Annotated in this window: 89 protein-coding genes, 3 rRNA genes, 1 other RNA gene and 1 pseudogene (2 of these 94 only partly in view); 60 read left to right on the top strand and 34 right to left on the bottom strand. The window is 70.2% G+C overall.

The window, feature by feature from the left end; translation table 11 throughout:
- The 4 genes in view from MDN94_RS04095 to MDN94_RS04080 are tightly spaced (at most 14 nt apart) and all read left to right on the top strand, a layout consistent with a single transcriptional unit that may run on beyond the window.
- Window positions 1–240: the 3' end of a peptidase gene (locus tag MDN94_RS04095; RefSeq protein WP_482724606.1), read on the top strand. Its footprint begins 420 nt before the window's first position; the window shows 240 of its 660 coding nt (coding positions 421–660); its start codon lies off the left edge, out of view; its stop codon occupies window positions 238–240.
- A gap of 3 nt (window positions 241–243) precedes the next feature.
- On the top strand, window positions 244–987 hold the full coding sequence (locus tag MDN94_RS04090) for a COG1470 family protein (RefSeq protein ID WP_482724605.1): 744 nt from the start codon (window positions 244–246) through the stop codon (window positions 985–987).
- A gap of 2 nt (window positions 988–989) precedes the next feature.
- Window positions 990–2069 (top strand): hypothetical protein, encoded by a 1080-nt coding sequence (locus tag MDN94_RS04085; protein ID WP_482724604.1) that lies wholly within the window; start codon window positions 990–992, stop codon window positions 2067–2069.
- Window positions 2070–2083: 14 nt separating this feature from the next.
- The gene (locus MDN94_RS04080; RefSeq protein WP_482724603.1) at window positions 2084–3445 is read left to right on the top strand and encodes a hypothetical protein; all 1362 of its coding nucleotides are present in this window, start codon (window positions 2084–2086) and stop codon (window positions 3443–3445) included.
- 130 nt (window positions 3446–3575) lie between these two features.
- Here the strand turns inward: MDN94_RS04080 and MDN94_RS04075 are convergent, their stop codons facing one another.
- On the bottom strand, window positions 3576–5081 hold the full coding sequence (locus MDN94_RS04075; protein WP_482724602.1) for a peptide MFS transporter: 1506 nt from the start codon (window positions 5079–5081) through the stop codon (window positions 3576–3578).
- Between the two features lie 466 nt (window positions 5082–5547).
- Here MDN94_RS04075 and MDN94_RS04070 point away from each other — a divergent pair, with 466 nt between their 5' ends.
- Together MDN94_RS04070 and MDN94_RS04065 are read left to right on the top strand one after the other, a co-directional pair.
- Window positions 5548–6225, top strand: coding sequence for a response regulator transcription factor (locus MDN94_RS04070; RefSeq protein WP_482724601.1), 678 nt, complete (start codon window positions 5548–5550; stop codon window positions 6223–6225).
- 13 nt (window positions 6226–6238) lie between these two features.
- On the top strand, window positions 6239–7507 hold the full coding sequence (locus tag MDN94_RS04065) for an ATP-binding protein (protein WP_482724600.1): 1269 nt from the start codon (window positions 6239–6241) through the stop codon (window positions 7505–7507).
- A 78-nt stretch (window positions 7508–7585) separates the two neighbouring features.
- On the opposite strand, the gene MDN94_RS04060 is transcribed toward MDN94_RS04065, so the two are convergent.
- Window positions 7586–8107, bottom strand: coding sequence for a GtrA family protein (locus tag MDN94_RS04060; protein ID WP_482724599.1), 522 nt, complete (start codon window positions 8105–8107; stop codon window positions 7586–7588).
- Window positions 8108–8218: 111 nt separating this feature from the next.
- Here MDN94_RS04060 and MDN94_RS04055 point away from each other — a divergent pair, with 111 nt between their 5' ends.
- Genes MDN94_RS04055 through MDN94_RS04045 form a run of 3 tightly spaced genes read left to right on the top strand, consistent with a single transcriptional unit; the run spans window position 8219 to window position 11151 of the window.
- Window positions 8219–9412, top strand: coding sequence for a 5-(carboxyamino)imidazole ribonucleotide synthase (locus tag MDN94_RS04055; RefSeq protein ID WP_482724598.1), 1194 nt, complete (start codon window positions 8219–8221; stop codon window positions 9410–9412).
- Window positions 9409–9930 carry a 5-(carboxyamino)imidazole ribonucleotide mutase gene (purE, locus tag MDN94_RS04050; RefSeq protein ID WP_441267043.1) on the top strand — a complete coding sequence of 174 codons (522 nt, stop codon included), beginning with the start codon at window positions 9409–9411 and terminating at the stop codon, window positions 9928–9930. Before MDN94_RS04055 ends, purE begins: the two co-directional genes overlap by 4 nt.
- Before the next feature lie 21 nt (window positions 9931–9951).
- Window positions 9952–11151 carry a dipeptidase gene (locus tag MDN94_RS04045; RefSeq protein ID WP_482724597.1) on the top strand — a complete coding sequence of 400 codons (1200 nt, stop codon included), beginning with the start codon at window positions 9952–9954 and terminating at the stop codon, window positions 11149–11151.
- Between the two features lie 622 nt (window positions 11152–11773).
- Here the strand turns inward: MDN94_RS04045 and MDN94_RS04040 are convergent.
- Window positions 11774–12136, bottom strand: a complete 363-nt coding sequence (locus MDN94_RS04040) for a VOC family protein (RefSeq protein ID WP_441267046.1) — start codon at window positions 12134–12136, stop codon at window positions 11774–11776.
- An 84-nt stretch (window positions 12137–12220) separates the two neighbouring features.
- Between MDN94_RS04040 and MDN94_RS04035 the strand changes: the two genes are divergently transcribed.
- Window positions 12221–12730 (top strand): CGNR zinc finger domain-containing protein, encoded by a 510-nt coding sequence (locus tag MDN94_RS04035; protein ID WP_482724596.1) that lies wholly within the window; start codon window positions 12221–12223, stop codon window positions 12728–12730.
- A gap of 119 nt (window positions 12731–12849) precedes the next feature.
- On the opposite strand, the gene MDN94_RS04030 is transcribed toward MDN94_RS04035, so the two are convergent.
- Window positions 12850–14193, bottom strand: a complete 1344-nt coding sequence (locus MDN94_RS04030; RefSeq protein WP_482724595.1) for a UDP-glucose dehydrogenase family protein — start codon at window positions 14191–14193, stop codon at window positions 12850–12852.
- Between the two features lie 189 nt (window positions 14194–14382).
- Between MDN94_RS04030 and MDN94_RS04025 the strand changes: the two genes are divergently transcribed.
- Both MDN94_RS04025 and MDN94_RS04020 read left to right on the top strand, forming a co-directional pair.
- Complete coding sequence (locus MDN94_RS04025; protein ID WP_005316796.1) at window positions 14383–15540, top strand: acyl-CoA dehydrogenase; 1158 nt, start codon at window positions 14383–14385, stop codon at window positions 15538–15540.
- Window positions 15541–15849: 309 nt separating this feature from the next.
- A complete protein-coding gene (locus MDN94_RS04020) occupies window positions 15850–16500 on the top strand; it encodes a hypothetical protein (protein ID WP_482724594.1) in 651 nt (216 codons plus the stop codon).
- 58 nt (window positions 16501–16558) lie between these two features.
- On the opposite strand, the gene MDN94_RS04015 is transcribed toward MDN94_RS04020, so the two are convergent.
- A complete protein-coding gene (locus tag MDN94_RS04015) occupies window positions 16559–17824 on the bottom strand; it encodes an LCP family protein (RefSeq protein WP_482724593.1) in 1266 nt (421 codons plus the stop codon).
- A 108-nt stretch (window positions 17825–17932) separates the two neighbouring features.
- Here MDN94_RS04015 and MDN94_RS04010 point away from each other — a divergent pair, with 108 nt between their 5' ends.
- Complete coding sequence (locus MDN94_RS04010) at window positions 17933–18481, top strand: acyl-CoA thioesterase (protein ID WP_037776717.1); 549 nt, start codon at window positions 17933–17935, stop codon at window positions 18479–18481.
- Between the two features lie 21 nt (window positions 18482–18502).
- Here the strand turns inward: MDN94_RS04010 and MDN94_RS04005 are convergent, their stop codons facing one another.
- The gene (locus MDN94_RS04005; protein WP_482724592.1) at window positions 18503–20047 is read right to left on the bottom strand and encodes an LCP family protein; all 1545 of its coding nucleotides are present in this window, start codon (window positions 20045–20047) and stop codon (window positions 18503–18505) included.
- A gap of 109 nt (window positions 20048–20156) precedes the next feature.
- Here MDN94_RS04005 and MDN94_RS04000 point away from each other — a divergent pair, with 109 nt between their 5' ends.
- A complete protein-coding gene (locus MDN94_RS04000; RefSeq protein WP_482724591.1) occupies window positions 20157–21170 on the top strand; it encodes a glycosyltransferase family 2 protein in 1014 nt (337 codons plus the stop codon).
- A gap of 89 nt (window positions 21171–21259) precedes the next feature.
- Here the strand turns inward: MDN94_RS04000 and MDN94_RS03995 are convergent, their stop codons facing one another.
- From MDN94_RS03995 to MDN94_RS03980, 4 genes are all read right to left on the bottom strand, one after another.
- Entirely contained in the window at window positions 21260–22906 is a 1647-nt protein-coding gene (locus tag MDN94_RS03995; RefSeq protein ID WP_482724590.1) for an LCP family protein, read from the bottom strand.
- A gap of 93 nt (window positions 22907–22999) precedes the next feature.
- Window positions 23000–24772, bottom strand: a complete 1773-nt coding sequence (locus MDN94_RS03990; RefSeq protein ID WP_482724589.1) for an LCP family protein — start codon at window positions 24770–24772, stop codon at window positions 23000–23002.
- Between the two features lie 222 nt (window positions 24773–24994).
- Entirely contained in the window at window positions 24995–26710 is a 1716-nt protein-coding gene (locus MDN94_RS03985) for an LCP family protein (protein ID WP_482724588.1), read from the bottom strand.
- Window positions 26711–26893: 183 nt separating this feature from the next.
- On the bottom strand, window positions 26894–27646 hold the full coding sequence (locus MDN94_RS03980; protein ID WP_482724587.1) for a TIGR03089 family protein: 753 nt from the start codon (window positions 27644–27646) through the stop codon (window positions 26894–26896).
- 138 nt (window positions 27647–27784) lie between these two features.
- Here MDN94_RS03980 and MDN94_RS03975 point away from each other — a divergent pair, with 138 nt between their 5' ends.
- The 3 genes from MDN94_RS03975 to MDN94_RS03965 all read left to right on the top strand — a co-directional run bounded on the left by MDN94_RS03975 (window position 27785) and on the right by MDN94_RS03965 (window position 31374).
- Window positions 27785–29149, top strand: a complete 1365-nt coding sequence (locus MDN94_RS03975; protein WP_482724586.1) for a peptidoglycan recognition protein family protein — start codon at window positions 27785–27787, stop codon at window positions 29147–29149.
- A 116-nt stretch (window positions 29150–29265) separates the two neighbouring features.
- Window positions 29266–30357 (top strand): mannose-1-phosphate guanylyltransferase, encoded by a 1092-nt coding sequence (gene manB / locus MDN94_RS03970; protein WP_482724585.1) that lies wholly within the window; start codon window positions 29266–29268, stop codon window positions 30355–30357.
- A 9-nt stretch (window positions 30358–30366) separates the two neighbouring features.
- Entirely contained in the window at window positions 30367–31374 is a 1008-nt protein-coding gene (locus MDN94_RS03965; protein WP_482724584.1) for a DNA-3-methyladenine glycosylase family protein, read from the top strand.
- A 29-nt stretch (window positions 31375–31403) separates the two neighbouring features.
- Here the strand turns inward: MDN94_RS03965 and MDN94_RS03960 are convergent, their stop codons facing one another.
- Genes MDN94_RS03960 through MDN94_RS03950 form a run of 3 tightly spaced genes read right to left on the bottom strand, consistent with a single transcriptional unit; the run spans window position 31404 to window position 34180 of the window.
- Window positions 31404–32702: a coenzyme F420-0:L-glutamate ligase gene (locus MDN94_RS03960; protein WP_482724583.1), complete on the bottom strand. Its 1299-nt coding sequence runs from the start codon at window positions 32700–32702 to the stop codon at window positions 31404–31406.
- Window positions 32699–33655 (bottom strand): 2-phospho-L-lactate transferase, encoded by a 957-nt coding sequence (cofD, locus tag MDN94_RS03955; RefSeq protein ID WP_482724582.1) that lies wholly within the window; start codon window positions 33653–33655, stop codon window positions 32699–32701. The genes MDN94_RS03960 and cofD overlap by 4 nt, the downstream gene beginning before the upstream one ends.
- Window positions 33656–33685: 30 nt before the next feature.
- The gene (locus MDN94_RS03950) at window positions 33686–34180 is read right to left on the bottom strand and encodes a cysteine dioxygenase (RefSeq protein WP_482724581.1); all 495 of its coding nucleotides are present in this window, start codon (window positions 34178–34180) and stop codon (window positions 33686–33688) included.
- A 169-nt stretch (window positions 34181–34349) separates the two neighbouring features.
- On the opposite strand from MDN94_RS03950, the gene MDN94_RS03945 reads away from it, so the two are divergent.
- From MDN94_RS03945 to MDN94_RS03930, 4 genes are all read left to right on the top strand, one after another.
- The gene (locus tag MDN94_RS03945) at window positions 34350–34529 is read left to right on the top strand and encodes a hypothetical protein (protein WP_482724580.1); all 180 of its coding nucleotides are present in this window, start codon (window positions 34350–34352) and stop codon (window positions 34527–34529) included.
- 282 nt (window positions 34530–34811) lie between these two features.
- Entirely contained in the window at window positions 34812–35075 is a 264-nt protein-coding gene (locus tag MDN94_RS03940) for a WhiB family transcriptional regulator (RefSeq protein WP_053557226.1), read from the top strand.
- A 221-nt stretch (window positions 35076–35296) separates the two neighbouring features.
- On the top strand, window positions 35297–39103 hold the full coding sequence (locus MDN94_RS03935) for a glycosyltransferase family 2 protein (protein ID WP_482724579.1): 3807 nt from the start codon (window positions 35297–35299) through the stop codon (window positions 39101–39103).
- Window positions 39100–40692, top strand: a complete 1593-nt coding sequence (locus MDN94_RS03930) for a DUF5719 family protein (RefSeq protein ID WP_482724578.1) — start codon at window positions 39100–39102, stop codon at window positions 40690–40692. Before MDN94_RS03935 ends, MDN94_RS03930 begins: the two co-directional genes overlap by 4 nt.
- Window positions 40693–40752: 60 nt before the next feature.
- Here MDN94_RS03930 and MDN94_RS03925 read toward each other — a convergent pair whose 3' ends face one another.
- Window positions 40753–41181 (bottom strand): metallopeptidase family protein, encoded by a 429-nt coding sequence (locus MDN94_RS03925; protein ID WP_482724577.1) that lies wholly within the window; start codon window positions 41179–41181, stop codon window positions 40753–40755.
- A gap of 273 nt (window positions 41182–41454) precedes the next feature.
- Here MDN94_RS03925 and MDN94_RS03920 point away from each other — a divergent pair, with 273 nt between their 5' ends.
- From MDN94_RS03920 to MDN94_RS03895, 6 genes are all read left to right on the top strand, one after another.
- Window positions 41455–41883: a DUF3499 domain-containing protein gene (locus tag MDN94_RS03920; protein WP_053557230.1), complete on the top strand. Its 429-nt coding sequence runs from the start codon at window positions 41455–41457 to the stop codon at window positions 41881–41883.
- Window positions 41884–42010: 127 nt separating this feature from the next.
- On the top strand, window positions 42011–43372 hold the full coding sequence (locus tag MDN94_RS03915; RefSeq protein ID WP_482724576.1) for a phosphomannomutase/phosphoglucomutase: 1362 nt from the start codon (window positions 42011–42013) through the stop codon (window positions 43370–43372).
- A 186-nt stretch (window positions 43373–43558) separates the two neighbouring features.
- Window positions 43559–43741: a Trm112 family protein gene (locus MDN94_RS03910; protein WP_100107426.1), complete on the top strand. Its 183-nt coding sequence runs from the start codon at window positions 43559–43561 to the stop codon at window positions 43739–43741.
- A 141-nt stretch (window positions 43742–43882) separates the two neighbouring features.
- The gene (locus MDN94_RS03905; RefSeq protein ID WP_482724575.1) at window positions 43883–45022 is read left to right on the top strand and encodes an SIS domain-containing protein; all 1140 of its coding nucleotides are present in this window, start codon (window positions 43883–43885) and stop codon (window positions 45020–45022) included.
- Between the two features lie 55 nt (window positions 45023–45077).
- The gene (gene manA, locus MDN94_RS03900) at window positions 45078–46256 is read left to right on the top strand and encodes a mannose-6-phosphate isomerase, class I (RefSeq protein ID WP_482724574.1); all 1179 of its coding nucleotides are present in this window, start codon (window positions 45078–45080) and stop codon (window positions 46254–46256) included.
- A gap of 93 nt (window positions 46257–46349) precedes the next feature.
- Window positions 46350–47315, top strand: coding sequence for a cation diffusion facilitator family transporter (locus tag MDN94_RS03895; RefSeq protein WP_453463524.1), 966 nt, complete (start codon window positions 46350–46352; stop codon window positions 47313–47315).
- 620 nt (window positions 47316–47935) lie between these two features.
- Here the strand turns inward: MDN94_RS03895 and MDN94_RS03890 are convergent.
- Window positions 47936–48100: pseudogene (locus MDN94_RS03890) on the bottom strand (PTS fructose transporter subunit IIB); the annotation flags it as partial.
- Window positions 48101–48466: 366 nt separating this feature from the next.
- Between MDN94_RS03890 and ahcY the strand changes: the two are divergent.
- A complete protein-coding gene (ahcY, locus tag MDN94_RS03885) occupies window positions 48467–49924 on the top strand; it encodes an adenosylhomocysteinase (protein ID WP_482724573.1) in 1458 nt (485 codons plus the stop codon).
- Window positions 49925–50067: 143 nt separating this feature from the next.
- Window positions 50068–50682: a hypothetical protein gene (locus MDN94_RS03880; RefSeq protein WP_482724572.1), complete on the top strand. Its 615-nt coding sequence runs from the start codon at window positions 50068–50070 to the stop codon at window positions 50680–50682.
- A gap of 112 nt (window positions 50683–50794) precedes the next feature.
- Here the strand turns inward: MDN94_RS03880 and MDN94_RS03875 are convergent, their stop codons facing one another.
- Window positions 50795–51754, bottom strand: a complete 960-nt coding sequence (locus MDN94_RS03875) for an RDD family protein (RefSeq protein WP_482724571.1) — start codon at window positions 51752–51754, stop codon at window positions 50795–50797.
- A gap of 148 nt (window positions 51755–51902) precedes the next feature.
- Between MDN94_RS03875 and MDN94_RS03870 the strand changes: the two genes are divergently transcribed.
- The 4 genes from MDN94_RS03870 to rrf all read left to right on the top strand — a co-directional run bounded on the left by MDN94_RS03870 (window position 51903) and on the right by rrf (window position 58628).
- Window positions 51903–52910 carry a stage II sporulation protein M gene (locus MDN94_RS03870; RefSeq protein ID WP_482724570.1) on the top strand — a complete coding sequence of 336 codons (1008 nt, stop codon included), beginning with the start codon at window positions 51903–51905 and terminating at the stop codon, window positions 52908–52910.
- Window positions 52911–53502: 592 nt separating this feature from the next.
- Window positions 53503–55030 (top strand): 16S ribosomal RNA (locus MDN94_RS03865).
- A 281-nt stretch (window positions 55031–55311) separates the two neighbouring features.
- A 23S ribosomal RNA gene (locus MDN94_RS03860) occupies window positions 55312–58436 on the top strand.
- Between the two features lie 75 nt (window positions 58437–58511).
- Window positions 58512–58628 (top strand): 5S ribosomal RNA (gene rrf, locus MDN94_RS03855).
- Together the 16S, 23S and 5S rRNA genes form the textbook arrangement of a ribosomal RNA operon.
- 119 nt (window positions 58629–58747) lie before the next feature.
- Here rrf and MDN94_RS03850 read toward each other — a convergent pair.
- Genes MDN94_RS03850 through MDN94_RS03830 form a run of 5 tightly spaced genes read right to left on the bottom strand, consistent with a single transcriptional unit; the run spans window position 58748 to window position 64186 of the window.
- Window positions 58748–60058 carry a DUF58 domain-containing protein gene (locus MDN94_RS03850; protein ID WP_482724569.1) on the bottom strand — a complete coding sequence of 437 codons (1311 nt, stop codon included), beginning with the start codon at window positions 60056–60058 and terminating at the stop codon, window positions 58748–58750.
- A gap of 7 nt (window positions 60059–60065) precedes the next feature.
- Window positions 60066–61049, bottom strand: coding sequence for an AAA family ATPase (locus MDN94_RS03845; protein ID WP_482724568.1), 984 nt, complete (start codon window positions 61047–61049; stop codon window positions 60066–60068).
- Complete coding sequence (locus MDN94_RS03840; protein ID WP_482724567.1) at window positions 61046–62272, bottom strand: DUF4350 domain-containing protein; 1227 nt, start codon at window positions 62270–62272, stop codon at window positions 61046–61048. Before MDN94_RS03840 ends, MDN94_RS03845 begins: the two co-directional genes overlap by 4 nt.
- Window positions 62269–62958, bottom strand: a complete 690-nt coding sequence (locus MDN94_RS03835; RefSeq protein WP_482724566.1) for a DUF4129 domain-containing protein — start codon at window positions 62956–62958, stop codon at window positions 62269–62271. The genes MDN94_RS03840 and MDN94_RS03835 overlap by 4 nt, the downstream gene beginning before the upstream one ends.
- Window positions 62959–62962: 4 nt before the next feature.
- Entirely contained in the window at window positions 62963–64186 is a 1224-nt protein-coding gene (locus tag MDN94_RS03830; RefSeq protein ID WP_482724565.1) for a DUF7847 domain-containing protein, read from the bottom strand.
- A gap of 182 nt (window positions 64187–64368) precedes the next feature.
- On the opposite strand from MDN94_RS03830, the gene mtnA reads away from it, so the two are divergent.
- The 7 genes from mtnA (at window position 64369) to MDN94_RS03795 (ending at window position 72851) form a co-directional block, all read left to right on the top strand.
- Window positions 64369–65514 carry an S-methyl-5-thioribose-1-phosphate isomerase gene (mtnA, locus tag MDN94_RS03825; protein WP_482724564.1) on the top strand — a complete coding sequence of 382 codons (1146 nt, stop codon included), beginning with the start codon at window positions 64369–64371 and terminating at the stop codon, window positions 65512–65514.
- Between the two features lie 4 nt (window positions 65515–65518).
- Entirely contained in the window at window positions 65519–66208 is a 690-nt protein-coding gene (mtrA, locus tag MDN94_RS03820; RefSeq protein WP_005316841.1) for a two-component system response regulator MtrA, read from the top strand.
- Between the two features lies 1 nt (window position 66209).
- Window positions 66210–68207, top strand: coding sequence for an MtrAB system histidine kinase MtrB (mtrB, locus tag MDN94_RS03815; protein ID WP_482724563.1), 1998 nt, complete (start codon window positions 66210–66212; stop codon window positions 68205–68207).
- The gene (locus MDN94_RS03810) at window positions 68197–70053 is read left to right on the top strand and encodes an LpqB family beta-propeller domain-containing protein (RefSeq protein WP_482724562.1); all 1857 of its coding nucleotides are present in this window, start codon (window positions 68197–68199) and stop codon (window positions 70051–70053) included. The genes mtrB and MDN94_RS03810 overlap by 11 nt, the downstream gene beginning before the upstream one ends.
- Window positions 70054–70131: 78 nt before the next feature.
- Window positions 70132–70857: a ComF family protein gene (locus MDN94_RS03805; RefSeq protein ID WP_482724561.1), complete on the top strand. Its 726-nt coding sequence runs from the start codon at window positions 70132–70134 to the stop codon at window positions 70855–70857.
- Window positions 70858–71189: 332 nt separating this feature from the next.
- Window positions 71190–71882: a ribosome hibernation-promoting factor, HPF/YfiA family gene (gene hpf / locus MDN94_RS03800; protein WP_159691493.1), complete on the top strand. Its 693-nt coding sequence runs from the start codon at window positions 71190–71192 to the stop codon at window positions 71880–71882.
- A 207-nt stretch (window positions 71883–72089) separates the two neighbouring features.
- Window positions 72090–72851 (top strand): response regulator, encoded by a 762-nt coding sequence (locus MDN94_RS03795; RefSeq protein WP_482724560.1) that lies wholly within the window; start codon window positions 72090–72092, stop codon window positions 72849–72851.
- Between the two features lie 51 nt (window positions 72852–72902).
- On the opposite strand, the gene MDN94_RS03790 is transcribed toward MDN94_RS03795, so the two are convergent.
- Window positions 72903–74063, bottom strand: a complete 1161-nt coding sequence (locus MDN94_RS03790) for a winged helix-turn-helix domain-containing protein (RefSeq protein ID WP_482724559.1) — start codon at window positions 74061–74063, stop codon at window positions 72903–72905.
- Between the two features lie 131 nt (window positions 74064–74194).
- Entirely contained in the window at window positions 74195–74770 is a 576-nt protein-coding gene (locus MDN94_RS03785; protein WP_482724558.1) for a GNAT family N-acetyltransferase, read from the bottom strand.
- 239 nt (window positions 74771–75009) lie between these two features.
- Here MDN94_RS03785 and secA point away from each other — a divergent pair, with 239 nt between their 5' ends.
- A complete protein-coding gene (gene secA, locus MDN94_RS03780; protein ID WP_482724557.1) occupies window positions 75010–77829 on the top strand; it encodes a preprotein translocase subunit SecA in 2820 nt (939 codons plus the stop codon).
- A 387-nt stretch (window positions 77830–78216) separates the two neighbouring features.
- Here secA and MDN94_RS03775 read toward each other — a convergent pair whose 3' ends face one another.
- Window positions 78217–78627: an Rv3235 family protein gene (locus MDN94_RS03775; protein WP_482724556.1), complete on the bottom strand. Its 411-nt coding sequence runs from the start codon at window positions 78625–78627 to the stop codon at window positions 78217–78219.
- A gap of 277 nt (window positions 78628–78904) precedes the next feature.
- Between MDN94_RS03775 and MDN94_RS03770 the strand changes: the two genes are divergently transcribed.
- Both MDN94_RS03770 and MDN94_RS03765 read left to right on the top strand, forming a co-directional pair.
- Window positions 78905–79411: a DUF6912 family protein gene (locus tag MDN94_RS03770; RefSeq protein WP_482724555.1), complete on the top strand. Its 507-nt coding sequence runs from the start codon at window positions 78905–78907 to the stop codon at window positions 79409–79411.
- 171 nt (window positions 79412–79582) lie between these two features.
- The gene (locus MDN94_RS03765) at window positions 79583–80254 is read left to right on the top strand and encodes an HAD family hydrolase (RefSeq protein ID WP_482724554.1); all 672 of its coding nucleotides are present in this window, start codon (window positions 79583–79585) and stop codon (window positions 80252–80254) included.
- Between the two features lie 13 nt (window positions 80255–80267).
- Here the strand turns inward: MDN94_RS03765 and MDN94_RS03760 are convergent, their stop codons facing one another.
- Window positions 80268–80834, bottom strand: coding sequence for a DJ-1/PfpI family protein (locus tag MDN94_RS03760; protein ID WP_482724553.1), 567 nt, complete (start codon window positions 80832–80834; stop codon window positions 80268–80270).
- 371 nt (window positions 80835–81205) lie between these two features.
- On the opposite strand from MDN94_RS03760, the gene MDN94_RS03755 reads away from it, so the two are divergent.
- Window positions 81206–86140 (top strand): NAD-glutamate dehydrogenase, encoded by a 4935-nt coding sequence (locus MDN94_RS03755; RefSeq protein WP_482724552.1) that lies wholly within the window; start codon window positions 81206–81208, stop codon window positions 86138–86140.
- A gap of 56 nt (window positions 86141–86196) precedes the next feature.
- On the opposite strand, the gene MDN94_RS03750 is transcribed toward MDN94_RS03755, so the two are convergent.
- The 3 genes from MDN94_RS03750 to MDN94_RS03740 are packed head-to-tail and all read right to left on the bottom strand — an operon-like array spanning window position 86197 to window position 88978.
- Complete coding sequence (locus tag MDN94_RS03750) at window positions 86197–87168, bottom strand: serine/threonine-protein kinase (RefSeq protein ID WP_482724551.1); 972 nt, start codon at window positions 87166–87168, stop codon at window positions 86197–86199.
- A gap of 39 nt (window positions 87169–87207) precedes the next feature.
- Window positions 87208–88044, bottom strand: a complete 837-nt coding sequence (locus MDN94_RS03745; protein ID WP_482724550.1) for an ABC transporter ATP-binding protein — start codon at window positions 88042–88044, stop codon at window positions 87208–87210.
- Window positions 88037–88978, bottom strand: a complete 942-nt coding sequence (locus MDN94_RS03740; protein WP_482726993.1) for an ABC transporter permease — start codon at window positions 88976–88978, stop codon at window positions 88037–88039. Before MDN94_RS03740 ends, MDN94_RS03745 begins: the two co-directional genes overlap by 8 nt.
- Before the next feature lie 147 nt (window positions 88979–89125).
- Between MDN94_RS03740 and MDN94_RS03735 the strand changes: the two genes are divergently transcribed.
- The 4 genes from MDN94_RS03735 (at window position 89126) to MDN94_RS03720 (ending at window position 93104) form a co-directional block, all read left to right on the top strand.
- Window positions 89126–89743: a TetR/AcrR family transcriptional regulator gene (locus MDN94_RS03735; RefSeq protein WP_482724549.1), complete on the top strand. Its 618-nt coding sequence runs from the start codon at window positions 89126–89128 to the stop codon at window positions 89741–89743.
- 237 nt (window positions 89744–89980) lie between these two features.
- Window positions 89981–91237 (top strand): glycosyltransferase family 39 protein, encoded by a 1257-nt coding sequence (locus MDN94_RS03730; protein WP_482724548.1) that lies wholly within the window; start codon window positions 89981–89983, stop codon window positions 91235–91237.
- Between the two features lie 30 nt (window positions 91238–91267).
- Window positions 91268–92797 (top strand): methyltransferase domain-containing protein, encoded by a 1530-nt coding sequence (locus MDN94_RS03725; RefSeq protein ID WP_482724547.1) that lies wholly within the window; start codon window positions 91268–91270, stop codon window positions 92795–92797.
- A gap of 34 nt (window positions 92798–92831) precedes the next feature.
- The gene (locus MDN94_RS03720) at window positions 92832–93104 is read left to right on the top strand and encodes a hypothetical protein (protein ID WP_482724546.1); all 273 of its coding nucleotides are present in this window, start codon (window positions 92832–92834) and stop codon (window positions 93102–93104) included.
- A gap of 53 nt (window positions 93105–93157) precedes the next feature.
- Here MDN94_RS03720 and MDN94_RS03715 read toward each other — a convergent pair whose 3' ends face one another.
- The 4 genes from MDN94_RS03715 to MDN94_RS03700 form a co-directional block, all read right to left on the bottom strand.
- A complete protein-coding gene (locus tag MDN94_RS03715; RefSeq protein ID WP_482724545.1) occupies window positions 93158–94057 on the bottom strand; it encodes a carbohydrate ABC transporter permease in 900 nt (299 codons plus the stop codon).
- The gene (locus MDN94_RS03710; RefSeq protein ID WP_482724544.1) at window positions 94054–95400 is read right to left on the bottom strand and encodes a carbohydrate ABC transporter permease; all 1347 of its coding nucleotides are present in this window, start codon (window positions 95398–95400) and stop codon (window positions 94054–94056) included. Before MDN94_RS03710 ends, MDN94_RS03715 begins: the two co-directional genes overlap by 4 nt.
- A gap of 4 nt (window positions 95401–95404) precedes the next feature.
- On the bottom strand, window positions 95405–96769 hold the full coding sequence (locus MDN94_RS03705) for an ABC transporter substrate-binding protein (protein WP_482724543.1): 1365 nt from the start codon (window positions 96767–96769) through the stop codon (window positions 95405–95407).
- Between the two features lie 208 nt (window positions 96770–96977).
- Window positions 96978–100217, bottom strand: a complete 3240-nt coding sequence (locus MDN94_RS03700) for an FHA domain-containing protein (protein ID WP_482726992.1) — start codon at window positions 100215–100217, stop codon at window positions 96978–96980.
- Between the two features lie 435 nt (window positions 100218–100652).
- Between MDN94_RS03700 and MDN94_RS03695 the strand changes: the two genes are divergently transcribed.
- From MDN94_RS03695 to MDN94_RS03680, 4 genes are all read left to right on the top strand, one after another.
- Complete coding sequence (locus MDN94_RS03695; RefSeq protein ID WP_482724542.1) at window positions 100653–102287, top strand: serine/threonine-protein kinase; 1635 nt, start codon at window positions 100653–100655, stop codon at window positions 102285–102287.
- 129 nt (window positions 102288–102416) lie between these two features.
- Entirely contained in the window at window positions 102417–103688 is a 1272-nt protein-coding gene (locus MDN94_RS03690; RefSeq protein ID WP_482724541.1) for a serine/threonine-protein kinase, read from the top strand.
- Window positions 103689–103793: 105 nt separating this feature from the next.
- The gene (gene prfB / locus MDN94_RS03685; RefSeq protein WP_482724540.1) at window positions 103794–104900 is read left to right on the top strand and encodes a peptide chain release factor 2; all 1107 of its coding nucleotides are present in this window, start codon (window positions 103794–103796) and stop codon (window positions 104898–104900) included.
- Between the two features lie 269 nt (window positions 104901–105169).
- A complete protein-coding gene (locus tag MDN94_RS03680) occupies window positions 105170–105862 on the top strand; it encodes an LPXTG cell wall anchor domain-containing protein (RefSeq protein ID WP_482724539.1) in 693 nt (230 codons plus the stop codon).
- A gap of 121 nt (window positions 105863–105983) precedes the next feature.
- Here the strand turns inward: MDN94_RS03680 and MDN94_RS03675 are convergent, their stop codons facing one another.
- Window positions 105984–106169: a hypothetical protein gene (locus MDN94_RS03675; RefSeq protein WP_482724538.1), complete on the bottom strand. Its 186-nt coding sequence runs from the start codon at window positions 106167–106169 to the stop codon at window positions 105984–105986.
- 247 nt (window positions 106170–106416) lie between these two features.
- Between MDN94_RS03675 and ftsE the strand changes: the two genes are divergently transcribed.
- The 5 genes from ftsE to ssrA all read left to right on the top strand — a co-directional run bounded on the left by ftsE (window position 106417) and on the right by ssrA (window position 110292).
- Complete coding sequence (ftsE, locus tag MDN94_RS03670) at window positions 106417–107106, top strand: cell division ATP-binding protein FtsE (protein ID WP_005316903.1); 690 nt, start codon at window positions 106417–106419, stop codon at window positions 107104–107106.
- Window positions 107107–107138: 32 nt separating this feature from the next.
- The gene (gene ftsX, locus MDN94_RS03665; RefSeq protein WP_005316905.1) at window positions 107139–108056 is read left to right on the top strand and encodes a permease-like cell division protein FtsX; all 918 of its coding nucleotides are present in this window, start codon (window positions 107139–107141) and stop codon (window positions 108054–108056) included.
- Window positions 108057–108123: 67 nt separating this feature from the next.
- Entirely contained in the window at window positions 108124–109281 is a 1158-nt protein-coding gene (locus MDN94_RS03660) for a S41 family peptidase (protein WP_482724537.1), read from the top strand.
- Window positions 109282–109299: 18 nt separating this feature from the next.
- On the top strand, window positions 109300–109779 hold the full coding sequence (gene smpB, locus MDN94_RS03655) for an SsrA-binding protein SmpB (protein WP_307706691.1): 480 nt from the start codon (window positions 109300–109302) through the stop codon (window positions 109777–109779).
- Between the two features lie 143 nt (window positions 109780–109922).
- Window positions 109923–110292, top strand: a transfer-messenger RNA (tmRNA) gene (gene ssrA, locus MDN94_RS03650).
- Window positions 110293–110319: 27 nt separating this feature from the next.
- Here ssrA and MDN94_RS03645 read toward each other — a convergent pair.
- Window positions 110320–111666 carry an MFS transporter gene (locus tag MDN94_RS03645; RefSeq protein ID WP_482724536.1) on the bottom strand — a complete coding sequence of 449 codons (1347 nt, stop codon included), beginning with the start codon at window positions 111664–111666 and terminating at the stop codon, window positions 110320–110322.
- Window positions 111667–111748: 82 nt separating this feature from the next.
- Here MDN94_RS03645 and MDN94_RS03640 point away from each other — a divergent pair, with 82 nt between their 5' ends.
- The 3 genes from MDN94_RS03640 to MDN94_RS03630 form a co-directional block, all read left to right on the top strand.
- Window positions 111749–112714, top strand: coding sequence for a LysR family transcriptional regulator (locus MDN94_RS03640; RefSeq protein ID WP_482724535.1), 966 nt, complete (start codon window positions 111749–111751; stop codon window positions 112712–112714).
- Between the two features lie 158 nt (window positions 112715–112872).
- The gene (locus MDN94_RS03635) at window positions 112873–113529 is read left to right on the top strand and encodes a hypothetical protein (protein WP_482724534.1); all 657 of its coding nucleotides are present in this window, start codon (window positions 112873–112875) and stop codon (window positions 113527–113529) included.
- A 69-nt stretch (window positions 113530–113598) separates the two neighbouring features.
- A protein-coding gene (locus MDN94_RS03630; RefSeq protein WP_482726991.1) for a bifunctional polysaccharide deacetylase/glycosyltransferase family 2 protein crosses the window boundary here: on the top strand, window positions 113599–115343 show its 5' portion. Its footprint extends 370 nt past the window's final position; 1745 of the gene's 2115 nt are visible here — the first part of the coding sequence; the start codon lies at window positions 113599–113601; its stop codon lies off the right edge, out of view.

Below are 115343 nucleotides of genomic sequence, written 5' to 3'. Positions count from 1 at the left end.
CTGACCATCAAGGCCCTCGGCACGACCACGACCTGCACGCCGAAGAACAGTCCCCGGCCATCGCTCGAGCTCGACGTCACGGCGGCGGGCGGCGCCACGGGCGGCGGGTCGTCCGAACTGCCGAAGACCGGTCCGCTGGACTCGGCGACCGCGCTCGGCACGCTCGGCGGAACCGTACTGCTGACCGGGGCGGCCGGTGTCCTCTGGCTGACCCGGCGCGGCGGCCGGACCGCGGGCTGAACCGTGCGGGCCGCCCTCGCGCTCGTACTCGCCCTGGCCGCGCCTCCCCCCGGCGCCGGCTGGGAGCCGGAGCGCGAGTACGTGTACCTGGAGGGCGCCCCCGGCACGGTGCTCGAGGACCGCGTGTCCCTGACCAACCCGGGCACCGAGGCGCTCACGGTGGAGATGAAGGCGCTGCCCGGCCCGGGCCCGTGGATCGCTCTCGCCGCCGGCGAGGTGACGATCCCGGCCCGCACCCGTGCGGAGATCCCCTTCACGGTGACCGTCCCCGCGAACACGCCGCCGGGTGAACGGACCGCGACGATCACGGCGTCGGCCGGCGGCCGCACGGAGCCGATCCGCGTCCACCTGCGGGTGAGCGGCCCGAAGGTCCCGGCCCTCACCGTCGAGGACGTTTCCTTCTCCGGCGGTCTCGTCCACTACACCGTCGTCAACCGCGGCAACACGCCCCTGTCGCCGCGCGTCTCGCTGCGCGCCGACGGCTTCTTCGGTGCTCCGGTGACCCGCCGCGCCCGCGAGGTCCGTTCCCTGCCGCCGGCGGCACGGGTGGCGCTGACGGAGAGGTGGGACCCACCGGCGCTGGACCGTGTCGAACTGCGCCTGGACGTCACCGCGGCGGACGGCGTGCACGCCGGCGCGACGGTGACGAAGACCTTCCTTCCCTGGCCGGCCCTGCTGCTGACGCTGTTGCTGCCCGCGCCCTTGTGGGCCCGTCTGCGGCGCCGGTCCACAAAAGAAGGAGGCTGACGATGCCCTCCGTCCGCCGCGCCCTCGCGGTCGTACTCGCAGCGATCCTCCTGCTCCCCGCTGTTCCCGCGGCGGTCGCGGACCAGTCCCCGCCCAGGGTGGAACTGTCCGCCCCGCAGGCGGGCAAGGGCCGGGACATCACCGTCAGCGGCAGCGGCTGGCGTCCCCGCAGCCTCCTCATGCTGCTCGTCTGCGGCCGGGCCACCCCCGCCAAGGGCGTGATCGGCGGCACCAACTCCTGTGCCAACGCGGACGGTCGCGCGGTCACCACCGACGCCACGGGGTCGTTCAGCAAGAAGGTGCCGGTCGCGGAACCGCCCGTACCTTGCCCCTGCGTCGTCCACGTGGCCACCGTCATGGGGGAACAGCAGAGCGTCGACGCCGTGTTCGTCGTCGCGGGCCACCCCACCGCCCCGCTTCCCGAGCAGACCGGCGGCGGCAGGCTCGCGGTGCTCACGGCCACCCGGCTCGAGGGGGATTCGGGCCTCCTCGTCTTCTTCGGCGCCCCGCCCGCCCGCACTCTCGAATTCACGGTCGGCAACCTCGGCACCGACCCCGTCCGGGACCCGGTCTTCCGGATCGGCACAGGGCACGGGTTGTTCGCCCCGCAGTGGGAGGAGCAGCAGTGGCGCGGGACGGTGCGGCCCGGCGAGAAGGCGCGGATCACGCTGCCCGTGCAGCTTCCCGCCGGGGCGCACGGTGACTACTCGATCTCGGTCGAGTACGGCACGAAGGTCCTCGCCGAGCAGCCCTGGCGCGTGCCCAGGCCATGGGGCGTGACGGTGTTCTGGGTGCTGCTGGCACTGGTCGTGCCGGCCGCCCTGTTCCGTATCGGCATGGCGGTCGTCGACAAGGTCCGGCCGCCGGACCCCCGCCATGCCCGCCCGTCCCGACGGCGTGGCGCCACTGCCACGGCCACCGCCGACGGCGGCGCGAGCGACACGGCCGCGGCGCTTCCGTGGCTCGTGCCCGACGCCGCGCCCTCCGCGCCCTCAATGTCCTCCGCACCGCCCGCACCTGGCGCACCGTCCACAACGTCCGCACCGTCAGAGAACCGGCCCACGACGAAGGGACATTCGTGAGTACGCAACGGAGGATGAGCGCGGCAGGAGTCGCGCTGATGCTCGGCGGAGCGGGGATGCTGCTGGCCGCGAGCCCGGTACAGGCCGCAGAGGTCTCGTACGCGACGGAGTGCATTCCGCCGCCCATCTCCGGTCTGCCGCCCGTACAGGGCACCACCAAGGTGCAGATCACCGCGCCCCCGGAGGCGAAGGTCGGCGACGAGGTCGAGGTGGTGTGGAAGACCGTCCAGGCGGCGTCGAAGAACCCGGACGTACTGGACCTGGAGAAGGACACGGTCAAACCGACCGGCACGATCACCCTGGGGGGCGCCGCGAGCGGCGAACTCAAGGCGGAAGGCCCGCGCCAGAATCCGCCGATCCCCAAGAACAGCCCGATGGTGCTCCCCGACATGAAGGCCACGCTGAAACTGCAGAAGGCCGGCGAGATCACGCTCACGCCTGGCGCGTACAGCATCAACGTGTCGAAGCCGATCTCGACGGACACCAAGTGCTCACCGAAGGAGGCGGTCGGGGCCGGCGCGACGATCAAGGTGACGGACGGCCAGGGCGGCACCTCCGGCGGTACGAGCTCGGGCGGTACCACCTCCGGTGGCACCAGCTCGGGAGGAACCACCACGGGCGGAACGACCAATGGCGGGTCCGACTCCGGCGGCGGCAGCTCGGGCGCAACGACCTCCGGTGGCGGCAGCTCCGGGGGAACCACCTCCGGCGGCACCGACCCCGGCCCCACCGACTTCGAGGGCAAGGAGATCGAGGTCGCCTACGCCTGCAAGACCCCGATCGGAGACAAGAACGCCGTCTCCCCGGTCCGGATCAACGCCAAGAAGAACGGCGGCGGTTACGACCTGACCGTGAAGTTCTCCAAGTCCGTCATGGACAGCCCCGCCGACATCCCGGCGGACTCCGTCAAGCCCTCCATGGAGGTCCGGCTCGGCGGAGCCGACAAGGGATTCGTCCACGTCGAGGGCCCGACCAACAAGGAGCCCATCAAGTCGGGCGAGCCCATCGAGATCCCCGACCTCACGGGCACGTACAAGCCGGGCGCGACCGGCAGGGCGACGCTCGGCCCCGGTGTGCTGACGGTCAAGGCGCTCGGCACGACCACGACCTGCACCCCGCCGGCCGGCGTCCCGTTCTCCCTGGAGCTGGACACCTCGGCCCAGCCCGGCGGGGCTTCGGGGGGCACCACCACCGGCGGCGGCACGGCCGGCGGCGGAACGGGGTCGTCCGGTGGCAGCTCCGGCGGCCTCGCCCAGACCGGCGCGGAGGACACCGGCGCGCTGCGCGCCCTCGCCCTGGTCGCCGGCACGGTGATCCTCCTCGGCGGCGCGGTGTTCACCTTCACGCCGTGGCAGCGCCTGCGAGGCCCGCGCTGAGCGGTGGCTTCTCCCGGCGCGTTCGCCCGGTGAGGCCGATGCGCGAACAGCAGGAGGGCCGGCGCGAAATCTCCTTCGTGCCGGCCCTCCGCCGTCGCGCCGGGACCGGTCCGCCGACCGGTCGGTGGTGCTACTTCACGTCGCCCATGAGCGCGCGGATCTTACGGCCCGCCATCATGAACGTCAGTCCGGCGGCGACCGCGATGACCGCCCAGAGCGAGTAGTACATGGCATCGCCCAGCGGCTTGTTGAGCTTCGTCGTCCAGCCGTTCAGCGCGTTGCCCGTCGCCGTGGCCAGGAACCACAGACCCATGATCTGGCCGACGAACTGCTTCGGCGCCAGCTTGGTCGACAGAGACAGGCCGACCGGGGACAGGCACATCTCACCGATGGTCTGGACGAGGTAGACGCTCAGCAGCCAGAAAACGGTGACCTTGCCGGTGTCGCTGTTGGCGGCCGCGGCGCCCGCCAGGCCCATGATCCCGAAGGAGCCGCCGATGAGGAGCATCGCGAGCGCGAACTTCATCGGGGTGCTGGGCTCACGGTTGCGCTGGGCGAGCTTGACCCACAGCGTGGCGAAGATCGGCGCCAGCACGATGACCATGGCCGGGTTGACCGACTGGTACCACGACGCCGGGAACTCCCAGCCGCCGATCATGCGGTCGGTCTTGCCGTCCGCGAACAGCGTCAGCAGCGAGCCGGACTGGTCGTAGATCATCCAGAACAGGACGGCCGTGGCGAAGAACCACACGAACGCCTTGATCTTCGGCCTGTCCTGAGCGGTCAGCGCCGGGTTGCGGAACATCGAGAGGAAGTAGATGACCGGAACGGCGATGCCGAGCACCGCGAGCACGTTCACGATGTGCTCGACGTCGTAGGTGCCGAGCACGATGTCGGCCAGCAGGGCGGCCACGGCGAGGCCCGACCACAGCAGGACCTTGCGCAGGACCGCGCGCTTCTCCTCCGGGGTCGCCGGGGTGCCCGGCTCCTTGCCGACGTCGCCGAGGTGGCGGCCGCCCAGCACGTACTGCACGACGGCCAGGGTCATGCCGATACCGGCGACGGCGAAGCCGAGGTGCCAGTCGACGTTCTCACCGAGGTAGCCGACGACCAGCGGGGCGGCCATGCCGCCGATGTTGATCGCCATGTAGAAGAGCGTGAAACCGGCGTCGCGGCGGGCGCTGGACTGACCCTCGTACAGGCCGCCCACCATGGCCGAGATGTTCGGCTTCAGCAGGCCCGTACCGGCGGCGATGAGCGCGAGGCCGGCGAAGAACGCGGTGTCCGAAGGGAGCGCCAGCGTGAAGTGACCGAGGGCGATGACGATGCCGCCGACGAGAACGGCCTTGCGGGCGCCCCACAGACGGTCGGCGACCCAGCCGCCGGGCATGGCCGCCATGTAGACGACGGCGTTGTAGACGCCGTAGATGGCGGCTGCCAGAGCCTCGCGGTCCTCGAGTCGGCCGTCGAGGACTTCCGCGACCAGGTAGAGGACGAGGATGCCGCGCATCCCGTACCAGGAGAAGCGCTCCCACATCTCCGTCATGAAGAGAGTGGCCATACCGCGGGGGTGGCCGAAGAAGGTCTTCTCGCCGCCAGGAGTGCTGGCCGAGTCCTTCGTCAGGCTGGACGCCATGGTCGATCCTTGCTCGCTCAGGACGCGGCGCTTCGTGAGCGGTACGCGCCCGGTGGGGGGAGGCCGGCACCGGTACGGTCCGGGCCCGCGCCTGCGAAGAACAGGGGCCGGAAACGGTCCGTACCGGGTCCACGCCCCGGGCGCGTGAGGGCGCCGGGGCCCGGCCAACAGGTCATTCACTGCTTCGGGTCGGGACTCGAAACGACCGGAACGGTATCGGGCCGACCTTCGGACAGAAAAGAGACCTTTGGTGCGCATGGCAGCCAAAGGTCCCCGAGTTGTACTACGGGCGTCTCGCCACCATACGTCACGACAGTGCGGCATATGGAAGGACTTGAGACATGGATCACAGGTGAACGTGGAACCGTCCGACCTGAATCGAAGGTCATAAACAGGATCTCACCCCATAGACGCAGGCATTGTCGATCAAGCCCCGTGCCCCGTGGCCGCGGACTACCATCACCCCATGACCCGTGTACTGCTCGCCGAGGACGACGCATCCATCTCGGAACCGCTGGCCCGCGCGCTGCGCCGTGAGGGGTACGAGGTGGAGGTACGCGAGGACGGCCCGACCGCGCTCGACGCGGGACTCGCCGGCGGTGTGGACCTCGTGGTGCTCGATCTCGGCCTGCCCGGCATGGACGGCCTGGAGGTCGCCCGTCGGCTGCGTGCGGAGGGCCACACGATCCCGATCCTGGTACTCACCGCCCGAGCCGACGAGGTGGACACCGTCGTCGGCCTCGACGCGGGCGCCGACGACTACGTCACCAAGCCGTTCCGTCTCGCCGAACTGCTCGCCCGGGTCCGGGCCCTGCTGCGGCGCGGATCCGCCGAGCCCGCCCCCGCCCCTGCCACCCACGGCGTCCGGATCGACGTCGAGTCGCACCGCGCCTGGATGGGCGACGAGGAACTCCAGTTGACGGCCAAGGAGTTCGACCTGCTGCGGGTGCTGGTCAGGGACGCCGGCCGGGTCGTCACCCGGGACCAGTTGATGCGCGAGGTCTGGGACACCACCTGGTGGTCGTCCACCAAGACCCTCGACATGCACATCTCATGGCTGCGCAAGAAGCTCGGCGACGACGCGGCGAACCCCCGCTACATCGCCACCGTGCGCGGCGTCGGCTTCCGCTTCGAGAAGTCCTGATACTGAAAGCACCATGCGCCGCCGTCTGATCACCTCCACGCTCGCCGTGGTGCTCGTCGTCATCGCCGTCTTCGGCGTCTCCCTGGTGCTCGTAGAGACGCGCACCATCACCAGCAGCGCCCAGGAGAGCGTCGACTCCGACGCGCTGCGCCTCGTCAGCATCGTGGAGAGCCGCCTGGTGGGCGGCGAGCCCGTCAATCCGGACATTCTCGCCGAGCAGGGCGACATCACCCGCTACGCGCTGATCGACATCCCCGGCCGGGGCCCCATCGAGATCGGCGAGCCGCCCTCCGGGAGCGTCATCCGCGGCATCGCGGAGGGGGAACGGAGCACCACGGTCACCGTCGAGGAGTCCCGCTCCTCCGTGACCCGCGAGGTCGGACGGTCGCTGATGATCATCGCCACGGTGGCGCTGCTCGCCGTCGTCGCCGCAGTGCTGCTCGCCGTACGGCAGGCCAACCGCCTCGGTTCGCCGCTGACCGATCTCGCGGAGACCGCGGAACGTCTCGGGTCCGGCGATCCCCGCCCCCGCCACCGCCGCTACGGAGTGCCGGAGCTGGACCGGGTCGCCGATGTGCTCGACGCCAGCGCGGAGCGGATCGCCCGGATGCTGACCGCGGAACGGCGGCTCGCCGCGGACGCCTCCCACCAGCTCCGTACACCGCTGACCGCGCTGTCCATGCGGCTGGAGGAGATCACGGTCACCGACGACCTGGAGACCGTGAAGGACGAGGCCAGCATCGCCCTGACGCAGGTGGAGCGGCTCACCGACGTGGTCCAGCGGCTGCTGACGAATTCCCGCGATCCGCGCACCGGCTCCGCCGTGGTCTTCGACCTGGACGAGGTGGTCAAACAGCAGCTCGAGGAGTGGCGGCCGGTCTACCGCAGCGCCGGCCGGGCCATCGTCTGCTCGGGCCGGCAGGGCATGCGCGCCGTCGGCACGCCCGGCGCCGTGGCGCAGGTGCTCGCCGCCCTGATCGAGAACTCGCTGATGCACGGCGGGGGCACCGTGGCGGTGCGCACCAGGGCGACCGGTAACCAGGCGGTGGTCGAGGTGACGGACGAGGGGCCCGGCGTGCCGGGGGACCTCGGCGCGCGGATCTTCGAGCGGACCATCAGCGGCCGCAACTCGACCGGCATCGGCCTGGCCGTCGCCCGGGACCTCGCGGAGGCCGACGGCGGCCGGCTGGAGCTGCTCCAGCAGCACCCGCCGGTCTTCGCGATCTTCCTGAGCAGGGTGGCGAAGAAGCGCAAGAACGACGAGAAGCCGACGATCCGATAGCCCCGGCCCCGGCCCCGGCCCCGGCCCCGGCCCCGGCCCCGGCCCCGGCCCCGGACTCAGGCCCCGGTCCCGCGGGCCTCAGCGGCCGACGCGGTGCCGTACCGGCTCAGGCGCGGGCCGACGCTGCTCGAGGAACGATTCGGCGCCCGGCACGGCGTCATGGGCGGGCAGCGCACGGAAGACCCAGCTGCGGTACGACCAGAACCGGAACAGCGTCGCGACGCCGATCCCGAGGAACTTGAACACGTTGCTCTGCAGCGGGGTGTCCCAGCCGAAGCCGTACGTGGCCGTGTACAGAATGCCGTTCTCGATCACCAGGCCCACCGCGCTGAACAGCAGGAACAGCGTCAGTTCCCTGGTCCGCCGGCTCTTGTCGCGGTCGCGGTAGGTGAAGTAGCGGAACCCGACGTAGTTGAACGCGATGGCGACGACGGTCGCCAGGACGGACGCCCGGACCACCGGAATCTCGGTGACGTACCGAACGAGATTGAAGACCGCGAGATTCACGAGCAACCCGGCCCCGCCCACCGCGCCGAATTTGGCGACCTCCCGGATGAGCTGGTGCAGCTGCCCCCGCAGCCTTCCGCCTCGTTCACTCATAGTGAGAGCCCAGCCTCATCAGATCGGCATGTGTGGTCACCGTCATGCTAACCAGCGGCTCCCTGTGATGCCTGTGGGCCGTGATGATGATGTGGTGCCTGCCGCGGAGCATTGTCGGAACATACGGAAGACGGGGCCCGCCGACTGGGCGGATACCCTAGGAGAGTGACGTTCCCGGTAGTCGGCATGGTCGGCGGCGGTCAGCTCGCCCGCATGACCCATGAGGCGGGTATCCCCCTCGGCCTGAAGTTCAAGCTCCTCAGTGACACCCCTCAGGACTCAGCGGCCCAGGTGGTGAGCGATGTCGTCGTCGGCGACTATCGCGACCTGGACACGCTCGTCGAGTTCGCGCGCGGCTGTGACGTGATCACCTTCGACCACGAGCATGTCCCGGTCGAGCACCTGCGGGCCCTCGAGGCGGACGGCGTCGTCGTCCGGCCGGGGCCGGACGCGCTGGTGCACGCCCAGGACAAGGGGGTGATGCGCGCGCGGCTCACGGAGATCGGCGTGCCCTGCCCCCGCCACCGCATCGTGGCCGACCCGGCCGATGTGACGGCGTTCGCCGAGGAGGCCGGGGGCTTCCCGGTGATCCTCAAGACCGTGCGGGGCGGGTACGACGGCAAGGGCGTCTGGCTGGTCCGCACGGAGCAGGACGCCGAGGCCCCGTTCAAGGCGGGCGTGCCGGTCCTCGCGGAGGAGAAGGTCGACTTCCGCCGCGAGCTCGCCGCGAACATCGTCCGCTCCCCGCACGGCCAGGCCGTCGCCTATCCGGTCGTCGAGTCGCAGCAGGTCGACGGGGTCTGTGACACCGTGATCGCGCCCGCGCCGGACCTCGACGCGGAGCTCGCCGGTCAGGCGCAGGAACTCGCACTGCGGATCGCGAAGGAACTCGGCGTCGTCGGCCACCTCGCCGTCGAGCTGTTCGAGACCGCCGACGGCCGCATCCTCGTCAACGAGCTCGCCATGCGCCCGCACAACTCCGGCCACTGGACCCAGGACGGCGCGGTCACCTCGCAGTTCGCCAACCACGTCCGTGCCGTGCTGGACCTGCCGCTGGGCGATCCCCGTCCCCGTGCCCCGTGGACGGTCATGTGCAACGTCCTGGGCGGTGACTACCCGGACATGTACGCGGCCTATCTGCACTGCATGGCCCGGGACCCCCAGCTCAAGATCCACATGTATGGCAAGGACGTGAAGCCCGGCCGCAAGGTGGGGCACGTCAACACGTACGGCGACGACCTGGCCGACGCCCTGGAGCGCGCCCGCCACGCCGCCGACTACTTGAGAGGCACGATCACCGAATGAGCCCGGTCGTTGGCATTGTCATGGGGTCCGACTCGGACTGGCCCGTCATGGAGGGGGCGGCGCAGGCGCTCGACGAGTTCGAGATCGGCTACGAGGTCGACGTCGTCTCCGCGCACCGCATGCCGCGCGAGATGATCGCCTACGGCGAGGAGGCGGCCGGCCGCGGACTCAAGGCGATCATCGCCGGCGCCGGGGGAGCGGCCCACCTGCCGGGCATGCTGGCCTCGGTGACCCCGCTGCCGGTCATCGGCGTCCCCGTCCCCCTGAAGTACCTCGACGGCATGGACTCGCTGCTGTCCATCGTGCAGATGCCGGCCGGCGTGCCCGTCGCCACCGTCTCGGTCGGCGGCGCGCGGAACGCCGGACTGCTCGCCGCCCGCATCCTCGCCACCCAGGACGCCGAACTTCAGGCCCGCATGGTGGAGTTCCTCCAGGAGCTCAACGACCAGGCCACCGACAAGGGCAAGCGGCTGCGCGCCAAGGTCGCGGGTGCGGAGTCCTTCGGCTTCGGAAAGTAGGACGCGGGGAAGCAACAGGCAATGGACACCCCCACGGAACTCCTCCAGCGGGCCCGCGAACTGCTCGCCGCCCACCCCGTCGTCGACGGTCACAACGACCTTCCCTGGGCCCTGCGGGAACACGTCCGCTACGACCTCGACCGCATGGACATCGCGGCCGACCAGCAAGGCCGGCTCCACACCGACATCCCCCGGCTGCGCGCCGGCGGGGTCGGCGCGCAGTTCTGGTCCGTCTACGTGCGCAGCGACATGGCGGGCGACACGGCCGTCAGCGCGACCTTGGAGCAGATCGACGTCGTCGACCAGCTCCTCGAGCGCTACCCCGCGGACCTCGCCCGCGCACTCAGCGCCGAGGACATGGAGATCGCCCGTGACGAGGGCAGGATCGCCTCGCTCATGGGCGCCGAGGGCGGCCACTCCATCAACAACTCGCTCGCGACCCTGCGCGCCCTCTACGCGCTGGGCGTGCGCTACATGACGCTCACGCACAACGACAACATCGCCTGGGCCGACTCGGCGACCGACGAGCCCGGCGTCGGCGGCCTGTCGGCCTTCGGCCACGAGGTCGTGCGCGAGATGAACCGCCTCGGCATGCTCGTGGACCTCTCGCACGTCGCCGAGACGACGATGCGCCACGCGCTCGCGACCTCCGTGGCGCCGGTGATCTTCTCCCACTCGTCGGCCCGCGCGGTGTGCGACCACCCCCGCAACGTCCCCGACGAGGTGCTGGCCCTGCTGGCGGGCAACGGGGGCGTGGCGATGGCGACGTTCGTACCGAAGTTCATCCTGCCGGCGGCCGTCGAGTGGACCCGGGCGGCCGACGAGAACCTGCGGGCGCACGGGCTGCACCACCTGGACACCACGCCGCAGGCGATGAAGATCCACGAGGCGTTCGAGGCGGCGAACCCCAGGCCGGTGGCGACCGCCGCCACGGTCGCCGACCACCTCGACCACATGCGGGAGGTCGCCGGCATCGACCACGTCGGCATCGGCGGCGACTTCGACGGCACGGCCTTCACCCCGGCCGGCCTGGACGACGTCGCCGGCTACCCGAACCTCGTCGCGGAGCTGCTGCGCCGCGGCTGGTCGGACGCCGATCTGGCGAAGCTCACCTGGCAGAACGCCGTCCGCGTGCTGCGGGCGGCCGAGGACGTGGCCGCCGACCTGCAGGCGACCCGCGGCCCGTCGATCGCGACGATCACCGAACTCGACGCGCTCTGAGCGGTTCGGGGTGCGCGGCCGCGGGCCGCGTACCCCGCACGCACCACTTGCCGCGACCAACTGGGCTCCCGCGCCCGCCGCGCCGCAGCCGGGGCACATCGGTCTCCGGCAGGCTCTCGCCGGCTTCGATGTCCGTGAGATGAACCGGCTCCGAGTCCTCATCGACCTCTCCGCCGCACCGTCGGCGCCATGCGGCGCGCACCCCTGGTCAGCAGGGCCCCCTGTCGTCCTCTCGCACCACGCGGAGCCCCTCCCGGGACGACGTGCTGGACGCGCTGGGCGGCAACCACCGGGTTGCGTGGTGCCGCGCACCGCCGGGACGCTGCCGGCGACCGCGGACCTGCTCGACCACGTCCGGGAGACCGCCGTGCCCGAGGCCGTCGCGATCAGCGGCGCGTATGGCACAAGACTGCCGCACCCGGCAGGCCTGCGTGACGCCTCCGGCCTGCCGAGGCTGATCGCGGAACGCTCGAGCGGGGCCGGGCCGAATCCGAGGTCATGGGTCCGACCTGGTCGAACTACCGGGCACTGGTGGTACCGGGTTCGCCGCCCGGGCGGCCCAGCCGCGCCGGGCCCCCTCACGGGCGGCCATCGGCGCGCTGGACCTCTGATCCGCGCCGGCTCAGCAGGCGCAGAGACAGAACGGATGCCCCGCCGGGTCGGCGTACACCCGGAACGACCGCTTGCGGTCCTCCGCGTCGAGCGTGGTGGCGCCGAGCGCGAGCACCCGCTCCTCGGCGGCGTCCATGTCCTCGACCATCACGTCGATGTGGAACTGCTGCGAGTCCTTGGCGGACGGCCACTTCGGCGGTACGTGACCGGGGGCGCCCTGGAAGGCGAGCTGCGCGCCGTCGGCCCCCTTGAGGTCCACCCACCCGTCGCCGTCGTCCTCGACCGTCCCGCCGACGAGCTCGGCGTAGAAGCGGGCGAGGGCCACGGGATCGGGACAGTCCAGGACGACGGCTCCGACCTTGCCGATGCTCATGCTTCCTCCTCGGTGGTTACCACTAGATGCGTTTAACCGGTAACGGTTACCGCATGCTCCCGCATAACAGGTAACGTCGCAAGCATGAATGACAGGGCACCCGCCCCCGGTGGCCTCGCGCTGATCGAAGCGCTGGTGAACACGCTGGACATCGACACCGGCGCGGACCGCCTCGACACGCCGGACGGCCGAGCCCGGTTCGGTCTCGCGCCGGACGACGTGCCCGCCGCACGGGAGCTCCGCGAGGCGCTGCGCGCCGCCTGCCTGGCCCACGCCGGCCACGGCACTCCCGGTCCGAAGGCCCTCGACGCCCTCCTTGCCGGTGCCCCTCTGCGCGTGGCGATCTCCCCCACGGGCGAGGCCGCCCTGTGCCCCACGGGCCCGCCGGACCTTCTCACCCGCGTCGCCGAGGCCATCGCCGCCGCGGCGGCCGACAACACCTGGCTCCGCCTCAAGGCATGCGAGGCGGATGACTGCCAGTGGGTGTACTACGACCGCAGCCCGGCGTGCCGCAGCCGCTGGTGCTCGATGTCGGTCTGCGGCGCCCGCGCCAAGATGCGCAGTTACCGCGCCCGCCGGGCCGACTCCGTCTGAAGCGGCGTCACGACCCCCGGCCTCCGCTGCTCGGGGGCACACGCCCTCGGCCCGCCGCCCGCGCACACGGTCAGGGGCTCGGTCGGCTTCCGCTCAGGGAGCTCCGGCGGACGTGCGGGTCACGCCCGCGGGCGCCCCATCGCCCGGTACGTCCATCCCGCCTCGCGCCACGCCACCGGGTCCAGGGCGTTGCGACCGTCGAGGATGAGCGGGGAGGTCACGACCTCCGCCAGCTCCGCGGGGTCCAGATCGCGGAACTCGCGCCACTCCGTGAGGTGCAGCACCACGTCCGCGCCGCGTACGGCCTCCCGTGCCGTGTCCGCGTAACCCAGCGTCGGGAACAGGCGGCGGGCGTTGTCCATGCCCTTGGGGTCGTAGACGGTGACCTGGCCGCCCTGGAGGTGGATCTGGCCGGCGACGTTCAGCGCCGGCGAGTCACGGACGTCGTCCGAGTCCGGCTTGAACGTCGCGCCGAGCACGGCGACCCGCTTGCCGAGGAAGGACGTGCCGCCGACCGCCTCACGCGCCAGTTCGACCATGTGGCCACGGCGGCGCATGTTGATCGAGTCGACCTCGCGCAGGAATGTCAGCGCCTGGTCGGCGCCCAGCTCTCCGGCGCGTGCCATGAAGGCGCGGATGTCCTTCGGCAGGCAGCCGCCGCCGAAGCCGACACCGGCCCGCAGGAACTTCTTGCCGATCCGCTCGTCGTAGCCGATCGCCTCAGCCAGCTTCACCACGTCGCCGCCGGCGGCTTCGCACACCTCGGCCATCGCGTTGATGAAGGAGATCTTCGTCGCGAGGAACGAGTTCGCGGCAGTCTTCACCAGCTCCGCCGTCGGGAAGTCGGTCACCACGAACGGCGAGCCTTCGCCGACCGGCGTCGCGTACACCTCCCGCAGCAGCTTCTCCGCGCTCTCGCTCTCCACGCCGACCACGATCCGGTCCGGGTGCAGGGTGTCGTCGACTGCGAACCCCTCCCGCAGGAACTCCGGGTTCCAGGCGAGCTCCACGTCCGGACCCGCCGGCGCCTTCTCCGCGAGCAGCCGGCCGAGCCGCTCCGCGGAGCCGACCGGGACGGTCGACTTCCCGACGACGAGCGCCGGGCGCTTCAGGTGCGGCGCCAGCGATGCGAAGGCGGAGTCGACGTAGCTCATGTCGCACGCGTACTCGCCGTGCTTCTGCGGGGTGTTCACACACACGAAGTGGACGTCACCGAACTCACCGGCCTCCTCGTAGGAGGTCGTGAACCGCAGCCTGCCGCTGGAACCCTCGATCCCGGAGACGTGCCGCCGCAGGAGCTCCTCGAGACCGGGCTCGTACATCGGCACCCGGCCCGCGGAGAGCAGTTCGATCTTCTCGGGGACCACGTCCAGTCCGAGGACGTCGAAGCCCAGTTCCGCCATGGCCGCGGCGTGGGTGGCGCCGAGGTATCCGGTGCCGATCACGGTGATCTTGAGGGCCATGGGGTGCTCCAGTACTGACGCGGGCAAGGGCGGTGCGGGGCCGAGCATATCCGGCGGCATGCGGCACGCCCCTGAGCGCTCTTCGCGCGCTGTGGCCGAGCTGTCACCAAGCTCACGTATGCCTGCCGAGGGAGGGGCATCTAAAATTGGAATACTTAACGGTAGTTAACACCTTGGGGAGTGAGAGTCTTGGCAGGATCGGCCGACTTCGATCTGTATCGCCCGTCGGAGGAGCACGACATGCTCCGTGAGACGGTCCGCTCCCTCGCCGAGGCGAAGATCGCGCCGTTCGCCGCCGCGGTGGACGAGGAGGCCCGCTTCCCGCAGGAGGCACTCGACGCGCTCGTCGCCTCCGACCTTCAGGCCGTGCACGTCCCGGAGAGCTACGGCGGCGCCGGCGCCGACGCGCTCGCCACGGTCATCGTGATCGAGGAGGTGGCCCGTGTCTGCGCCTCGTCCTCCCTCATCCCGGCCGTGAACAAGCTCGGTTCGCTCCCGGTGATCCTCTCCGGCTCCGAGGAGCTGAAGAAGAAGTACCTGGGTCCGCTCGCCAAGGGCGACGCGATGTTCTCGTACTGCCTCTCCGAGCCCGACGCCGGCTCCGACGCGGCAGGTATGAAGACGAAGGCTGTCCGCGACGGCGACTTCTACGTCCTCAACGGCGTGAAGCGCTGGATCACCAACGCCGGCGTCTCCGAGTACTACACGGTGATGGCGGTCACCGACCCCGAGAAGCGCTCCAAGGGCATCTCGGCCTTCGTCGTCGAGAAGGGCGACGAGGGCGTCTCCTTCGGCGCCCCGGAGAAGAAGCTCGGCATCAAGGGCTCGCCGACCCGTGAGGTCTACCTCGACAACGTCCGCATCCCCGCCGACCGCATGATCGGCGCGGAGGGCACGGGCTTCGCCACGGCGATGAAGACCCTGGACCACACCCGCATCACCATCGCGGCGCAGGCGCTCGGCATCGCTCAGGGTGCCCTCGACTACGCCAAGGGCTACGTCAAGGAGCGCAAGCAGTTCGGCAAGCCGATCGCCGAGTTCCAGGGCGTGCAGTTCATGCTCGCGGACATGGCCATGAAGATCGAGGCCGCCCGCCAGCTGACGTACGCGGCCGCCGCGAAGTCCGAGCGCGGTGACGCCGACCTCACCTTCCAGGGTGCGGCGGCCAAGTGCTTCGCCTCCGACGTGGCCATGGAGGTCACCACGGACGCCGTTCAGCTCCTCGGCGGCTACGGCTACACCCGTGACTACCCGGTCGAGCGCATGATGCGCGACGCCAAGATCACGCAGATCTACGAAGGCACCAACCAGGTCCAGCGGATCGTGATGGCCCGCAACCTGCCGTAGGTACGCGGCGCTGTCGACGAAGCGAGGCACCCCTGACTCCAGGGGTGCCTCGTCGGGCTCTGTGGCGGAGCACCGGTCCTGCGTCACCAGGCCCGCTGCGATCGTCTTGCCGAGACCGACGTCGTCGGCCCGGCGGGCTGCTTGGTGGCGAGCCCTTCGAGACGGACATCTCTCGACAAATTCGTCCCGAGGCAGGAACACCGCGGGTCGTGCACGGGACCCGCCGGAATGATCCACTCCACCGCGGTTTACGCTGCGCTGCCGCCACCGGGCGGCCGGGGGACACGCACGTATGGGTGGGAGAAGAACATGGGCGCTTCCGACAGGCGGATCGCGTCACTGCTGAAGCAGATCGCCACGCAGGACGTCGTCGAGCTGCGACAGGAGATGGCCGTCGCCAAGCGGGTCGCCGCGCAGGCGCACGTCGTCGAGCAGTACGGCTTCGAGTACGGGGAGGCCCGGCGCGAGGGGCACAACAAGCAGACCCTCGCCGTCTACCTCTACCGCGACCCCCGGCCCGAGGCGCGCGCCCGCGAGGCGGCGACGATCGCGGCCTACCCGGACGCCGGACGGGGTGGCGCGGTGCCCGGGCTGCGGCCCGGCACGCTGAGCCCGCTCCCCGAGGCGGAGGCGGCTGTCGCCCTCATGAAGGACCGCATCGGGTACGACGTGATGGCGAAGGCCGCCGACAAGGGCCAGAAGCGGTTCGCCTACGCGATGACCGGCGTTGCCGCCGCCGTCTTCCTGCTCATGGGCAAGTGGGTGGAGGGCGTTGCCGTGGGTGCCGTCCTCGCCGCCTTCCTGGTCGGCGCGTTCCGGCTGAGCGACGTCCGGCGCCGGCGCATCGCCGACCGCCTGACGGCCGGCGGCTTCACCGCCGTCACCGACGAGCACGGCCGCCGGCGCTTCCTGCGGCCGGGGCAGCAGCTCCCGGGGCACGCCAACCCGTTCACACACTGACGGGACGCCGGAAGGGCCCGCACCGCGTCGCGCGGTGCGGGCCCCTTCGACGCGGGAATCACTTGTCGGAGACAGTGACCTTCTCGTCGTTCTGGATCTGCTTCACCAGCTGCTGCACCTTCGCCTTGTCCCAGACGAGGTTGCCGCCCCGGCTTCCCGACATCGGCATGTTCATCGACGTACCGTCGCCGCCGCTGATGCCCTTCATCGCGAAGAACATCTCGCCCAGGTCGAACAGGGACATCTCCTTGTCGACGATGAGCGTGTCGAGGCCGGCGCCCAGGGTCGGGTACAGCTTGAACGGGTTGAGGATCGTGCCGGGGGTCGCCGCCTGGCTCGCCAGCGCGGAGAGGAACTTCTGCTGGTTCTTGGTGCGTGCGAGGTCCGACTCCGCGAAGGCGTAGCGGGTGCGGACGAAGGCGAGGGCCTGCTCGCCGTCGAGGGTCTGCTTGCCCGCCTCGAAGTCGGCGCCGGACTTCTTGTCCTTGAAGCCCTTCTCGATGTTCATCTCGACACCGCCGAGCGCGTCCACGATGTTGGCGAAGCCGGCGAAGCCGATCTCCGCGTAGTGGTCGATGCGCAGGCCGGTGTTGTGCTCGACGGTGCGGACCAGCAGTTCGGGCCCGTCCTCGGCGTAGGCGGCGTTCAGCTTGGTGCGCCGGCCCTGGTTGGGGAACTTCTTCCCGGACTCGGAGCCGATGAAGGACGGTATCTCGACGTCGGAGTCACGCGGCAGGGACACCATCGTGTTCCCGCTGCCGCAGGCCGCGAGGATCATCATCGAGTCGGTGCGCTTGCCCGCGGCGTCACCGGTGTGGAGCTTCTTCTTCTCCTCGGCCGTCATGCCCTCACGGCTGTCGGAGCCGACGATCAGGTAGGTGGTGCAGTCGCCCTCCGCGGGCCGCTCGATCACCTTGGCGAGGTCGACCTCGCGCCGCACCTTGGAGTCCGCCCAGAAGTACGTGCCGATGGTGGTGCCCAGCACGGCCACGAGCACGACGATCGAGCCGATCTTCAGCCTGCGCCGCCAGTCCGGCGCCGGGCCGGGCTGCCGCGGGGGCCTGCCCTGCGGAGGCACCCCGCCGCCCGCGCCGCGGTAGACCTGGCCCGTGTTGTAGCCGCTGTCGTACGCCGGCTCGGCGTAGCCCTGGTCGTAACCGCGGGGCTGCTGAGGGGGGACCCCGCCGTGCTGCGGGGCGGCCGGTCGCTGGACATGGCGCATGACGCGCGCGCCCTCGGGCCGCTCCCCGGCGCTGCCGCGCCCGTAGCCGGGTGCGTTGCCGTTGCCGCCGTTGTCGGTCCATCCATCGGGCCAGTCATTCATGCGGAACAGTGTGCAGGGGAGGGTGGCCGCCCAGACAGGGTGGGTGGGGAATCGCACCAGGGCTGTAGCGAAGCTGATGCATTCCGGCCCCGGCATATGGTGGACGGCATGACAGATCAGGCCCAGCGCCCGGAGGCTGAAATTCCGGGCAAGCCCACTTCGGCGTCCCGCACCACCCTCAGCCACATCATGACCGGCAGTGACACGAATCTCCTCGGCACCGTGCACGGCGGCGTGATCATGAAACTGGTGGACGACGCGGCCGGAGCCGTCGCGGGCCGGCACTCCGGCGGGCCCGCGGTCACCGCCTCGATGGACGAGATGGTGTTCCTGGAGCCGGTCAGGGTGGGCGACCTGGTCCATGTGAAGGCACAGGTCAACTGGACCGGCCGGTCCTCCATGGAGGTCGGCGTGCGGGTCCTGGCCGAGCGCTGGAACGAGTCGACGCCCGCCACCCAGGTCGGCAGTGCCTACCTCGTCTTCGCCGCGGTGGATGCGGACGGCAAGCCGCGGCCGGTGCCGCCGGTCGTTCCCGAGACCGAGCGGGACCAGCGCCGCTACCAGGAGGCGCAGATCCGGCGCACGCACCGGCTGGCCAGGCGCCGGGCGATCCGGGAACTGCGCGAGAAGCGCGCCGCGGAGGGCATGGAGGACTGAGTCCGGCCGCCGTGCGCGGACCTACGGGCAGACGACCTGGTCGCCCGTCACCGCTCCGAACTCGCCGCTGTGGGGCTCCTGAGCCTGTACGGGCCGGACTTCCTTGAAGTCGGTCCCCGCCATCACCTTCATCGTGGGGCCCTGCCCCTTCACCGGACGCAGCTCGGCACCGGGCAGCGCCGCCTGGAGCGACTTCGCCGAGCGGTCCCACCGTGGGTCGTACATCACATAGGTGCGCCCGACCTCACCGCCGCCGCCGTTGAGCGGGGCGCGTGTGGTGTCGAAGCCGAGGTCTTGCAGGGCCTTGTCGACCTTCTCGCCGAGGCCGGCGAGGTGGGTCCCGTTGTAGACCTGGACCTTGATCTGCTTCGGGTCGACGTCGACGACGGTGGCCTTGGCGCGCTTCGGGCGGTGCGGTGCGAGCGGCCTGTCCTCGCGCAGCAGCCGGAACAGCCGCTGCGCCCGCGCGTCGTCCCACTTCACGGTGGACCCGATGCCCTTGACCGGGAACGAGACGTCGCCGACGGGCACGGAGGTGAACTCGGAGGAGGAGGGCGTGAAGCCCCGCATCGCCCGGCCGAGGGCAAGCATCTGCCGGGTGCCGAACTGCCGGTCGGCGCGGACCGAGCCGAGCATCGTCGAGGTGACCTTCTGGAACTTCACCGGGTTGAGCAGCACGCCGCCGCTGGTCGCCCGGTCGACGAGCGCCGCCAGGAAGCGCTGCTGGCGCTGCATCCGCCCCAGGTCGGCGGCGCCGTCGATGTGGCGGGCGCGCACGTACTGCAGCGCCTGCCCGCCGCTCAGCTTGTGGGTGCCGACCGGCAGGTCCAGACCGGTGTAGGTGTCCTTCATCGGCCGGGCGGTGCAGACCTCCACCCCGCCCACCACGTCCACCGTCTTCATGAAGCTCGTGAAGTCGACCTCGAGATAGTGGTCGATCTTCACCTTGGTCATGTGCTCGACCGTGCGCACGGTCAGGCCGGGGCCGCCCTCGGCATAGGCCGCGTTCAGCTTCACCGGGTGCGGCTTGTGATGCTTGCCCGTGGTGGTGTCGGTGTGCTCGGGGATCTCCGCGTAACTGTCCCTGGGCAGGCTGACGACGCTGGCGCGATCACGATCCTGCGCGATGTGCACCAGCATGATCGTGTCGGTGCAGTTGCAGGGCGCCCCGCCGAGCCGGTACTTCTTCTTCTCCTCGGGCGTGATCCTGTCCCGGCCGTCGGTGCCGACGACGAGGATGTTCGTGCCCCGGCCGGCCTCGGGCCGGTTCTTCATGTCACGGAACGGGTCGACCCGTTCGATCTCCGTGTCGAGTCCGGTGACCACGGCGTGCCCGATGCCGCCCACTCCCAGGACCAGCACCGAGAGCGATGTGACGATCCGCATGCCCCAGCGCGGCCGTGCCGCGCGCCCGGTCCGGCGCGGTGGTGATCCGCCGCCCGTGCGCCGTGCGGGGTGCCCGCCCCGCCCTGCCGGCCGGGCCGGCTGTCGCGCGGCGGGCCGCCCCGGGGCGCCGCGCTGCGGGGCCGGACGGGGGCGGGGACGCGGGCGGGGCGGTGGGGGCAAGAGGACACCTCCGCGGACGACAGGGGATTCCCCGCACCGTAGGCCCATACGATCTGCGACACCGGCCGCCGCGCCTGGGTGTCCCCCGTTCGCGGTAACGTGGCGGGCGATGAACGCCACGCCCGCTGTTTCCGTGATCATGCCGGTCCTCAACGAGGAGCGGCATCTGCGCAACTCGGTCCGCCACATCCTCGAGCAGGAGTACGACGGAGAGATGGAGGTGGTGATCGCGCTCGGGCCGTCCACGGACCGCACCGACGAGATCGCCGCCGAGCTCGTACGGGAGGACCCGAGGGTCCGCACCGTGCCGAATCCGACGGGCCGCACCCCGGCCGCCCTGAACGCCGCCATCAAGGCGTCCCGCCACCCCGTCGTGGTGCGCGTCGACGGCCACGGGATGCTGTCGCCGAACTACATCGCGACCGCGGTCCGCGTGCTGGCGGAGACCGGCGCGCAGAACGTCGGCGGCATCATGCACGCCGAGGGCGAGAACGCCTGGGAGGACGCCGTCGCCGCCGCGATGACCTCGAAGGTCGGCGTCGGCAACGCCGCCTTCCACACGGGCGGCAAGGCGGGCCCCGCGGAGACGGTGTATCTGGGCGTCTTCCGGCGCGAGGCGCTGGAGCAGCAGGGCGGCTACAACGAGGAGTTCATCCGCGCCCAGGACTGGGAGCTGAACTTCCGCATCCGCGAGGCCGGCGGCCTGATCTGGTTCTCCCCGGAACTGCGGGTCCAGTACCGTCCCCGGCCGTCCGTGCGGGCCCTCGCCAAGCAGTACAAGGACTACGGGCGCTGGCGGCATGTCGTGGCCCGCTACCACCAGGGCTCGATCAACCTGCGCTACCTGGCACCGCCGACGGCGCTCTGCGCGATCGCCGCGGGCGTCGTGGCGGGTGCCGCGCTGACGCCGTGGGCGTTCGTCGTCCCCGCCGGATATCTCGCGGCGATCACCGCGGGCTCCGTCCCCGCCGGCAAGGGTCTGTCCCTGAAGGCACGGCTCCAGATCCCGGTGGCGCTGGCCACGATGCACATGTGCTGGGGCTACGGCTTCCTGACGAGCCCCCGCTCGCTGGCGAAGAAGGTCATCGCGAGCCGGCGGCCCTCCGTCCGGACCGCAGCCTGAATCACGGGCCCACCAGCACGACGACAGCGCCGGTCCGCCCCCGTGAAGGGGCGGACCGGCGCTGTCGTACATGCGCGGGTGGTGCCGGGTCAGATCCGGTACGGCGCGTAGATGTCCATGCAGGCGCCCTTGTCGTCGCCCATGACCGTCTCCGTGTTCTTCGGCGGCCCCCCGGCCGCCTCCGGCTTCGGGAACGTGTCCCCGGTCCGCCAGTCGGCGCCGACGATCAGCGTCACGCCGGACACCTCGGACGACTTGCGCACCGCGCTCGCCGGGATGCCGAGAGCCGCGGCGACGGCGTGTGCGTCGCCGTCGAGGTCGACGCTCGGGAACAGGAGCTGTGTGCGGCTCTCCGCCTCCGGGGTCGTGTCCGTCCTCGCGCCCGTGAAGCCCTGGCCGGTGAGCACTTCGGCCACCGCGGCCGCTCTGCGTGGAGTGGGGTCCTGGTTCACGCCCGTGCCGTTGCGGACCATGATCCCGATCTCGGCGGGGTCGGCGGCCGGATCCTTCGGCGCGGCAGAAGGCTTGGGCTTCGACGTCGGCGCCTTGCCGTCCACCGGAGTGTCCTCGCGCAGCATCTGCCACAGACGGTCGGCCTCACCCGGCGCCGGCAGCACATGCGCCTCCGGGTTGTTCGGGTCGGGTATGCGCGGCATGGTCAGCATCGCGATCCGGCTCGTGGGCACGTCCTTGAGGGTCATCCCGAGGTCGAACAGCTTTTTGACCGTGCCGATCTCCTCCGAGACCTGGAGCGACTTGGTCGCGGTCTCCGCGAGGTCCATGAGCCGGCCGGTGTCGGTGAAGGCGTTCTGGTCCTTCAGATTGCGGATCACCGAATTCATGTACATGTGCTGCGCCTTGGAGCGTCCGAAGTCGCTCTCGAACGCATGGCGGGTGCGCAGCCACTGGAGCGCCTGCTCGCCCTTGATCGGCCAGGTGCCGGCCTCCAGCCGCAGACCGGAGCCGCCGGGCACGTTCGGTTTGGGGCCGTCGTACACACCGTGCTTCACGCAGACCTCGGCGCCGCCGATCGCGTCCGCCATCGCGACCACGCCCGCGAAGTCGACCATCATCCAGTGGTCGATGTAGACGCCGGTGAGCTCCTGCCAGGTGGCGAGGGTGCAGCCGGGACCGCCGCGGCCCAGTGTCGCGTTGATGAGGTCACGTGTCGCCGGGAACTCGTCCCCGGTCTTGGGGTCGGTGCACTTCGGGATGTCGACCTTGGTGTCGCGCGGGATGGAGACGACCGAGGCGTTCTTGCGGTCGGCGGACACGTGCAACAGCATCTGCACGTCCGCGAGGGGCTTGGCGCCCACACTCTTCCTGGAGCCGCCGAGCTTGAGGTTGGCCGCCGTGTTCCGGCTGTCGGAGCCGATGAGAAGGACGTTCAGCGGGGTCTGGCCGGCCGCGTTCGGGGCACTCTTCCGCACGTCCGAGTCGGCCGAACTGCGTTCACCCTTACGGATGTTGTTGTTCAAGTGCTGGTAGTACAGATATCCGGCTCCCGCCGTGCCGAGCACCACCACCGCCACCGTGATCGCGACGCCGCGCAATATCCGGCGTTTGCCGCGTTTCGCGGGACGCCGAGGACCGCCGCGCCGGTGCCCGCTGCCGCCGCCTTCTGCCGGCGCGGCCTGCGGGCCCCGTTCGTCGACGAGGGCCGTACGGCTGCCGGGGACACGGGTCCCCCCGCCGTACAGCCCTTCGTCCCAGCCGAGATCGCCGGGTTCCGCCACGTGCTCCCGGGTCCCCTCCCCACGCACGCTGTTTCTTCCCACCCCTGGGTCCCCCCTGGTTTCAGGCTCGTCTCACGAGCCGTTCCTCCGGCGTCATCCGGCACAGACCTTCTTGTCGGCTTCGACCTTCTGGATGTCGTCCGGCACCTTCGCCGGACCGGTGATGGGCACCCCTGCGCCCTTGAAATCGGGACCGAGGGTCAGCGTCATCGCTGTGAGACCCTCCGCGTCCTGTGTGCCCGGCTTCAACGCCGCGGCAGGCAGGCCCATCAGGTCCGCGAGCGCGCGGGCCTGGTCGGCCTGGTTCGGTGCGTACTCGAGGGTCGTCCTGGTGACGTCCGCCGGGGCGTTCCCCTTGTTGGCGGACTTCAGGACGCCCTCGGTGTTCTGGAGCCAGTCGAGGGTCTTCTGCGCGGCGCCCGTCGGCCCGCCGCCGTTGAAGACATCGACGCGGACGTCGGACGCCTCGGCCCTGGTGCCCTCGAGCAGGGCGTTCTGCTTGTCCTTGGCCTGCTGCTTCTTCTGCTCGACCTCGGTGAGGGAGACGTCCTCGCGGACCATGGCGAACAGCGATTCCGCCTTGCTCTCGTCGAGCACCACTGTGGCCTTGACCGTCTCCGCCGGGTTGTCCCGCACGGGCACGGTCGCGAAGGTCAGGTTCTTCATGTCGAACTTGCCGAGCTCCAGACCGAGGTCACGGAGCTTCATGATGTCGTTTATCTGGGAGTCGACGGTCAGCGCCTTGGTGCCCGCCTCCGCCAGCTTCACCAGCTTCGTCGGGCTGGTGAGCGTGTCGTTGGACTTCAGCTTGCGCATCAGCGCGCTCAGGAACTGCTGCTGCAGCTTGATGCGGTCGAGGTCGCCGCCGAAGCCCACCGCGTGCCGGGTACGGACGAACGCCAGGGCCTCCTCGCCCTCGATCTCGTGCTCACCCGCGGGCAGGTCGAGCTTGGAGTCGGGGTCCTTTATGTCCTTGGCGAGGCAGATCGGCACACCGCCGACCGCCGAGGTCAGCGTTTTGACCGCGTTGAAGTCGGCCACCATGAAGTGGTCGGGCTTGATGCCGGTGAGCTCGGTGACCGTACGCATGGTGCAGCTGGGTGTACGGCCCGACTGGCCGAGGCTCACATTGAAGCGGGTGTTCGGCGACCCCGGGATGGTCTTGGTCGACCCGTCCTCCTGGGTGGTCGGACAGTCCGGGATATCCGTGATCAGGTCACGCGGGATGCTCAGCGCCGTCGCGTTGGTGCGGTCCTTGGACACGTGGAGCAGCACCGTCGTGTCGGCGTGGCCGGCGCTGTTCTTGTCGCCGTAGCCCTCGTTGCCGTCGCCGGTGCGCTTGTCCGTGCCGATGACCAGGATGTTGATCGCCCGGTCCTTGCTGAAGCCGCCGGTGCCGGCGCCGTCGTCGGGGACCGAGGTGATGTTGGAGTTGAGGTGCTCGTAGTAGAGGTATCCGGCGGACGCCGTGCCCACCATCACCAGCGCGAGCGTGCCGCCCGTCCAGAGCAGCGCCTTCTTCTTGCGCGACTTGCCCTGCTTGCGCTTGCGCCGGCCGGTCTGCGCCTGTGCCGCCCGGCCGGCGGACGCGTCACCCGTGCGACGCCGACGCTGTTCGGGGACCTCGGTGCCCGGGGCGGTCGTACCGCGCCGGGCACCATTTCCGGCCGCCGTGTTCCGGGGGGCGGCACCGCGGCTGCCGGCCGCACCGGCTCTTGTGCTGCCGCGGCCGGAGCCTCTGGTGGAGGGTGTCGACTGCGGTGCGGATTGATCCAGTCGCAGTTCGTAGTTGCCGGTCTGCGGGTTGAGTACCCACTGGTCGGCGGGGTCGATCTCGTCCGCCCGCCCACGGCTTTGCGCATCCACGGTTGCTTGAGTCCTCCGTCGGGTGCCACGCGACGCGCCTCCCCCGGCAGGCGCTCGGTCCTTCGATCCAGCAGTGCGCGACACAGGGTCGGAAGCACCGGATCGCGTCACACTATCCGTCCAGTTCGGCGTCCAGCGACGTCCGTGACAAATTCCACGCCCCTTACAACCGGGCAATTCGCCCAATCCGTCAGCACTCTCTGCTTCGGTTTGGCCATTGCTTTACTCACACATCCCTTCGGCGGCATTGGTGCCGGGAAATGTCGGTGTCGCACTGGGGGTGCCGGTTCCGCCGGTGTCCGCATCTCCGGTGGTCCCCTCGCCCTCCCGTTCGCCGTTCGGTACGACAGTGACCGGATCGTCCTCGCGCAGACTCTTGAAGAGCTGGTCCGCGTCCGGCTGCACGAGCTCGTCCCGGTTGGGATTCGCGGCGTGCGGCTGCCGGGGAACGGTGAGGAATTGGACCTTTTCCGTCGGAATGCTCCGAAGTGATCGGGTCAGGTCGTAAAGGTCCTTCAGTGAGTCGAGTCCCGGATCGGTGGTGATGGACTTCGTGGCCGCGTCGAGCACCGGATAGAGCCTCGTCGGATTGAGCAGTACGCCGTTGCTCTGCACCTTCTTGACCAGCGCGCCCAGGAACTGCTGCTGCCGCTCCATGCGTTCGGTGTCGCTGCCGTTGCCCAGCGTCTTGCGCGCCCGTACGAACCCGAGTGCCTCCTCGCCGTGCAGCGTCTGCGGCCCGGCCGGCAGCTTGAGCCGCGCGTCCTTGTCGTCGATCGGCTGCTTCAGACACACCTCCACGCCGTCCACGGCGTCCACCATGTCCTTGAAGCCGCGGAAGTCGATCACCATGTGGTGGTCGATGCGGACCCCGGTGAACTTCTCGACCGTACGGATCGTGCAGGCCGCCCCGCCGAACTGGAAGGCCCAGTTGAACTGTGCCGTCTGCTCCTCGGAGCGGCTGCCGTCCGGCTTTCCGCAGCTCGGGACGGTGACCAGCAGGTCGCGCGGGATCGACATCGCCGTCGCGCTCTTACGGTCGGCCGCGATGTGCAGCAGGATCGTTGTGTCGGAGCGCTGGCTGCCGCCGCTCTCGTCCCGGCCGTACTTGCTGTTTCCCTCGCCGGCCCTGGTGTCGGAGCCGAGCAGCAGGATGTTCTGCGCGTCGACGGCCACGGGCGTGGGGCGTTCCTTCTCGTACGTCTCCAGTTCGGCGGCGGCCGTCGTGTCCGTGGTGATGTTGGAGTCGAGCTTGCGGTAGAACCACCAGCCGGCGCCCGCGGCGGCGAGCACGACGAGCGAGGTGCCGAGCGCGGCCCAGCGCATCCAGTGCCGTGGGGGCCTTCCTCCGGCCCGACCGTCGCCGCCGTCCCCGGCCTGACCGTCGCCGCTGTCCCCGGCCTGACCGTCGCCGCCGTCCCCGCTGTGACCGTCCCCGCCGTTGTCGTCGCCCGGTCCGCCTCCGCCCGAGGGGGCCGGGCCGCCGGCACGGTCACTGTCGACCGGCACGTCCTTGCCGCCCCGCGCCCCGGAGGTGGCACCGTCGGGCTCGGCGGCGGTCCCGGCCGAGGGGCCGGAGGTGTTTGCTGCCTCGGGGTCGGCCTTCGGGTCTGCTGTGCCCTCGGCCTCGTCGTCGGCCGTCGACGCTGCTGCGTTCCCCGACCGCGTGGCGGGGGTGGAGTCCGCCGGGCTCTCGGCGTTCCTGCCGTCGGTGGCGCCGGCCGTGCTCCCGGCCTTGTCGTCGGCCGTCGAACCCGTCGTGTTCTCGGCGTGTGTGTCAGCGGCGTGGCCACCGCTCGCGGCGGGGGTGTCGCCCGCCCTCCCGGAGTCGGCCGGGCCGCCGGGCGTGGCGGAGTCGTCCGCGACCGCGGATCCCGCCTTCTCGTCCGCGTCGGCGGACCCCGAGGGGTCCGCCGACGTGCCGGCCTTGTCCGTCACGTGTGCGTCCATCCTTCATGGCGTCGGCGGCACGCTGGGCCGCCGATCGCTGGTCTAGACGGCTGAACCCGGCGCTTGGTTGTGCGTTGAAGCACGCTTGTCGCCGATCATCCACCGGGCGCCGCGCCGGACGGGGAGGGCTCGGCCCGAGTGTGCGCCACATGAGTGGACGCCCCACGCTTGTCATACCGCCGTGACGGTGACCCGCTCGCTCTCGAGGCGCTTCGCCAGCGCGTCCGGCGACAACTCGCCGAGATTCCGGCACAGAACGACGGAAGCCCCGCCCGCCAGAGGCGCGTACAGTCCCGCGGACAGCCCGTCCCAGGAGTCGTACGACTTCCCGGACAGCAGACGCGACCCCGGCGCGAGACCAAGCCGCTCCGCGTCTTCCCGCGCCCGCCCGACCAGTTCGGCACCGGTCAGTTCCAGGTCCCCGACGGTAAGCGCCGGCGCCTCCGGATCCATCGGCGCGTAGGGGGCGAACCTGTCGCCCTGGCCCGGCACCTCCACCGCGTAGTCGGCGTAACCGGCCGGCGGGGTGGGGAAGCGGCGTCCCAGCGGTGCGAGGGACAGCGCGATCCGCTCACCGCCGCAGGCGAGCCCGTCGTCGAACCGGCCCGGCCCCGCCACGACATGGTCCGCACGCGCCGCGTCGCCGCCGACGTCCGCGATCACACCCACGGAGGAGCAGGCCAGCAGCCAGACAGCGCTCTGCCAGTGCGCCGGCAGCAGCAGCGCGAGCCGGTCGCCCGGCTCCGCGGAGAGGTCACCCTGGAGCAGATTCGCCGTCTTCGCCACCCAATTGGCGAAGGTGGCGACGGACAATTCGACCCGCTCACCGGTGGCATCGTCGTAAAAAGTGACCAAGGGGCGCGCGGGGTCCGCGGCGAGCGCGGATCGCAGCAGGTCGGCGGGGGTGCGGTCGCTGGCGTTCATCCGCGCAAGCGTACGCCGCCGCCGGGCACGGGGGCGGCCGCTCGGGTGACGGTGTCCTCCGGTCGGACCGAAGGGCCCCCGGTCCGACGGGGGTTTGCCGCCGAGCGCGGCGCGCCGCACCGGCCCAGGATGCTTGCCATGCGTGGATACCTGGCTTCTTCCGTCGGAGTGGCGTGCGCGACCGCGCTCGTCGTTCCGCTCTCGCTCGCTTCCGGCGCGCTCGCCGCGCCCCTGCCGGCCGCCGCGGTCCCACAAGTACCGGACGTGCCCGGCTCGACCCAGTCCCTGCCACTGAAGGCCATCGGTCAAACCCCCTCGGACCGTTCCGCCGGCGCCCCCGAACTCGGCCTTCCCGAGCAGGACGTCGATCCGTTCTCGCTCGTCGGCGTGGTCTGGGAGGACGCGTTCACCGAATTCCACGGCACCGTCGAGGTACGCACCCGGGCGGCCGGGTCCGGCGTCTGGTCCGACTGGCAGCAGGTGGAGACGCACAACTCGGAGCACGCGGCCGACCCCGGTACCGCCGAGAGCGAGTCACGCTCGGTGCGCGGCTCCACGGCCCCGCTGTGGGTCGGCGCATCGGACGGCGTGGAGGTACGCGTACGGGCCGAGGACGGCACCTCGAGCGGACTGCCCGAGGGAATGCGCCTCGAACTCGTCGACCCAGGCGAGGAGCCGGCCGCCGCAGCCCCCGACACCGACACCGCCCCCGACACGGACACCGCCCTCGAACCCGGCACCGACCAGGTCGTGGCAGGCCCCGACACGGAGCCCACCGTCGGCCGTTCCCCGGTCGGCGGCCTCATGATCCCGGCCCTCAACCAGGCCGACACCGAGGCCGAGGCGACCGCGGCGGGTGACTTGCTCGCGGGCGACCTCGCGGCCGGCGCCAAGCCGTACATCGGCCCGCGGCCGAGCATCGTCACCCGAAAGGGGTGGGGCGCCGACGAGTCGTGGCGGGAGAAGGCGTTCGTCTACACAGGCTCGGTGAAGGCCGCGTTCGTCCACCACAGCGCCACGGGCAACAACTACACCTGCAAGGAGGCCCCCTCCGTTATCCGCAGTATCTACCGCTACCACGTCAAGAGCAGCGGTTGGCGCGACATCGGCTACAACTTCGCCGTCGACAAGTGCGGAAACATCTACGAAGGCCGGGCAGGAGGCGTGGCCAAGCCGGTGCTCGGCGCGCACACCCTGGGTTTCAACGCGAACAGCACGGGCATCGCCGTGCTCGGCACGTACAGTTCCTCCAATCCGCCGCAGGCCGCGGTGACCGCCGTGGCCAAGCTGACCGCGTGGAAGCTCGGCCTGCACGGGATCAACCCCGCGGGCAAGGTCACGCTCACCTCGGCCGGCAGCGGGAAATACGCGAAGGGCGTCAAGGTCCAGCTCAACGCCATCTCCGGACACCGCGACGGCTACCTCACGGACTGCCCCGGAGGCCGTCTCTACAGCCGACTCGGAATCGCCAGAACGGCTTCGGCCAAGCTTCAGGGCCGCTGACCGGACGACGGGGCCGGGACACGGCGGACGCAACTCCGGTCGCCGTGGACGCAACTCATAAACTGGCCGGTCAAATCCGTGACCGAGCCCGGCCCCAGCAGGAAGCAGAGAATGCATTGAACCAGGCCACAGAAGCGATCCTCCTGGTCGGAGGCAAGGGAACCCGGCTGCGTCCGCTCACCGTCCGCACCCCGAAGCCGATGGTGCCGGCGGCGGGCGTGCCGTTCCTCACCCATCAGTTGGCGCGGGCGCGGGCGGCGGGCGTCGAGCACATCGTGCTCGCCACCTCGTACCTGGCGGAGGTCTTCGAGCCGTACTTCGGCGACGGCTCCGCGCTGGGGCTGCACCTCGAATACGTGACGGAGGAGGAGCCCCTCGGCACCGGCGGGGCCATCCGCAACGTCGCCTCGCGGCTGCGGTCGGGTCCCGACGACCCGGTCCTCGTCTTCAACGGGGACATCCTCACCGGACTCGACATCGAGGCCCTCGTAGGCACGCACCGCTCGTCCGGGGCCGACGTCTCCCTGCACCTCACCCGGGTAGAGGACCCGCGCGCCTTCGGTCTGGTGCCGACGGACGGAACCGGGCGCGTCACCGCGTTCCTGGAGAAGCCCCAGACGCCCGAGGAGATCGTCACAGACCAGATCAACGCGGGAGCCTACGTCTTCCGGCGTTCCGTCATCGACTCCGTCCCGGCGGGCAGGCCCGTCTCCGTCGAGCGCGAGACCTTCCCGGAGCTGCTGAGCGCCGGAGCCCACCTCCAGGGCATGGTCGACTCCACATACTGGCTGGACCTCGGCACGCCGCACGCCTTCGTGCGCGGCTCCGCCGATCTGGTCCTGGGCCGCGCTCCCTCTCCCGCCGTGCCGGGCAGACGCGGCGACAGGCTGGTGCTGCCGTCCGCGCGCGTCGCGCCGGGCGCCAAGCTGACCGGCGGCACCGTGGTCTGCGAGGGCGCTACCGTCGGCGAGGACGCCCGGATCGACGGCAGCACGGTCCTGGCCGGCGCCGTCGTGGAAGCGGGCGCCGTGATCTGCGACTCACTCGTCGGCGCGGGCGCGCGCATCGGGGCGCGCACGGTGCTGTCCGGCGTGGTCGTCGGGGACGGCGCTGTCGTGGGTGAGGACAACGAGCTGAGGGACGGTGCGCGGGTGTGGTGCGACGCGGTGCTCCCTGCGGGCGCGGTCCGCTTCTCCTCCGACCAGTAGCCTGGCCGCATGGCAGGGCGCTTCCGACCGGACACGAGCCGCGCCACCGTGCGCGGTGGCGGGAGCGGCGTACCCGCGGCGATACCGCGACAGGTCCCTGCCGCGCCGGCCGCCGCCCGCACCCGGCGATGGACCCCGCCGTGGCCGCTGGACCTCGGACTTGTCCTCGGCCCGTTGCGCAGGGGCGCCGCCGATCCCACCTTCCGTACGACGCCGGACGGCTCTGCCTGGCGGACCAGCCGCACCCCGGCCGGGCCCGGGACGTTGCACGTCGCGATGCGGGCGGGCACCGTCGAGGCCGAAGCCTGGGGGCCGGGCGCGGAGTGGCTGCTCGACCGGCTTCCCGAACTGCTCGGGGCGGCCGATGAGCCGGAGGCCTTCACCCCGCGGCACCGGCTGGTCGCCGCCTCGCAGCACCGGCGGCCGGGACTGCGGCTGCTGCGCACGGGACTCGTCATGGAGTCCCTGATCCCCTCGATCCTGGAACAGAAGATCACCACCGACGAGGCCTACCGGGCCTGGCGGCTGCTGGTCCGCAAGTACGGCGAACCGGCGCCGGGCCCGGACCAGGGCCTGTACGTCATGCCGGAGCCGCGCACCTGGGCGCTCGTCCCGTCCTGGGAATGGCACCGCGCGGGCGTCGACGACAAGCGCGCGTCGACGATCCTGCGCGCGGTGCGGGTCGCCCGCCGGATGGAGGAAGCGGCGGCGATGGAGCCCGAACAGGCCATGGCCAGGCTGGAGTTGATCCCAGGCATCGGCCCGTGGACCTCGGCGGAGGTGATCCAGCGCAGCAACGGCGCCCCCGACGCCGTCACGGTCGGCGACCTGCACCTGCCACGGATCGTCGGCTACTCCCTGGCCGGTGAACGCAACACCGACGACGCGGCGATGCTGGAACTGCTCGCCCCCTACGAGGGCCAGCGCCACCGCGCGGCCCGCCTGATCCTGCTTGCGGGCCGCGTCCCGCCGCGCCGCGAACCGAAGATGCGCAGGGTCGACATCGCCGCGTGGTGACCGGCGGGCACTGAGCCGCCGGCGGGTTCCTAACGTACCTCGATGAACGCGGAGGCCTCCCGCGCCGGACGTGCCTTGGGCGGGGCGGCGGCGTGACCGATCGCCACAGCGCCCATCGGGTCCCATGTCGCCGGCAGCGACAGCACCTCCCGCACCACGTCGCGGCAGAACATCGTCGAGGAGACCCACGCGGATCCCAGCCGCTCGGCCGCGAGTGCCACCAGGAAGTTCTGCACGCCCGCGCCCGCCGCGACGACGAACATCTCGCGTTCGGCCGCGTCCCGGCGCTCGTCGCCGTACGTGTGGGCCCCTTCCGAGACCAGGCACGGCACCGCCAGGTACGGGGCGTTGCGCAGAACGTCCCCGCGCCGGATCCGCTTGGCGACGGACTCCTCGGATTTCCCGTCGCGGCGCAGGTCCGCGATCCAGGCGTCGCGCATGGCGTCCAGCAGGCGGCGGCGGGAGTCGGCCGACTCGAGCAGCACGAAGCGCCACGGCGTCGTGTGATGGGGGGCGGGCGCCGTCACCGCGGCCGCGACCGCGCGCCGCACCGCGCCGCCGTCCACCGGCTCGTCGGTGAACTCGCGGACCGTGCGGCGCTGTGTCACCGCCTCCCGTATCGCCTCCGAGGTGCCCAGCCGGAACATGTCGTCGGCGGCGATCCGGACGAGTGCTCTCGCGTTCTCGCCGCCGTCGCCCACGATGTGCGGCAGGCCGCGGACGACGGCGACCGGCAGTCCCTCGGCCTTGCCCTTCACCAGGTCGCCCGCGGCGGCGAGTTCGTCGGCGGTGGCCACGACGGTGGCACTGAGGGGATTGCCGTGGGCGTCGGTGCCGCCGCGCAGATCGTCCAGGACCCGCACACCCGCCGCGCCGATCGCGATGTCGGTCAGCCCGGTCCGCCAGGGGCGGCCGGAGGTGTCGGTGACGATGACGCCGAGGTCGACGCCGAGCTCGTCGCGCAGCCCCTCGCGGATCACGCGGGCGGAGGCGTCCGGGTCCTCGGGCAGCAACAGTACTGTGCCCGTAGGGGTGTTGGACGCGTCGACGCCTGCCGCGGCCATGACCAGGCCCTGCCGGTTCTCGACGATGCGCAGGGCGCCGCGCCGGGCGACCACCCGAACTGTCTCCGCGTCGATCGCCGCCTCGCGGTCCGCCGCTTCGACGATCCGCCCCTCCGCCTTGCTGACGATCTTGGAGGTGACGAGCAGTACGTCCCCGTCGGCCAGTCCCGGCGAGGTGGCGGCGATCAGCTTGGCGAGGTTGTCGCCGGGCCGGACCTCGCCGAGGCCGGGCAGCGCCCAGACCCGGTACGACGCCGGGGTCACGCCTGTACCTCCTCGGCCAGCGCCAGGGCCGCCCGGGCCATGTCGGCGGCCGCGTCCACGTCGGTCATCATCAGCGGTACCGCCCGGCAGCGGATGCCCGCCGCCTCGACGGCGGCGACCGCCGGCTCGTCGACCGTGTCGACGAGCCAGCCGTCGAGCAGCCCGGAGCCGTAGTGCTGTGCGACGGCCGCCGCCGTCGCCTCCACGCCCACCGCGGCGAGGACCTTGTCGGCCATGCCGCGCACGGGCGCGTCCCCGACGATGGGGGAGAGGCCGACGACCGGTACGCCGGCTTCCGCGATGGCTTCCCGGATGCCGGGCACGGCGAGGATCGTGCCGATGCTGACGACCGGATTCGACGGCGGGAAGAGGATCACGTCCGCGGAGGCGATGGCCTCCAGCACTCCGGGAGCGGGCTTGGCCTGCTCGGCGCCGACCGGCACGACCGCCTCCGCGGCCACGGACGCCCGCAGCCGAACCCAGTACTCCTGGAAGTGGATGACCTTGCGTTCGCCGCCGAGCGTCACGGCGACATGGGTCTCCACCCGGTCGTCGGACATCGGCAGCAGCCGTACGCCCGGGTTCCACCGGTCGCAGAGCGCCTCGGTGACGGCGCTGAGCGGATAGCCGGCGCTCAGCATCTGCGTACGGACGATGTGGGTGGCGAAGTCGCGGTCCCCGAGACCGAACCACTCGGGGCCGACCCCGTACGCCGCGAGTTCGCTCTTGACCTGGAAGGTCTCGTCCTCGCGGCCCCAGCCCTGCTCCTCGTTGATGCCACCGCCGAGGGTGTACATCACGGTGTCGAGGTCGGGACAGACCTTCAGGCCGAACAGATGGATGTCGTCACCGGTGTTGCCGATCACCGTGACGTCCGCTTCGGGCGCGGCCTGCTTGAGACCGCGGAGGAAACGGGCGCCGCCGATGCCGCCGGCCAGAACCACAATGCGCATGCCGACATCCTCGCAGGTGCCGGCGGGGCATCAGGCGGGAACCGTCTCCGTCGTGCAGCGCGCGGCCGTGTGCATCGGCATCTCGGTCAGGCCCGGGTAGTAGACGTGCAGGCTCACGGCGGGTTCGAGGGAGTCGTTGACGACCTCGTGCGCGTAGCCCGGTGCGAAGACCCGCTGCGCACCCGCGGCGAGTGAGCGTTCGCCGCGCGCGGTCCGCTCGGTCAGCCGGCCCTCGAGGACGGTGAGCACGCCGGAGGAGGGACCGTGGTCGTGGAGTCCGCTGCCCTGGCCGGGGACCCAGCTGAGCAGCCAGATCTCGTAGCCGGGGCCGGTGTCGAGCCGGTGGTACCAGCGGGTGGTGGCGTCGTATTCGACGAGGTGCGCCCACCGAGTGCGGTCGGTGGCGATGGACCGGGCGAGGCCGGCGAACTCGGCCACGGTGGCCGGGTGCTCACGTGCGGGCTGGAGCAGGTGCTGTACGGCGAGGATGTCGCCGGCGATCTGGAGGTCGCTGTCGCTGTTCATGGGTGCGGAGGGTCCTCAGCAGAAGTGCGGGGGTGTCGCAGAGCAGGAAGAAGACGCAGAAGCTGGAGCTCGAGGGCATCAACAGCTGGAACAGCAACAGCAACAGCGCGCCTGGACAGCGCTGCGGAACCCGCGGAGGCGGGTCGCGAGGGGCGCTGTGGTCGCTGGCATGGAAACAAAGGTGACGGTTACGCTCGTCGACTGTCAACCCGATGACCGATTTGGCGGCAATGTTTCACCTTTTCCGGTTACGGAAGCGGGAGAAAGGTTTGTGCAGCGGGGGGTGGGGACACATGCGGCAGCAACCCTGCTTTCAAACGTCATCCGGCCTGAAGTGATCGCACTGTGATCCGGATCGCTTCGCCGGCTCGATCGAAACAAGATCGATGTCTCTGGCGTCTTCCTTTTCGAGGGACGGTGGGGTGTGGACCAGGCCGCTGGCATGTGTCATGTTTTTTGGTGATTTGAACACTTTCCGCATAGCCTTGGTTCCGCAGAGTGAATACCGGGCCCAATAGCAGATCTCGGCTTGACTGGCCCGGAGCCACACACTTGTAATTTCACTCGTGTCGTTCGGCCGAAAACGATCGCGGCAACATCACGGGGACGCAAAGACAGACGAGGGGCGCACATGACCGAGCTGTTCGAACAACTGCTGGTCGAGGACGCGGACGAGGAACTCGGCTGGCAGGAGCGCGCGTTGTGCGCCCAGACCGATCCCGAGTCCTTCTTCCCCGAGAAGGGTGGCTCCACCCGCGAGGCCAAGAAGGTCTGCCTCGCCTGCGAGGTCCGCTCCGAATGTCTCGAATACGCCCTGAACAACGATGAGAGATTCGGAATCTGGGGCGGCCTCTCGGAGCGGGAACGCCGGCGCCTGAAGAAGGCAGCCGTCTGAATCGCCGCCCACCCGCCGCCCGGTCGCTTCCGGTCCGAGCCGCCCGATCGCGCCGGCCCGAACGGCACAAGCAAGTCAAATGCATACGTAACGAACGGTCCGCCGTCTGTGGGTTGTCCACAGGCTGCGGACCGTTTACATGCCAGCCGTTAGTGTGGGGCCCCGTCCGTGACGCACCAGAGCCCCTACGGGGTGACCCCGGCCGGAGGGCCCGTACCTCAATGTCCGCCACCACAGCCGCGTTTGTTCCGGCAGCCGCGCCAGAGTTCCCGCGGCACGTAGTCACCGCCGTGCTCGTCTCCCACGACGGCGCGCGCTGGCTCCCCGACGCCCTCGCCGGACTGATCGGCCAGGAACGCCCCGTGCAGAACGTCGTCGCGGCCGACACCGGCAGCGCCGACGACTCGGCCCGACTGCTCACCGACGCCCTCGGCGCCGACCGCGTACTGCACCTCGCACGCCGCACCGGCTTCGGCACCGCCGTCGAAGAGGCGGCACGCACCGCCGGCGTCCTCACTCCCGAGGAACTGCCGTATCTGAAGCGGCCGAGCGGCTGGGACCCCGTCAGCAGGACCTGGCGCGACGAGGCGTACGACATGCCCGAGCTGCCGCACGGCGAGCCCGTCCAATGGCTGTGGCTCCTGCACGACGACTGCGCCCCCGAGCCCGACGCCCTCGCCGAACTGCTGCGCGTCGCCGACTCCGACGAACACGTCGCGATCGTCGGCCCCAAACTCCGCGGCTGGTACGACCGCAAGCAGCTCCTGGAGACCGGCGTCTCCATCGCCAACAGCGGACGGCGCTGGACCGGACTCGACCGCCGCGAACAGGACCAGGGTCAGCACGACCAGGTGCGCTCCGTCCTCTCCGTCTCCTCCGCCGGCATGCTCGTACGCCGCGACGTGTTCGAGGAACTCGGCGGCTTCGACCGGCGGCTGCCGCTCATGCGCGACGACGTCGACCTGTGCTGGCGCGCCCACTCCGCGGGGCACCGCGTCCTGATCGCCCCCGACGCCGTGCTGCGGCACGCCGAGGCCGCCGCCCGCGAACGCCGCACCGTCGACTGCGCCGGCCGGTCAGTGGCCAGCCCGCACCGCGTCGACAAGGCCGGCGCCGTCTACACCCTGCTCACCAACACCCGCGGCGTCGCGCTGCCTTATGTACTGCTGCGCATCGTCCTCGGCACACTGCTGCGCACCCTCGCCTACCTCGTCGGCAAGGTGCCCGGGCAGGCCGTCGACGAGGTCATGGGACTCTTCGGCGTCCTGCTGCGCCCCGAACGCATCCTGGCCGGCCGCCGCAGACGGTCCCGGCGGACCGTCGAGGCGAGCGAACTGCGGCCGCTCTTCCCGCCGCCCGGCGCTACCGTCCGCGCCACCGTCGAGCAGGTCGTCTCCGGCTTCGGTGGCTCGGACGCCGACTCCGGCGGCTCCCGGCACGGCGCCGTGGAATCGGGCCCCGGCGGGGACGACGCCGACTTCTTGGAGATCGAGCAGTTCGCCAGGCTCAAGAAGATCGCCCGCAAGCCCGGGCCGCTCCTCTTCGCCCTGCTCCTCGTCGCCTCGCTCGTCGCCTGCCGCGGACTCTTCGCGGGCGGCGCGCTGGCCGGCGGCGCCCTGCTGCCCGCCCCGGCCGACGTCTTCGACCTCTGGAGCCGTTACGCCGACAGCTGGCATCCCATCGGCACCGGCGGAACCCAGGCGGCGCCGCCCTACCTGGCCGTCCTCGCGGTGCTGTCCGCACTCTTCCTCGGCTCCACCGGCCTCGCCCTGACCGTGCTGCTCGTCTGCTCGGTCCCGCTCGCCGGCCTCACCGCGTACTTCGCCTCCCGCCCCATCGTCGGCTCACGGCTGCTGCGGGCCTGGGCGAGCGTCGCCTACGCCTTCCTGCCCGCCGCCACGGGCGCGCTCGCCACCGGGCGGCTCGGCACGGCGGTCCTCGCGATCGTGCTGCCGCTCATCGCCCGTGCCGCGGTCGCCGCCCACGGGCTGAGTCTCAAGGGCGGCGGGCGCGGCAGCTGGCGGGCCACGTGGGCGTACGCCCTGCTGCTGACCTTCGCGACGGCCTTCACCCCCGTCGTCTGGCCGATCGCCGTCGTCATCGGCATCGCCGTCCTGGTGCTGCGCCGCGGCGACATCACGGCATACGCGCTGCGCTTCGTCGCGTCCGTCGGTACGCCGATGCTGGTCCTCGCCCCCTGGTCGCTGTCGCTGCTCGCCGGCCCTTCCGGCTTCCTCCGCGAGGCCGGGCTCGAGTACGACGGCGGCGCGGCGGGCGCGACCGACCTGCTGGGCATCAGTCCCGGCGGCCCCGGAACCGTCGGCGGGCTCCTGATGATCGGCATCGTGCTCGCGGCGCTCGGCGCCCTGCTGCGCGAGGAGCGGCAGTTCGCGATCCGCGGCGCCTGGGCGGTCGCACTGGTCGCCCTGGTCTTCGCGGCACTCGTCAACGGCTCCGGTGACAGCGGTGCCGGCTGGGCCGGACCCGCGACCCTCGTCTACGGCATCGCCCTGCTGGCCGCCGCCGTGCTGGGCGCCGAGGGCGGCCGCACCCGGGTCGCCGCCCAGAGCTTCGGCTGGCGGCAGCCCGTCGCCGCCCTCGTCGCGCTGGCGGCCGGCCTCGCCCCGGTCATCGCCGCCGCCAACTGGATGCTGAGCGGCGCCGGAGGTCCTCTTGAGCGGCGTGACCCGGTGCAGGTGCCGGCGTTCGTCGCCGAGGAGAGCGACACCCAGGACCAGCCGCGCACGCTCGTCCTCGGCGGGGCCTCCGCAGCGAAGGTCTCCTACACACTCGTACGCGGTTCCGGCGCCCGCCTCGGCGACGCCGAGCTCACCGAGACCGCCGGCGGCGACCCCAGGCTCGACAAGGTCGTCGCCAACCTGGTCGCGGGCTCCGGCGCCGACCAGACCAGCCAGCTCAGCGGCTTCGCGATCCGCTATGTGCTGGTGCGCGACGGAGCCCCCCGGCAGACCAGCCGCGTCCTCGACGCCACCCCGGGCCTGAGCCGGCTCAGCCAGCTCGACGGCAGCGCGCTGTGGCGGGTGGACCGCCAGGTCGCCAGGGCCACCATCGTCACCGGCAAGGAGGAGCCGCTGCCCGTGGCCTCCGACGCCGTGGAGGCGCACGCGAAGATCCCCGTCGGCGGCTCCGGCCGCGTCCTGCGCATCGCGGACCGCGCCGCGGAAGGCTGGCAGGCGACCCTCGACGGACGCCCGCTGAAGAAGACCACGGTGGACGGCTGGGCGCAGGGCTTCGAGCTGCCCGCGCAGGGCGGCCGCCTCGACCTGACGTACGAGGACCCGGCCACGCACACGGCCTGGATCTGGGTGCAGGCGTTCCTCGCGCTCGTGCTGCTGGTGCTGGCCCTGCCGGGTCGGCGCCGGGAGATCGACGACGACCTGCCGCAGGAGCCGGTGGCCGTGCCGGAGCAGCCGGTCGCGGGCGAGGGCCGCCGGGCGCGCAGGCTGCGGGCCCAGGCGGAGGCCGAGGAGGCGGAGCCGACCGCCCAGGACGGGCAGCGGACGCCGGGTCAGGACCAGGAGGCCGCGCAGCCCGCTCCGTACCCGGCGGCGGTACCGCAGCAGCAGTACGGCGAGTGGGACACGCAGACCCACGCGGCCACGCCGTACGGAACCTCGTACGGCCAGCAGCAGTACCAGGAAGGCGGGTACGGCGAGAACGCGGACCAGGCCCCGAGCCAGGGGTACGGCGGCGAGCAGCAGTACGCGGACGGCCAGCAGTACGGCGGGGATCAGACGTACGGAGACCCCCGCTACCAGCAGCCGTACCAGGCCGACCACTACCAGGCCCCTTCCTACGGCGACGGCCAGTACGGGTCCGACGGCCAGTACGGGTCCGACGGCCAGTACGGGTCCGACGGGCAGTACCAGCCCGGCCAGTACCAGCAGGACGGCCAGTTCCAGCAGGACGGGCAGTACGACCCGTACGGCTACGGCGACGCGAACGGCGGCCCGTACCCCCAGCCCCCGGCGCAAGCCCCCGGCACGACGCGAGGCGAGTCAGAGTGAAGCGCACGACCATCTCCCTGATCGCCGTCGCCACGGCTCTCGCCGCGGTGACCGGCTTCGCCTCCCTCACCGCACCGGACGGGGAGGCGACCACGGAAGCCGCGGCTCCGGCACGGCTGCCCGTAGAGCGTTCCAGCCTGCTCTGTCCGGCGCCCAGCAGCTCGGACCTCGCGGAGACGCGCTACACCTCGTTCACCCCGGTCATGAAGGACAGCGCGGAGGAAGGCGCCAAGGACGGGGTCGCGGCCGACGAGGCGGCGGGCGGCGGCGCGGACACGGCCGAGCTGCGGCCGTCGGCGGCCACGCTGGCCGATCCCGGCGCCGCGCCGGCGGACAAGGAGGACAAGGGCACGGCGGACAAGGACGGCGACGCCGAGAAGGCCGCGTCCGACAAGCCATTCCTCGCTCTCAAGGAGCCCGGCAAGCCCGTCTCGGCCGAGGAGAGCGGCGGCCAGGCCCCGGCGCTCGTCGGTACGGCCACCGGCCGCCTCGCCCCCGGCTGGACCGCGCAGCAGACCACCGTCGTCGCAGCGGGCAGCGGCCGGGGCCTCCTCGGCGTCAGCTGCACCGCACCGGACACGGACTTCTGGTTCCCCGGCGCCTCGCTGGCCGAGAAGCGCCAGGACTATGTGCACCTGACCAACCCGGACGACACCACCGCCGTCGTCGACGTCGAGCTCCACGGCAAGGACGGCGCGCTCAAGAGCACCGTGGCCGAGGGCATCCCGGTTCCCGGCGGGGCCGGCCTGCCGGTCCTGCTGTCGACGCTGACGGCGGACCCGGCGGAGGACGTGACCGTCCACGTCACGACCCGTACCGGCCGGGTCGGCGCCGTCGTGCGGTCCGCGGAGAAGGACAGCGGCGGCGACTGGCTGGCGGCCTCCGCCGACCCGGCAGCGACGGCCGTGCTGCCAGGTATCCCGGCGGACGCGACCTCGGTGCAGCTTGTGGCGTTCGCCCCCGGGGACGACGACGCGGAGCTCCAGGTGCGGCTGGCGGGTGCGACGGGCACCATCACCCCGGCGGGGGCGGAGACGCTCCATGTGAAGTCCGGGATGACCGCGAGCCTCGACCTGAAGGACGTCACCCGGGGCGAGGCGGGCTCGCTCGTCCTCAGCCCGGCCGAAGGCGGCGGGGCCACCCCCGTGGTGGCAGCGCTGCGTGTCGTACGGGGTGAGGGCGACAAGAAGGAGGTCGCGTTCATTCCGGCCGCCGCGCCGGTGGGGGAGCGCGCCACGGTGGCCGACAACCGGGCCAAGGGTTCCCAGCTGTCGCTCGTGGCGGCGGGCAAGGCCGCCGAGGTCAAGGTCACCGCGTCGGCGGGGACCGAGGGCGGTACAGAGGTCGTCAAGACGTACTCGGTGAAGGCCGGGACGACGCTGGCCGTACCCGCGCCGGTGCCGGCGGGGCTCAAGGGTTCCTACGCGCTCACGGTCGAGACGGTGTCCGGTGGGCCCGTGCACGCGTCGCGGTCGCTGGAGATCGCTGACGACGGCATCTTGATGTTCACCGTGCAGACGCTGCCGGACGATCGCGGGATGGTGGCCGTGCCGGCGGCCGAACAGGATCTCTCCGTGCTGGACGACTGACGTGTTCGGTGGCCGGCGCTTGCTGGCCACCGTTGTCCGTGCCGATTCCCGGGCTGTCCGTCAGTCCTGCCCGTAGCGCGGATCGACCGACTCCGGTGCCAGCCCGAGCAGCTCCGCGACCTGCTCGACGACCACTTCGTGAACGAGGAGTGCCCGTTCGTCGCGGTTCTTTGTCCGGATCTCGACGGGGCGCCGATAGATCATGATCCGCGCGGGCCGGTCCTTTGCGGCCGGGACCGCACTGCCCAGGGGCACCGACTCGTCGGGCGAACCAGGGACCTCCAGGACCAGGAAGTCGACATCGGCCAACTGCGGCCAGTGCCGCTCCAGCCGCTCCACCGAGTCCTGGACCAGGTCACGGAACGTCTCGGCACGGCTGGCCGAGAGCGGCACCTGAGGGGGAGCGACGGGGCCGCGCATGCCTCTTCCGTGGCGGTCACGGCGGCGGGGCCTGGCCTCAGCCGGTCGGGGGGGTACGGGACTGTCCATCACTGACGCAGGGTAGCTCTCCGGGGACCGCGGCGATCGTGTCCGGGCCCGGGGCGGCCGGCCTGTCGCCGATTGAGCATTCCGGCCAACGTTGAGCCCGATTCCACGACTCTCGCGACCGCCCTTCTCGCCGCAATTGATCTGATTCACTCCACCTCGCGACCGCGCGGTGCCCGGCCGTCTCCGGTGCGGTTGTCTCTCCGTGCAGGTCAGGCCAGTTGCCCGAACAGCCGATATGTCCCAAGTCACACGACGACACGGGGGAGTGACCTGGTGGAGAGTCGTCGCAGCCCGCTCAAGAGTGCGGTACCGTCCAACGTCGTGAGCCCTGTACGTCGCTGTTCGCGCACCGCGTGCGGCCGCCCTGCCGTCGCGACACTGACGTACGTCTATGCCGATTCGACTGCGGTCCTCGGTCCGCTCGCCACCTACGCCGAGCCCCACTGCTACGACCTGTGCGCCGAGCACAGCGAGCGGCTGACGGCGCCACGCGGCTGGGAGGTCGTCCGGCTCACCGACGGCTCCGCCCCGGCCCGCCCCAGCGGCGACGATCTCGAAGCGCTCGCGAACGCGGTGCGCGAGGCGGCACGGCCCCAGGGCCGAACGGCCGAAGCGGGCGGCCAGGGCGGACGGCGTTCGGCGGACCCCATGGAGGTCGCGCGCCGCGGTCACCTGCGGGTGCTGCGTTCCCCCGACTCCTGACGCCGCCGCTCCCCTCGAACGCCCGCCTGCCCGACGGCTTTGCGGCATGACCCGGTCCGCGCCCCCACGCCACAGCCCCGTGAGGGTAGTTTGAGGTGACCGCATGGACTTCAGAAGGGGTTGGGCCGTGGCTGCTGATCTGTCGCAGATCGTGAAGGCGTACGACGTCCGCGGGGTGGTGCCGGATCAGTGGGACGAGTCGCTCGCCGAACTGTTCGGCGCCGCCTTCGTCGAGGTGACGGGCGCGGACGCGATCGTCGTCGGCCACGACATGCGGCCGTCGTCGCCCGGCCTGTCGAGCGCCTTCGCCCGCGGCGCCGCGGCCCGCGGCGCCGACGTCACCCTCATCGGACTGTGCTCGACCGACCAGCTGTACTTCGCCTCCGGACACATGGGGCTCCCGGGCGCCATGTTCACCGCCTCGCACAACCCGGCGCAGTACAACGGCATCAAAATGTGCCGCGCGGGTGCCGCACCCGTCGGCCAGGACACCGGCCTCGCCGACATCCGCCGGCTCGTCGAGACCTGGTCCGAGCAGGGCGCCCCCGCTCCCGCAGGGACCCCGGGCACGGTGACCGAGCGCGACACGCTCACCGACTACGCCGAGCACCTGCTCTCGCTCGTCGACCTCTCGGCGATGCGCCCCCTCAAGGTCGTCGTGGACGCGGGGAACGGCATGGGCGGCCACACGGTCCCCACAGTCTTCGGCCCGCTGCCGCTCACGCTCGTCCCGATGTACTTCGAGCTGGACGGCACGTTCCCCAACCACGAGGCCAACCCGCTCGACCCGGCCAACATCGTCGACCTCCAGGCCCGCGTGCGCGAGGAGGGCGCGGACCTGGGCCTGGCCTTCGACGGCGACGCCGACCGCTGCTTCGTCGTCGACGAGCGCGGAGAGGGCGTCCCACCGTCGGCGATCACCGCTCTGGTGGCCTCCCGTGAACTGGCCAAGCACCCCGGCGGCACGGTCATCCACAACCTGATCACCTCGTGGTCCGTCCCGGAGGTGGTCCGCGAGAACGGTGGCACACCGGTGCGCACCAGGGTCGGGCACTCCTTCATCAAGGAGGAGATGGCCCGTACCGGAGCGATCTTCGGCGGCGAGCACTCCGCGCACTACTACTTCCGCGACTTCTGGAACGCCGACACGGGCATGCTCGCCGCGCTCCACGTCCTCGCGGCGCTCGGTTCCCAGGACGGCACCCTGTCCGAGCTGGTCGCGCAGTACGACCGGTACACGGCCTCCGGCGAGATCAACTCCAAGGTCGACGACCAGGCCGGCCGGGCGGCGGCGGTGAAGGCCGCCTTCGCCGCCCGCGAGGACGTCACGGCCGACGAGCTCGACGGGCTGACCGTGACCACCGCGGACTGGTGGTTCAACCTGCGCGCCTCGAACACGGAGCCGCTGCTGCGGCTCAACGTCGAGGCACGCGACGAGGCGACCATGGTGAAGATCCGGGACGAGGTGCTGGCGCTCGTACGGGCCTGAGCCCGCCGGTACGGGTGGGGGCCGCGGTCCCCACCCGTACCGACCGCCCACGCCGCCCCAGAACGAGCCGCACCCCGCCCCCCGGCGGTAGGCTGACGAGGCCTGATCCGCCACACAGTGACCGCGCGTCGGACGCGAGCGCAACCGCTCCGTCCGATGTGCGACAGCCGAAGGGACACCGCTGTCATGCCGCTCGAAGCCGGCCTCCTGGAGATCCTCGCCTGCCCGGCCTGCCACGCCCCGCTCGACGACCGCACGGCAGCCGACACGCCCGAGCTGATCTGCACCGGCAAGGACTGCGGCCTCGCCTACCCGGTCAGGGACGGCATCCCCGTCCTTCTCGTCGACGAGGCTCGCCGCCCCGCATAAGGCGGCACCGACGGACGGTGGTGCGACGGACCACGGGCCCGGTACGACGGCGCCCGAAGGACCTGGCCCCACCTTCAGGACCGCGTCCCGACAACCGCACAACACCCCCCGCACGCGTACGGCGATCGGAGGCCCACCCCCATGCTCGACGAGTCGCTCCTCGACGACCCGGACGCCTTGGCCCGTGCCGACCGCCGCGGCCTGCTCCGCGGCGCGGCAGAGGCCGGGGCCCGGGTGCGCACCGCCGCCAGGCACGCCGACGAAGCCGGCATCGCGCGGCTCAGCCCCGAGGGTCGGCCGCGGGCCGTCCTCGTCGCGGGCCCCGGCACCGCGGCCCTGGGCGTCGCGGACCTGATCGGCGCCCTCGCCGGCGCCTCCGCACCCGTCATCCCGCTCCGACCCACCGGCGTCGCCCACGCGGCAGGCGCCCTGCGCTGGGCCCTCCCGGGCTGGGCGGGCTCGCTCGACCTTCTCCTCCTCACGACCACGGACGGCAGCGAACCCGGCCTCGCCCTGCTCGCCGAGCAGGCCTACCGGCGCGGCTGCACGGTCGTCGCCGTCGCTCCCCGGACCGCGCCGCTCTCGGAGGCGGTCGACGCGATCCACGGCCTGGTCGTTCCCATGGCCACAGCCCCCTACGAGGCGGAAGAGACCGCCCAAGCCGCCGCGCCCGGCGCGCTCTGGGCGCTGTTCACGCCCCTCCTCGCGCTCCTCGACCGCCTCGCGCTGGTCGACGCGCCCCCGGAGAGCCTCGCGAAGGTCGCGGACCGGCTGGACCGCACCGCCGAACGGTGCGGCCCCGCCATCGCCACACACAGCAACCCGGCCAAGACCCTGGCCGCCGACCTCGCCGACCGGCTGCCGCTCATCTGGACGGAGGGCGCGGGCGCCGGTCCGGCAGGCCGGCGCTTCGCCGCGGTCCTGGCCGAACTCGCGGGCCGCCCCGCGCTCGCGGCCGAGCTGCCGGAGGCCCTGCCGGCGCACGGAGTGCTGCTCGCCGGTGACTTCACTGCGGGCGCCGACCAGGACGACTTCTTCCGCGACCGGGTCGACGAGCAGCAGGCGCTGCGGGCCCGTGTCGTACTGCTGCGCGACCGGCCGGCCGGCGGCCTCACGGCGGCCCCCGCCGCCCGCGAACTGGCGCTCGGCCACGACACGGCCGTCAGCGAGCTCGAACCGGAGGACGGCTCACAGCTGGAGTCGATCGCCGAACTGCTCGCCGTCACCGACTTCGCCGCCGTGTACCTGGCCCTCGCGGCCTCCGGCAACCACCACGAGTAGACGCACAACGGCCGCACCCGCACCACGACGTACCGACGAAGGACCAGGGAAGACCATGGATCGCCTCGCCAACACCGTGCGCCCCTACGCGTGGGGGTCCACGACCGCCATCCCGGAGCTGCTCGGCGTCGCTCCCACGGGCGAGCCGCAGGCCGAGATGTGGATGGGAGCACACCCGGGGGCACCGTCCCGCGTCACCCGCGGCGGCGAGGCGGACCAGCCCCTGTCCGACGTGATCGCCGCCGCCCCAGAACGCGAGCTCGGCGAGGCGGCCGTCGGCAAGTTCGGTCCCCGGCTGCCCTTCCTCCTCAAACTTCTTGCCGCCGCCGCGCCCCTGTCCCTCCAGGTCCACCCGGATCTCGCCCAGGCCAGGGACGGCTACGGCGCCGAGGAGAACGCCGGAGTCCCCGCCGACGCGCCGCACCGCAACTACAGGGACGCCAACCACAAGCCGGAACTGATCTGCGCGCTCACGCCGTTCGACGGCCTCTGCGGCTTCCGCGCCCCCGCCGCCGCGGCCGAACTGCTCGCCGGACTCGAGGTCGACTCCCTCAAGCCGTACGTCGACCTCCTGCACGCCCAGCCCGAGGACGCCGCCCTCCGCGAGGTGCTCACCGCCGTGCTGACGGCGGACCCGCAGGAGATGGCGGCCACCGTCGCGGAGGCCGCGGCCGCCGCCGAACGCCTCGGCGGGGCATACGCCCCGTACGCCGAGATCGCCCGCCACTACCCGGGCGACCCTGGCGTCATCGCGGCGATGCTGCTCAACCACATCCAACTGCAGCCGGGAGAAGCGCTGTTCCTCGGCGCCGGCGTTCCGCACGCCTACCTCGACGGACTCGGCGTCGAAATCATGGCCAACTCCGACAACGTACTGCGCTGCGGACTCACCCCCAAGCACGTGGACGTTCCCGAACTCCTGCGCATCGTCCGGTTCGAGGCCACCGAACCCGCCGTGCTGCGCCCCGAGGCGTCACCCTCCGGGGAAGAGATCTACGAGACGCCCATCGACGAATTCCGGCTGTCCCGCTTTGTACTCGCGCCCGACGCGGAGGCCCGCGACGTGACCGCGTCCACGCCGCAGATCCTGCTCTGCACCGCGGGCGGCGTCACGGCCGGTCAACTGCGGCTTGGACCGGGCGAGTCGGCGTTCGTGCCGGCAGGCGAGAAGGTGGAGATCTCGGGTACGGACGGCGGTCCCGGCACGGTCTTCCGCGCGACTGTGGTGGCCTGAGTCGGCACCGCAGACGGCTGCTGCGACAATGGCGCACCGCCGAGACCGCGCGCAGGACCGGTCGGCGTACGTACGAAGGGACATCGGGCAAGCATGAGCGCGTCAGGCGGTACCAAGGCGATCGTGGCAGCACTCGCCGCGAACCTCGCAATCGCGGTGGCCAAATTCGTGGCGTTCCTCTTCAGTGGTTCGTCGTCGATGCTCGCCGAAAGCGTCCACTCGCTCGCCGACTCCGGCAACCAGGGCCTGCTGCTGCTCGGCGGCAAGAAGGCTCAGCGCGAGGCGACCCCCCAGCACCCCTTCGGGTACGGGCGCGAGCGCTACATCTACGCCTTCCTAGTCTCCATCGTGCTGTTCTCCGTCGGTGGCATGTTCGCCATCTACGAGGGCTACGAGAAGATCAAGCACCCGCACGAGATCGAGGCCTGGTACTGGCCGGTCGGCGTGCTGGTCTTCGCGATCATCGCCGAGACGTTCTCGTTCCGTACCGCCATCAAGGAATCCAACGTGGTGCGCGGGAAGCTCAGCTGGACGCAGTTCGTGCGCCGGGCGAAGGCGCCCGAGCTTCCCGTGGTGCTTCTGGAGGACCTGGGTGCCCTGGTCGGCCTGATCCTGGCCCTCGTCGGCGTCAGCCTGGCGCTGGTCACGGGCGACGGTGTGTGGGACGGCATCGGCACCCTGTGCATCGGTGTCCTGCTCATCCTGATCGCCATCGTGCTCGCCGCGGAGACCAAGTCGCTGCTGCTGGGTGAGGCCGCGGGAACGGACGACATCGAGAAGATCAAGGCCGCCACGGTCGACGGCCGGACCGTCACCCGCATCATCCACATGCGCACGCTCCACCTCGGTCCCGAGGAACTGCTCGTCGCAGCGAAGATCGCCGTCGAGCAGCACGAGACCGCCGACGAGGTGGCGGAGGCCATCGACGCCGCCGAGGAGCGCATCCGGGCGGCCGTTCCGATCGCGCGCGTCATCTACCTCGAGCCGGACATCTACAACGAGTCGAGGGCTGCCGCGGGCACCGACCCCGCAAAGTCGCCGGGCGGCTCCGGCCACTGAGCGGGTCCTGGTCCAACGGGGAAGGCCCTCGGACCGTGTGCCACCGGCGATGCCGGCGTTGCCGGTCGGGGGCCTTCCCCTTTTCGCCGTTCCTGACCGCTCGCGGGCCTTGGCGTTGCGTGTGGCACGCGGCCGGTGTCCCCTGGGGCGTCGTGCGTCGGCAACTTTGCCCGGTGCCCGGTGCCCGGTGCCCGGTGCCCGGTGCCCGTGGACGTCGGCCGGGCCGACGGCCGGCTGGCCGGCCTCGCGCAGCCCCGCGAGGACCGCGGCCTCGTGCGGTGCCGGGCGCCCGGCGGTGTTCTCCGCCGGCTGCTTGAGTTGGCGTGGGCGGACAGGCGTCTCCTCCGCCGCCGGCCGGGGCGGGACGGCGGAGCCCGCCGCACCGCGGTGCCGCCGGGCGCAACGCGCGGATCGCGGCGTACCGTCCCGGCGGCCGCCGCCGACACCGGTACCTGCGGACGGGCACGTGGACGTGGACTTAGACGTGGACGTTGCCGTCGGCATGGCGGAGCGCCCCGGCCGGCGGCCGGCTGGCCGGCCTCGCGCAGCCCGGCGAGGATCGCGGTTCGTCCGGTGTCGTCGTCAGGCGCTCATGGAACTCCGCGTCCATGAACTCATGTCTCGGCGCCGATGGATCCTTGGGCCTCCACCTTCATGTCGACGCCGAGGACCTGCGCGGCCTGTGTCAGCTTCTCCGCCGCCATGTATGTGTGGGCGATGCCGGTCGGACAGGCCGTCACCGCCAGCAGCTTCAACGCCCGCTGCCCGCTCGCCGGACTCGTCACGTGGTTCTACTGACGCTCGACCCGCCGGATCGTGCGGATGGTCCCGAACCACCAGCGGTGTCGCAGCATCGGGCACCAGATTCCGACCATGTCGAAGCCCGGAAGCCGCAGACCTGCCGCCTTCCGGACCAGGGAGACTGGCAGGAACCCGCCCCTGGGCGGCTGGGGTCGGCTGGGCCGATCGGTGTAGATTCGTAACCAGTCAGACGTCGCTGCTGATGGCGGTCGGGCGGTCCCGCGCGGACCGGCCGAGGGAGAGAGGGCCTCCGACGGACTGTCCTGCGGACTCCCGGGCATTCGTATGCCCTGGCCCGCCGCAGAGCCAGCCGTAACCACCCTCGACCCGAACCACGAGGAGCAGCTCGCATGTCGACTGTCGCCAATGGCCAGGACTTCAAGGTCGCCGACCTTTCCCTCGCCGCCTTCGGCCGCAAGGAGATCACTCTCGCCGAGCACGAGATGCCCGGCCTGATGTCGATCCGCAAGGAGTACGCCGACGCCCAGCCGCTCGCCGGCGCCCGCATCACCGGCTCCCTGCACATGACCGTGCAGACCGCCGTCCTCATCGAGACCCTTGCCGCGCTCGGCGCCGAGGTCCGCTGGGCCTCCTGCAACATCTTCTCCACCCAGGACCATGCCGCCGCCGCCATCGCGGTCGGTCCGAACGGCACCCCGGAGAACCCGCAGGGCATCCCGGTCTTCGCCTGGAAGGGCGAGACGCTGGAGGAGTACTGGTGGTGCACGGAGCAGGCCCTGACCTGGCCGAACACCCCCACCGGGGGCCCGAACATGATCCTGGACGACGGCGGTGACGCCACCCTCCTGGTCCACAAGGGCGTCGAGTTCGAGAAGGCGGGCGCCGCTCCCGACCCGTCCACCGCGGACAGCGAGGAGTACAGCCACATCCTCCGCCTGCTGAACCGCACGCTCACCGAGAACCCGCAGAAGTGGACGCAGCTGGCGTCGGAGATCCGCGGCGTGACGGAGGAGACCACCACCGGTGTCCACCGCCTCTACGAGATGCACCGCGACGGCGCCCTGCTGTTCCCGGCGATCAACGTGAACGACGCGGTCACGAAGTCGAAGTTCGACAACAAGTACGGCTGCCGGCACTCGCTGATCGACGGCATCAACCGCGCCACCGATGTGCTGATCGGCGGCAAGACGGCGGTCGTGTGCGGTTACGGCGACGTGGGCAAGGGCTGCGCGGAGTCGCTGCGCGGCCAGGGCGCCCGGGTGATCATCACCGAGATCGACCCGATCTGCGCGCTGCAGGCGGCGATGGACGGCTACCAGGTCACCACGCTGGACGAGGTGGTGGAGAGCGCGGACATCTTCATCACCACGACCGGCAACAAGGACATCATCATGGCCTCGGACATGGCCCGGATGAAGCACCAGGCCATCGTGGGCAACATCGGCCACTTCGACAACGAGATCGACATGGCCGGCCTGGCGCAGCTGCCGGGTGTGGTGAAGGACGAGGTCAAGCCGCAGGTCCACACCTGGACCTTCCCCGACGGCAAGGTCCTGATCGTGCTGTCCGAAGGACGCCTGCTGAACCTCGGCAACGCGACCGGCCACCCCTCCTTCGTGATGTCCAACTCGTTCGCGGACCAGACCCTGGCGCAGATCGAGCTGTTCACCAAGCCGCAGGAGTACCCGACCGACGTCTACGTGCTGCCCAAGCACCTCGACGAGAAGGTCGCCCGGCTCCACCTCGACGCCCTCGGCGTCAAGCTCACCACCCTGCGCCCGGAGCAGGCCGCCTACATCGGCGTCGACGTCGACGGCCCGTACAAGCCGGACCACTACCGCTACTGATCACGACGACGGCTCAGCGCCGTAGGCAGTACTCGCAGAGCAGTACCAGGCAGGCCCCCGCACCCCCGTGTCGGGGGCCTGCCCCGTACCCTCCTCGAACGGCTCCGGCTCACGCCTCACCGCACAAGGACACCTACGCCCCCATGCCCCGCGGCCGCTATTCGCTCCACGATCCGCACGACCACACCCCCCTCGGCGAAGAACACTTCCAATGCGCCCCCGGCCCGTCCGGCTGGCGATACGTCTCCCGGACCACCACTCCCTCCGGCGGCGACGCCGGCTCCGTCGAGCTCGCGCTCGACGAGCTGGGCCGCCCCATCCGCCTCGAACTCCACGCGGCGAGCTGGCAGGTCCGCGGCGCGGCGATCGACGGCGTCACCTGGGTCCGCACCGACCCGACCGGAACCGACGCGCGTGAAGGGAACGCCCCCGCCCACGCCTTCACCGGCACCTCCCCCGCCTTCCTTGTCGCAACGGCCCGGCTGCTGCGCCTCGCACCCGTCTCCCCCGCCACCCGCATCCGTCTCGTCGCCTTCACCGACCCAGTACTCGCACCCCGGACCGTCGACCAGTCCTGGGCTCTGGTGAAAAGTGAAGCGCACACCACTGACAACGGCCTTCTGACAGTGGACGAATACCAGGTCAACGCCCTGGACACGGGCGAGCAGCACGTGATTCACATCGCCGGGGACGTGGTCCTCGCGGCGCCGGGCATCGAACTCGAGGACCTCGAGAGCCCACCCTCCACCTTCCGCTGACCGCGGCGCGCCGGGCGGGCCGTCCCTGCCGACGGGCTCGGCGGACCGAGGCCTTCCGGCACCGAACGCGCGGCGTTCCGGTCGGACGCTCGAGTGATCGACGCTCGGTCGCTCAGGCGGGAGGGGCGAAACCTCCGGGCGTCCCGGTCGGCGGGACGTAGGTTTGGGCCGGCGCACTAGGGCGGGGGAAGGGTGAGCTGCCTGTGGCGGCAGCGGCATACCGGGTGTCTACGCTCCCGACCGTCGTTTCCGCGGGGACCGCAATGGGGGCGACCGCAGCGGGACCGGCAGCGCCGGCCCCCGGGCCGGCTTCGCGCGCGGCCGCGGTGAACGCTCGCCGGGCGTCACGGGCCTGCCGCTCGTTTACCACGGCTGCCAGATACGCGGCCGGCGGCACGCCCTCAGGCGCCGGCGCTCCCGTGCGCTCCGCCAGATCGCCGGCCAGCCGCTGCGCCATGGACCAGTTCACGGCGGGATCCAGCTGCCTCATACGGGTCAGGTACTGGCGTATCGCCAGCCACAGGTCGTCCGGCACACCCGAGAGGTCGAGCTGGGCGAACCGTCCTACCAGCCACGGCGGCGGAGGAGGCGACGCCATCGGGCCACGGGCGGCCGGGACCCGCTCCCTCACGACGAGTGTCCCGGCAAAGACGTCGCCTATTCGCCGCCCCCGTTCCGACACCAGCGAAGCGATGCAGGCGATGACCCCGAACGTGAAGAGAACCTCCACGACGCCCATCGCCCCGCGCACCAACGCGTGCCGGAATCTGATCGGCCCGCCGTCGTCACGGACCACCCGCAGTCCGCAGGCCAGCTTTCCCAGGGAACGACCGTGGCTGAGGGTCTCCACGGCTATCGGCGCACCGACGAGGACCAGCAGGAACGAGGCGATGGACACCGCCATGACCGCGGCCTCGTCCAGTGATGCCGTCGCGAGTGCCAGACCGATAGACAGGAACAGGTACACGGTCCAGATGACGGCGAGATCGATCACCAGGGCGAGCGCCCGGCTCGGCAGCCTTGCCGGCTGCAGCCCCAGTACGACCGCGTCCCCCGTCACTAGCCCACTCACTGCTGCCCCCTGTCGTCGCGTTCTTCGGTCTTCCCTGCCCCTTGATCTCCCAGTCTGCCAAGCTGACCGGCAGCGTGTCGCAGTAGTGCAGCAGTGAAGTAGTACGGACCGTACGCAATGCACCCAGTGCCTGGAGCAGCAGCCGACCATGGACCTCGACGTCTTCGTGACAGCCCACCGTGCCGAGTGGGACCGCCTGGACCACCTCCTTCGGCGGGGCGGTCACCTGACCGGCGCGGAAGCAGACGAGCTCGTCGCCCTCTACCAGCGCACGGCCACTCATCTCTCTCTCGTGCAGTCCAGCGCTCCGGAACCGGCACTGACCGCGAGGCTCACCCAGCTCGTGGCACGGGCACGAGCTGTGGTCACCGGCACCCGGCGGTCGAGCTGGAGGGACGCGGTCCACTTCCTCACCGCCGGTTTTCCCGCCGCCGTCTACCGCTCCCGGCACTGGTGGATACCGACCGCGGTGCTCTCCACCCTCGTCGCCGCCCTCATCGGCTGGTGGATCGGAACCCACCCGGAGGTCCAGTCGGCGATCGGGGCACCGGAGGAACTCCGTCGGCTGACCCGGCCCGGCGGGGAGTACGAGACCTACTACTCGAGCCATCCCGCGGCCTCGTTCGCCGCCCAGGTGTGGACGAACAACGCTCAGGCAGCCGCCATGTGCCTGACCCTAGGTGCGTTCCTGTGCCTGCCGGTCATCTGGATCCTCTTCCTCAACATGCTGAATCTGGGTGTGGGTATCGGACTCATGTCGTCCGCCGGCCGGCTCGACGTCTTCCTCGGGCTGGTGCTCCCGCACGGCCTGCTCGAACTGACGGCCGTGTTCGTCGCGGCCGGCACCGGTCTGCGCCTCGGCTGGACGGTGATCGACCCGGGACCGCTGAGCCGTCGTACCGCACTTGCGCAGCAGGGCCGGGCGGCGCTCGGCATGGCCATCGGGCTCGCACTGGTGCTGTTCGTGTCGGGCGTGATCGAGGGCTTCGTAACCCCCTCCGGCCTGCCGACGTGGGCTCGCATCACCATCGGCATCGTCGCCGAGCTGGGCTTCCTCGCGTACGTCTACGTCCTAGGTGGCCGAGCGGCCCGTGCAGGAGACACGGGCGATGTGGAGGAGGCCGACCGCAGCGCCGAGCTGCCCACGGCGGCCTGATGTGCGTGCGGGCCTCGTGAGCTGCTAGTCTCCTCTTCGCCCCGCAGCCCCGTTGACACGGGACCCGTGGGGAGGTAGATTTTAACGGTTGCCTCGGACTGGACAGGTTCGGGCGTGAACATTTAAAGTCTGTCTGGCTCTCGCCGGGAAATGATTTCCGCGGAGCCGCTTCCCGATTCCTTATCCGAATCACAACGCCGATTAGGTCGGCCAAGATGATTCTGATAAAGTTCGGATCAGCCGAAAGGCAAAAAGGCCCTCCAACGGCCACCCGGAAATGACATCCGAACCGGAAACGGAACGGAAAACAGATCTGGTAAGGTTGGAAACGCAAGACCGAAGGGAAGCGCCCGGAGGAAAGCCCGAAGAGGGTGAGTACAAAGGAAGCGTCCGTTCCTTGAGAACTCAACAGTGTGCCAAAAATCAACGCCAGATATGTTGATACCCCGTCCATCTTCGGATGGTCGAGGTTCCTTTGAAAAAGTCCATCCCGCTTGCGGGGTGGCAATCACAGCGAGGACGCTGTGAACGACCGGTCTTATTCCGACCGGTTGTTCCGCTCTTCGGATGTGCACCCGATCACGGGTAAACATTCATGGAGAGTTTGATCCTGGCTCAGGACGAACGCTGGCGGCGTGCTTAACACATGCAAGTCGAACGATGAACCTCCTTCGGGAGGGGATTAGTGGCGAACGGGTGAGTAACACGTGGGCAATCTGCCCTTCACTCTGGGACAAGCCCTGGAAACGGGGTCTAATACCGGATAACACTGCGGATCGCATGGTCTGCGGTTGAAAGCTCCGGCGGTGAAGGATGAGCCCGCGGCCTATCAGCTTGTTGGTGGGGTGATGGCCTACCAAGGCGACGACGGGTAGCCGGCCTGAGAGGGCGACCGGCCACACTGGGACTGAGACACGGCCCAGACTCCTACGGGAGGCAGCAGTGGGGAATATTGCACAATGGGCGAAAGCCTGATGCAGCGACGCCGCGTGAGGGATGACGGCCTTCGGGTTGTAAACCTCTTTCAGCAGGGAAGAAGCGAAAGTGACGGTACCTGCAGAAGAAGCGCCGGCTAACTACGTGCCAGCAGCCGCGGTAATACGTAGGGCGCAAGCGTTGTCCGGAATTATTGGGCGTAAAGAGCTCGTAGGCGGCTTGTCGCGTCGGATGTGAAAGCCCGGGGCTTAACCCCGGGTCTGCATTCGATACGGGCAGGCTAGAGTGTGGTAGGGGAGATCGGAATTCCTGGTGTAGCGGTGAAATGCGCAGATATCAGGAGGAACACCGGTGGCGAAGGCGGATCTCTGGGCCATTACTGACGCTGAGGAGCGAAAGCGTGGGGAGCGAACAGGATTAGATACCCTGGTAGTCCACGCCGTAAACGTTGGGAACTAGGTGTTGGCGACATTCCACGTCGTCGGTGCCGCAGCTAACGCATTAAGTTCCCCGCCTGGGGAGTACGGCCGCAAGGCTAAAACTCAAAGGAATTGACGGGGGCCCGCACAAGCAGCGGAGCATGTGGCTTAATTCGACGCAACGCGAAGAACCTTACCAAGGCTTGACATATACCGGAAAGCATCAGAGATGGTGCCCCCCTTGTGGTCGGTATACAGGTGGTGCATGGCTGTCGTCAGCTCGTGTCGTGAGATGTTGGGTTAAGTCCCGCAACGAGCGCAACCCTTGTTCTGTGTTGCCAGCATGCCCTTCGGGGTGATGGGGACTCACAGGAGACTGCCGGGGTCAACTCGGAGGAAGGTGGGGACGACGTCAAGTCATCATGCCCCTTATGTCTTGGGCTGCACACGTGCTACAATGGCCGGTACAAAGAGCTGCGAAGCCGTGAGGCGGAGCGAATCTCAAAAAGCCGGTCTCAGTTCGGATTGGGGTCTGCAACTCGACCCCATGAAGTCGGAGTTGCTAGTAATCGCAGATCAGCATTGCTGCGGTGAATACGTTCCCGGGCCTTGTACACACCGCCCGTCACGTCACGAAAGTCGGTAACACCCGAAGCCGGTGGCCCAACCCCTTGTGGGAGGGAGCTGTCGAAGGTGGGACTGGCGATTGGGACGAAGTCGTAACAAGGTAGCCGTACCGGAAGGTGCGGCTGGATCACCTCCTTTCTAAGGAGCACATGGCCGACTGCGAGCGAATGACTCGCACGGTTGCTCATGGGTGGAACGTTGATTATTCGGCACTCTTGACCATCTCTGGTCTGTCAGTACTGCTTCGGCGTGGAACACGGACTCGGGGACGGCGAGAGGGCCGGGCACACTGTTGGGTGTCTGAGGGTGCGAGCGTTGCTCGTCCTTCGGGATGCCGGCCCCAGTGAACTCACCTTGCAGGTGGGGTGATGGGTGGCTGGTCGTTGCTTGAGAACTACACAGTGGACGCGAGCATCTGTGGCCAAGTTTTTAAGGGCGCACGGTGGATGCCTTGGCACCAGGAACCGATGAAGGACGTGGGAGGCCACGATAGTCCCCGGGGAGCCGTCAACCAGGCTTTGATCCGGGGGTTTCCGAATGGGGAAACCCGGCAGTCGTCATGGGCTGTCACCCGCTGCTGAACACATAGGCAGTGTGGAGGGAACGAGGGGAAGTGAAACATCTCAGTACCCTCAGGAAGAGAAAACAACCGTGATTCCGGGAGTAGTGGCGAGCGAAACCGGATGAGGCCAAACCGTATGCGTGTGATACCCGGCAGGGGTTGCGCATACGGGGTTGTGGGATCTCTCTTTCATTGTCTGCCGGCAATGAGACGAGTCAGAAACCGTATGAATAGGCGAAGGACATGCGAAAGGTCCGGCGTAGAGGGTAAGACCCCCGTAGCTGAAATTCATGCGGCTCGTTTGAGAGACACCCAAGTAGCACGGGGCCCGAGAAATCCCGTGTGAATCTGGCGGGACCACCCGCTAAGCCTAAATATTCCCTGGTGACCGATAGCGGATAGTACCGTGAGGGAATGGTGAAAAGTACCGCGGGAGCGGAGTGAAATAGTACCTGAAACCGTGTGCCTACAAGCCGTGGGAGCGTCGCTGTATGTGCTTGCACATGCAGTCGTGACTGCGTGCCTTTTGAAGAATGAGCCTGCGAGTTAGCGGTGTGTAGCGAGGTTAACCCGTGTGGGGAAGCCGTAGCGAAAGCGAGTCCGAACAGGGCGATCGAGTTGCACGCTCTAGACCCGAAGCGGAGTGATCTAGCCATGGGCAGGTTGAAGCGGAGGTAAGACTTCGTGGAGGACCGAACCCACCAGGGTTGAAAACCTGGGGGATGACCTGTGGTTAGGGGTGAAAGGCCAATCAAACTCCGTGATAGCTGGTTCTCCCCGAAATGCATTTAGGTGCAGCGTCGTGTGTTTCTTGCCGGAGGTAGAGCACTGGATAGGCGATGGGCCCTACCGGGTTACTGACCTTAGCCAAACTCCGAATGCCGGTAAGTGAGAGCGCGGCAGTGAGACTGTGGGGGATAAGCTCCATGGTCGAGAGGGAAACAGCCCAGAGCATCGACTAAGGCCCCTAAGCGTACGCTAAGTGGGAAAGGATGTGGAGTCGCAGAGACAACCAGGAGGTTGGCTTAGAAGCAGCCACCCTTGAAAGAGTGCGTAATAGCTCACTGGTCAAGTGATTCCGCGCCGACAATGTAGCGGGGCTCAAGCGTACCGCCGAAGTCGTGTCATTCCAGCATGAGGGCCAACGCCCGCTGGGATGGGTAGGGGAGCGTCGTGTGCCGGGTGAAGCAGCCGCGGAAGCGAGTTGTGGACGGTTCACGAGTGAGAATGCAGGCATGAGTAGCGATACACACGTGAGAAACGTGTGCGCCGATTGACTAAGGGTTCCTGGGTCAAGCTGATCTGCCCAGGGTAAGTCGGGACCTAAGGCGAGGCCGACAGGCGTAGTCGATGGACAACCGGTTGATATTCCGGTACCCGCTTTGAAACGCCCAATATCGAATCAGGCGATGCTAAGTCCGTGAAGCCGCCGGCTGAGTCTTCGGACGAGGTCGGAGTGGTGGAGCCGACGAACCAGACTTGTAGTAGGTAAGCGATGGGGTGACGCAGGAAGGTAGTCCAGCCCGGGCGGTGGTTGTCCCGGGGTAAGGGTGTAGGACGTGGGGTAGGCAAATCCGCCTCACACATAGTCTGAGACCTGATGCCGAGCCGATTGTGGTGAAGTGGATGATCCTATGCTGTCGAGAAAAGCCTCTAGCGAGTTTCATGGCGGCCCGTACCCTAAACCGACTCAGGTGGTCAGGTAGAGAATACCGAGGCGTTCGGGTGAACTATGGTTAAGGAACTCGGCAAAATGCCCCCGTAACTTCGGGAGAAGGGGGGCCATCACTGGTGATCCGATTTACTCGGTGAGCTGGGGGTGGCCGCAGAGACCAGCGAGAAGCGACTGTTTACTAAAAACACAGGTCCGTGCGAAGCCGTAAGGCGATGTATACGGACTGACGCCTGCCCGGTGCTGGAACGTTAAGGGGACCGGTTAGTCACTCTTCGGGGTGGCGAAGCTGAGAACTTAAGCGCCAGTAAACGGCGGTGGTAACTATAACCATCCTAAGGTAGCGAAATTCCTTGTCGGGTAAGTTCCGACCTGCACGAATGGCGTAACGACTTCTCGACTGTCTCAACCATAGGCCCGGTGAAATTGCACTACGAGTAAAGATGCTCGTTTCGCGCAGCAGGACGGAAAGACCCCGGGACCTTTACTACAGTTTGATATTGGTGTTCGGTTCGGCTTGTGTAGGATAGGTGGGAGACTGTGAAGCTTGGACGCCAGTTCAGGTGGAGTCGTCGTTGAAATACCACTCTGGTCGTGCTGGATGTCTAACCTGGGTCCGTGATCCGGATCAGGGACAGTGTCTGATGGGTAGTTTAACTGGGGCGGTTGCCTCCCAAAGGGTAACGGAGGCGCCCAAAGGTTCCCTCAGCCTGGTTGGCAATCAGGTGTTGAGTGTAAGTGCACAAGGGAGCTTGACTGTGAGACCGACGGGTCGAGCAGGGACGAAAGTCGGGACTAGTGATCCGGCGGTGGCTTGTGGAAGCGCCGTCGCTCAACGGATAAAAGGTACCCCGGGGATAACAGGCTGATCTTCCCCAAGAGTCCATATCGACGGGATGGTTTGGCACCTCGATGTCGGCTCGTCGCATCCTGGGGCTGGAGTCGGTCCCAAGGGTTGGGCTGTTCGCCCATTAAAGCGGTACGCGAGCTGGGTTTAGAACGTCGTGAGACAGTTCGGTCCCTATCCGCTGTGCGCGTAGGAGTCTTGAGAAGGGCTGTCCCTAGTACGAGAGGACCGGGACGGACGAACCTCTGGTGTGCCAGTTGTCCTGCCAAGGGCATGGCTGGTTGGCTACGTTCGGAAAGGATAACCGCTGAAAGCATCTAAGCGGGAAGCCTGCTTCGAGATGAGGACTCCCACCTCCTTGAGAGGGTAAGGCTCCCAGTAGACGACTGGGTTGATAGGCCGGATATGGAAGCCCTGTAAGGGGTGGAGTTGACCGGTACTAATAGGCCGAGGGCTTGTCCTCAGTTGCTCGCGTCCACTGTGTTAGTTCTGAAGTAACGAACTCGCCTTGCCGGCTTGAGTTCCAACTTCATAGTGTTTCGGTGGTCATTGCGTTAGGGAAACGCCCGGTTACATTCCGAACCCGGAAGCTAAGCCTTTCAGCGCCGATGGTACTGCAGGGGGGACCCTGTGGGAGAGTAGGACGCCGCCGAACAATCATTGTGGGAAAGCCCCGCACCTCTGGTGCGGGGCTTTCCTGCGTTCAGGGGCAATTCCCGTACGACAGGGGCGCCGGTTCCCGGGCGAGCCGGCCGCATCTGAAGGAGTGCGGGTTCAGAGGCGACCGGCTGCTTTGAGAGCGAGATAGGCATCGGCGAGGGCGGGCGCGATCTTCTCCGGCGTCGCATCCACAACAGTGACCCCGTGGCGCTGCAACTGTTCCGCCGCCCGGCTGCGCTGGGACTGCGCCTGGGTCGCTGCCGCGGCGTCGTAGACGCCGTCGACCGAGCCGCGTGTCGCCTTCATGCGTTCGATGTGAGGGTCCCCCACAGAGGCCACGAGAACGGTGTGGCGCTGTGTGAGCTGCGGGAGGACGGGCAGCAGGCCCTCCTCGACGGGAGCGGCGTCGAGGCTCGTCAGAAGGACGATGAGGGACCGGCGGGGGGCGTTCGTCAGCGCGGCAGCGCTGAGGCCGCGGGCATCTGTCTCGACCAGTTCCGGCTCCAGGGGAGCGAACGCGTTGACCATGGCCGGAAGAACGTCGCCTGCGGACCGACCGACGACCTGGGCGCGGATGCGGCGGTCGTACGCGAGCAGTCCGATCCGGTCACCGGCCCGTGACGCCAGCGCGCCCAGCAGGAGCGCGGCGTCCATCGCGGCGTCCAGGCGCGGGACATCCCCGACGCGTCCCGCCGAGGTGCGTCCCGTGTCGAGAACGATCAAGATGTGCCGGTCCCGTTCCGGGCGCCATGTGCGCACGGCAACGGTGGTCCGACGCGCGGTGGCCCGCCAGTCGATGGAGCGGGTGTCGTCCCCGGGCACGTAGTCGCGAAGACTGTCGAACTCCGTTCCCTGGCCCCGGATCAGCACACTGGTGCGGCCGTCGAGTTCGCGCAGTCGCGCCAGGCGGGACGGCAGGTGCTTGCGGCTCGTGAACGGCGGGAGAACGCGGACCGTCCAAGGGACCTTGTGATTGCCCTGCCGGGCCGCCAGGCCCAGCGGCCCGTAAGAGCGGATCGTGATGCGGTCCGGTCGGCGGTCGCCACGTCGTGTGGGTTGCAGGACCGTGGTGAGCCGGCGGCGCTCGCCGGCCGGAACGGTCACCTTGTGGCGTGAGGCGGACTGCTCCGCACCCGGTCTCCAACTGCTCGGCGGCCAGGCATCGCGAAGGTCGGCCCGCAGGCGCCGCCCCGACGGGTTGGTGACCATCAGGTCTACCTTCACGGCGTCACCGAGTCGAACGGATGTATCACCATTTCGGGTGAACCGAAGCGTTCGCACTGGCGCGGCGAGGGCGTAGTCGCACAGGATTGCGAGTGAGAGGGGCGCGTTGACAGCGAGCATCCCGGTCCAGCTCGGAGCGAGGATGCCTACGGGGAGTGAGCCGAGCGCGGCCAGGAGTGCGGTTCGTCCTGTGAGAGCCATCGGTGCCTCAGCGCGGTACGGGGACGTGGGCGAGGATCGCGGTGATGACGGAGTCGGCGGTGACTCCCTCCATCTCCGCCTCGGGCCGGAGCTGCATCCGGTGCCGAAGGGTGGGCAGGGCGAGGGCCTTCACATCGTCCGGGATGACGTAGTCGCGCCCGGTGAGCCAGGCCCAGGCGCGGGCGGTGGACAGCAGCGCGGTTGCGCCTCGGGGGGAGGCACCCAGAGTGAGTGAGGGGGATTCACGCGTGGCACGGCAGATATCGACGACATAAGCGGCAATCTCGGCGGAGATGGAGGTCTTGGCCACGGCGACACGGGCCGCTTCCAGTTCCGCAGGGCCGGCAACGGGACGTACCCCCGCCGCTTCGAGATCGCGGGGATTGAAGCCCTCCGCGTGTCGGGTCAGGACATTGATCTCGTCCTCGCGGGAGGGGAGGGGAACCGTCAGCTTGAGGAGGAAGCGGTCCAGCTGTGCTTCCGGAAGGGGGTAGGTGCCCTCGTATTCGACGGGGTTCTGCGTCGCGGCGACGAGGAAGGGATCGGGGAGCGGACGAGGCGTGCCGTCGACCGTCACCTGTCGCTCCTCCATCGCTTCGAGGAGCGACGACTGGGTCTTGGGCGGTGTGCGGTTGATCTCGTCGGCGAGAAGGAGGTTCGTGAAGACCGGCCCGGGCTGGAACGAGAACTCGGACGTGTGGCTGTCGTAGACAAGGGACCCGGTGACGTCGCTCGGCATGAGGTCGGGGGTGAACTGGACGCGCTTCGTGTCGAGCTCGAGTGACGCAGCCAGGGCACGCACCAGGAGTGTCTTGGCGACGCCCGGCACTCCCTCGAGAAGGACGTGACCGCGGCAGAGCAGAGCCACGACGAGACCGGTGACAGCGGGGTCCTGGCCGACCACGGCCTTGGCGATCTCGGTGCGCAGGGCCTCCAGGGAGGCGCGGGCGCGGTCCGAGCTCTCGGCTGTCTCGGGGGTCGGGGCGCTCATGAGGTGCGTACCTCTCTTTCGAGGGCGTCGAGTTGGTCTGCGAGTCGAACGAGTGCGGTGTCGTCGGCCGGTGGAGCGCCGAAGAGCAGTTCACGGAGGTCGTGTTCACCCTGGGGGAGGTGCGCGGAGACCGCGGGAAGCAGGGCGTCGGGCGAGTGGGTGTCGGCGGCGGAGACACCGAGAAGCGGGGAAAGGCGGGCTCTCGTGGCGGAACGGAGCGAGGCGGCTGCGCGGTCGCGCGCGTTCACCTTGCGGTAGAGACGGGCGCGGCCCTCGGTTGACTCCGACGCGCGGATGGCGACCGGCAGTTGCTCGGTCACCAGAGGGCCGAGCCGGCGGGCACGCCAGACGGCCGCCAGGACGGCCGCCACGAGGAGTTGCAGCGTGCCCCACAGCCAGCCGCCGGGGATCAGATTGAAGAACGTGTCCTCGCCGTCCGTTTCGCCGGTGCCCTGGTCGTCGCCGTCTCCGTCGGCGGGGCTCGCCGCGGAAGGGTCGTCGAGAGCAGGGATGTACCAGACCACTTCGGGCCGGGACCCGAGTAGTTGCAAGGCGAGGGAGGCATTGCCGTGCTTGTCGAGACGATCGTTGTAGAGGATGTCCGGAGCGCCCAACAGGACGATGTCACCGTCGTTCGGCGCGTCGAGCCTCACAAGGGAGGGAAGGCCGTCGCTCGGGTAGCAACTGTCGGCGCCGGGTGGCTCCGGCGAGTAGCGCACTCCGCCGAGATCGGCGGTGCCTGCGCGGCGGGCGGCGGGGAGGTCGCACCGGGGGCTGCGCTCGGACACCTCGGTCCGGGATTCGATGTCGACGTCCGGCGCGAGTGTGCCGATGGAGGAGAAGCCGGGGGCGATCAGCACTGTTCGTCCGCCGGCGGAGAGGGTCGCGGACCGGAAGACCTGCTGCTGAGTGGTCGTCAGCATGTCGGGCTCGGTGACGAGGACGGTGGTGTCGGCGCCGGCTGCGGCGGTGGCGTCGGCCAGCGTGGTGACGACCCTGGTCGAGATTCCCCGGTCCTTGAGGAGTTCGGCGACAGCACGGCTGCCGTTCCGGTCCACGGAGCGTGGGTCGAGACGGCCGTGGTGATCGCCCGAGCGCAGTGCCGCCATGGCGATACCGGCCACGACGAGAAGGAGGAGCACGAGGAGCAGGCCCCGGACCCGGTTCCAGACCTGGCGGGTGGAGGGCGACATGGACGTGGTGCTGCCCGTGAGGCCGGTCATTCGGCGGCTCCCTCGGCGGCGGTGGCCGACAGGGGCTTGGTGCTCTCCAGGGCGAGGTCCAAGTCCCGAAGTCGTTCGTACGCCTGCCGATCGGCGGTGCGACCGCCGTACGTGACGTCATCGAAGACACGGGCCGCGGCGCGTAGTTCGTCGGCGTGGTGGGGGAGTGGACGCCCCGCTTCCGCGGCGGCCTCGTCGGCGGTACGGCCCGGCCTGGCGTCGAGGAGCGTGCGTTCCTCCAGTGAGCGGACGATGGCGCGCATGCGCTCCTGCACCGCCTGGTTCCACCGTTCGGCGGCGGCGTGCTTGTCCGCCGCGGCGCGGTGCGCGGAAGCGCTGCGCGGACCGTCTTCGAAGAGGGAGTCCGACGACGTACGGACCATGCGCTGGGGCTTACCGAGCCGCCACCACAGGGCGGCCGCGAGGGCGACGACGACGAGGATGACGGCGACCAGGCCGATCAAGCCGCCCGGCGTGCCGCTCGATGCCGCGCCGAAGAGACTGTCGACCCACTCCCAGAAGCGGTCGAGGGCGCGCTCGAGAAGGTTCGGGTCGTTCTCGTGGTACATCGGCCTGGACAGCTCTCGCTCCGCCGCCTCGCGTGCGGGGTCGCGCGGAGTGTCCACCGGTACGTCGTCGCTCGCGACGGCCAGCAGTGCCGCCGTCGCGCCCCCCGTGCCCAACACCGCATCAGCCCCCGGTGGAGCGGTCACCGGGAGGCGCCGACCCGTAGCCGGAGACGCCGGCTGCACGCGCGAGTTCGAGGTCGAGCGCTTCGCGGCGGATGCGCTGGTCGACGTAGAGGAGCACCGTCACGCCGGCGGAGATCGGGTAGGTGATCGACGAGGCGATCACGGATCCGATGCCCGTGATGATCAGGAAGGGCCAGCCGAAGTCGGGGCCGGTACCGGTGAACAGATCACCGACTCCGGCGCCGTCCACCGCGAAGCCGATGATCGTGAACGGGATGGCGATGACCATGCTCACGACGAAGACCAGCAGCAGGGTCAGCAGTGTGATCCCGAAGATGCGCCACCAGGCACCTTGGACGAGCTTGGCGGAGCGGCGCAGCGAAGTGATGACGCCTTGACGTTCCAGCACGAGAGCGGGGGACGCCAGGGCGAAGCGGACCATCAGCCAGATGATGACGGTGATGGCGGCGAGACCGCCGACCACGGAGAGGAGCACGCCCGCGCCGCCGATGAGCATTCCCGGCAGTACGCCGACGGTCATGATCGCGGCGCTGCCCAGCGGCAGCAGCAGGGTGAGCCCCAGAAGGTGCGGGAGTCGTGGCCTGGCCTCGCGCCAGGCCTCTGCGAGGGTGATCGGGCGGCCGAGCACCGAGCGGCTGATCACCACAGTGAGCAGAGCGGTGGTGAGCAGAGTGCCGATCAAGGTGATCAACAGAGCGGGGCCGAGGGCCACCAGGCTCGCCTGCAGCGACTCGACGGACTGCTTCAGCGTCTCCTCAGGCGTCGCATTGGGATCGACCTCGGGAGGCGCCGGGAGCAGGTAACGCTCCACAAGGATGCTGCAGATCTGGGAGATGACGGAGACCGTGATCGTCACGCTCAGGACCGTGCGCCAGTGCGCACGCAGCGTCGACACCGCGCCGTCGAGGATTTCCCCGACGCCGAGGGGCCGAAGCGGGATGACTCCCGGCTTTGCCGCGGCGGGGGGCCCGCCCCAGCCGCCGCCGTGGTGCCTGCCGCCGCCCCATTGCGGCGGGGGCGGGCCGGGGACCCGGCCGGGGCCGGTCGGCGCGGACCACTGTCCGGGAGGGGGCTGCTCCTTGGACCACTTCGAGGCAGGACCGCTTCCGTCCGCGGGCGGCGCGGGCTGCGGTACGCCGGGGCCGTTCTGGCCTTCGGAAGGAGCCGATCCGGGCGATGCCCAACCCGGAGTGTCGTTCACGGTCGTCCACCTCATGGATCGTTCACGGGGCCGACCCGTCGAGCCGGCGCGTTCACAGTGTCCTTCCGCCTGTCCGGGCGGCCGGTTGGCTGCCATCGTGCCACGCGCGAGCTGTCCGCGGACCGGAGCCCGGGTCAGCTTCGTAGCTTCATTGTCGGAGCGGCACCGGGCAGACTGGGCGGATGGCTGATCAGTACGTACAAAACCCGGTGGGTGCCGAGCCGTCGAAGCTTCCCGTGCTGCGCTGGGACGAGCCGCCCGAAGGGCCCGTACTGGTACTTCTCGACCAGACACGGCTCCCCGCCGAAGAGGTCGAGCTGGTCTGCACCGACGTTTCTGTCCTGGTGCGGGCCATCCGCACGCTCGCGGTGCGCGGGGCGCCGCTCCTCGGCATCGCCGGTGCTTACGGCGTGGCCCTCGCGGCGCTGCGGGGCTTCGACGTGGACGAGGCCGCGGAGCTGCTGGAGACGGCGCGGCCCACCGCCGTCAACCTCGGGTACGGGGTGCGGCTGGCGGCGTCCGCGTACCGGACCGCCGTCGAGCGTGGGGCCGATGGCGAAGAGGCGGCCCGCGCGGCGCTCGCGGCGGCCGAGGAACTGCACCGCCGTGACGAAGAGGCCAGCCGGCTGATGGCCCGGCACGGTCTGGCGCTGCTCGATGAGCTACTGCCAGGCGGGGGTCACCGGATCCTGACGCACTGCAACACCGGGGCACTGGTGTCGGGCGGTGAGGGCACGGCGTTCGCCGTTGCGCTCTCGGCGCACCGGGAGGGCCGGCTCCAACGGCTGTGGGTGGACGAGACGCGGCCGCTGCTGCAGGGCTCCCGGCTCACCGCCTACGAGGCGGCACGCAACGGACTGCCCTACACGCTGCTGACGGACAACGCCGCGGGCTCCCTGTTCGCGGCCGGAGAGGTGGACGCCGTGCTGATCGGGGCGGACCGGATCGCCGCGGACGGCTCGGTGGCGAACAAGGTCGGGAGCTATCCGCTGGCCGTGCTCGCCAAGTACCACCATGTGCCGTTCATCGTGGTCGCCCCCACGACGACGATCGACCTGGCGACACCGGACGCCGCGGCGATCGAGGTGGAGCAGCGGCCTGGGCACGAGGTGACGGAGGTAACATCCCCGCAGTCCGCAGTGGCCGGCGCCGGAAGCGGCGGGCAGACAGTGGCCCCCCTGGGAACCCAGGCGTACAACCCCGCATTCGATGTCACGCCGCCGGATCTGGTGACGGCGATCGTCACCGAGGAGGGGGTGTTGTCGCCGGTCACCGTGGGCGGCGTAGCGGAGCTGTGTGCCAGGTCACGCCAGGTAACGATTAGCTAATGGGATGATGTCGTTTATGAAGGGACGAGTCCTTGTCGTCGACGACGACACCGCACTGGCCGAGATGCTCGGCATTGTGCTGCGTGGTGAAGGTTTCGAGCCGTCGTTCGTAGCGGACGGTGACAAGGCACTTGCCGCTTTCAGGGAGGCCAAGCCGGATCTGGTGCTGCTCGACCTCATGCTGCCCGGAAGGGACGGCATCGAGGTGTGCAGGCTGATTCGGGCGGAGTCGGGTGTTCCGATCGTGATGCTCACTGCCAAGAGCGACACCGTCGATGTCGTGGTCGGGCTCGAGTCCGGGGCCGACGACTACATCGTCAAGCCGTTCAAGCCGAAGGAACTGGTCGCCCGGATCCGGGCCCGGCTGCGGAGGTCGGAGGAGCCCGCGCCGGAGCAGCTGACGATCGGGGACCTGGTCATCGACGTCGCCGGTCACTCCGTGAAGCGGGACGGGCAGTCGATAGCGCTGACCCCCCTGGAGTTCGACCTGCTGGTCGCACTGGCGCGCAAGCCCTGGCAGGTGTTCACCCGAGAGGTGCTGCTGGAGCAGGTATGGGGCTACCGCCACGCCGCCGACACCCGGCTGGTGAACGTGCATGTGCAACGGCTGCGCTCCAAGGTCGAGAAGGATCCCGAGCGGCCGGAGATCGTGGTGACCGTCCGTGGTGTCGGTTACAAGGCCGGGCCGAGCTGACATGTCCAATGGCAGCGTTGCTCCGAAGCCCGGCGAGCCGGGGGTCCGTACGGGGCGGGCTGCCGGACCGGGGCGTGGGCCCTCGCGATTCGGCCGTCTGCTCCATGGCGGACGGCTGCTCCAGGAAAGCGCCCCCGGCGGGCCGGTGCCCCGGCTCGTCATGCGCTGGGTGCGCCGTCCCCTGCTACCTGCCGTGAGGCTGTGGCGTCGGAACATTCAGCTCCGGGTGGTCGTGAGCACCCTCTTGATGTCACTGGGCGTAGTGGTGCTGCTCGGGTTCGTCGTCATCGGACAGGTGCGCAACGGTCTGCTCGACGCCAAGGGCCAGGCGGCGCAGAGTCAGGCGGCCGGCGGTTTCGCTGTCGCCAGGGAGAAGGCGAACGCGCCGATCGGCCCAGGCGGCGGACAGGGCGACAACGCGGCGGACGGGAACGCCCGTACGTGGCGTTCCGATCTCGTCGTGCAGCTTTCCAGTGGCGGCCAGGGCGCTTTCAACGTGGTCGCGCTCAGCGCCGACGCCCAGGGCGCGGGTACCAGCCGTGCGCCGCGCACCTCGGGTGGCGTGGACCCGGCGAGCATCCCGCAGGATCTGCGGGACGCCGTGCGGCAGGGCGGGGGGACGTTCGAGACGTACCTCAGCATCCGTTACACGGACAACGTGGTCGATCCCGAGCCCGGGCTCGTCGTGGGCACACAGCTGAACGACATCGAGGGCAATCCCTACGAGCTGTACTACGTGTTCCCCCTGGCGCAGGAGGAACAGTCGCTGAACCTGGTCAGAGGCACCCTCGCCACGGCGGGACTCTTCGTCGTGGTGCTGCTCGGCGCCATCGCCTGGTTGGTGGTGCGCCAGATCGTCACCCCCGTACGGATGGCGGCCGGGATCGCGGAGCGTCTCGCGGCGGGCCGGCTCCAGGAGCGGATGAAGGTCACCGGCGAGGACGACATCGCCAGGCTCGGCGAGGCGTTCAACAAGATGGCGCAGAACCTTCAGCTGAAGATCCAGCAGCTCGAGGAGCTCTCCAGGATGCAGCGCCGCTTCGTCTCGGACGTTTCGCACGAGCTGCGTACGCCGCTGACGACGGTGCGGATGGCCGCCGATGTCATTCACGAGGCGCGCAGCGACTTCGACCCGGTGACGGCACGCTCCGCCGAACTCCTCGGTGACCAGCTCGACCGCTTCGAGTCGCTGCTCTCCGACCTGCTGGAGATCAGCAGGTTCGACGCGGGCGCCGCCGCGCTCGAGGCGGAGCCGATAGATCTGCGCGAGGTCGTACGGCGGGTCATCGGCGGCGCCGAGCCGCTGGCGGAACGCAAGGGCAGCCGTATACGGGTCCTCGGCGATGAGCAGCCCGTCGTCGCCGAGGCCGATGCCCGGCGGGTCGAGCGAGTGCTGCGCAATCTCGTGGTCAACGCCGTCGAGCACGGTGACGGCAAGGACGTCGTGGTCCGTATGGCCGTGGCGGGCGGCGCCGTCGCGGTCGCGGTGCGGGACTACGGCGTGGGTCTCAAGCCCGGCGAGGCGACGCGTGTGTTCAACAGGTTCTGGCGTGCCGATCCGGCGCGTGCACGGACCACGGGCGGTACCGGCCTCGGCCTGTCGATCGCCGTCGAGGACGCCAGGCTGCACGGTGGCTGGCTGCAGGCGTGGGGCGAGCCGGGTGGCGGCTCGCAGTTCCGCCTGACCCTGCCGCGCACGGCGGACGAGCCGCTGCGCGGCAGCCCGATACCGCTGGAGCCGGAGGACTCGCGGCAGAACCGGGAGCGTGCGGCCTCGTCGGGGAAATCTGAGGGGAACGGGCACCGGATGACGTCCGTGCCAGCTCAGACGGCGTCGGACCTGTCACCGCTGCCGCCGCGCAGCGCGCCCCCCGAGGTCGACCCGACAGCGCTGCCGGGCAACGGCTCACGCGTGGTGGCACGGCAGGCAGGAGAGCGGGGCGACCTTCCCGCTGCGAGGGCTTCATCGGAGCGGGAGGAAACGACTCGTGGGCGCTGACACCCGTCGTCACGGGCAGGCGGGCGTGCGGCGTGCAGCGGCGCTGCTCGGCTGCAGCGGAGTGCTGCTGGCCGGGTGCGCGTCGATGCCGGACACCGGCGATGTCCACGCCGTCAAGGCGTCTCAGCGGGCGGACTCGCAGGTGCGGGTGTACGCGGTGCCGCCGAGGAAGGACGCGACCCCCGACGAGATCGTCACGGGCTTCCTCGAGGCGATGACCAGTGACGACACCAACTTCGACACCGCACGCTCGTACCTGACACCGGAGGCGTCGGAGAAGTGGCAGCCGGAGGCGAGCACGACGGTGCTGGCGTCGGCCCCGGACCCGGGCGTGCCGATCCCGGGCCGCCGGGACAACCCCGGGATGAGTTACCCGCTGCTCGGACAGCACATCGCCACCGTCGACGCGCAGCACGCCTACCAGCCCGTTACGCCGAGCGAGTACCGCCGGACCATCCATCTGTCGCAGAAGGCGGGCCCCGACGGTAAGCAGTGGCGCATCGACAGCCTGCCCTCCGGGCTGCTGCTGGGCGCCTCCGACTTCGAGCGCAACTATCGCTCGGTCAACAAGTACTACTTCGCCTCCGGACGCGACGTCGTGGTCGCCGACCCGGTCTACATCAGGCAGCGGCAGGATCCCGTGACCCGGATGGACCCGGTGACCCAGGCGGTCAAGGCACTGCTGGAAGGGCCCACGAACTGGCTGAAGCCGGTTGTCGAGTCGCGGTTCCCGACCGGTACGGCGATGAAGCTCAAGGACGGCGCCACGTCGCTGTCCTTCGACGACCGCAACGGCCTGAAGGTGCCTTTGGACGACAAGGCGTCGAACGTGGGGCGCACGCAGTGCATGAAGATGGCGGCGCAGATCATGTTCACCATCAAGGACCTGTCGGCGGCGAGGCTCGAGCAGGTCGAACTGCTGCGCGCGAACGGATCGCAGCTGTGTGTGATGAGTGCCGGCCAGGCCGAGGGCTACGCGCCGGACCACTCCTCCGGCCGCCCGGACAACCAGTACTTCGTCGACAGCAAGCGCCGCCTGGCCCTGTTGGCGGCGGGGGCGGCGGAGGCCGGAGAACCGCAGAACGTGGCAGGCCCCTTCGGTGACGGCCGCCTCGCGGTGGACGCGGTCGGTGTGGCGAGGGACGAACACAAGGCCGCGGCCGTCGCCGGCGACTTCAGCAGGCTGTACGTGGCGTCGATCGTCTCCGACAGCAAGCTGGGCGACCCGGTGATCACCAGCGCCGGCAAGGGACCCGACAACCGTCTGACGGCGCCCAGCTGGGACGGGCGTGGGGATCTGTGGGTGGCCGACCGGGATCCGGACGCGCCGGCACTCAAACGCCTGCAGAACGACGCGGACGCCGCGGAGGAGGTCAAGATCGTTCCAGGGCTGGACGGAGCGCGCATCCAGGCGGTGAAGGTGTCCGCGGACGGTGCGCGGATCGCGCTGCTGCTGACCGAGGGCGGCAGTACGACCCTGAAGATCGGGCGCGTGGAACGGCACGGCGACAGCGACGATCCCGTGGTGACCGTCACCGAACTGCGGCCCGCCGCACCGCAGATGGAGGCCGTCACGGCGGTGTCGTGGGCGGGGCCGAGCAGGCTTGTCGTGGTCGGCAAGGAGGCCGGCGGCGTTCAGCAGGTGCGGTACATCCAGACGGACGGCTCGACCGTCCCCAAGGGGATCCTGCCGGGCCTCAACCAGGTGAAGTCGGTCGCCGCGTCGGACGACGAGAGCCAGCCGCTCGTGGCCTACTCGCAGGAGGACGGCATCGTGCGCCTGCCCGCCGGCGCCAACTGGCAGACGCTGGTCAAGGAAGGCACCGCGCCGGTCTACCCGGGCTAGAGGCGCGGTGGCGGACCGCCCGGCAGTGTTGTCCACAGGGCCTGCCGGGCTGTCCGCCGCCCTGCCACAGTGGTCCTCATGCGGGCGTGGTGGCGCGAAATCTCCGGTCTGGTGATCCCTGCTGTCTGCGGCGGCTGCGGCACGCCCCGCACGCAGCTGTGCGAGGGGTGCGAGCAGTCGCTGCACCGGCATGCGGCACGCAGGGCCAGACCGGTGCCGGAGCCCGCGGGGCTCCCTGTGGTGCACGCCGCGGCGGCCTACACCGACTCGGTCCGCGCCGTGATCCTGGCGCACAAGGAGCGGGGCGCGCTCGGGCTGGCCGGGCCGCTCGGGGCGGCACTGGCCGCCTCCGTGCGGGCGACCGTGGGACGCGCGAACGGTTCGGGCGGGCCCGTGCTGCTCGTGCCCGTGCCCTCCGCGCCGGGCGCCGTCCGGGCGCGTGGTCACGACGCGGCACGGCGTATCGCCCTTGCGGCTGCGGCCGAGCTGCGGCGTACGGGCCGGGCCGTGCGGGTGCTCCCGGTTCTGCGGCAGCGGCGCCGGATGGCCGACCAGGCGGGCCTCACGGCCCGCGAGAGGCTCGCGAACGTGGCGGGAGCCCTGGAGGTCCGGGCCGGAGGTGCGCGGCTCCTGGCGGGCGGCAGGGCGGTGATCGTGGACGATCTCATGACGACCGGGGCGACGCTCGTCGAGGCGGCGCGGGCACTGAGTGCCGTGAGTGGGTCGGATCCGGGTGCCGCGGTGCCGGCCCGGGCGGCGGTCGTCGCCGTTCCACCGATGTCCTTCGACATAAACCGGAACTGAATGAGAACCCGCGTCGTTGCTGCTAGTGACAGGACAAAAACCCCTGATCGGAGGTACCTCCGAGTAGCGGGTGCCGACACCCGTCCCAGAGAGCTATGTTCGGTGTGAGGAATGGCGACAAGCACACCTCACCGAATGGCTGCCGGTTTTCCCGGTCGGGAAAGCGCGGCGGCGACACTTCAAAAATTGGGTGAGTGGAGATCTTGCCGACTGGGGAGGAGGAGGTGAAAGTCGCCAAGTCCGAGGCTCCGGAGATCACCGGAGCCTGGTGCAAGAGGGAGATGCTCCGCAGCCGGTGAGCGGGCGGAGCGAATCCGGGAACGGAGTTCTGCGTGGACATCGTCGTCAAGGGCCGCAAGACCGAGGTGCCCGAGCGGTTCCGCAAGCACGTGGCCGAGAAGCTGAAGCTGGAGAAGATCCAGAAGCTCGACGGCAAGGTGATCAGCCTCGACGTCGAGGTGTCCAAGGAGCACAACCCGCGGCAGGCCGACCGTTCCGACCGCGTGGAGATCACACTCCGCTCGCGGGGCCCGGTGATCCGGGCCGAGGCCGCGGCCGCGGACCCGTACGCAGCGCTGGACCTCGCGACCGGCAAGCTGGAGGCTCGCCTTCGCAAGCAGCACGAGAAGCGCCACAACCGGCGTGGCGCCGGCCGCCTGTCCGCGGCCGAGGTGGTCGATGTCGTCCCCGGCGTCGCAGAGTTGAGCGCCACCAACGGCCGGCCCCTCGCCCAGGAGGCGACCGAGTCCGTTCCCACCACCAAGATCGGCTCGATCGAGGTGCAGGGTGAAGGACCGCTGGTGGTCCGCGAGAAGCTGCACACAGCAGCACCGATGACGCTCGACCAGGCGCTCTACGAAATGGAGCTGGTCGGGCACGACTTCTATCTCTTCGTCGACTCCGAGACGAAGCAGCCCAGTGTCGTCTACCGGCGACACGCCTACGACTACGGCGTCATTCACCTGGAGACGGACCCCTTGGCCGGCTCCGAGGCAGGCGGCGCCGGAGGTGCGCTCGGCGGCTGACGCCGAAATCCCGTAGCCCTGTCGACGAAGAATCCCGGTGCCCCTGGAGCGCCTCGTGCGCCCCCAGGGGCACCCTCGTGCGACAACAGGATCACCGCATTGTCGCCCGGGCATGAAAGCATGACGTCGTAAGCCAACCGGTGCGCCCCGCACTGACGTTGGCGGACCACACATGATCTTCGGGCCACGGCCTCAGGGGGAGGAACGATGGCGGACACTTTCGGTCCGGTGCACGGCAGTACGGGCCACCCCGGTGAAACGCACTCGGACGGTGAACGGCAGAGCGAGGAGGAGGGCGGCGGGGGCAAGGAGCCCATCCGGGTCCTGGTCGTCGACGACCACGCGCTGTTCCGGCGGGGACTGGAGATCGTCCTCGCACACGAGGAGGGCATCGAGGTCGTCGGTGAGGCGGGCGACGGGGCGGAGGCCGTGGACAAGGCGGCCGACCTGCTGCCGGACATCGTGCTGATGGATGTGCGGATGCCGAAGCGGGGTGGCATCGAGGCGTGCACCTCCATCAAGGAGGTGGCCCCCAGCGCGAAGATCATCATGCTGACGATCAGCGACGAGGAGGCCGACCTCTACGACGCGATCAAAGCGGGGGCGACCGGTTATCTCCTCAAGGAGATCTCCACGGACGAGGTCGCGACCGCCATCCGAGCGGTTGCGGACGGGCAGTCACAGATCAGCCCCTCCATGGCGTCGAAGCTGCTCACCGAGTTCAAGTCGATGATCCAGCGCACCGACGAGCGCAGGCTGGTGCCCGCGCCACGGCTCACCGACCGGGAGCTGGAGGTGCTCAAGCTCGTGGCGACGGGCATGAACAACCGGGACATCGCGAAGGAGTTGTTCATCTCGGAGAACACCGTCAAGAACCATGTGCGGAACATCCTGGAGAAGCTTCAGCTGCACTCCAGGATGGAGGCCGTGGTCTACGCGATGCGGGAGAAGATCCTCGAGATCCGGTAGCCGAGGCCCCCGGGGTCCGTCGGGTACAGGCGGGCCGACCGGTCCGCGATGTCAGTCCAGGGCCTTGACCAGGTCCGCCATGAACTCGGGGCGGTCGATCCGCTCGACGCGGACGGAGTCGCAGCCCACCCACTCCGCCGCCTCACGCAGGGCCTGCGCCATCGGAGCCACGGCCTTGGGAGTGTCCAGCGAGACCTGGCGGGCCACCAGCGTCCTGCCCTCGCGTGCCGGGTCGACACGGCCCAGCAGCTTCCCACCGGCGAGCAGCGGCATCGCGAAATAGCCGTGCACCCGCTTCTGCTTGGGGACATAGGCCTCCAGCCGGTGGGTGAAGCCGAAGATGCGCTCGGTCCGTGCGCGCTCCCAGATCAGCGAGTCGAACGGCGAGAGCAGGGTCGTGCGGTGCCGGCCGCGCGGCGGGGAGGCGAGCGCCGCCGGATCCGCCCAGGCGGGCTTGGCCCAGCCCTGGACCCGGACAGGCACCAGCCCCGAGTCCGCGACGACGGCGTCGAACTGCTCGCCCTTGAGGCGGTGGTAGTCCGCGATGTCCGCGCGCGTGCCGACGCCCAGCGACTCACCCGCCAGCCGCACGAGACGGCGCAGGCATTCGGTGTCGTCCAGGTCGTCGTGCAGCAGGTCGTCGGGGATCGCCCGCTCCGCGAGGTCGTACACCCGCTTCCAGCTGCGCCGCTCCGTGCACACGACCTCGCCGTACATCAGGGCGCGTTCGACGGCGACCTTGGAGGCGGACCAGTCCCACCACTCCCCGCCGTTGTTCGCGCCGCCAAGGCCGGTCGCGGTCAGCGGGCCCTCCGCACGCAGTTGCTTGATCACGGCGTCGTACGCGCCGTCCGGGAGGTCGTGGTACCACTGCGGGCGGGCGCGGTAGGCGCGCCGCCTGAAGGCGAAGTGGGGCCACTCCTCGACGGGCAGGATGCACGCAGCGTGCGACCAGTACTCGAAGCTGTGGCCACCCGTCCAGTAGGCGTCCTCGACCGCCTTGCGGCCGACGGCGCCGAGCCGCGCGTACGGGATCAGCTCGTGCGAGCGGGCCAGCACCGAGATCGTGTCCAGCTGCACGGCGCCGAGATGACGCAGGACTCCTCGCACCCCGCTCCGCCTGTCGGGAGCGCCCAGGAACCCCTGGGCGCGCAGGGCGATGCGGCGGGCCTCGTCGGCCGAGAGTTCGAGGGTGGGTGGCGGCGTCGTCATGTCCTGCACCATAGAGGGCGCCACTGACAGTCCCGCCCCCTGCCGAGACAGGGTCCCCCGACCAGGAATCACGGTGCTCCGCCCGGCAAGGCGGCGCCTCATGACGGCTTCGCCGCGGGCGGGAACCGGACTCAGTGGCGGGCAGGCAGATAGGCGTGGTTGCTCGCCAGCCCGAGGTCGGACGGAAGCAGTCCACCGACCCACACGTCGCGCAGGGTGTCCTTGTTGAGCAGTGCCGCGCGCAGCTCCCCCTCCATGCGGAAGCCGGCCTTCTGCGCGACCGCGCGCGAGGCCGCGTTGCCGACCTCGGCGCGCCATTCCAGACGGGTGGCGCCCAGTCTCATGAAGGCCCAGTGGGAGACGGCGGTGAGGCTCTCCGCCATGACACCCCGGCCCCGGTGTTCCCTGCCCGCCCAGAAACCGATCTCCCACGTGCCGGAGAAGGTGCGCATGGTCACGGCCACCGAGCCCATCAGCGGCCCGCCCTCGCGCGGCAGGACGGCGAAGGTGCACATGGTGCCGTTGTGCCAGCCGTCGGGGACCGTCTGTTCGGTGAACTCGGCGGCGTGTTGCCACTCGTAGGGGGAGGGAACCGTCGTCCACCGCTGGATGTCCGGATCCTGGCAGGCCTCGTGGACGGACTTCGTGTCCTCGGGGGTGAAGGTCCGCAGCAGCAGGCGTTCGGTGGTGAGGGTGATCGGCTCCATGCCGGGATTCTTGCCAGCGCGGCGCGCCGATGCGAGCACTTTCTGTGCTCGACCGGCACCTTCAGCGCTTCCCGCGCGTTCACCTGATGGCGGACACCAGGCCTCAGTGGCCATGGACCTCCCGACGCGGCCGGGTCCTCGCTTACGATGGCCGATGCGGTGGGGCCCACCTGCCGTGCCCGCGCCAGTGTCCACCACAGACCCAGTGCCAGGCCCGACCGGCAAGGAGACCAACCTCAGTGTCCGTCTTCAACAAGCTCATGCGTGCAGGCGAAGGCAAGATCCTGCGCAAACTGCACCGCATCGCGGACCAGGTCAACTCCATCGAAGAGGACTTCGTCAACCTCTCCGACGCCGAGTTGCGGGCGCTCACGGACGAGTACAAGCAGCGTTACGCGGACGGTGAGAGCCTGGACGACCTGCTTCCCGAGGCGTTCGCCACCGTGCGTGAGGCCGCCAAGCGGGTGCTCGGCCAGCGCCACTACGACGTCCAGCTCATGGGCGGCGCCGCCCTGCACCTCGGATATGTCGCAGAGATGAAGACCGGTGAGGGCAAGACCCTCGTCGGCACGCTCCCCACCTATCTGAACGCGCTGTCCGGCAAGGGCGTCCACCTGATCACGGTGAACGACTACCTCGCCGAGCGCGACTCCGAGATGATGGGCCGCGTCCACAAGTTCCTGGGCCTCGAAGTCGGCTGCATCCTCGCCAACATGTCGCCGGCCCAACGCCGTGAGCAGTACAACTGCGACATCACCTACGGCACGAACAACGAGTTCGGCTTCGACTATCTGCGCGACAACATGGCGTGGTCCAAGGACGAGCTCGTCCAGCGCGGCCACAACTTCGCCGTGGTGGACGAGGTCGACTCGATCCTCGTCGACGAGGCGCGTACGCCCTTGATCATCTCCGGCCCCGCCGACCAGGCCACCAAGTGGTACGGCGACTTCGCCAAGCTCGTGACGCGTCTCACCCGGGGCGAGGCGGGGAACCAGCTCAAGGGCATCGAGGAGACCGGCGACTACGAGGTCGACGAGAAGAAGCGCACCGTCGCGATCCACGAGTCCGGCGTCGCCAAGGTCGAGGACTGGCTCGGCATCGACAACCTCTACGAGTCGGTGAACACGCCCCTCGTCGGTTATCTGAACAACGCCATCAAGGCCAAGGAACTGTTCAAGAAGGACAAGGACTACGTCGTCATCGACGGCGAAGTCATGATCGTCGACGAGCACACCGGCCGTATCCTCGCCGGCCGCCGCTACAACGAGGGCATGCACCAGGCGATCGAGGCGAAGGAAGGGGTGGACATCAAGGACGAGAACCAGACGCTCGCCACGATCACCCTCCAGAACTTCTTCCGCCTCTACGACAAGCTGTCCGGTATGACCGGTACGGCGATGACCGAGGCCGCCGAGTTCCACCAGATCTACAAGCTCGGTGTCGTGCCGATCCCGACGAACAGGCCGATGGTCCGCAAGGACCAGTCCGACCTGATCTACCGCACCGAGGTCGCGAAGTTCGCGGCCGTCGTCGACGACATCGCGGAGAAGCACGAGAAGGGCCAGCCGATCCTCGTCGGCACCACCTCGGTCGAGAAGTCCGAGTACCTCTCGCAGCAGCTGAGCAAGCGCGGCATCCAGCACGAGGTCCTCAACGCCAAGCAGCACGACCGTGAGGCGACGATCGTCGCCCAGGCCGGCCGCAAGGGCGCCGTCACCGTCGCCACGAACATGGCCGGCCGTGGTACCGACATCAAGCTCGGCGGCAACCCGGACGACCTCGCGGAGGCCGAGCTGCGCCAGGCCGGTCTCGACCCCGTCGAGCACGTCGAGGAGTGGGCCGCGGCCCTGCCTGCCGCGCTGGAGCGCGCCGAGGCGGCCGTGAAGGCCGAGCACGACGAGGTGAAGGAGCTCGGCGGCCTGTACGTGCTGGGCACCGAGCGTCACGAGTCCCGCCGTATCGACAACCAGCTGCGCGGACGTTCCGGCCGTCAGGGCGACCCCGGCGAGTCCCGTTTCTACCTCTCGCTCGGCGACGACCTGATGCGCCTGTTCAAGGCGCAGATGGTCGAGCGCGTGATGTCGATGGCGAACGTGCCCGACGACGTCCCGATCGAGAACAAGATGGTGACGCGCGCGATCGCCTCCGCGCAGTCCCAGGTCGAGCAGCAGAACTTCGAGACCCGTAAGAACGTCCTGAAGTACGACGAGGTGCTCAACCGGCAGCGCGAAGTCATCTACGGCGAGCGCCGTCGCGTCCTGGAGGGCGAGGACCTGCACGAGCAGGTGCGTCACTTCATGGACGACACCATCGACGCCTACATCCAGGCGGAGACGGTCGAGGGCTTCGCCGAGGAGTGGGACCTGGACCGCCTGTGGGGCGCGTTCAAGCAGCTCTACCCGGTGAAGATCACCGTCGAGGAACTGGAGGAGGCAGCCGGCGACCGTGCCGGTATCACCGCCGAGTTCATCGCCGACTCGATCAAGGACGACATCCACCAGCAGTACGACGAGCGTGAGAAGCAGCTCGGCTCGGACATCATGCGTGAACTCGAGCGACGCGTGGTGCTGTCGGTCCTGGACCGCAAGTGGCGCGAGCACCTCTACGAGATGGACTACCTCCAGGAGGGCATCGGCCTGCGCGCGATGGCGCAGAAGGACCCCCTGGTCGAGTACCAGCGTGAGGGCTTCGACATGTTCACCGCCATGATGGAGGGCATCAAGGAGGAGTCCGTCGGCTACCTGTTCAACCTGGAGGTCCAGGTCGAGCAGCAGGTCGAGGAGGTCCCGGTCCAGGAGGCGGCGGCGAAGACCTCGCTGGCCAAGGAAGACGCGGTGCCGGCGGGCGCGGGTCGTCCCGAGATCCGCGCTAAGGGGCTCGAGACGCCGCAGCGTCCCGACCGCCTGCACTTCTCCGCTCCGACGGTGGACGGCGAGGGCGGCGTGATCGAGGGCGACTTCGAGAACGGCGACGGCCAGTCGCGGTCGGAGTCGGACGGAATGACGCGGGCGGAGCGCCGCAAGGCGCAGAAGACGGCGGGACGTCGTCGAAAGAAGTGACGGAGTAGCAGCATCCGACGGCCGGGGCCGGACACCGAGGGGTGTCCGGCCCCGGCCGCGTCTCCCCCCGACGGTCTGGCCCGCCCGCTCGGGCGACCGGGCTGGCCCGAACCGGCCCGGCCGCGGCCAGGCCCTGGCTTCTCGGCGGCGACCGGGTCGGCTGGGTCCTGGCTCCTCGCCCCCCCGGACGGCCCTCCAGGCGGCACGGGGGCGTTCCGAGCGGCTCGGCCGGGCCCAAGCCCGGCCGAGCCGCTCGGGGCCTCCAGGCGGGCACCCAGGCATCCGTACATCGGGGCAGCGCATGTCCGGCTCCGCCCCAGCAGCATCAGACCCCCGGACGACCGGACGCCGCGGCGTCGGGCCCACCGCCTCCCCGGGCCGCCTGTTTCAGCGGTTCGCCGCGACCTCGATCGCCGCGCAGCGCCAGCGCAGGTCCCGGCCCTGCTCCAGCCGGAAAGCCATCGCGCTGACCCGGTCGCCCGAGCCGATGCGGGCGAAGGCTTCGATCACGCCCGGCCCCGGGTGGAACTTGCCGCAGTGGCGGACGACCGGCGTGGCCCGGTCCGCCGGAAGCAACGGCGTCCCCGGCGCGAGCCGCACCAACTGTTCATAGGCCTCGCCGATCGTGTGCCCGAGCATCCAGTGCACCGGTCGCCGGCCGCTCAGGACCGCGAGCAGGCGGTCGGCGAACCAGTAGTGCGGTTTGTGCAGCCTGCCGCGTGCCCGGGTCAGCGCAGCCGCCGCGTGGGCGGCGGGCCTGCGCTGGTCGTGGCGGCCTGCGGGCCTGGTCCTGTCCATACGGATCGCCCCCGATGTGCTGGTCCCGGGATGGGTACCGGGAAGTAGCTTCGACGGGGAACTTCTATGGCGTGAGCACCTTTGCCGCAAAGCGGCGAAACCGCCCAGGGCGGCGGTCGTGAAGTTCACCTATCAGTGTGACGAGGCGCTGTACGGGCGGGCCGCACGGGCCCTCGACGGTGTACCGGGTGGACGGCGGGAGGGCGAGCGGGCGCACCCCGAAGGGGGACGCCGCACGTATCCTGAGGGCGATCACCGACTACGAAAGCGGCCTGTCATGCGCGTGTACGTCCCCCTGACCCTCCCCGGTCTCGCAGCGGCGCACAAGGCGGGCGAACTGGGCCCCGGTCCGCTGACCGCCTACGCCGTCACGCCCGGACTGCGCGAGTGGTACGTCTCCGACGACATCGAGGAACTGGAGTACGCGGCGCTGAGCCGCGCCGCCGCCGCGTCCCTGCGTCTCATCGCCGGCGACCCCGACGCGGCCCGGCGCCGCGCGGTCGTGGCCGTCGACGTGCCCGACCAGGACGCCGTCGCCGATCCCGACCGGGTCCTCGACGCCGGTGCGCTCGGCGAGGTTCGGGTCGCCAGGACCGTGCCGATGTCCAAGGCGGCGGCCGTCCATGTGGACGCCGACGATGCCGTGGACGACGTCACGGCCGCTGTCGCGGCGCTCGGCGCGGCCGACCACGGTGACGACGACGCGCAGTTCACCGTCGACGGCGCGGAGGACCACGAACTGCTCTGGTTCGGCGTGCAGGAGATCCCGAACATCGTCGGCTGACCTGCCGCCCGCGCCGGCCGTCGTACCGGTGACCGCCGTGCGCGCATGCCGGTGACCGGCCGCGCGCCGGCTGTCGTACCCGGTGCCGCCGTACACGTTGCCGTACGCGGTGAGCCACCGCCCCGATGCCGTACCGCCGGTCTTTCGTACCCGGCCTGTACCGTTTCCGCCATGGGCAAGCAGGGGACGCAGGCGCATCTGGTCTGGGACTGGAACGGCACACTGCTCGACGACATCGGCGCGGTCATCGCGGCGACGAACGCCGCCTTCGCGGAGCTGGGGCTCGAGCAGATCACGCTCGAGCGGTACCGGGAGCTGTACTGCGTGCCCGTCCCCCGTTTCTACGAGCGGCTCATGGGACGGCTGCCGACGAACGACGAATGGCTCGTGATGGACGCGGCCTTCCACAAGCACTACTGGACCCGGGCCGAGACGTGCGGGCTCGCCGAGGGTGCCGCGGAGCTGCTCGTCCGCCGTCAGAGTGCCGGTCTGACCCAGTCGCTGCTGTCCCTCGCCCCGCACGAACACCTGGTGCCGATCGTGCGCCGGCACGGCATCGAGGAGCGCTTCGTCCGGGTCGACGGCCGGATCGGCGCGTCGACCGCGGGCAAGGCCGAGCACATGGTGCGGCACCTGGCGCAGCTCGCCGGTGTGCGGGCCGAGCACGTCGTCGTCATCGGTGACGCGGCGGACGACGCCGTCGCCGCCGCCCACGTCGGCGCGAAGGCCGTGCTGTACACAGGCGGATCGCACAGCCGCGCCAGTCTGGAAAGCGTCGGAGTGCCGGTGGTCGACTCGCTCCAGGAGGCGGTCGAGGTGGCGGAGGAGCTCGTGGCCGGCTGACCGGCCACGCGCGTCACGTCACCGGCGCCGTCGCCCGCAGCACCTTGAGGAACTCCCGCATCCAAACCGGATGGTCCGGCCAGGCGCGCGAGGAGACCAGCGAACCGTCCACGACCGCCGCCGAGTCCTGGAACGACGCCCCGGCGGCCTGCATGTCCAGCTCGAGCGCCGGGTACGAGGTGACCCGGCGTCCCTCCAGCCCCCCGGTGGCCGCGGTCAGCAGCGGGCCGTGGCAGATCTGGGCCACCGGCTTGTCGGAGTCGAAGAACGCCTTGAGGATCTTGCGGAGCTCCGGGTCGTTGCGCAGATACTCGGGCGCGCGGCCGCCGGGAATCACGATGGCGGCGTACGCCCCGGGCTCGACCTCGGAGAAGGCCAGGTCCGCCTGCCAGGTGTAGCCCGGCTTCTCGGTGTACGTGTCGAAGCCCGGCTCGAAGTCGTGCACGACGAACTGCAGCTTCTTGCGGGCGGGGGCCGCGACGTGTACCTCGTACCCCTCTTCCAGTAGCCGCTGGTACGGGTAGAGGACTTCCAGGGACTCTGCGGCGTCCCCGGTGACGATGAGGATCTTGGTGGTCATGGCTGCTCCCGGTTGATTGGTTGCCAAGAGGGCCTGTGTCGCTGTCCAGAGTGTCAAACTTCGGACCCCGCTTTTGTACACATACGGCTCATGACGGGGCGGGGGTGCGGGGAGATAGCCTGGGGGCGTGATCAGCGCGATATGCCGTGGGGGCAGCGAAGCCCCCGGCCTGCGCCCGGACCGCCACCGCGTCCGGGCGATCGCTGACCCTTCCCGTCCGGACTGCCGCAGCCAGGCAGGATTGGCCGATAACGGCTCGGACGACTCTCATCGCGGCATACCGTCGACTGCGACCGGACACCCCGGGACGCGGCGATTCGTCGCATCTTTCACCTACGTCACGCAACGGCGCGCGACAGGAGCCAGAGGACATGCAGACCAAGCTGGACGAAGCCAAGGCCGAGCTGCTCGCACGGGCCGCCCGGGTAGCTGAGAACAGCCCGGCCGGGGGGCACCTTCCGACTGGGACAGAGCAAGGGAAGCGCCCTGACCGGGACACCCTGCTCACGTACCTCCAGCGCTACTACCTGCACACAGCTCCGGAGGACCTCACCGACCGCGACCCGGTCGACGTCTTCGGTGCGGCACTTTCCCACTACCGGCTCGCGGAGAACCGCCCCCAGGGCACCGCGAACGTCCGCGTCCACACGCCGACCGTGGAGGAGAACGGCTGGACCTGCAGCCACTCCGTCGTGGAAGTCGTCACCGACGACATGCCCTTCCTCGTCGACTCCGTCACCAACGAGCTCTCCCGCCAGGGCCGCGGCATCCATGTCGTGATCCACCCGCAGGTCGTCGTCCGCCGTGATGTGACCGGCAGGCTCATCGAGGTCCTGTCCTCGGACACGCACGCCAAGGACCTCCCGCACGACGCCCTCGTCGAGTCCTGGATCCACGTCGAGATCGACCGCGAGACCGACCGCGCCGACCTGAAGCAGATCACCGCCGATCTGCTGCGCGTCCTGTCCGACGTCCGGGAGGCCGTCGAGGACTGGGAGAAGATGCGCGACGCCGCGCTGCGCATCGCCGAGCGGCTGCCCGAAGAGCCCAAGGCCGACGACCTGCCCGAGCAGGAGGTCGAGGAGGCCCGTGAGCTGCTGCGCTGGCTCGCCGCCGACCACTTCACCTTCCTCGGCTACCGGGAGTACGAGCTCACCGACGCCGACGCGCTGGCCGCCGTCCCCGGCACCGGACTAGGGATCCTGCGCTCCGACCCGCCGCACCACGAGGACGAGGCCCACCCGGTCAGTCCGTCCTTCAGCCGGCTGCCTGCCGACGCCCGCGCCAAAGCCCGTGAGCACAAGTTGCTCGTGCTGACGAAGGCCAACAGCCGCGCCACCGTGCACCGCCCCAGCTACCTGGACTACATCGGCGTCAAGAAGTTCGACGCCGAAGGCAACGTCGTCGGGGAGCGCCGCTTCCTCGGCCTGTTCTCCTCCGCCGCGTACACCGAGTCGGTGCGCCGCGTGCCCGTCGTCCGCCGCAAGGTCGCGGAGGTCCTGGAGGGGGCGGGCTTCTCGCCCAACAGCCACGACGGCCGCGACCTGCTGCAGATCCTCGAGACGTACCCGCGTGACGAGCTCTTCCAGACGCCCGCCGACCAGTTGCGGGCGATCGTCACCAGCGTCCTCTACCTCCAGGAGCGCCGCAGGCTGCGGCTGTACCTGCGGCAGGACGAGTACGGGCGCTACTACTCCGCGCTGGTCTACCTGCCACGTGACCGCTACACCACCGGCGTGCGGCTGCGCCTGATCGACATCCTCAAGGAGGAACTCGGCGGCACCAGCGTCGACTTCACCGCGTGGAACACCGAGTCGATCCTCTCCCGTATCCACTTCGTGGTGCGGGTCCCCATCGGCACCGAGCTGCCGCACCTCACCGATGCCGACACCGAGCGCATCGAGGCGCGTCTGGTCGAGGCGGCGCGCTCCTGGGCCGACGGCTTCGGCGAGGCGCTGAACGCCGAGTTCGGCGAGGAACGCGCCGCCGAGCTGCTGCGCCGCTACGCCGGCGCCTTCCAGGAGGGCTACAAGGCCGACCACTCGCCGCGCTCCGCCGTGGCCGACCTGGTCCGCATGGAGGAGCTCGCCGAGTCCGGCAAGGACTTCGCACTGTCCCTGTACGAGCCGGTAGGGGCGGGCCCCGGCGAGCGGCGCTTCAAGATCTACCGAACCGGTGAGCAGGTCTCCCTGTCCGCGGTACTGCCGGTGCTGCAGCGCCTCGGCTGCGAGGTCGTCGACGAGCGCCCCTACGAGCTGCGGTGCGCCGACCGGACCCACGCCTGGATCTACGACTTCGGGCTGCGCATGCCGAAGACCGGCGCGAACGGCGACTACCTCGCCGACGACGCCCGCGAGCGCTTCCAGGACGCTTTCGCCGCCGTGTGGACGGGCGAGGCGGAGAACGACGGCTTCAACTCGCTGGTGCTCGGCGCGGGGCTCAACTGGCGCGAGGCGATGGTGCTGCGCGCGTACGCGAAGTACCTGCGCCAGGCCGGTTCGACCTTCAGCCAGGACTACATGGAGGACACCCTCCGCAACAACGTCCACACCACCCGGCTGCTGGTCTCGCTGTTCGAGGCGCGGATGTCACCGGACCGCCAGCGGGCCGGCACCGAGCTGATCGACGGACTGCTCGAGGAACTCGACGGCGCGCTCGACCAGGTCGCCAGCCTCGACGAGGACCGCATCCTGCGTGCCTTCCTCACCGTCATCAAGGCCACCCTGCGCACCAACTTCTTCCAGGAGGCGGCAGGCGGCGCCCCTCACGGCTATGTGTCGATGAAGTTCGACCCGCAGGCCATCCCGGACCTGCCGGCTCCGCGCCCCGCGTTCGAGATCTGGGTGTACTCGCCGCGGGTCGAGGGCGTCCACCTGCGCTTCGGCAAGGTCGCCCGAGGCGGTCTGCGCTGGTCCGACCGGCGTGAGGACTTCCGTACGGAGATCCTCGGCCTGGTCAAGGCGCAGATGGTCAAGAACACCGTGATCGTGCCGGTCGGCGCCAAGGGCGGCTTCGTCGCAAAGCAGCTGCCGGACCCGTCCGTGAACCGTGACGCCTGGCTCGCCGAGGGCATCGCCTGCTATCGGATCTTCATCTCGGCGCTGCTCGACATCACCGACAACCTGGTCGCGGGCGAGGTCGTCCCGCCGGCCCAGGTGGTCCGGCACGACGAGGACGACACGTACCTCGTGGTGGCCGCCGACAAGGGCACCGCGTCGTTCTCCGACATCGCCAACGAGGTCGCGGTCGCGTACAACTTCTGGCTCGGTGACGCCTTCGCGTCGGGCGGCTCCGCCGGATACGACCACAAGGGCATGGGCATCACCGCCCGCGGCGCCTGGGAGTCGGTCAAGCGGCACTTCCGCGAGCTCGGCCACGACACCCAGACCGAGGACTTCACGGTCGTCGGCGTCGGCGACATGTCCGGCGATGTGTTCGGCAACGGCATGCTGCTCAGCGAGCACATCCGGCTCGTCGCGGCGTTCGACCACCGCCACATCTTCATCGACCCGAACCCGGACGCGGCCCTCTCGTACGCGGAGCGCCGTCGGCTCTTCGAACTGCCCCGTTCCTCCTGGGCCGACTACAACAAGGAACTGCTGTCCCAGGGCGGCGGCGTCCACCCGCGCACGGCCAAGTCGATCCCGGTCAACGCGGCGATGCGCGAGGCCCTCGGCATCGGTCCCGGCATCGCGAAGCTGACGCCGGCGGAGTTGATGAAGGCCATCCTCAAGGCTCCGGTCGACCTGCTGTGGAACGGCGGTATCGGCACCTACGTCAAGGCTTCCACCGAGTCGAACACCGACGTCGGCGACAAGGCCAACGACTCGATCCGCGTCAACGGCGAGGATCTGCGGGTCCGGGTCGTCGGCGAGGGCGGCAACCTGGGGCTGACCCAGCTCGGCCGGATCGAGTTCGACCGCAACGGCGGAAAGATCAACACCGACGCCATCGACAACAGCGCCGGCGTCGACACCTCCGACCACGAGGTCAACATCAAGATCCTGCTCAACGGCCTGGTCGCGGACGGCGACATGACCGTCAAGCAGCGCAACCAGCTGCTGGCGCAGATGACCGACGAGGTCGGCGCGCTGGTGCTGCGCAACAACTACGCGCAGAACACCGCGCTCGCCAACGCGGTCACCCAGTCACCGTCCCTGCTCCACGCCCACCAGCGGTTCATGCGCCGCCTCGGCCGTGACGGACGCCTGGACCGGGCACTGGAGTTCCTGCCCAACGACCGCCAGATCCGTGAACTGCTGGCCGCGGGCAAGGGACTGAGTCAGCCCGAACTGGCCGTCCTCCTCGCCTACACGAAGATCACGGTGGCGGACGAGCTGATCGGGACGGACCTGCCGGACGACCCGTACCTGCGGCGGCTGCTGCACGCCTACTTCCCCAAGCCGCTGCGGGAGCAGTTCGGCGAGGCGATCGACGCGCACGCGCTGCGCCGCGAGATCGTGACGACGGTGCTCGTCAACGACACGGTCAACACCGGTGGTTCGACCTTCCTGCACCGGCTGCGCGAGGAGACCGGCGCGTCGATCGAGGAGATCGTGCGGGCGCAGACCGCGGCCCGGGAGATCTTCGGGCTCGGCGCGGTGTGGGACGCGGTCGAGGCGCTCGACAACCAGGTTGCGGCGGACGTCCAGACCCGGATCCGGCTGCACTCGCGCCGCCTCGTCGAGCGCGGCACGCGGTGGCTGCTGGGCAACCGGCCGCAGCCGCTGGAGCTGGCCGGGACGATCGAGTTCTTCGCCGAGCGCGTCGAACAGGTGTGGACAGAGCTGCCGAAGATGCTGCGGGGCGCGGACCTGGACTGGTACCAGGGCATCCTCGACGAGCTCACCGGGGAGGGCGTTCCCGAGTTCCTCGCGCTGCGGGTGGCCGGCTTCTCGTCCGCCTTCCCGACGCTCGACATCGTGGCGATCTCGGATCGCACCGGTCAGGACCCGCTGGGGGTCGCCGAGGTGTACTACGACCTCGCCGACCGGCTCGCCATCACCCAGCTGATGGACCGGATCATCGAACTGCCGCGGGCCGACCGCTGGCAGTCCATGGCTCGTGCCTCCATCCGTGAGGACCTGTACGCGGCACACGCCGCGCTCACCGCCGTCGTGCTGTCGGTGGGCAACGGGACCTCGACCCCGGAGGAGCGCTTCAAGGCCTGGGAGCAGAAGAACGCGGCGATCCTCGGACGGGCGCGGACGACGCTGGAGGAGATCCAGAGCTCGGACACGTTCGACCTGGCCAACCTGTCGGTGGCGATGAGGACGATGCGGCAGCTGCTGCGCACCCACAGCTGACGGCCCTTCGCACGGACCCGGTCGCGCCTTCGGGGGCGGCCGGGTCCGTTGCGTGGTCAGCCGTCGCCGCGCAGGCGGTTCAGCCAGCCGGCCCGCGGGTCGCGGGCGTCGGGCGAGACCTTGGCCGAGGCCCGCGCGACGGCCGTGACCGCCGATGCGACGGGCTTCGGTAGCCAGCCGGCCGCGGCGAAATCCGGGCCCGTACCGCACAGTTCCGCCATCTCCGCCGCCGTCGGGCGGTCCTGCGGGCGGGCCGCCAGCGCGGCGGTCAGAAGCGGGCGGAGGGCGGCCGGATGGGCGGAGAGGTCCGGCGGGTCGCGGTCGGTGCCGGCGATGCGGGTCGCGACGACCAGGCCGCCGCCCTCGCCGTACGGGTGGCGGCCGGTGGCCGCCTCCGCGGCGACGAGACCCAGCGTGAACACGTCGGAGGCGGGCGTGACCTGCCGGCCCAGCGCGTGTTCCGGGGACATGTACTTCGGCGTGCCGACCATCCGCCCGACGGTGGTCAGTACGGACGTGCCGTCCGTGGCGCGTGCGATGCCGAAGTCGAGCAGCCATGGCCCTTCCGCGGACAGCAGCAGGTTCCCCGGCTTCACGTCGCGGTGGACAAGGCCCGCGGTGTGCACGGCGTCCAGCGCGCGCGCCGCGCCGGCCGTCAGCCGCAGGACGCACTCGGGCGGCAGCGGCCCGTGGCCGGCGAGGGCGTCGCCAAGGGGCAGGCCGGGGACGTAACGGGTGGCGAGCCACGGCAGGTCCGCCTCCGCGTCGTGGTCGACGACCTCGACCAGATGCGGGCCGCTGACCCGCCGCGCTGCCTCCACCTCGCGGGCGAAGCGTCTGCGGAACTTCTCGCTCCGGGCGTGCTCGCGGCGGATGAGCTTGAGAGCGACAGGAAGCGAGGCGCCGTCGCTGCTGCGGGTCAGGAAGACGGTTCCCATGCCGCCCTCCCCGATCCGTGCCCGGAGCCGGTAGCCGGCGATCTCGCGCGGGTCGTCGTCCCGCAGCGGCTGAGGCCCTCGACCGCCCATCCCAACCGCCCCTCGGCTGTCCGGCACCGGCAGTGGAGCCTACCGCGCGGGCTGCTTCGCGGTCCCGGTCCCGGGGCCGCTCTTGTTCCCCGCTGCGGTGAACTCCTCGTATGCCGCGACGACTTCCTTGGCCGGGCCGTCCATGCGCAGGATCCCCGCTTCCAGCCAGAGTGCGCGGTCGCAGGTCTCGGTGATGGTCGCGTTGCTGTGGCTGACCAGGAAGACCGTGCCGGCCTCCCGCCGCAGCTCCTCGATGCGCTGCCGACTACGGCGGCGGAAGCGGGCGTCGCCCGTGGACAGCGCCTCGTCGATGAGAAGCACGTCGTGGCTCTTGGCGGCGGCGATGGAGAAGCGCAGCCTGGCCCCCATGCCGGAGGAGTACGTCCGCATCGGCAGCGAGACGAAGTCGCCCTTCTCGTTGATGCCGGAGAAGTCGACGATGTCGTCGTAGCGGTCGCGGATCCGGTCGCGCGTCATACCCATCGCGAGGCCGCCGAGGATGATGTTGCGCTCACCTGTCAGATCGGACATCAGCGCGGCGTTGACGCCGAGGAGGGACGGCTGCCCGGCCGTGTGGACCTTGCCCTTCGCGGTCGGCAGGAGGCCGGCGACGGCCTTGAGCAGGGTGGACTTGCCCGAACCGTTGGAGCCGATCAGGCCGATCGCCTCACCCCGGTACGCGGCGAAGCTGACGCCCTTGACGGCGTGCACCTCGCGTATGCCGGGGTGCGCCCGGCGGGAGACGATCCGGCTGAGGGCGGAAGTGGCGCTGCCCCGGCCGGTGCGGGGGCCGTTGACCTTGTAGGTGATGTGGACGCCGTCGACGACGACGGTAGGGGTGGGTTCTCCGGTCGGACGGGTCGGGTTCTCAGCCACGGCCGTACTGCTCCTCAGCCTTCCAGAAGTACAGGAATCCGCCGGCTCCGCAGAGCACGGCCCACGCCGTGGCAGCGGCCCACACGTGCGGCGGCAGCCGGTCCGCGGTGAACGAATCGATGAACGCGAAGCGCACCAGGTCGATGTAGAGCGCCGCCGGGTTGTACTGGAGCGCGAGAGCCACCAGGTGCGGCAGGTCCCGGTCGCCGACCACCTTGTCGACGGACCACATCACGCCCGACGCGTACATCCAGGTGCGCAGCAGGAACGGCACCAGCTGGGCGACGTCGGGGGTGCGGGCGGCGACGCGTGCCATGGCCATGGACAGGCCGGTAGTGAAGACCGCCTGGAGCAGCAGCGCGGGGACCGCGAGCAGCCAGGAAGCCGTCGGGAGCTGACCGAGGCCGACGAGGATCACGATCAGCGCGCCGAGCGAGAAGAGCAGTTGCTGGAGCTGTTGCAGGGCGAGCGCGACGGGCAGTGCTGCGCGCGGGAAGTGGAGGGCTCTGACGAGGCCGATGTTTCCGGAGATCGCGCGGGTGCCGGCCGTGACCGTGTTGGCGGTGAAGGTCCAGATGAACACCCCCGTGACCAGGAACGGCACGAAGTCGGGGACATGGTGGGCGGTGCCGAGCAGCACGCCGAAGATCAGGTAGTAGACGGCGGCGTTGAGCAGGGGGGTCATCAGCTGCCAGAGCTGCCCGAGGCGGGCCTGGCTGTACTGGGCGGTGAGTTTGGCGGTCGCGAACGCGGTGATGAAGTGTCGCCGCGACCAGAGCTGCCGGACGTAGGCGGGGAGGGTGGGCCGGGCGCCGCTGACGGTCAGCCCGTGGCGTGCGGCGAGCGCCGCGAGGTCGGTGGGCGGGGCGGGAGCGGCCGGGTCGGCGGAAGGGGCTTCTACCGGGCCCGCCGGGGGCGCGGTGGGGCTGGCGATGGTCACGCGGGCTCGCTTTCGATGCGCGTGCAATGGCGGGGCGCGGTCCGCAACCTCGATCAGAACGATGGAACGGGACCGTATCGTCGCTACGGGCACAGTAGGACGACATTACGTCGGGACGCAACCGTTTCGTCGTCGCCGCGTATGCTCCTGGGCATGACGACCGACCCCAGAAGCCCGCGACGCGCCCCGGCAGGAGCCGCTGTGCTCCGGGAGGACGTGACCGACGCCATCCGGGCCGCCGTCTTCGACGAACTGGCGGCCGTGGGCTTCGCCCGGATGTCGATCGAGGGCATCGCCCGGCGGGCGGGCGTCGGGAAGACGGCCGTCTACCGGCGCTGGAAGTCCAAGCTGTCCCTGGTGCTGGACCTTGTCTCGGCCTTCGCCGCGCAGGGACTGCCGGCGCCGGCGACGGGATCCCTGTACGGGGACGTACGCGCCCTGCTCGAGGTCGCCGCGCACGCGCTGCGCCACCCCGTGGCTTCGCAGGTCATCCCGGACCTGCTGGTGGAGGCCGCACGCAACTCCGAGATCGCCGACGCGATCAAGGCGGCGCTGCTGGACGGCCAGCGGGGCGTGGCCGCGCTGATCGTCCGGGACGCGGTGGCGCGCGGCGAACTGCCGGAATCGGCGGACCCGGACCGCGCGCTCGATGTGATCGTCGGACCGCTGTACTGGCGGCTGGTGGTGGTGCGGGGCGAACTGCCGGACGGCTACCTCGACGAGGTGGCACGGGGAGCAGTGGCCGCGCTCCGGGCCTGAGCGGCCGCGGCCCCGGGCCGACGACGATGCGGCGGCAGCGCGCCGGCCGCGGGGTCGGCGACGCCGGCGCGGTGGTCGCCGTCACCGACTTGAAGCACGAGGCGATCGCGACCCCGCCGTACGGGTGATTCGCGTGCCGGGATTGCGCCCAAGATCGCAGCGCAGTGAACTTACCGGCATTTAAGTGTGGTTATCGGTGCGAGAGGTTGACGTTCCGCATTGCTACGTTCGGCGGTCATGGACCTGCGAATGCGGACGGCGACTACGACGCTCGATGTACGAAGAGCAAGGATCCTCGTCATCGGCGTCTCCGCACTCGCCCTCTTTGCCAAGACGGTTCTCGCGGCCCTTAAGCGCGGACCGGCGGACGTCGGCATCTTCGACGCCTTCGCCACCGCGATCGCCCAGGTGGGACCGGTCCGCGTCTACGAGCACCCGATGCCGCGCCTGCCCGTCTACAACCATCCGCCGCTCACGGGACGGATGCTCGCCGCATTCCATGAACTGGAGGAGATCGGAATTCCTTTCGGCAGTCTGATCCGTGCGCCGGCCTGCCTCGCCGATTTCGTCTCGGCCCTTCTCGTGTTCGAGATCCTGCGCCGCCACCGCACACTCGCGACGGCCACGGCGTGTGCGATCGGATGTGCTCTGAGCCCCGTCCTCTTCGCCACCTCCGGATATCACGGGAACACCGACTCCGTCGCCATCTCGCTCATGCTCCTGGCGGCCTTCCTGCTCGTCGACCGCCGTGCCCCGCTGGCCGCCGGCGTCGCCGCGGCGCTGGCGGTGAGCGTCAAGCTCGTACCGGTTGTCGCCGTCCCCGCTCTGATCGTGGCGGCGGCGCGGGCCGGGCGTCCGGCCGCCGTGCGGTTCTGCGCGGGCCTCGCGGCCGTGATGCTGCTCCTGTGGGGGCCGGTGCTGGCGGCCGTGCCCGTCCCGCTACGGGAGAAGGTCCTCGAATACGAGGGCGGCCGGGCCAGGCTGTGGGGCTTCGTACGCTTCGCCGAACTGGCGGGCGCGTCCGACTCGTTCGTCGAGGCACTGCACAGCGACTTCCATCTCCTGTTCGTGCTGCTGTGCATGGCCGCGGGTGCCTGGCTCGCGTGGGTGCGTCCCACCGGCGCCGCGTACGCCGTCGCGCTCTCCCTCACGCTCCTGCTCCTGCTCAGCACCGGATCTGCCGTGCAGTACCTCGCTTGGCCCGTCGTCGGCCTCTGCCTCTTCGGACTGTGGGAGGGCCTCGGCTACGGGCTCGTCGTCGGCGCCGCCACCGTCATCGTCTACGCGGGCGTGAGCGCCGTCCGCTGGAACGACTGGGCCCTGCACCTGGCGGAGGTGGGCTGGATGCTGCTGGCCGCCGGGATCGTGAGCGGTGTGCGCCGGGCACTGAAAGAGTCGCCCGCGCCCGTCCCGGGAGAGCACGTACCCCTCGTCGCCCAGCGCACCGACCGGTCCGCCACCGCCGCCCCACCCGTCGACAGACCGCACCGATGACCCGCGCCAACGGAGAGTAGAGAAGCCCCAGTGAAGGAAATCCCCAGCCCGCGGATCGGCATCCTCGTCGTCGCCTACAACGCGGAATCCACGCTGGAGAAGACGCTCGACCGCATCCCCAAGGACTTCCGGTCCCGCGTCGCCGAGATCCTGATCCTCGACGACGCGAGCAGCGACGGGACGTTCACCGCGGGCTGCCGCTGGTCGCAGCTGGACGGCATGCCGCCGACCGTCGTCATGCGGCACACCAAGAACCTCGGTTACGGCGGCAACCAGAAGGCCGGCTACGCTCTCGCCGCCGAACGGGGCCTTGACATCGTGGTGCTTCTGCACGGCGACGGCCAGTACGCCCCCGAGCTGCTGCCCGAGATGGTCGCGCCCATCGAACGCGGCGAGTGCGAGGCGGTGTTCGGCTCCCGGATGATGCGCTCGGGCAGTGCGCTGAAGGGCGGCATGCCGTTCTACAAATGGCTCGGCAACCGCGTCCTCACCCGCTTCGAGAACGGTCTGCTCGGCTCACGGCTCACCGAGTTCCACTCCGGCTACCGCGCCTACAGCGTCGCGGCGCTGCGCAGGCTGCCGATCGACCGGAACACCGACGCCTTCGACTTCGACACCCAGATCATCGTCCAGCTGCTCGACGCCGGGATGCGTATCAAGGAGATCCCCGTTCCCACCTATTACGGCGACGAGATCTGCTACGTCAACGGCCTGCGTTACGCGAAGGACGTCGTCAAGGACGTCCTCGAATACCGGCTCGCCCTCAAGGGCTTCGGCACCTGTCCCTGGATCCCCAAGCCCGTCGACTACGCCTTCAAGGAGGGCGACGGCTCCTCGCACTCCGCCATCCTCGAGATCATGCGAGGGCTGCCGCCGGGACGGGTCCTCGACGTCGGCTGCTCCGGCGGCCTGTTCGCCGAGCGTCTCGAAGACCTTGGCCACACCGTGACCGGCCTGGACTTCGTCGAGGTGCCCGGTGTGCGGGACCGCTGCTCCGAATTCCTCCTCGCCGACCTGGAGGAGGGCCTGCCGCCGCAGGTCGGCGCCGACTACGACTACGTCGTCGCCGGGGACGTCATCGAGCACCTGTCCCGGCCGGAGCACGTGCTGCGGGAGTTGCGGGAGGTACTGCGGCCCGGTGGTCGGATGCTCCTGTCCGTGCCCAACTTCAGCCATTGGTACTCACGGCTGAGGGTCGCTTTCGGCGTCTTCGGCTACGACCGGCGGGGCATCCTCGACGAGACCCATCTGCGCTTCTTCACCCGCAGCAGTCTGCGCCGCACAGTGCGGGCCGCCGGCTTCGACCAGCTACAGGTCACGTCCACCGGCGCTCCGTTCTGGTCCGTGCTCGGCGGCGGCCCCGTCGCCGGCGCCCTCGGCGGCATCTCCCGGCTGCTGACCCGTGTGCGGCCGACACTCTTCGGCTACCAGTACGTCGCCGTGCTCACCCCGCACGCCGCACAGACGATCGTCGCCGGGGAGCACGTCGATGTCCAGGACATCCTCAACCGCCAGTACGTCCCGGCCGAACTCGCCGACCGGGTGGGCGCCGGCACCTGACGCCGGGCTCCGACCGTCGCCCGGGCGGAGGAGCGTGAACCTGCCCGGCGTGTTGCTGCTGCACTTCGCGGTCTGTTCGTCGGCGGCCGGGCAGATCATGCTGAAACACGGCATGCGCTCGGCGGCCGCCCTGGCGGAACCCGGCGGGGGTTCGCTGATGACGAGGGCGCGACCACGCTGTGGGGCGTCCGGCATCGTCGTCTTCGGAGTCTCCGCCGTGGCCTGGATGGCGACGCTCGCCGAGGTGCCGCTGTTGCCGTGCGCCTGGAGGGACCCCGTTGCGCGGCGGCGGGCCGGTCACGGGTGACCGGCCCGCCGCCCGCGACGGACGGTGTGCCGTCGCAGGTGTCCGTCAGCCGGTCACTTGACGGCACCCGCCATCACACCGGACACGAACTGGCGCTGGAAGGCGAAGAACACCGCCAGCGGAATGATCATCGACAGGAACGCGCCGGGCGCGAGCACGTCGATGTTGTTGCCGAACTGCCGTACCTGGCGCTGGAGGGCGACGGTGATCGGGGCACTCTCCGAGTCGGCGAAGATCAGCGCGACCAGCATGTCGTTCCACACCCACAGGAACTGGAAGATCCCGAGCGAGGCGATCGCCGGGGCGCCCAGCGGCATCACGACGCGCGTGAACAGACGGATCTCGCCCGCGCCGTCGAGCCGGGCCGCCTCCAGCAGCTCCCGTGGGATCTCGGCGAAGAAGTTCCGCAGCAGGAAGATGGCGAACGGCAGACCGAAGGCCACATGGAAGAGGACCACGCCGATCGTCGTCTCGAAGATGCCGATCACGCCGAAGAGTTCGGACACGGGGACGAGCGCGACCTGCACGGGGACCACCAGCAGGCCGACCACGACCATGAACCACCAGTCGCGGCCGGGGAACTCCATCCAGGCGAAGGCGTATCCGGCGAGTGCCCCGATGACCACGACCAGCACGGTGGCGGGAACCGTGATCACCACCGTGGACAGCAGGGAATCGGTGATGGTCTCGTTCTGCAGCAGCCGTGAATAGTTCTCGGTGGTGATCTCGGCGGGGGCGGTGAACACCTTCCACCAGCCGCTCGACGCGATGTCGCCGCTGTCGCGCAGCGAGGAGAGCAGCAGGCCGATGGTGGGCATCAGCCAGAACAGGGCGGCGAGGATCAGGAAGACGCGCAGCGCGCCGCCGCCCGCGGCGGCCGCGATCCGGGCGGCGACGGACTGCCTGGCCCTGGTGGGGGAGCCGCTCTTCACCGCGGTGTCGCTCGTGCTCATCGCCGGGTCTCCCTTCGCATCCGCCGGACGTTGAAGAACATCACCGGCAGCACCAGCAGAAGCAGCAGCACCGCGATCGCGCTGCCGAGGCCCAGGTCCGCGTCGGTGCCGAAGGAGGAGCGGTAGAGCTGGAGGGCGAGGACGTTGGCGTCGTCCTGGGAGGAGCCCGGCGCGATGATGAACACCAGGTCGAAGATCTTCAGCACGTTGATCATCAAGGTGACGAGGACGACCGCGAGCACGGGCGCCAGCAGGGGCACCGTGATCCGCCGGAACACCTGCCATTCGTTGGCGCCGTCGACGCGTGCCGCCTCCAGGAGCTCGCGCGGCACGCTCGCCAGACCGGCCGCGATCAGCACCATGGCGAAGCCCGCCCACATCCACACGTAGCTGCCGATGATCGCCGGGGTCACCAGGGACGGCCCGAGCCAGTCGACGCCGTTGTACGGCTCACGGAAGTTGTCGGCGGGCAGCCGCAGCAGCGCGCCGTCGGCGGAGGCCGGGAGGATGAAGGTGCCGTCGGCGGCGGCACGGGTGTCCGCCACCACCTTGCCGTCCTTGACCGCCTCGATCTTGAGGCCCTTGAGCCCGAGCTCCTGGGAGTCGACGACGTTCGGTCTGCCGCCGCCGCCCCGGGTGAAGTCGAGCCAGGCGGTGCCGTGGATCTCGCCGTCGCCCGGCTCTGCCGCCTTGGCGGGTTCCGCGTCGGACGGCATCTTGGCGGGCGCCACGCCGACCAGCGGAAGCTGCACCGGTCTACCGGCGGAGACCGGCTCCTTGGTGACGAACGCGCCGCCGCCTGCCGCCTCGAGCGGGTGCACCGGCAGGGGCCGGGCCCGCGGATATCCGGCCGACTCCTCGAACGTGTCGTGCACGCCCACCCAGACCGCGTTGGCCACACCGCGCTCCGGGTCCTGCTCGTAGACGAGCCGGAAGATGATGCCCGCCGCCAGCATCGAGATCACCATCGGCATGAAGACGATCAGCTTGAACGCGGTGCCCCAGCGGACCCGTTCCGTGAGCACCGCGAATATCAGACCGAGGGCGGTGGAGACCGTCGGTGCGACGACGACCCAGATCGCGTTGTTCTTGACGGCGGTCAGGATGGTGTCGTCGGTGAAGATCTCCACGTAGTTGTCGAGCCCGGCGAAGCCGGCGCCGGACTGGTCGAAGAAGGACCTGTAGAGCGAGTACCCGATCGGGTAGACCACGAGCGCGCCCAGCAGCACGAGCGCGGGCAGCAGAAAGCCGGCCGCGACTAATTTACGTGTTCCTGTCACGCTCTTACGCTGACGCGCGGGGGGCGCCGGACGAGCCGGGCCCCCCGCTGTGACGGCAGGCACGGCCTCAGCTCTTGTACGCCTTGGCCGCTTCGGCCTCCAGCCGCTGCTGGGTGCCGGCGACGTCCTTCGGGTTCTTCAGGAAGTCCTGGAGGATCTTCCACTCGCCCTTGCCGGGCGTCCCGCCGAACGACTGCGGCATTTGGTCAGACATGTCGAAGCGGAAGTCGTCGCCCGCCGCGATCAGCGCCTTCGCGATGTCCCGCTGTACGTCGTTCGGGTACGCGGCCACGTCCATCGACTTGTTCGGCGAGATGAAGCCGCCGGCCGCCGCCTGGATCGCCGCGGCGTCGGGCGACGCCAGGAACGTCAGCAGCGCCTGGGCGCCCTTGCTGTCCGTCAGCGCCACCGCCGCGTCCCCGCCGGTCACCACCGGAGGCTCCGCGCCGACGGCCGGGAACGGGAAGACCTTCGCGTCCGTACCGATCTTCGCGTCGGTCTGCGCGATGTTGACGGTCACGAAGTCGCCCTCGAAGACCATCGCGGCCTTGGGGGCGTCACCGCCGCTGAACGTCTGGGTGACCGACGCCGGGAACTCCGTCTGGAGGGCGCCGTCGGTGCCGCCCGCGATCAGGTTCGGCTTGCCGAACAGTTCACCGAGAGTGGTGAGGGCGTCCTTCACCGACGGGTCGGTCCACTTGATCTCGTGCTTGGCGAGCTGGTCGTACTTCTCCGGGCCCGCCTGGGAGAGGTAGACGTTCTCGAACCAGTCGGTCAGCACCCAGCCGTCCGCTCCGGCGATGGACACCGGTGTGACACCCGAGGCGGAGATCGTCTCCGCCGTGGACATGAAGTCCTTCCAGGTCTTCGGCGGCGTGGCCCCGGCATTCTCGAAAACGGCGTTGTTGTACCAGATCAGGGACTTGTTCGCGGCCTTGTAGTACACGCCGTACTGCGTGCCGTCGACCGCGCCGAGGTCCTGCCAGCCCTTGGAGTAGTTCTTCGCCAGTTGCTCCTTGGCCTCCGCGCCGACGGGCTTGGCCCACTTGCGCGCCACCGCCTGCTGGATCGCGCCGACCTGAGGGAGCATCGCCACGTCGGGCGGGCTGCCACCGGCGATCTTCGTACCGAGGAAGTTGACGATCGGGTCCTGCGCGGGGACGAAGGTGACCTGCGCGCCCGTGCGCTTCTCGAACTCGTCCAGGACCTTGGTGAAGTTCTCCTGCTCCGGGCCGCTCCATACGGCGGCGACCTGGATCTTCTCGCCGTCCAGCTTGGGCAGTTGGACCGATGAGGGCGACTCGGTGCCCTTGGTCGGACCGCCGTCCCCCGGCTCTCCGCCGTCGCTGCCGCCGCCGCATCCGGTGAGGGCGAGAGCGCCGATCGCGGCGAACATCACTGCGGCCCTGCCCGTACGAAGAGTTCTGCGCATTACTGCCCCGTCTCTCCTGTGCGCTGCTTCCGACTGACCTGTTGCGCTGTCCCGCTGCGCCGGACCGGTTGACCGACATCCCGTTGCGGTCCGTGCCGACAGGTCTACGCCCGCGCTACGGGTGTCGCAATACCGCCCCCGGCCTCTATCACTCTTTCGTGATGCCCTCGTGACGTGATGTCAGGTCAAATGGCCCCAGCGCCGCCACTCAAGGATGAGCCGGCGTCAGTGGCCCCACGGGCGCCGCGTCCACCGACCGCGCGGCGCGCTCCAGCGCACTTGCGAGCAGCGCCAGGTCGGTCGGCCCGTTGCCCAGTTCCCGGACGGGGCGTCGGGTGGGTGGATCGCCCATCCGCTCCCACTCGAGCGGAACGACAGTGGGTCTCAAGGTGGCCGTACGAGGGATGCGCCCGGTCACCCGGCCGCTCTGGAACGGCGTGACGCGGCCGTCCGGATGCCCCAGCCTGCCCCGGCCCGGGGCGGGGGCGTCAGGGCCGGGCGCGACCGGCGGCGCCTCCAGCACGACACGCAGCCGCGCACCCTCCGCCAGCTCCGTGTCCGCCGTGCGGTCCGGCCGCGACGACGTGGCCACGAGGTGGACGCCCAGACGGGCGCCGTCCCTGGCCACCGCGTCCAGGGCCCGCACGACCGAACCGGCCGCCGGCCGGCCCGGGCTCCCCAGCGCGGGGGCGACCAGCGCGTCGAAGTCGTCGACCAGCACCACCAGACGCGGCAGCGGATCCGGTTCCTGGCTCCGCGTACGCCCGCCGGGACGGAGCCTGAGCGTTCCCGACGAGGGGGAGTCCAGATCGCCCCGCTGGTCGGCTGCTTCGGGTGACGTCCGCTGACCCACCATCCGGCCGGCGACCTCCCATCGGGTGCGCCACTCGGCGAAGTCGGTGACGCCCGCCTCGTCCAGCACGGCCGCCCGGCGCTTCAGCTCCGCGCCGAGCGCCTGCGCGAACGCCCGCATCCGCACCGGGTCGCTGGCCACGAGGTGCTCCGTCACATGCGGCAGTTCGGTGCAGACGGCCAGCCCCTCGCCGCGCTCTCCGCCGGCCCCGTCGACCAGAAGCAGGCCGAGCCGGTCGGGGCGGCCCGCCGCGGAAAGCGACGCGGCGACCGAACGCAGCAGTTCCGTACGGCCGCTGCCGGCGGGGCCCTCGATCAGCAGATGCGGGCCCTCCTGCGCCAGGTCGACGGCGAGCGGGCCGCGGGGACCGGCGCCGAGGACGACGGTGCCGTCGCAGGCGGCCGCCCAGCGTGCCATCAGCGAGGCGGGGGTGGCCCGTGCCAGCTCCAGCTCGTCCAGCAGCCGGGCGGACTGCGGCAGCACCGCGGTCCGGCCGGGCTGCACGCTCGAGCCCTCCGCGCGCAGCGGGGCGAGCGCCCGCCCGAACCGCTCCGCCCAGGCGGCGGACACCGCGTCGACCACGCCGACAGTGCCATGGCCGGCAGGCTGCCCGGAAGCGACCCGCATCAAGCGCAGCGCGGTCGCCACGTCCCCGCTGAGCAGCGCCACGGCCCCGCACTCGCGGAAGGGCAGCGACGCGGCGCAGGCCGACTCGTAGGTGGCGGCGACAGGGGAGAGCGGGGAGGCGGCGGGCGTCTCCGCCAGGCAGATCAGATGGATCCCGGCGGCCTGGCCGGCACCGGCCAGCCGGGCGGTGGTCTCGCGAAGCACGGCCGAGCCGGGATCCCCGTCGACGATGACGACCGTGCGAGGGCCGTCGTGGCGTGCGGCGGCGTCGGCGACGGCCCGGGAGTCGGCGCTCGCCCAGCCCGTGCCGAGCGGGCCGTCGTCCAGGCGGCGCGTCAGCTCCGCGGCGCGGGCGGCGGCCTGGTCGCGGTCGTAGGCCAGCAGAAGCCGGCAGTCCTGGCCATGGGCCGGGCGCAGATGCGGCAGCCAGCCGAGCCAGGACCACTCCGCCTTGCGCTCCTCCACGGACCGGGCCCGGTCCGCGCTGATCAGCACGATCTCGAGGTCACCGGGCGAATGCAGCGCGGCGAGCTGCGCCACGGCGGACCTGGCGAGGCCCGTGAGCCGCGCGCGCGGACCGGCGAGGCCGAGCGACCCGGCCTCCCTCAGGGCGACGGTCACGGGCACGGACGGCAGCTCGGCCCGGTCCGCCGTGCCGAGCCGGAGGACGAGCGACTCGGGGTGTCGAGGGCCGCGCTCCCACAGCCTGGGGCCGGGGCCCAGCGCGGTGAGCAGCACGGCGGCCGGGTCGGGCCAGCTCTCGACGGTGGGCGCGGTCGAGCGTGCCGCGGGGCCGGCCGCGCCGCTCTCCTGAGGGACGGCGGTTTCCCGGCCGCCGGCCAGCCGCCGGGCCCAGGCGCCTATGCCCCGGCGCCGGGGGGCCTCGGCGGGCTCGTCCGTCCCCCGGGTGGGCGCGCGCTCGGGCGACGGCTCGCCGGGCCGGTCCGGGACGCGGTCGTGGGCGTCGTACGCGTACTGCGCCGGTACCCGGGGCGCCGCGTCGTCGGCGAGGGGGGCGTGCATGAGGTGCGTCCGGGACGAGTCGTTGTACGCCGGGGCGGCGGCCGCGGGGCCGCCGCCGGCGTGGCCGTGTGCGGGTGCCACCGTGGGGTCGGGGCGGTAGGGCGGGGTGGCCCGGCCGTCGTCGGGTGCCCGCTGGGGCCGGTCGGTGCCGGCCGGCGGCGTGTCGTCCCATGACCCGGCCGACGCCCATGACGGCACCGGCCGTGTCCCCCGGGGGGAGGGGCCGGTCGCCCCCGCCGTGTGAGCGCCCGAGGAGCCGCCCGGACCCGGCGCGGGCCTGGCTTCGACGGAGCGCGACGACGGACCCGGGACGCGGAGGTGGCCCTCGCCGTCCGGCGCGGTGGGAAGCGCGGGAGCAGGCGCGCCGGGGGAGAGGCGCAGGGTGGACTCGCCCAGCCGGAGCAGCGCACCGGACGGCAGGCGCACGGGCCGGGCGTGCACGGGGGCTCCGTCGACCGTGGTGCCGTTCGTGGAGCCGAGGTCGGTCACGGTGACCCGGCCGTCGTCCGCGAGCGTCACCGCGCAGTGCAGCCGGGAGACGTCGGGGTCGTCCAGCGGCACGTCGGCGTCCGCCGAGCGGCCGATGCTTATCCGGCCGCCGTGCAGCAGATGGACCCCTCCGGCGTCGGGTCCGGCCACGACGTGCAGCTGTGCCGACACCTCGCCGTCGTCGGTCTCTTCCTCGGCCGGCGTCTGGAGGGACAGCACCACGCCGTCGACCAGCGGCGGTTCGCCGAGGGTGCGGCGCTGCGGGTCCAGGCGTTCCTGTCCCGCGTAGAGGACGATCGTGCCGGAGACGTCGGGGCCGGCGACGGCGGCGGCGAGACCGGAGGCCACGGCGGCGAGCGCGGTGCCCGCCGGTGCGGTCACGATCACGTCGCAGAAGCGCGCGGCGGGCGCGGACTGTCCGCCGCGCGGCGCGAGAACAGTCAGCCGGATCTGCATCGCCGTCAGCCATCCCTTCTGCGCGGGGTGCCCGGCAGAGAAGCCGCCCGGATCGCCCCCACCCGGCAGGTCGGCACGCGCCGGAGGCTCCCTCCCCACGGCTCCGTGCTGAAGGCATCCTCGCATCCGTCACCGACAACACGCCCGCCGCCCACCCATAAGTGATCTTGACCAGTCGGCCCGGGTGGCAAATCCGGACGGAAAAGCACGTGGTGGTATCCCGTAAAGGTCATCTTGAGGAACTACGGACGGAGGGGATCGTGATGTTCAGTGCGCGCGGACCCGGCAACCATCCGTACGATGCCCGCGTCTGTCCATCGAACAGGGGCGACCGGACGGACACCCCCTAAAGTGGGTCGGACAACCCGGTGGGCCGAAAATCATCCGGCGGACCGGGACCCATGTGAGGATCACGATCAGCAGGGAGCGCATGACGTGCGGCCGGTAGGCAGCAAGTACCTGCTCGAGGAGCCGCTCGGGCGCGGCGCCACGGGCACCGTCTGGCGAGCCCGTCAGAGGGAGACCGCGGGCGCCGAGGCGGCCGTCGCGGGCCAGCCCGGCGAAACCGTCGCGATCAAGGTCCTCAAGGAGGAGCTGGCGAACGACGCGGACGTGGTGATGCGTTTCCTCCGGGAACGCTCCGTCCTGCTCCGCCTCACCCACCCGAACATCGTCCGGACCCGGGATCTCGTCGTCGAGGGCGATCTTCTCGCCCTCGTCATGGACCTGATCGACGGCCCGGACCTGCACCGGTACCTGCGCGACAACGGCCCGCTCAGCCCGGTCGCCGCCTCGCTGATGACCGCCCAGATCGCGGACGCGCTCGCCTCCAGCCACGCCGACGGCGTCGTCCACCGCGACCTGAAGCCGGCGAACGTGCTGCTCAAGACGGACGCCGACGGTCAGATGCACCCGATGCTGACCGACTTCGGCATCGCGCGCCTCGCGGACTCCCCGGGCCTGACCAGGACGCACGAGTTCGTCGGCACCCCCGCGTACGTCGCGCCGGAGTCGGCGGAGGGCCGTCCGCAGACCTCGGCCGTAGACATCTACGGCGCGGGCATCCTGCTGTACGAGCTGGTCACCGGACGCCCCCCGTTCGCCGGGGGCACGGCGCTGGAGGTGCTGCATCGTCACCTCAGTGAGGAGCCGCGCCGCCCCTCGACCCTTCCTGAGCCGCTGTGGACGGTCATTGAGCGCTGTCTGCGCAAGGAGCCCTCGGAGCGGCCCAGCGCCGAGAACCTCGCTCGCGGTCTGCGTACCGTCGCGGCCGGCATCGGCGTGCACGCTAACGCCGCCCAGGTCGACGCCGCCCTCGGTGTCGCCGCGCTCCTCGTGCCGGACCCCGCGCCGGCGCCGGTGCCGCAGACCCCCGGTGCCGCCGACCAGACGCAGGTCCTGCCGAACACCGGCGGCGGCAGCAGCGCCTACGACCCCTCGGCGGCGACCAGCGTCATGCCGCAGACCGGGCAGCCCGGTGGCACGGCCGACCCGACCGCCGTGATGCCGCCCGTTCCGCCGGGGCAGCCCGGACCGGAGGAGCCGCACCCCTGGCAGTCCCAGCTGCGCGCGGCCCGGGACCGCAACGAGCAGACGCAGGTCCAGTACCTCGACCCCAGCCAGGACCCGCTGCGCCGGCGCCCGCAGCGCCAGGCCCCGCAGCAGCCCCCGCAGAACCGTCCGCAGCGGCCCCAGCAGCAGTACGCGCCGGCGCCGCAGCAGCGTCCGCAGCACCAGCCGCAGCGTCAGCAGTACGCACCGCCGCCCCAGCAGCAGCAGTACGCACCGCCGCAGCAGCCGCCGGCCCAGCGCCCGCCCCGCCAGCCGCGGCAGCGCGCCAACCCGATGCGCATCCCCGGGCTCGGCTGTCTCAAGGGCTGTCTGTTCACGGTGCTGCTGTTCGTCGTGGCCGGCTGGCTGATCTGGGAGCTCACCCCGCTGCAGGACTGGGTCGCTGAGGGCAAGAGCTACTGGGACGCGATCGGCGACGGCATTTCGACGGTCACGGACTGGATCTCGAAGCTCGGCGAGGCGAAGGACACCGCCGACCAGATCGGTAACCAGCAGTAACTCTGTCGTTTTGTCGACTTCTGCGGGCTTATTTATTCCGCAGAAGTGGAGGTTGGTGTCATCCGGGGCACACAGGCCCCCGATGCCCGCGTACGTTGTGGGGCAACGCCAGCCGCTGAGGGAGCAGTCTTGGCACGGAATATCGGCAGCCGGTACACGGCCCACCAGATCCTGGGGCGGGGCAGCGCCGGCACGGTGTGGCTCGGCGAAGGACCCGAGGGGCCTGTCGCCATCAAGCTTCTTCGCGAGGACCTCGCGTCCGACCAGGAGCTGGTCGGACGCTTCGTCCAGGAGCGCACCGCCCTGCTCGGGCTCGACCATCCGAAGGTCGTCGGCGTCCGCGACCTCGTCGTCGACGGCAACGACCTGGCGCTGGTCATGCAGCTCGTGCGCGGCACCGACCTGCGGACCCGTCTCGACCGTGAGCGCCGTCTCGCGCCGGAGGCCGCCGTCGCGATCATCGCGGACGTCGCCGAAGGCCTGGCGGCGGCCCACGCCGCGGGCATCGTGCACCGGGACGTCAAGCCGGAGAACATCCTGCTCGACATGGAGGGCCCGCTCGGCCCGGCCGGCTCGCACCCCGCGCTGCTCACCGACTTCGGCGTCGCCAAGCTGATCGACACCCCGCGCCGCACCAAGGCCCAGCGGCCCACCGGAAGCGGTGCGCCGAACCCCTCGGGCATCATCGGCACCCCCGACTACATCGCCCCCGAGATCGTCGAGGGCCTGCCTCCCCGTGCCGCGGTCGACATCTACGCCCTCGCCACGGTCCTCTACGAGGTCCTGGCCGGCTTCACCCCGTTCGGCGGCGGGCACCCCGGTGCGGTCCTGCGCCGTCACGTCACAGAGACGGTGGTGCCCCTGCCCGGCATCCCTGACGAGCTGTGGCAGCTCATCGTCCAGTGCCTGGCCAAGGCGCCCGCCTCCCGGCTGCGCGCCTCCGAGGTGGCGGCCCGGCTGCACGACCTGCTGCCGACTCTGAAGGGCATGCCGCCCCTGGACGTCGACGAGCCCGACGCGGAACCGGCCGCCGAGCCCTACGAGGAAGCCCTGCCGCCCACTCTCGGGGAGCCGCGCCGCCGTGGCGCCGTCCCGCTCGTCCCCGGCGCGGCCCCGGCCGACTCCAACCGCGACACCCACACCTCGATGAGGGTCCCCGCGCCTGACGAGCTGGCGGGCGGCGCGCACGGCACTGCGCGGGCCCCGCGCTCTCCCGGCCAGCGCCGACCCGGGTCCGCCCGCAACAGGTCGACCGCGGTGCGCAGGCGCCGAATCACTCTGAGTGTCGCCGCACTCGCCGTCGTCGCGGCGGTCGGTATCGGCGGCTGGCTTGCCGTGAGCGACGACGACGGCCAGGTGCCGGCCCCGGATTTTCAGCAGTCGGCGCCCTCGGAACCCTAGGGCCTCTCGTTCGGATCAGGCCGGTTCCGAACGAAAGACCCCAGGTCCGCCGCCGGCCGTCCGGGGCCAGCACGGGTCCGGCCGCTCAGCCGTTACGCTGGACCCGTGGCAGTCGTCGATGTATCCGAAGAGCTGAAGTCCCTTTCCTCGACCATGGGGTCGATCGAGGCCGTTCTGGACCTCGACAGGATGAGGGCAGACATCGCCGTGCTCGAGGAGCAGGCGGCGGCACCGTCCCTGTGGGACGACCCCGAGGCGGCGCAGAAGATCACCAGCAAGCTTTCCCACCTGCAGGCCGAGGTCCGCAAGACGGAGGCACTCCGCGGCCGGATCGACGACCTCGAGATCCTTTTCGAGCTCGCGGAGGCCGAGGACGACCCGGACGCACGGGCCGAGGCCGAGGCCGAGCTGGAGTCGGTGCGCAAGGCGCTGGACGAGATGGAGGTCCGCACCCTCCTGTCCGGCGAGTACGACGAGCGCGAGGCGCTGGTCAACATCCGCGCCGAGGCCGGCGGTGTCGACGCGGCGGACTTCGCCGAGCAGCTCCAGCGTATGTACCTCCGCTGGGCCGAGCGGCACAACTACGGCACCGAGGTGTACGAGACGTCGTACGCGGAGGAGGCCGGCATCAAGTCGACCACCTTCGTCGTCAAGGCGCCCTACGCGTACGGCACGCTCTCCGTCGAACAGGGCACGCACCGGCTGGTGCGTATCTCGCCCTTCGACAACCAGGGCCGCCGTCAGACGTCCTTCGCGGGCGTCGAGGTGCTGCCGGTCGTCGAGAAGACCGATCACATCGAGATCGACGAGTCCGAACTGCGTGTGGACGTCTACCGCGCGTCGGGCCCCGGCGGCCAGGGCGTCAACACCACCGACTCCGCGGTGCGGCTGACGCACATCCCGACCGGCATCGTGGTGTCCTGCCAGAACGAGCGCTCCCAGATCCAGAACAAGGCGAGCGCGATGAACGTCCTCCAGGCGAAGCTGCTCGAGCGCCGCCGCCAGGAGGAGCAGGCCAAGATGGACGCCCTCAAGGGCGACGGCGGCAACTCCTGGGGCAACCAGATGCGTTCGTACGTGCTGCACCCCTACCAGATGGTCAAGGACCTGCGCACCGACTTCGAAGTGGGCAATCCCCATTCGGTACTTGACGGTGAGATCGACGGGTTCCTCGAAGCGGGAATTCGCTGGCGCAAGCAGCAGGACAAGTAGCGAAGAGCTTTGTCGACAAGGCAACTGCCGCCCAGGGGGCGGCAGTTCCCTTTTTTGTCACAGTTGCATCCCCGCAGGTCAGGCAACTGACAGCATTTCGGACATCGCGTCCGCTAACGACCTTGACGCCCTTGCCGGAACTGGGAATGGTGGCACGCGGCATGCGTATTTCTGGGGCGTGTGCGAACGGGGGTGAGTGCAACGGCTCCTGGATCCGCTGCCCCGGACGCTGCTCCGACAACGAGATAGCTACTGGGGGTAGCAGCCAGATGACCAAAAAGACGCGGATCCGTGTCGCACGTATAGCTGCCGGCGCCGTGATCGCCGCGGGTGCGTCGCTGACCGCCGCAGGCGCCGCGCAGGCGTTCGACCTGACCGGCTCGGCCAAAGTCGGTGGCATCGAAGCCGACGTGAACGTCGGCATCCTTGAGGACCCGGAGCCGCCGACCTGCGAGATCGACCCGACGCTCTGCACCACGCCGCCGGTGGACCCGCCGACGACCCCGCCGGTGGACCCGCCGACCACGCCGCCGGTGGACCCGCCCACGACCCCGCCGGTGGACCCGCCGACGACCCCGCCGGTGGACCCGCCGACCACGCCGCCGGTGGACCCGCCCACGACCCCGCCGGTCGACCCGGACCCGTCCGAGGACCCGACCGAGAACCCCGACCCGAAGCCGAGCAACCCGGGCAATGGGAACGGCGGGAACGGGAACGGGAACGGTAACGACAACGACACCGACGGTGGCGTCATCGACGGTGACGCTCCGGTCGGTGACGGTACCGACACCGACAGCGCCGGTTCGGAGCCGGTGCAGCAGGGTGAGGCCAAGGAGGAGCTGGCCGAGACCGGCGCCGCCGAGACCACCTTCCTGCTGCTGGGTGCCGCGACGATGATCGCCGGCGGCATCGGGTTCCGCATGCTGCCGCGTCTCGTCGGTGGCGGTCGCACCGTCGCCTGATTGGGCGCAGGGCGTAACTGACGGCTGACGACCGGCAAGGACAAGGGCCCGGAGTGCTCAGCACTCCGGGCCCTTCAGTCTTCTTCCGCTTCGGCCGACCGGCCGTACCGGCGGGGCTTGCCTAGACCGCCAGCAGGGCCACTGCGGCGACCAGCACCACCAGAAGGGCCAGCAGTGTCACCGGGCTCAGGCCGGCGAAGGGGCCGCCGCTCTGCTGCAGCCGCTCGCGATTCGCCCGGCAGACCGGGCAGCGGCCCTCGGCGACGGGCGCCGCGCAGTTGGCGCACACCAATCGGTGATAGGTCATGCGCTCTCCTCTCCCGCGCCGGGGCCGCAGGCGCGGACCGCAAGCACATTTCTCTCCGGACAACGCCCGGGGAAACGCGACTGTTCCCCTACCACTGTGCCAGCTCCCGCGCTTTTCGTCGCGGCCCGCCGGATTTGCCCCCGATCGATGAACGGACAAAATGCGCAAGTCAGGACGGGGACTGCGCGGCCGTGGCGCAGTCGCGTAAGGTCACGCTCACCTACTCCCGGCCGACCGTGGTGCACCCGTGATCCGATTCGACAACGTCTCCAAGACATACCCCAGGCAGAACCGACCTGCTCTGCGGGACGTCTCCCTCGAAATCGAGAAGGGCGAGTTCGTCTTCCTCGTGGGCTCTTCCGGTTCGGGCAAGTCGACGTTCCTGCGGCTGGTCCTGCGTGAGGAGCGTGCCAGTCAGGGCATGGTCCATGTCCTGGGCAAGGACCTGGCCCGGCTCTCCAACTGGAAGGTGCCTCAGATGCGCCGCCAGCTGGGCACCGTCTTCCAGGACTTCCGCCTCCTGCCCAACAAGACCGTCGCGGAGAACGTGGCGTTCGCCCAGGAGGTCATCGGCAAGCCGCGTGGCGAGATCCGCAAGGCCGTGCCCCAGGTGCTCGACCTCGTCGGGCTCGGCGGCAAGGAGGACCGGATGCCCGGTGAGCTGTCCGGTGGTGAACAGCAGCGCGTGGCCATCGCCCGCGCCTTCGTCAACCGCCCCATGCTCCTCATCGCGGACGAGCCGACAGGAAACCTCGACCCGCAGACCTCTGTCGGCATCATGAAGCTGCTTGACAGGATCAACCGCACGGGCACCACGGTGATCATGGCGACCCACGACCAGAACATCGTTGACCAGATGCGCAAGCGCGTCATCGAGCTCGAGAAGGGCCGTCTCGTACGCGACCAGGCGCGCGGCGTCTACGGCTACCAGCACTGAGCCCGGACAGACTGAAAGGCTGAAAGCACGCCATGCGCGCCCAGTTCGTCATGTCGGAGATCGGCGTCGGTCTCCGCCGCAATCTCACGATGACCTTCGCGGTGATCGTCTCCGTAGCCCTCTCGCTCGCCCTGTTCGGCGGCGCGCTGCTCATGCGTGAGCAGGTCAGCACGATGAAGGACTTCTGGTACGACAAGGTCAACGTCTCGATCTTCCTCTGCAACAAGAACGACGCGGCGACCTCGCCCCAGTGCGCCAAGGGGGCTGTCACCACCGCGCAGAAGGAGCAGATCGAGGCCGATCTGAAGAAGATGGACGTCGTCGACGTCGTGCACCACGAGACTGCGGAACAGGCGTACAAGCATTACCGCGAGCAGTACGGCGACACTCCCATCGCGTCCACCATCACCCCGGACCAGATGCAGGAGTCGTTCCGGGTGAAGCTGGACGACCCGGAGAAGTACAAGGTGGTGGCGACCGCCTTCGCCGGCCGGGACGGGGTGCAGTCCGTCCAGGACCAGCGCAACATCCTGGAGAACCTCTTCTCCTTGATGAACGGCATGAACGTGGCCGCCATCTTCGTCATGGGCCTGATGCTGATCATCGCGCTGATGCTCATCGTCAACACCGTGCGCGTTTCTGCGTTCAGCCGTCGGCGTGAGACAGGCATCATGCGGCTCGTCGGCGCCTCGAGCTTCTACATCCAGATGCCGTTCATCATGGAAGCCGCGTTCGCGGGCCTGTTGGGTGGTGCGGTCGCCTCCGTGATGCTGCTGGTGGGCCGTTATTTCCTGATCGACCACGGCCTGGCGCTCTCCGAGAAGATGCAGCTGGTCAACTTCATCGGCTGGGACGCCGTGATCACCAAGTTGCCGCTGGTGCTGGCGATCGGGCTGCTGATGCCCGCTGTGGCTGCTTTCGTCGCTTTGCGCAAGTACCTGAAGGTGTGACAAGCACCCCGGGCGCCGTGCGGTCAACCTCCGTACGGCGCCCTTTGCTTGTCCTAGACTCGGCGTCATGTCGGACCCCGAGTTCAGTCCCCGGCCCCACGGCATCCGCCGCGGGGCCGCGCTGACGTTGGCCTTCGGAGTCGTCCTCGCCACCGCGGCGGCCACCAACTGCCTGCCGCACGACGAGCCGACCTCGCCCCGTCCGCTCTCCGCACATGCCGCCGCCGCGACGGTGGACGGTGAGGACGTCGCCCGCGCCGCCGCGAAGGCCGCGGCGGAGGGGAAGTCGGGCACCAAGGCGGCGGAAGAGGTCGTCAGCCGCAGCGGCGACCGCTGGGGCGCCGTCTACGACAAGCACGAGTACGAGGAGTTCGCCAAGGCGCTCGACGGGGAGTACACCGGCGTGGGCCTCGGCGCGAGACGCGCGGCGGACGGCCGGGTCGAGGTGGCCAGGGTGCAGCCGGGCAGCCCCGCCGAGCGGGCCGGGATAAGGGCCCGCGACCGGCTCCTCGCGATCGACGGCCGCGACACCGCCCGGCGGCCGGTCACCGAGGTCGTGGCCCTGCTCAGGGGCGCCGACGGCACGGCTGTGACGGTGGACCTGGAACGTGACGGGCACCGCTGGTCGGAGACCCTGACGCGCGCCCTGCTGACCACGGAGACGGTCACCGTGGACCGTCTTCCCGACGGCGCCGTGGTGATCAGGGTCTCCTCGTTCACCAAGGGCACCGGGGAGCGGGTGCGCAAGGCCGTGCGCGAGGCCCCCGCGGGCGCAGGGGTCCTGCTCGATCTGCGCGGCAATGAGGGCGGCCTCGTCTCCGAGGCGGTCACCGCGGCGTCGGCCTTCCTCGACGGCGGCCTCGTCGCCACCTACGACGTGCGCGGCGAACAGCGCGCTCTCCACGCCGAGCAGGGCGGCGACACCGACCGGCCCGTCGTCACACTCGTCGACGCCGGCACCATGAGTGCCGCCGAGCTCGTCACCGGAGCACTCAAGGACCGTGGCCGTGCGGTCACGGTCGGCACGCGGACCTTCGGCAAGGGCTCGGTGCAGATGCCGAGCAGGCTGCCCGACGGCTCCGTCGCCGAACTCACCGTCGGTCACTACCGCACCCCGTCCGGTCACAGTGTCGACGACAAGGGCATCACTCCCGACCTCGTGACGACCGAGGGGGCCGAGAAAAGGGCCCGGACGGTATTGAGTGGCCTCGGGGGCGGGTCGTAGTGCGAAAATGTCTGCACTATGGCTAAGGAAACAGGGCGCAAACTGATCGCGCAGAACAAGAAGGCGCGGCACGACTACCACATCCTCGACACCTACGAGTGCGGTCTCGTGCTGATGGGTACCGAGGTGAAGTCGCTGCGTCAGGGCCGGGCCTCGCTCGCGGACGGCTTCGTCCAGATCGACGGCAACGAGGCATGGCTGCACAACGTCCACGTGCCGGAGTACAGCCAGGGCACCTGGACCAACCACAGCGCACGCCGCAAGCGCAAGCTGCTGATGCACCGGGAAGAGATCGACAAGCTGGAGTCGAAGTCGCAGGAGACGGGGCACACCATCGTGCCGCTGGCGCTGTACTTCAAGGACGGCCGGGCGAAGGTCGAGATCGCGCTGGCGAGGGGCAAGAAGGAGTACGACAAGCGACAGACGCTGCGCGAGAAGCAGGACCGTCGCGAGGCGGACCGCGCGATGTCCGCCGTCCGCCGGAGGCAGCGGGCCTAGCGCGCGACCGGCACCGGCCGTAGCCGTGCGGAATAGGCTGGCACCGGCCTGTGTTGTTCACGTACGATGGCACCTGCCCCGGCAAGCAGGGGTCCGGCCCCGCAAGGGGCCTTGAGCAGTACAACTCAATAGTGGTCAAGCATGGGGATGATCGGTTTCGACAGCGGATGTCGAAGCAGGGGAAGCGTGTCGAGGAAGCGGCAATGATCTCGTAAACCATATGTCGCAACCAATAATCGCCAACACCAAGCGCGATTCCTTCGCCCTCGCTGCCTAAGTAGCGACTTGCGAAGTGTCAGCCCGGGGCTGTTCCCGACCCGGATCCTGGCATCAGCCAGGGAACTAAACCTACGAACCCGGTCACGGGGTGCGTAGGGAAATCAAACAGTGACTGAGCCCGTCGGAGACTTGTCCGCGTGATCTCCGGGGCTGAGAAAAGCGCAGCGGACTGCACACGGAGAAGCCCTGATTCTGCACCGTTGGACGCGGGTTCGATTCCCGCCATCTCCACTCATCCCATGTACGACGAAGGCTCGGCGGCTACGGCTTCCGGGCCTTTTTCGTGTCGTCGGCCGTCACCCACGCCAGTACGAGCGCGAGCGCCGCGGCGCACACCGGGATCGCGTAGCCCCGAGCCGCACCCAGATGCTCCACCACGTACCCGCCGCTCGCCGAGCCGGCCGCGACGCCGCCGAGCAGAGCGGTGACCGCGAGGGTCATGCCTTCGTTGATCTGCGCCTGCGGGGTCAGCCGCTGGACCATGGTCATGGCCGTCACCATTGTCGGGGCCGTCGCCATCCCGGCGGCGAGCAGCGCACCCGCCACCGCCGGCAGCGACCCGGTGCCCGCGGCGGCGAGCAGCGGCAGCGACATCAGGGCCGTCATCGCGGCGAGGCAGGTGGGCAGGCCCGCCGCTCGGCGGGACCGGCCGTAGAGCAGGCCCGCGGCGCAGGAACCCGCCGCCTGGAGCGCGAGGACCGGACCTGCGACCGGGCCGTCGGCGAAGGCGATGGTGACGACCTCCATCGAGCCGAATACCGCGCCCGTGGCGAGGAGCACGAGGAGCAGCGCGGGCATGCCGGCGGTCCGCAGCGGCGAGCCGGCCGGGACCCGCGGGGCGACCGGCGGCTCCGTGGAGCGCCGGCTCGCGAAGATCAGCACACCCGTCAGCAACAGGACCGCGCCGACCAGCGTGCCTGCCTCCGGGAAGAGCGCGGAGCAGAGGAACGCGGCCACAACGGGGCCGAGCATGAAGCAGAGTTCGTCGGCGGCCTGCTCGAACGAGTTCGCCGTGTGCAGTGCCGCCGCGTCGCCCCGGTACAGATGCGCCCAGCGGGCACGCGACATACCGCCGGTGTTGGGGGTGGTGGCCGTCGCGGCGTAGGCGGCGAAAAGCGTCCAGTCGGGCGCGTCGAGGCGTACGCACAGCAGCAGGGCGAGCGATCCGAGGACCGCCAGGGCCGTTGCGGGGACGGCGATCCGCGCCTGTCCGTACCGGTCGACGAGCCGTGCCGTCCAGGGAGCGACGAGCGCGGTGGCGGCCAGGCCGGTCGCGGTGACGGCCCCGGCGAGGGCGTAGGAGCCGCGGGACCCGGCGATCATGACGACCGCGCTGACGCTGAACATCCCCATGGGGAGCCGGGCGACGAGATTCCCGGCGGTGAAGGCCCGAGTGCCCGGTACGGAGAACAGTCGCCGGTAAGGGCCCTGCGGCCGGCCTCTCGGGGCGAAGGCCGCCGTGGGCGAGCCGGTCCGGCGGCGCGGCGCGAGCACCAGCGAGTCGCCGGTGACCGCGAGCAAGGGTGCGCACGCCGTGTCCTCGGCGCGGGCGGGACGGGACGCGGGGGAGCGGGGCACGGCTGAAGAGGGCGTGGCTGGCCTGGGCATGGCTCCACCCTCGCCGCCTCCCCCGCGCCCGGTCCAACACCTGCTCGGTGGCCGTTCACGCACCTGTGTTGTTGAATGCGCTGTGCCCCGTGATCTGGAACCCAGGCTGCTCCGCGCGTTCGTCGCCGTCTCCGACGAGCTGCACTTCACCCGCGCCGCCGCCCGCCTCTACGTCGCCCAGCAGGCCCTCAGCCGCGACGTCCGGCGGCTGGAAAGGGAGTTGGGCGTCGACCTGTTCGTCCGCACCACCCGGCAGGTCGCCCTCACGGCCGACGGCGAGCGACTGGTTCCGTATGCCCGGAGGGTGCTCGAGGCGCAGGACGAGCTGCTTGCCGCCGCCTCCGGCGCCGCCCGGCCGCTGCTCGTCGACCTCAACAGCGCGGGCATGACCTCGGGCCGGATCCTGGAACGCGCCCGCGACCTGGCCCCCGACTGCGAGCTGATGGCCCGCTTCGAGAGCGGGCTCACCGGAGCCGCCGACGAGATCGCCGCCGGGCGTCTCGATGTCTCCTTCGGCCGGTTCGCCGGCCTGGACGCCGGCCGGCAGGCGCTGCTGGCCCAGCAGCCCGTACGGTACGAGCCGATGGCGGTCCTGCTGCCCGACGACCATCCGCTGGCCGACTCCGACCGGATCGAGTTGAACGCACTCGCGGGTGAGACCGTATATGCCGGTGCGGGCAACCCCAGGACGCTGGAGTGGACGGAGCTGGCGCGGCTTCTCTTCGCGGGCCGCGGTATCGCCGTGGCGCCGCCGGCACCCATGGCCGTGGGGGTCGAGGAGTTCCGGCGGGTCATGGCGAAAACCCGCAACCCGGTCCTCGCGGTCGTGGGCTTTCCGGCCATGCCGGGGACGGTCCTTCGGCCGATAGTCGACCCCGTTCCGCTGTCGCCGCTGTCGATGGTCTGGCGTGCCGGGCTGCGGCATCCCGGTCTCGACGCGCTGCGGCGTGCGGCGGCCGAACTCGCAGCGCGCGAGGGGTGGCTGAAAAGGGTGCCCGGCGGATGGTTGCCGGAACGTGATATGTCGCTGATGTGTGACAACCGCTGAGCGTGGCGCGCGACGTGCAGCAGGTTGCGCTACATTCATGGACCGGGTGAGTGAGTGGGATAGAAGCGCTCGGAGAGGGTTGGGGACCCGAATTCGAACGCGGCCGGCCGGTTGTGCGCGCACCCGATTCAAGTCAGTGGGGGGATGTGCCACCAGCCATGGAAAATTGGCAAGAAGACGTCGGTCCCGGTCACACGCACGAGCCGCACGAGGTGACGATTCAACTCGACGGCCTCGGGCGTAAGTTGCGCGATCTGCCAGTGGAGCCGATCGCCCCCCAGGACAGCGCGGAGGGGCCGGTCTTCGTCGACGAGAGCGGCCGGCGCAGCAAGAAGTTCCGCCGTATCGGCTGGGTCCTGGCAGCCGCGTGCGCTGTCTACGCGATCACGCTCGTCGCCGCCCTCCTCGGCGGCAACTCCAGCGCGCCGTGGATGCCGGGCCTCGGTTCGGCCGGGGAGAAGCAGCCCGAGCACGTGGAGATCCAGCCCGCGCCCACCGACCTCGTGTCCACGGTGCCCACGCCGAACGCCCCACCGGGCGTCCCCGCCCCCTCCGACTCCGCCGGCGCGGCCCTGCCGATGCCGTCGGGCAGCGCGGGTGTCAGCAGCCCGCTGCCGGACGTGCCGCCGTCCGCCCCGAAGTCCCCCACTCTCCAGCAGCCGTCCCGCGGGTCGGGCACCACCGGCCCGGCCGCGAGCCCCGGCACACCCCTCGGCAGCGCTCCGGCCCCGGCCGTCAGCCCTACCACGGGCCCCGGGACCTCCGCGGCGCCCAGTGATTCTCCCGGCCAGCCCGTGCAAGAAGGCGCACTGTAGATGACCCTCCCCGTCCCAGGGGCTCCGCGACGGCGGAGCCCCAAGCGCGTCGTACGCCGCAGACTGCCCATGCGCTATCTGCTCCCCGTGCTCTTCCTCGTCGCGTTGCTCGCGATGCTGATGCTGCGCGGCTATGTGCACAGCGAGATACTCGCCGACCACCGCGTCCGGCCCCCGGCCCCCACGGACCAGGTCCCCCAGCACATACTCGACGGCGGACCCGTCATCGACGCGCGCGACAAGCGCAACCCCAAGGCGCTCAGCGTGCCCGACCAGCGGCTCGTGCTGACCTTCGACGACGGCCCGGACCCCGTCTGGACGCCGAAGGTCCTCGACGCTCTCGCCCGGTACGACGCGCATGCCGTCTTCTTCGTCACCGGCACCATGGCCTCGCGCCACCCGGACCTGGTCGAACGGATGGTGCGTGAGGGTCACGAGATCGGCCTGCACACCTTCAACCACCCGGACCTCTCCTTCCAGTCCACCGACCGCATCGACTGGGAGCTGTCGCAGAACCAGCTGGCGCTCGCCGGCGCCGCGGGCATCCGCACCTCCCTCTTCCGTCCCCCGTACTCCTCCTTCTCCGACGCCCTCGACAACGAGTCCTGGCCGGTCACCCAGTACATCGGCACCCGCGGCTACATCACCGCCTTCAACGACACCGACTCCGAGGACTGGAAGCGCCCCGGCGTCGACGCGATCATCAAGCGCGCCACCCCCGAGGGCACCCAGGGCTCCATCGTGCTGATGCACGACTCCGGCGGCGACCGCTCCCAGACGGTCGCGGCCCTGGAGCGCTTGCTGCCCGACATGAAGGAGCGCGGCTACCGGTTCACCAACCTCACGGAGGCGCTCGGCGTGCCCAGCGCCCACAGCCCGGTCACCGGACCGGAACTGTGGAAGGGCAAGGCCTTCGTCGGCGCCGTCGCCGTCTCGGAGAACACCACGGAGGTCATGGTCGTCGGGCTCGCCGTGATCGGCGTGCTGGTCTTCGCCCGCTTCGGGCTGATGCTGATCCTCTCCTTCGCGCACGCCCGCAAGGTGCGCCGGAAGGGATTCAGCTGGGGGCCTCCCATTACCCGGCCGGTGTCCGTGCTGGTCCCCGCGTACAACGAACGCGAGTGCATCGCCAACACGGTCCGCTCGCTGATGGCGAGCGACCACCCCCTCGAGGTCATCGTCATCGACGACGGCTCCAGCGACGGCACCGCCGACATCGTCGAGGCGATGGGCCTGCGCGGCGTCCGAGTCGTACGGCAGCCCAACTCGGGCAAGCCCGCCGCCCTCAACAACGGCATCAGGAATGCCCGCTACGAGATCGTCGTCATGATGGACGGCGACACCGTCTTCGAGTCGTCCACCGTCCGCGAACTCGTGCAGCCCTTCGGCGACCCCCGCGTCGGCGCGGTGGCCGGCAACGCCAAGGTCGGCAACCGCGACACCCTCATCGGGGCCTGGCAGCACATCGAGTACGTGATGGGCTTCAACCTCGACCGCCGCATGTACGACCTGCTCGGCTGCATGCCCACCATCCCCGGCGCCGTCGGAGCCTTCCGCCGCACCGCGCTCGAGCGCGTCGGCGGCATGAGCGAGGACACCCTCGCCGAGGACACCGACATCACCATGGCCATGCACCGCGACGGCTGGAGGGTCGTCTACGCGGAGAAGGCACGCGCCTGGACCGAGGCCCCCGAGTCCGTGCAGCAGTTGTGGTCCCAGCGCTACCGCTGGAGCTACGGCACCATGCAGGCCATCTGGAAGCACCGCCGTGCCCTCGTCGAGAAGGGGCCCTCCGGTCGCTTCGGCCGGGTAGG

Source organism: Streptomyces sp. WAC00040 (assembly GCF_056835925.1).
Note: the sequence above shows the minus strand (reverse complement) of the source record. Positions and strands in the feature narration are given on the sequence as shown.

Coding starts and splice junctions, on each gene's coding strand:
- MDN94_RS04065 (WP_482724600.1), top strand. CDS start 6,239: ATGCGCCGCCGTCTGATCACCTCCACGCTCGCCGTGGTGCTCGTCGTC.
- MDN94_RS03645 (WP_482724536.1), bottom strand. CDS start 111,666: ATGCCCAGGCCAGCCACGCCCTCTTCAGCCGTGCCCCGCTCCCCCGCG.
- MDN94_RS04060 (WP_482724599.1), bottom strand. CDS start 8,107: ATGAGTGAACGAGGCGGAAGGCTGCGGGGGCAGCTGCACCAGCTCATC.
- MDN94_RS04020 (WP_482724594.1), top strand. CDS start 15,850: ATGGGCGCTTCCGACAGGCGGATCGCGTCACTGCTGAAGCAGATCGCC.
- MDN94_RS03950 (WP_482724581.1), bottom strand. CDS start 34,180: ATGAACAGCGACAGCGACCTCCAGATCGCCGGCGACATCCTCGCCGTA.
- MDN94_RS03715 (WP_482724545.1), bottom strand. CDS start 94,057: ATGAGCACGAGCGACACCGCGGTGAAGAGCGGCTCCCCCACCAGGGCC.
- mtnA (WP_482724564.1), top strand. CDS start 64,369: ATGGCTGATCAGTACGTACAAAACCCGGTGGGTGCCGAGCCGTCGAAG.
- MDN94_RS03965 (WP_482724584.1), top strand. CDS start 30,367: ATGGCAGGGCGCTTCCGACCGGACACGAGCCGCGCCACCGTGCGCGGT.
- MDN94_RS03850 (WP_482724569.1), bottom strand. CDS start 60,058: ATGGCTCTCACAGGACGAACCGCACTCCTGGCCGCGCTCGGCTCACTC.
- MDN94_RS03840 (WP_482724567.1), bottom strand. CDS start 62,272: ATGACCGGCCTCACGGGCAGCACCACGTCCATGTCGCCCTCCACCCGC.
- MDN94_RS03905 (WP_482724575.1), top strand. CDS start 43,883: ATGCTCGACGAGTCGCTCCTCGACGACCCGGACGCCTTGGCCCGTGCC.
- ahcY (WP_482724573.1), top strand. CDS start 48,467: ATGTCGACTGTCGCCAATGGCCAGGACTTCAAGGTCGCCGACCTTTCC.
- mtrB (WP_482724563.1), top strand. CDS start 66,210: ATGTCCAATGGCAGCGTTGCTCCGAAGCCCGGCGAGCCGGGGGTCCGT.
- MDN94_RS03935 (WP_482724579.1), top strand. CDS start 35,297: ATGTCCGCCACCACAGCCGCGTTTGTTCCGGCAGCCGCGCCAGAGTTC.
- MDN94_RS03895 (WP_453463524.1), top strand. CDS start 46,350: ATGAGCGCGTCAGGCGGTACCAAGGCGATCGTGGCAGCACTCGCCGCG.
- mtrA (WP_005316841.1), top strand. CDS start 65,519: ATGATGTCGTTTATGAAGGGACGAGTCCTTGTCGTCGACGACGACACC.
- MDN94_RS04045 (WP_482724597.1), top strand. CDS start 9,952: ATGGACACCCCCACGGAACTCCTCCAGCGGGCCCGCGAACTGCTCGCC.
- MDN94_RS03755 (WP_482724552.1), top strand. CDS start 81,206: ATGCAGACCAAGCTGGACGAAGCCAAGGCCGAGCTGCTCGCACGGGCC.
- MDN94_RS03735 (WP_482724549.1), top strand. CDS start 89,126: ATGCTCCTGGGCATGACGACCGACCCCAGAAGCCCGCGACGCGCCCCG.
- MDN94_RS04015 (WP_482724593.1), bottom strand. CDS start 17,824: ATGAATGACTGGCCCGATGGATGGACCGACAACGGCGGCAACGGCAAC.
- MDN94_RS04000 (WP_482724591.1), top strand. CDS start 20,157: ATGAACGCCACGCCCGCTGTTTCCGTGATCATGCCGGTCCTCAACGAG.
- MDN94_RS04080 (WP_482724603.1), top strand. CDS start 2,084: ATGAGCGCGGCAGGAGTCGCGCTGATGCTCGGCGGAGCGGGGATGCTG.
- MDN94_RS04035 (WP_482724596.1), top strand. CDS start 12,221: ATGAATGACAGGGCACCCGCCCCCGGTGGCCTCGCGCTGATCGAAGCG.
- MDN94_RS03980 (WP_482724587.1), bottom strand. CDS start 27,646: ATGAACGCCAGCGACCGCACCCCCGCCGACCTGCTGCGATCCGCGCTC.
- MDN94_RS03880 (WP_482724572.1), top strand. CDS start 50,068: ATGCCCCGCGGCCGCTATTCGCTCCACGATCCGCACGACCACACCCCC.
- MDN94_RS03805 (WP_482724561.1), top strand. CDS start 70,132: ATGCGGGCGTGGTGGCGCGAAATCTCCGGTCTGGTGATCCCTGCTGTC.
- MDN94_RS03705 (WP_482724543.1), bottom strand. CDS start 96,769: ATGCGCAGAACTCTTCGTACGGGCAGGGCCGCAGTGATGTTCGCCGCG.
- MDN94_RS03760 (WP_482724553.1), bottom strand. CDS start 80,834: ATGACCACCAAGATCCTCATCGTCACCGGGGACGCCGCAGAGTCCCTG.
- MDN94_RS03975 (WP_482724586.1), top strand. CDS start 27,785: ATGCGTGGATACCTGGCTTCTTCCGTCGGAGTGGCGTGCGCGACCGCG.
- MDN94_RS03945 (WP_482724580.1), top strand. CDS start 34,350: ATGGAAACAAAGGTGACGGTTACGCTCGTCGACTGTCAACCCGATGAC.
- MDN94_RS03845 (WP_482724568.1), bottom strand. CDS start 61,049: ATGAGCGCCCCGACCCCCGAGACAGCCGAGAGCTCGGACCGCGCCCGC.
- MDN94_RS03635 (WP_482724534.1), top strand. CDS start 112,873: ATGGAAAATTGGCAAGAAGACGTCGGTCCCGGTCACACGCACGAGCCG.
- MDN94_RS04085 (WP_482724604.1), top strand. CDS start 990: ATGCCCTCCGTCCGCCGCGCCCTCGCGGTCGTACTCGCAGCGATCCTC.
- MDN94_RS03700 (WP_482726992.1), bottom strand. CDS start 100,217: ATGCAGATCCGGCTGACTGTTCTCGCGCCGCGCGGCGGACAGTCCGCG.
- manA (WP_482724574.1), top strand. CDS start 45,078: ATGGATCGCCTCGCCAACACCGTGCGCCCCTACGCGTGGGGGTCCACG.
- MDN94_RS03910 (WP_100107426.1), top strand. CDS start 43,559: ATGCCGCTCGAAGCCGGCCTCCTGGAGATCCTCGCCTGCCCGGCCTGC.
- MDN94_RS03785 (WP_482724558.1), bottom strand. CDS start 74,770: ATGGAGCCGATCACCCTCACCACCGAACGCCTGCTGCTGCGGACCTTC.
- MDN94_RS04030 (WP_482724595.1), bottom strand. CDS start 14,193: ATGGCCCTCAAGATCACCGTGATCGGCACCGGATACCTCGGCGCCACC.
- MDN94_RS03660 (WP_482724537.1), top strand. CDS start 108,124: ATGTCGGACCCCGAGTTCAGTCCCCGGCCCCACGGCATCCGCCGCGGG.
- MDN94_RS03765 (WP_482724554.1), top strand. CDS start 79,583: ATGGGCAAGCAGGGGACGCAGGCGCATCTGGTCTGGGACTGGAACGGC.
- MDN94_RS04040 (WP_441267046.1), bottom strand. CDS start 12,136: ATGAGCATCGGCAAGGTCGGAGCCGTCGTCCTGGACTGTCCCGATCCC.
- MDN94_RS03790 (WP_482724559.1), bottom strand. CDS start 74,063: ATGACGACGCCGCCACCCACCCTCGAACTCTCGGCCGACGAGGCCCGC.
- MDN94_RS03940 (WP_053557226.1), top strand. CDS start 34,812: ATGACCGAGCTGTTCGAACAACTGCTGGTCGAGGACGCGGACGAGGAA.
- MDN94_RS04070 (WP_482724601.1), top strand. CDS start 5,548: ATGACCCGTGTACTGCTCGCCGAGGACGACGCATCCATCTCGGAACCG.
- ftsX (WP_005316905.1), top strand. CDS start 107,139: ATGCGCGCCCAGTTCGTCATGTCGGAGATCGGCGTCGGTCTCCGCCGC.
- cofD (WP_482724582.1), bottom strand. CDS start 33,655: ATGCGCATTGTGGTTCTGGCCGGCGGCATCGGCGGCGCCCGTTTCCTC.
- smpB (WP_307706691.1), top strand. CDS start 109,300: ATGGCTAAGGAAACAGGGCGCAAACTGATCGCGCAGAACAAGAAGGCG.
- MDN94_RS03730 (WP_482724548.1), top strand. CDS start 89,981: ATGGACCTGCGAATGCGGACGGCGACTACGACGCTCGATGTACGAAGA.
- MDN94_RS04075 (WP_482724602.1), bottom strand. CDS start 5,081: ATGGCGTCCAGCCTGACGAAGGACTCGGCCAGCACTCCTGGCGGCGAG.
- MDN94_RS03750 (WP_482724551.1), bottom strand. CDS start 87,168: ATGGGCGGTCGAGGGCCTCAGCCGCTGCGGGACGACGACCCGCGCGAG.
- MDN94_RS03925 (WP_482724577.1), bottom strand. CDS start 41,181: ATGGACAGTCCCGTACCCCCCCGACCGGCTGAGGCCAGGCCCCGCCGC.
- MDN94_RS03775 (WP_482724556.1), bottom strand. CDS start 78,627: ATGGACAGGACCAGGCCCGCAGGCCGCCACGACCAGCGCAGGCCCGCC.
- purE (WP_441267043.1), top strand. CDS start 9,409: ATGAGCCCGGTCGTTGGCATTGTCATGGGGTCCGACTCGGACTGGCCC.
- MDN94_RS03675 (WP_482724538.1), bottom strand. CDS start 106,169: ATGACCTATCACCGATTGGTGTGCGCCAACTGCGCGGCGCCCGTCGCC.
- MDN94_RS03795 (WP_482724560.1), top strand. CDS start 72,090: ATGGCGGACACTTTCGGTCCGGTGCACGGCAGTACGGGCCACCCCGGT.
- MDN94_RS03770 (WP_482724555.1), top strand. CDS start 78,905: ATGCGCGTGTACGTCCCCCTGACCCTCCCCGGTCTCGCAGCGGCGCAC.
- MDN94_RS04010 (WP_037776717.1), top strand. CDS start 17,933: ATGACAGATCAGGCCCAGCGCCCGGAGGCTGAAATTCCGGGCAAGCCC.
- MDN94_RS03870 (WP_482724570.1), top strand. CDS start 51,903: ATGGACCTCGACGTCTTCGTGACAGCCCACCGTGCCGAGTGGGACCGC.
- MDN94_RS03680 (WP_482724539.1), top strand. CDS start 105,170: ATGACCAAAAAGACGCGGATCCGTGTCGCACGTATAGCTGCCGGCGCC.